Origin of the sequence: Paenibacillus sp. TAB_01, assembly GCF_043945595.1 — a bacterium.
Classification (GTDB): Bacteria; Bacillota; Bacilli; order Paenibacillales; family NBRC-103111; genus Paenibacillus_S.
Map to the genome: position 1 here is coordinate 4,298,883 of NZ_JBIFNP010000001.1, position 115,343 is coordinate 4,414,225.

General features: G+C 53.8%; 103 protein-coding genes, 10 pseudogenes, 1 riboswitch and 2 other annotated features (2 of these 116 cut by a window edge). Of the genes and pseudogenes, 41 read left to right on the forward strand and 72 right to left on the reverse strand.

The genetic code is table 11. The features are described from left to right. From araA to ACHHV8_RS20995, 4 genes and pseudogenes are all read right to left on the reverse strand, one after another. Positions 1–1,476, reverse strand: a pseudogene (gene araA / locus ACHHV8_RS20980) (L-arabinose isomerase) (it extends 14 nt beyond the left edge of the window). Positions 1,477–1,488: 12 nt separating this feature from the next. After that, positions 1,489–3,157 (reverse strand): annotated as a pseudogene (locus ACHHV8_RS20985) (ribulokinase). 15 nt (positions 3,158–3,172) lie between these two features. After that, entirely contained in the window at positions 3,173–3,871 is a 699-nt protein-coding gene (gene araD / locus ACHHV8_RS20990) for an L-ribulose-5-phosphate 4-epimerase (protein WP_395161240.1), read from the reverse strand. A gap of 114 nt (positions 3,872–3,985) precedes the next feature. Continuing rightward, entirely contained in the window at positions 3,986–5,098 is a 1,113-nt protein-coding gene (locus tag ACHHV8_RS20995; RefSeq protein ID WP_395161242.1) for a GntR family transcriptional regulator, read from the reverse strand. A gap of 250 nt (positions 5,099–5,348) precedes the next feature. On the opposite strand from ACHHV8_RS20995, the gene ACHHV8_RS21000 reads away from it, so the two are divergent. Next, positions 5,349–5,675: an SPW repeat protein gene (locus ACHHV8_RS21000; protein ID WP_395161244.1), complete on the forward strand. Its 327-nt coding sequence runs from the start codon at positions 5,349–5,351 to the stop codon at positions 5,673–5,675. A gap of 82 nt (positions 5,676–5,757) precedes the next feature. Here ACHHV8_RS21000 and ACHHV8_RS21005 read toward each other — a convergent pair whose 3' ends face one another. The 5 genes from ACHHV8_RS21005 to ACHHV8_RS21025 all read right to left on the reverse strand — a co-directional run bounded on the left by ACHHV8_RS21005 (position 5,758) and on the right by ACHHV8_RS21025 (position 10,050). Further along, complete coding sequence (locus tag ACHHV8_RS21005; RefSeq protein WP_395161246.1) at positions 5,758–6,216, reverse strand: GNAT family N-acetyltransferase; 459 nt, start codon at positions 6,214–6,216, stop codon at positions 5,758–5,760. A 35-nt stretch (positions 6,217–6,251) separates the two neighbouring features. After that, the gene (locus ACHHV8_RS21010) at positions 6,252–6,797 is read right to left on the reverse strand and encodes a GrpB family protein (RefSeq protein ID WP_395161248.1); all 546 of its coding nucleotides are present in this window, start codon (positions 6,795–6,797) and stop codon (positions 6,252–6,254) included. Positions 6,798–7,233: 436 nt separating this feature from the next. Then, positions 7,234–8,319 (reverse strand): glucuronate isomerase, encoded by a 1,086-nt coding sequence (locus ACHHV8_RS21015; protein WP_395161250.1) that lies wholly within the window; start codon positions 8,317–8,319, stop codon positions 7,234–7,236. Next, positions 8,288–8,518 carry a hypothetical protein gene (locus tag ACHHV8_RS21020; RefSeq protein WP_395161252.1) on the reverse strand — a complete coding sequence of 77 codons (231 nt, stop codon included), beginning with the start codon at positions 8,516–8,518 and terminating at the stop codon, positions 8,288–8,290. The genes ACHHV8_RS21015 and ACHHV8_RS21020 overlap by 32 nt, the downstream gene beginning before the upstream one ends. Before the next feature lie 35 nt (positions 8,519–8,553). Continuing rightward, positions 8,554–10,050, reverse strand: coding sequence for a tagaturonate epimerase family protein (locus ACHHV8_RS21025; RefSeq protein WP_395161254.1), 1,497 nt, complete (start codon positions 10,048–10,050; stop codon positions 8,554–8,556). Positions 10,051–10,266: 216 nt separating this feature from the next. Here ACHHV8_RS21025 and ACHHV8_RS21030 point away from each other — a divergent pair, with 216 nt between their 5' ends. Beyond that, the gene (locus ACHHV8_RS21030; protein ID WP_395161256.1) at positions 10,267–11,121 is read left to right on the forward strand and encodes a helix-turn-helix domain-containing protein; all 855 of its coding nucleotides are present in this window, start codon (positions 10,267–10,269) and stop codon (positions 11,119–11,121) included. 138 nt (positions 11,122–11,259) lie between these two features. On the opposite strand, the gene ACHHV8_RS21035 is transcribed toward ACHHV8_RS21030, so the two are convergent. After that, positions 11,260–12,396, reverse strand: a complete 1,137-nt coding sequence (locus ACHHV8_RS21035; protein ID WP_395161258.1) for an AbrB family transcriptional regulator — start codon at positions 12,394–12,396, stop codon at positions 11,260–11,262. A gap of 239 nt (positions 12,397–12,635) precedes the next feature. Here ACHHV8_RS21035 and ACHHV8_RS21040 point away from each other — a divergent pair, with 239 nt between their 5' ends. After that, positions 12,636–13,109, forward strand: a complete 474-nt coding sequence (locus ACHHV8_RS21040; protein ID WP_395161260.1) for a C40 family peptidase — start codon at positions 12,636–12,638, stop codon at positions 13,107–13,109. A 253-nt stretch (positions 13,110–13,362) separates the two neighbouring features. Beyond that, complete coding sequence (locus tag ACHHV8_RS21045) at positions 13,363–14,931, forward strand: IS1182 family transposase (RefSeq protein WP_395161262.1); 1,569 nt, start codon at positions 13,363–13,365, stop codon at positions 14,929–14,931. 95 nt (positions 14,932–15,026) lie between these two features. Here ACHHV8_RS21045 and ACHHV8_RS21050 read toward each other — a convergent pair whose 3' ends face one another. Further along, positions 15,027–16,313: a Gfo/Idh/MocA family oxidoreductase gene (locus tag ACHHV8_RS21050; protein ID WP_395161264.1), complete on the reverse strand. Its 1,287-nt coding sequence runs from the start codon at positions 16,311–16,313 to the stop codon at positions 15,027–15,029. Between the two features lie 165 nt (positions 16,314–16,478). Here ACHHV8_RS21050 and ACHHV8_RS21055 point away from each other — a divergent pair, with 165 nt between their 5' ends. Continuing rightward, complete coding sequence (locus tag ACHHV8_RS21055; RefSeq protein ID WP_395161266.1) at positions 16,479–17,399, forward strand: AraC family transcriptional regulator; 921 nt, start codon at positions 16,479–16,481, stop codon at positions 17,397–17,399. 84 nt (positions 17,400–17,483) lie between these two features. Continuing rightward, on the forward strand, positions 17,484–18,599 hold the full coding sequence (locus ACHHV8_RS21060) for an aminopeptidase (RefSeq protein WP_395161268.1): 1,116 nt from the start codon (positions 17,484–17,486) through the stop codon (positions 18,597–18,599). Positions 18,600–18,739: 140 nt separating this feature from the next. On the opposite strand, the gene ACHHV8_RS21065 is transcribed toward ACHHV8_RS21060, so the two are convergent. The 11 genes from ACHHV8_RS21065 to ACHHV8_RS21115 form a co-directional block, all read right to left on the reverse strand. Then, entirely contained in the window at positions 18,740–19,441 is a 702-nt protein-coding gene (locus tag ACHHV8_RS21065) for a methyltransferase domain-containing protein (protein WP_395161270.1), read from the reverse strand. 180 nt (positions 19,442–19,621) lie between these two features. Then, positions 19,622–20,065 (reverse strand): nucleoside-diphosphate kinase, encoded by a 444-nt coding sequence (gene ndk, locus ACHHV8_RS21070; protein ID WP_395161272.1) that lies wholly within the window; start codon positions 20,063–20,065, stop codon positions 19,622–19,624. A 100-nt stretch (positions 20,066–20,165) separates the two neighbouring features. Then, positions 20,166–20,387, reverse strand: a complete 222-nt coding sequence (locus ACHHV8_RS21075; protein ID WP_395161274.1) for a hypothetical protein — start codon at positions 20,385–20,387, stop codon at positions 20,166–20,168. Further along, on the reverse strand, positions 20,380–20,910 hold the full coding sequence (locus ACHHV8_RS21080) for a sulfatase family protein (protein ID WP_395161276.1): 531 nt from the start codon (positions 20,908–20,910) through the stop codon (positions 20,380–20,382). The genes ACHHV8_RS21075 and ACHHV8_RS21080 overlap by 8 nt, the downstream gene beginning before the upstream one ends. Beyond that, the gene (locus ACHHV8_RS21085) at positions 20,894–21,163 is read right to left on the reverse strand and encodes a hypothetical protein (protein ID WP_395161278.1); all 270 of its coding nucleotides are present in this window, start codon (positions 21,161–21,163) and stop codon (positions 20,894–20,896) included. Before ACHHV8_RS21085 ends, ACHHV8_RS21080 begins: the two co-directional genes overlap by 17 nt. A gap of 37 nt (positions 21,164–21,200) precedes the next feature. Next, positions 21,201–21,848, reverse strand: a complete 648-nt coding sequence (locus ACHHV8_RS21090) for an ABC transporter substrate-binding protein (protein WP_395161280.1) — start codon at positions 21,846–21,848, stop codon at positions 21,201–21,203. Positions 21,849–21,913: 65 nt separating this feature from the next. Continuing rightward, positions 21,914–22,741 carry a carbohydrate ABC transporter permease gene (locus tag ACHHV8_RS21095; protein WP_395161282.1) on the reverse strand — a complete coding sequence of 276 codons (828 nt, stop codon included), beginning with the start codon at positions 22,739–22,741 and terminating at the stop codon, positions 21,914–21,916. A gap of 48 nt (positions 22,742–22,789) precedes the next feature. Beyond that, complete coding sequence (locus ACHHV8_RS21100) at positions 22,790–23,743, reverse strand: carbohydrate ABC transporter permease (protein WP_395161284.1); 954 nt, start codon at positions 23,741–23,743, stop codon at positions 22,790–22,792. A 128-nt stretch (positions 23,744–23,871) separates the two neighbouring features. Next, the gene (locus ACHHV8_RS21105; RefSeq protein ID WP_395161286.1) at positions 23,872–24,864 is read right to left on the reverse strand and encodes a LacI family DNA-binding transcriptional regulator; all 993 of its coding nucleotides are present in this window, start codon (positions 24,862–24,864) and stop codon (positions 23,872–23,874) included. 223 nt (positions 24,865–25,087) lie between these two features. Continuing rightward, on the reverse strand, positions 25,088–27,109 hold the full coding sequence (locus ACHHV8_RS21110) for a family 78 glycoside hydrolase catalytic domain (RefSeq protein WP_395161288.1): 2,022 nt from the start codon (positions 27,107–27,109) through the stop codon (positions 25,088–25,090). A 14-nt stretch (positions 27,110–27,123) separates the two neighbouring features. After that, on the reverse strand, positions 27,124–27,783 hold the full coding sequence (locus ACHHV8_RS21115; RefSeq protein ID WP_395161290.1) for a glycoside hydrolase family 78 protein: 660 nt from the start codon (positions 27,781–27,783) through the stop codon (positions 27,124–27,126). A gap of 146 nt (positions 27,784–27,929) precedes the next feature. On the opposite strand from ACHHV8_RS21115, the gene ACHHV8_RS21120 reads away from it, so the two are divergent. Both ACHHV8_RS21120 and ACHHV8_RS21125 read left to right on the forward strand, forming a co-directional pair. Continuing rightward, a complete protein-coding gene (locus ACHHV8_RS21120; protein WP_395161292.1) occupies positions 27,930–28,826 on the forward strand; it encodes a helix-turn-helix domain-containing protein in 897 nt (298 codons plus the stop codon). 77 nt (positions 28,827–28,903) lie between these two features. After that, positions 28,904–28,982, forward strand: a riboswitch (ZMP/ZTP riboswitch). 61 nt (positions 28,983–29,043) lie between these two features. Then, positions 29,044–29,666 (forward strand): annotated as a pseudogene (locus ACHHV8_RS21125) (DJ-1/PfpI family protein). Between the two features lie 97 nt (positions 29,667–29,763). Here ACHHV8_RS21125 and ACHHV8_RS21130 read toward each other — a convergent pair. Further along, on the reverse strand, positions 29,764–30,762 hold the full coding sequence (locus ACHHV8_RS21130) for an N-acetylglucosamine kinase (protein ID WP_395161294.1): 999 nt from the start codon (positions 30,760–30,762) through the stop codon (positions 29,764–29,766). Positions 30,763–30,969: 207 nt separating this feature from the next. Between ACHHV8_RS21130 and ACHHV8_RS21135 the strand changes: the two genes are divergently transcribed. Beyond that, positions 30,970–32,355 carry a class I SAM-dependent methyltransferase gene (locus ACHHV8_RS21135; protein ID WP_395161296.1) on the forward strand — a complete coding sequence of 462 codons (1,386 nt, stop codon included), beginning with the start codon at positions 30,970–30,972 and terminating at the stop codon, positions 32,353–32,355. A 121-nt stretch (positions 32,356–32,476) separates the two neighbouring features. Here ACHHV8_RS21135 and ACHHV8_RS21140 read toward each other — a convergent pair whose 3' ends face one another. Then, on the reverse strand, positions 32,477–32,728 hold the full coding sequence (locus ACHHV8_RS21140) for a YolD-like family protein (RefSeq protein WP_395161298.1): 252 nt from the start codon (positions 32,726–32,728) through the stop codon (positions 32,477–32,479). Positions 32,729–32,768: 40 nt separating this feature from the next. Further along, positions 32,769–33,767: a C-terminal binding protein gene (locus tag ACHHV8_RS21145; RefSeq protein WP_395161300.1), complete on the reverse strand. Its 999-nt coding sequence runs from the start codon at positions 33,765–33,767 to the stop codon at positions 32,769–32,771. Between the two features lie 221 nt (positions 33,768–33,988). Here ACHHV8_RS21145 and ACHHV8_RS21150 point away from each other — a divergent pair, with 221 nt between their 5' ends. Then, a complete protein-coding gene (locus ACHHV8_RS21150) occupies positions 33,989–34,333 on the forward strand; it encodes a hypothetical protein (protein ID WP_395161302.1) in 345 nt (114 codons plus the stop codon). Positions 34,334–34,453: 120 nt separating this feature from the next. Here the strand turns inward: ACHHV8_RS21150 and ACHHV8_RS21155 are convergent, their stop codons facing one another. The 3 genes from ACHHV8_RS21155 to ACHHV8_RS21165 all read right to left on the reverse strand — a co-directional run bounded on the left by ACHHV8_RS21155 (position 34,454) and on the right by ACHHV8_RS21165 (position 37,317). Continuing rightward, the gene (locus ACHHV8_RS21155; protein WP_395161304.1) at positions 34,454–35,233 is read right to left on the reverse strand and encodes an MBL fold metallo-hydrolase; all 780 of its coding nucleotides are present in this window, start codon (positions 35,231–35,233) and stop codon (positions 34,454–34,456) included. 242 nt (positions 35,234–35,475) lie between these two features. Further along, positions 35,476–36,246, reverse strand: a complete 771-nt coding sequence (locus ACHHV8_RS21160) for a DeoR/GlpR family DNA-binding transcription regulator (protein WP_395161306.1) — start codon at positions 36,244–36,246, stop codon at positions 35,476–35,478. 129 nt (positions 36,247–36,375) lie between these two features. Next, entirely contained in the window at positions 36,376–37,317 is a 942-nt protein-coding gene (locus ACHHV8_RS21165; protein ID WP_395161308.1) for an LLM class flavin-dependent oxidoreductase, read from the reverse strand. Positions 37,318–37,426: 109 nt separating this feature from the next. On the opposite strand from ACHHV8_RS21165, the gene ACHHV8_RS21170 reads away from it, so the two are divergent. The 6 genes from ACHHV8_RS21170 to ACHHV8_RS21195 all read left to right on the forward strand — a co-directional run bounded on the left by ACHHV8_RS21170 (position 37,427) and on the right by ACHHV8_RS21195 (position 41,141). Further along, positions 37,427–37,642: a hypothetical protein gene (locus ACHHV8_RS21170; RefSeq protein ID WP_395161310.1), complete on the forward strand. Its 216-nt coding sequence runs from the start codon at positions 37,427–37,429 to the stop codon at positions 37,640–37,642. A 183-nt stretch (positions 37,643–37,825) separates the two neighbouring features. Beyond that, positions 37,826–38,362: a hypothetical protein gene (locus ACHHV8_RS21175; RefSeq protein ID WP_395161312.1), complete on the forward strand. Its 537-nt coding sequence runs from the start codon at positions 37,826–37,828 to the stop codon at positions 38,360–38,362. Between the two features lie 165 nt (positions 38,363–38,527). Further along, the gene (locus ACHHV8_RS21180) at positions 38,528–39,295 is read left to right on the forward strand and encodes a phytanoyl-CoA dioxygenase family protein (protein WP_395161314.1); all 768 of its coding nucleotides are present in this window, start codon (positions 38,528–38,530) and stop codon (positions 39,293–39,295) included. A 37-nt stretch (positions 39,296–39,332) separates the two neighbouring features. Further along, the gene (locus ACHHV8_RS21185; RefSeq protein ID WP_395161316.1) at positions 39,333–39,614 is read left to right on the forward strand and encodes an AraC family ligand binding domain-containing protein; all 282 of its coding nucleotides are present in this window, start codon (positions 39,333–39,335) and stop codon (positions 39,612–39,614) included. Positions 39,615–39,681: 67 nt separating this feature from the next. Further along, on the forward strand, positions 39,682–40,167 hold the full coding sequence (locus ACHHV8_RS21190; protein ID WP_395161318.1) for a helix-turn-helix domain-containing protein: 486 nt from the start codon (positions 39,682–39,684) through the stop codon (positions 40,165–40,167). A 59-nt stretch (positions 40,168–40,226) separates the two neighbouring features. Next, on the forward strand, positions 40,227–41,141 hold the full coding sequence (locus ACHHV8_RS21195; protein ID WP_395161320.1) for a sugar phosphate isomerase/epimerase family protein: 915 nt from the start codon (positions 40,227–40,229) through the stop codon (positions 41,139–41,141). Positions 41,142–41,248: 107 nt separating this feature from the next. Here ACHHV8_RS21195 and ACHHV8_RS21200 read toward each other — a convergent pair whose 3' ends face one another. The 3 genes from ACHHV8_RS21200 to ACHHV8_RS21210 all read right to left on the reverse strand — a co-directional run bounded on the left by ACHHV8_RS21200 (position 41,249) and on the right by ACHHV8_RS21210 (position 43,645). Next, positions 41,249–42,079, reverse strand: a complete 831-nt coding sequence (locus tag ACHHV8_RS21200) for a carbohydrate ABC transporter permease (RefSeq protein ID WP_395161322.1) — start codon at positions 42,077–42,079, stop codon at positions 41,249–41,251. Then, the gene (locus tag ACHHV8_RS21205; RefSeq protein ID WP_395161324.1) at positions 42,076–42,990 is read right to left on the reverse strand and encodes a carbohydrate ABC transporter permease; all 915 of its coding nucleotides are present in this window, start codon (positions 42,988–42,990) and stop codon (positions 42,076–42,078) included. The genes ACHHV8_RS21200 and ACHHV8_RS21205 overlap by 4 nt, the downstream gene beginning before the upstream one ends. Positions 42,991–43,057: 67 nt before the next feature. Further along, on the reverse strand, positions 43,058–43,645 hold the full coding sequence (locus ACHHV8_RS21210; protein ID WP_483874896.1) for an extracellular solute-binding protein: 588 nt from the start codon (positions 43,643–43,645) through the stop codon (positions 43,058–43,060). A gap of 122 nt (positions 43,646–43,767) precedes the next feature. On the opposite strand from ACHHV8_RS21210, the gene ACHHV8_RS21215 reads away from it, so the two are divergent. Continuing rightward, positions 43,768–45,336, forward strand: coding sequence for an IS1182 family transposase (locus ACHHV8_RS21215; RefSeq protein ID WP_395161262.1), 1,569 nt, complete (start codon positions 43,768–43,770; stop codon positions 45,334–45,336). A gap of 54 nt (positions 45,337–45,390) precedes the next feature. On the opposite strand, the gene ACHHV8_RS21220 is transcribed toward ACHHV8_RS21215, so the two are convergent. From ACHHV8_RS21220 to ACHHV8_RS21230, 3 genes and pseudogenes are all read right to left on the reverse strand, one after another. Then, positions 45,391–46,194, reverse strand: a complete 804-nt coding sequence (locus ACHHV8_RS21220; RefSeq protein WP_395161326.1) for an ABC transporter substrate-binding protein — start codon at positions 46,192–46,194, stop codon at positions 45,391–45,393. Between the two features lie 455 nt (positions 46,195–46,649). Then, positions 46,650–47,208: pseudogene (locus tag ACHHV8_RS21225) on the reverse strand (acyl-CoA thioesterase). 56 nt (positions 47,209–47,264) lie between these two features. Beyond that, the gene (locus tag ACHHV8_RS21230) at positions 47,265–48,179 is read right to left on the reverse strand and encodes a sugar phosphate isomerase/epimerase family protein (protein ID WP_395161328.1); all 915 of its coding nucleotides are present in this window, start codon (positions 48,177–48,179) and stop codon (positions 47,265–47,267) included. 192 nt (positions 48,180–48,371) lie between these two features. Between ACHHV8_RS21230 and rpiA the strand changes: the two genes are divergently transcribed. Beyond that, entirely contained in the window at positions 48,372–49,055 is a 684-nt protein-coding gene (gene rpiA, locus ACHHV8_RS21235; RefSeq protein ID WP_395161330.1) for a ribose-5-phosphate isomerase RpiA, read from the forward strand. A gap of 82 nt (positions 49,056–49,137) precedes the next feature. Here rpiA and ACHHV8_RS21240 read toward each other — a convergent pair whose 3' ends face one another. Then, positions 49,138–51,021: a heparinase II/III domain-containing protein gene (locus ACHHV8_RS21240; protein ID WP_395161332.1), complete on the reverse strand. Its 1,884-nt coding sequence runs from the start codon at positions 51,019–51,021 to the stop codon at positions 49,138–49,140. Positions 51,022–51,419: 398 nt separating this feature from the next. On the opposite strand from ACHHV8_RS21240, the gene ACHHV8_RS21245 reads away from it, so the two are divergent. The 5 genes from ACHHV8_RS21245 to ACHHV8_RS21265 all read left to right on the forward strand — a co-directional run bounded on the left by ACHHV8_RS21245 (position 51,420) and on the right by ACHHV8_RS21265 (position 57,615). Further along, complete coding sequence (locus ACHHV8_RS21245; RefSeq protein ID WP_395163581.1) at positions 51,420–52,376, forward strand: ABC transporter permease; 957 nt, start codon at positions 51,420–51,422, stop codon at positions 52,374–52,376. Between the two features lie 51 nt (positions 52,377–52,427). Next, complete coding sequence (locus ACHHV8_RS21250; protein ID WP_395161334.1) at positions 52,428–53,300, forward strand: carbohydrate ABC transporter permease; 873 nt, start codon at positions 52,428–52,430, stop codon at positions 53,298–53,300. A 35-nt stretch (positions 53,301–53,335) separates the two neighbouring features. Beyond that, a complete protein-coding gene (locus ACHHV8_RS21255; RefSeq protein ID WP_395161336.1) occupies positions 53,336–54,868 on the forward strand; it encodes an extracellular solute-binding protein in 1,533 nt (510 codons plus the stop codon). A gap of 151 nt (positions 54,869–55,019) precedes the next feature. After that, entirely contained in the window at positions 55,020–57,350 is a 2,331-nt protein-coding gene (locus tag ACHHV8_RS21260; RefSeq protein WP_395161338.1) for a helix-turn-helix domain-containing protein, read from the forward strand. A gap of 76 nt (positions 57,351–57,426) precedes the next feature. Next, positions 57,427–57,615 carry a hypothetical protein gene (locus ACHHV8_RS21265; protein WP_395161340.1) on the forward strand — a complete coding sequence of 63 codons (189 nt, stop codon included), beginning with the start codon at positions 57,427–57,429 and terminating at the stop codon, positions 57,613–57,615. 379 nt (positions 57,616–57,994) lie between these two features. Here the strand turns inward: ACHHV8_RS21265 and ACHHV8_RS21270 are convergent. Both ACHHV8_RS21270 and ACHHV8_RS21275 read right to left on the reverse strand, forming a co-directional pair. Further along, positions 57,995–58,786: pseudogene (locus ACHHV8_RS21270) on the reverse strand (DUF2087 domain-containing protein); the annotation flags it as partial. A 201-nt stretch (positions 58,787–58,987) separates the two neighbouring features. Then, entirely contained in the window at positions 58,988–59,284 is a 297-nt protein-coding gene (locus ACHHV8_RS21275; RefSeq protein WP_395161342.1) for a Rieske (2Fe-2S) protein, read from the reverse strand. 220 nt (positions 59,285–59,504) lie between these two features. Between ACHHV8_RS21275 and ACHHV8_RS21280 the strand changes: the two genes are divergently transcribed. Beyond that, positions 59,505–59,702 carry a cold-inducible protein YdjO-related protein gene (locus ACHHV8_RS21280; protein ID WP_395161344.1) on the forward strand — a complete coding sequence of 66 codons (198 nt, stop codon included), beginning with the start codon at positions 59,505–59,507 and terminating at the stop codon, positions 59,700–59,702. A 141-nt stretch (positions 59,703–59,843) separates the two neighbouring features. On the opposite strand, the gene ACHHV8_RS21285 is transcribed toward ACHHV8_RS21280, so the two are convergent. Then, entirely contained in the window at positions 59,844–60,095 is a 252-nt protein-coding gene (locus ACHHV8_RS21285) for a DUF7667 family protein (RefSeq protein ID WP_395161346.1), read from the reverse strand. A 152-nt stretch (positions 60,096–60,247) separates the two neighbouring features. On the opposite strand from ACHHV8_RS21285, the gene ACHHV8_RS21290 reads away from it, so the two are divergent. Next, complete coding sequence (locus ACHHV8_RS21290) at positions 60,248–60,436, forward strand: YqaE/Pmp3 family membrane protein (protein ID WP_395161348.1); 189 nt, start codon at positions 60,248–60,250, stop codon at positions 60,434–60,436. A 282-nt stretch (positions 60,437–60,718) separates the two neighbouring features. Here ACHHV8_RS21290 and ACHHV8_RS21295 read toward each other — a convergent pair whose 3' ends face one another. Next, complete coding sequence (locus ACHHV8_RS21295; protein WP_395161350.1) at positions 60,719–60,997, reverse strand: hypothetical protein; 279 nt, start codon at positions 60,995–60,997, stop codon at positions 60,719–60,721. A gap of 85 nt (positions 60,998–61,082) precedes the next feature. Further along, the gene (locus ACHHV8_RS21300; protein WP_395161352.1) at positions 61,083–62,315 is read right to left on the reverse strand and encodes an MFS transporter; all 1,233 of its coding nucleotides are present in this window, start codon (positions 62,313–62,315) and stop codon (positions 61,083–61,085) included. A 180-nt stretch (positions 62,316–62,495) separates the two neighbouring features. Between ACHHV8_RS21300 and ACHHV8_RS21305 the strand changes: the two genes are divergently transcribed. Beyond that, positions 62,496–63,137 carry a TetR/AcrR family transcriptional regulator gene (locus ACHHV8_RS21305; protein ID WP_395161354.1) on the forward strand — a complete coding sequence of 214 codons (642 nt, stop codon included), beginning with the start codon at positions 62,496–62,498 and terminating at the stop codon, positions 63,135–63,137. A gap of 129 nt (positions 63,138–63,266) precedes the next feature. Here the strand turns inward: ACHHV8_RS21305 and ACHHV8_RS21310 are convergent, their stop codons facing one another. The 3 genes from ACHHV8_RS21310 to ACHHV8_RS21320 are packed head-to-tail and all read right to left on the reverse strand — an operon-like array spanning position 63,267 to position 64,150. Beyond that, positions 63,267–63,503, reverse strand: a complete 237-nt coding sequence (locus ACHHV8_RS21310) for a DUF6953 family protein (protein WP_395161356.1) — start codon at positions 63,501–63,503, stop codon at positions 63,267–63,269. Between the two features lie 11 nt (positions 63,504–63,514). After that, the gene (locus ACHHV8_RS21315) at positions 63,515–63,904 is read right to left on the reverse strand and encodes a hypothetical protein (protein ID WP_395161358.1); all 390 of its coding nucleotides are present in this window, start codon (positions 63,902–63,904) and stop codon (positions 63,515–63,517) included. Positions 63,905–63,964: 60 nt separating this feature from the next. Further along, positions 63,965–64,150: a Spo0E family sporulation regulatory protein-aspartic acid phosphatase gene (locus ACHHV8_RS21320; RefSeq protein WP_395161360.1), complete on the reverse strand. Its 186-nt coding sequence runs from the start codon at positions 64,148–64,150 to the stop codon at positions 63,965–63,967. 422 nt (positions 64,151–64,572) lie between these two features. Between ACHHV8_RS21320 and ACHHV8_RS21325 the strand changes: the two genes are divergently transcribed. Beyond that, positions 64,573–65,514, forward strand: coding sequence for an aldo/keto reductase family protein (locus ACHHV8_RS21325; protein WP_395161362.1), 942 nt, complete (start codon positions 64,573–64,575; stop codon positions 65,512–65,514). A 146-nt stretch (positions 65,515–65,660) separates the two neighbouring features. Here ACHHV8_RS21325 and ACHHV8_RS21330 read toward each other — a convergent pair whose 3' ends face one another. The 3 genes and pseudogenes from ACHHV8_RS21330 to ACHHV8_RS21340 form a co-directional block, all read right to left on the reverse strand. Beyond that, complete coding sequence (locus ACHHV8_RS21330; protein ID WP_395161364.1) at positions 65,661–66,896, reverse strand: aminopeptidase; 1,236 nt, start codon at positions 66,894–66,896, stop codon at positions 65,661–65,663. A gap of 41 nt (positions 66,897–66,937) precedes the next feature. Further along, positions 66,938–67,612: a thiaminase II gene (gene tenA, locus ACHHV8_RS21335; RefSeq protein WP_395161366.1), complete on the reverse strand. Its 675-nt coding sequence runs from the start codon at positions 67,610–67,612 to the stop codon at positions 66,938–66,940. Further along, positions 67,609–68,884: pseudogene (locus ACHHV8_RS21340) on the reverse strand (acetylornithine deacetylase). The gene tenA and the pseudogene ACHHV8_RS21340 overlap by 4 nt, the downstream one beginning before the upstream one ends. Before the next feature lie 305 nt (positions 68,885–69,189). On the opposite strand from ACHHV8_RS21340, the gene ACHHV8_RS21345 reads away from it, so the two are divergent. Next, complete coding sequence (locus tag ACHHV8_RS21345) at positions 69,190–70,140, forward strand: DMT family transporter (RefSeq protein ID WP_395161368.1); 951 nt, start codon at positions 69,190–69,192, stop codon at positions 70,138–70,140. 157 nt (positions 70,141–70,297) lie between these two features. Here ACHHV8_RS21345 and ACHHV8_RS21350 read toward each other — a convergent pair whose 3' ends face one another. Next, a complete protein-coding gene (locus ACHHV8_RS21350; RefSeq protein ID WP_395161370.1) occupies positions 70,298–70,771 on the reverse strand; it encodes a DinB family protein in 474 nt (157 codons plus the stop codon). A gap of 101 nt (positions 70,772–70,872) precedes the next feature. Next, positions 70,873–72,087, reverse strand: a complete 1,215-nt coding sequence (locus ACHHV8_RS21355; RefSeq protein WP_395161372.1) for a hypothetical protein — start codon at positions 72,085–72,087, stop codon at positions 70,873–70,875. A gap of 200 nt (positions 72,088–72,287) precedes the next feature. On the opposite strand from ACHHV8_RS21355, the gene ACHHV8_RS21360 reads away from it, so the two are divergent. The 3 genes from ACHHV8_RS21360 (at position 72,288) to ACHHV8_RS21370 (ending at position 73,343) form a co-directional block, all read left to right on the forward strand. After that, positions 72,288–72,494 (forward strand): DUF2536 family protein, encoded by a 207-nt coding sequence (locus tag ACHHV8_RS21360; RefSeq protein WP_395161374.1) that lies wholly within the window; start codon positions 72,288–72,290, stop codon positions 72,492–72,494. Between the two features lie 22 nt (positions 72,495–72,516). After that, positions 72,517–72,690 carry a hypothetical protein gene (locus ACHHV8_RS21365; RefSeq protein WP_395161376.1) on the forward strand — a complete coding sequence of 58 codons (174 nt, stop codon included), beginning with the start codon at positions 72,517–72,519 and terminating at the stop codon, positions 72,688–72,690. A gap of 473 nt (positions 72,691–73,163) precedes the next feature. Continuing rightward, entirely contained in the window at positions 73,164–73,343 is a 180-nt protein-coding gene (locus tag ACHHV8_RS21370) for a hypothetical protein (protein ID WP_395161378.1), read from the forward strand. Positions 73,344–73,354: 11 nt separating this feature from the next. Here the strand turns inward: ACHHV8_RS21370 and ACHHV8_RS21375 are convergent. The 4 genes and pseudogenes from ACHHV8_RS21375 to ACHHV8_RS21390 form a co-directional block, all read right to left on the reverse strand. After that, positions 73,355–73,652, reverse strand: a pseudogene (locus tag ACHHV8_RS21375) (DUF6509 family protein). Between the two features lie 65 nt (positions 73,653–73,717). Beyond that, positions 73,718–76,807 (reverse strand): annotated as a pseudogene (gene ileS / locus ACHHV8_RS21380) (isoleucine--tRNA ligase). Between the two features lie 65 nt (positions 76,808–76,872). Then, positions 76,873–77,136: a binding site (T-box leader), on the reverse strand. 127 nt (positions 77,137–77,263) lie between these two features. Continuing rightward, positions 77,264–78,040, reverse strand: a complete 777-nt coding sequence (locus ACHHV8_RS21385; protein ID WP_395161380.1) for an SDR family NAD(P)-dependent oxidoreductase — start codon at positions 78,038–78,040, stop codon at positions 77,264–77,266. An 877-nt stretch (positions 78,041–78,917) separates the two neighbouring features. Further along, positions 78,918–80,681 carry a methyl-accepting chemotaxis protein gene (locus ACHHV8_RS21390; protein WP_395161382.1) on the reverse strand — a complete coding sequence of 588 codons (1,764 nt, stop codon included), beginning with the start codon at positions 80,679–80,681 and terminating at the stop codon, positions 78,918–78,920. Positions 80,682–80,925: 244 nt separating this feature from the next. On the opposite strand from ACHHV8_RS21390, the gene ACHHV8_RS21395 reads away from it, so the two are divergent. Continuing rightward, positions 80,926–81,672, forward strand: coding sequence for a GTP pyrophosphokinase (locus ACHHV8_RS21395; RefSeq protein ID WP_395163582.1), 747 nt, complete (start codon positions 80,926–80,928; stop codon positions 81,670–81,672). Between the two features lie 58 nt (positions 81,673–81,730). Here the strand turns inward: ACHHV8_RS21395 and ACHHV8_RS21400 are convergent, their stop codons facing one another. The 3 genes from ACHHV8_RS21400 to ACHHV8_RS21410 all read right to left on the reverse strand — a co-directional run bounded on the left by ACHHV8_RS21400 (position 81,731) and on the right by ACHHV8_RS21410 (position 85,630). Beyond that, the gene (locus tag ACHHV8_RS21400; RefSeq protein WP_395161384.1) at positions 81,731–83,602 is read right to left on the reverse strand and encodes an arginine--tRNA ligase; all 1,872 of its coding nucleotides are present in this window, start codon (positions 83,600–83,602) and stop codon (positions 81,731–81,733) included. A 41-nt stretch (positions 83,603–83,643) separates the two neighbouring features. Continuing rightward, positions 83,644–83,855: a binding site (T-box leader), on the reverse strand. A 21-nt stretch (positions 83,856–83,876) separates the two neighbouring features. Beyond that, positions 83,877–84,299 carry an SRPBCC family protein gene (locus ACHHV8_RS21405; protein WP_395161386.1) on the reverse strand — a complete coding sequence of 141 codons (423 nt, stop codon included), beginning with the start codon at positions 84,297–84,299 and terminating at the stop codon, positions 83,877–83,879. Between the two features lie 53 nt (positions 84,300–84,352). Continuing rightward, a complete protein-coding gene (locus tag ACHHV8_RS21410) occupies positions 84,353–85,630 on the reverse strand; it encodes an adenylosuccinate synthetase (RefSeq protein ID WP_483874885.1) in 1,278 nt (425 codons plus the stop codon). Positions 85,631–85,761: 131 nt separating this feature from the next. Here ACHHV8_RS21410 and ACHHV8_RS21415 point away from each other — a divergent pair, with 131 nt between their 5' ends. The 4 genes from ACHHV8_RS21415 (at position 85,762) to ACHHV8_RS21430 (ending at position 88,616) form a co-directional block, all read left to right on the forward strand. Continuing rightward, positions 85,762–86,646, forward strand: coding sequence for a LysR family transcriptional regulator (locus tag ACHHV8_RS21415; protein WP_395161388.1), 885 nt, complete (start codon positions 85,762–85,764; stop codon positions 86,644–86,646). A 125-nt stretch (positions 86,647–86,771) separates the two neighbouring features. After that, positions 86,772–87,620 (forward strand): helix-turn-helix transcriptional regulator, encoded by an 849-nt coding sequence (locus ACHHV8_RS21420; protein WP_395161390.1) that lies wholly within the window; start codon positions 86,772–86,774, stop codon positions 87,618–87,620. 176 nt (positions 87,621–87,796) lie between these two features. Then, positions 87,797–88,411, forward strand: coding sequence for a hypothetical protein (locus tag ACHHV8_RS21425; RefSeq protein ID WP_395161392.1), 615 nt, complete (start codon positions 87,797–87,799; stop codon positions 88,409–88,411). Beyond that, positions 88,371–88,616, forward strand: a complete 246-nt coding sequence (locus tag ACHHV8_RS21430; protein ID WP_395161394.1) for a hypothetical protein — start codon at positions 88,371–88,373, stop codon at positions 88,614–88,616. The genes ACHHV8_RS21425 and ACHHV8_RS21430 overlap by 41 nt, the downstream gene beginning before the upstream one ends. Positions 88,617–88,628: 12 nt before the next feature. On the opposite strand, the pseudogene ACHHV8_RS21435 reads toward ACHHV8_RS21430, so the two are convergent. After that, positions 88,629–90,438, reverse strand: a pseudogene (locus ACHHV8_RS21435) (ABC transporter ATP-binding protein). Then, positions 90,435–92,192: an ABC transporter ATP-binding protein gene (locus tag ACHHV8_RS21440; RefSeq protein WP_395161396.1), complete on the reverse strand. Its 1,758-nt coding sequence runs from the start codon at positions 92,190–92,192 to the stop codon at positions 90,435–90,437. The pseudogene ACHHV8_RS21435 and the gene ACHHV8_RS21440 overlap by 4 nt, the downstream one beginning before the upstream one ends. A gap of 282 nt (positions 92,193–92,474) precedes the next feature. Between ACHHV8_RS21440 and ACHHV8_RS21445 the strand changes: the two genes are divergently transcribed. After that, entirely contained in the window at positions 92,475–94,046 is a 1,572-nt protein-coding gene (locus ACHHV8_RS21445) for an LTA synthase family protein (protein WP_395161398.1), read from the forward strand. Positions 94,047–94,256: 210 nt separating this feature from the next. Further along, a complete protein-coding gene (locus ACHHV8_RS21450) occupies positions 94,257–94,430 on the forward strand; it encodes a hypothetical protein (RefSeq protein WP_395161400.1) in 174 nt (57 codons plus the stop codon). Here ACHHV8_RS21450 and ACHHV8_RS21455 read toward each other — a convergent pair. The 9 genes from ACHHV8_RS21455 to ACHHV8_RS21495 form a co-directional block, all read right to left on the reverse strand. Further along, positions 94,414–95,352 carry a DMT family transporter gene (locus ACHHV8_RS21455; RefSeq protein WP_395161402.1) on the reverse strand — a complete coding sequence of 313 codons (939 nt, stop codon included), beginning with the start codon at positions 95,350–95,352 and terminating at the stop codon, positions 94,414–94,416. The two genes, ACHHV8_RS21450 and ACHHV8_RS21455, sit on opposite strands and share 17 nt — an antisense overlap. A gap of 142 nt (positions 95,353–95,494) precedes the next feature. Then, positions 95,495–96,868 carry an ABC transporter substrate-binding protein gene (locus tag ACHHV8_RS21460; RefSeq protein WP_395161404.1) on the reverse strand — a complete coding sequence of 458 codons (1,374 nt, stop codon included), beginning with the start codon at positions 96,866–96,868 and terminating at the stop codon, positions 95,495–95,497. 22 nt (positions 96,869–96,890) lie between these two features. Continuing rightward, positions 96,891–97,664 (reverse strand): response regulator transcription factor, encoded by a 774-nt coding sequence (locus tag ACHHV8_RS21465; RefSeq protein ID WP_395161406.1) that lies wholly within the window; start codon positions 97,662–97,664, stop codon positions 96,891–96,893. Next, positions 97,639–99,435: a sensor histidine kinase gene (locus ACHHV8_RS21470; protein ID WP_395161408.1), complete on the reverse strand. Its 1,797-nt coding sequence runs from the start codon at positions 99,433–99,435 to the stop codon at positions 97,639–97,641. Before ACHHV8_RS21470 ends, ACHHV8_RS21465 begins: the two co-directional genes overlap by 26 nt. A 107-nt stretch (positions 99,436–99,542) precedes the next feature. Continuing rightward, complete coding sequence (locus ACHHV8_RS21475; protein ID WP_395161410.1) at positions 99,543–100,364, reverse strand: carbohydrate ABC transporter permease; 822 nt, start codon at positions 100,362–100,364, stop codon at positions 99,543–99,545. Between the two features lie 20 nt (positions 100,365–100,384). Continuing rightward, the gene (locus ACHHV8_RS21480) at positions 100,385–100,882 is read right to left on the reverse strand and encodes a carbohydrate ABC transporter permease (RefSeq protein ID WP_395161412.1); all 498 of its coding nucleotides are present in this window, start codon (positions 100,880–100,882) and stop codon (positions 100,385–100,387) included. A 21-nt stretch (positions 100,883–100,903) separates the two neighbouring features. Continuing rightward, on the reverse strand, positions 100,904–101,326 hold the full coding sequence (locus tag ACHHV8_RS21485; protein WP_395161414.1) for a carbohydrate ABC transporter permease: 423 nt from the start codon (positions 101,324–101,326) through the stop codon (positions 100,904–100,906). A gap of 102 nt (positions 101,327–101,428) precedes the next feature. Next, positions 101,429–102,508, reverse strand: a complete 1,080-nt coding sequence (locus ACHHV8_RS21490) for an extracellular solute-binding protein (protein ID WP_395161416.1) — start codon at positions 102,506–102,508, stop codon at positions 101,429–101,431. Positions 102,509–103,239: 731 nt separating this feature from the next. Beyond that, positions 103,240–104,193 (reverse strand): D-2-hydroxyacid dehydrogenase family protein, encoded by a 954-nt coding sequence (locus ACHHV8_RS21495; RefSeq protein WP_395161418.1) that lies wholly within the window; start codon positions 104,191–104,193, stop codon positions 103,240–103,242. 160 nt (positions 104,194–104,353) lie between these two features. Here ACHHV8_RS21495 and shc point away from each other — a divergent pair, with 160 nt between their 5' ends. Next, the gene (shc, locus tag ACHHV8_RS21500; protein ID WP_395161420.1) at positions 104,354–106,270 is read left to right on the forward strand and encodes a squalene--hopene cyclase; all 1,917 of its coding nucleotides are present in this window, start codon (positions 104,354–104,356) and stop codon (positions 106,268–106,270) included. Here the strand turns inward: shc and ACHHV8_RS21505 are convergent. After that, positions 106,244–107,134 (reverse strand): helix-turn-helix domain-containing protein, encoded by an 891-nt coding sequence (locus ACHHV8_RS21505; protein WP_395161422.1) that lies wholly within the window; start codon positions 107,132–107,134, stop codon positions 106,244–106,246. The genes shc and ACHHV8_RS21505 overlap by 27 nt on opposite strands. A 459-nt stretch (positions 107,135–107,593) precedes the next feature. Between ACHHV8_RS21505 and ACHHV8_RS21510 the strand changes: the two genes are divergently transcribed. Together ACHHV8_RS21510 and ACHHV8_RS21515 are read left to right on the forward strand one after the other, a co-directional pair. After that, entirely contained in the window at positions 107,594–108,670 is a 1,077-nt protein-coding gene (locus ACHHV8_RS21510) for a Gfo/Idh/MocA family protein (RefSeq protein WP_395161424.1), read from the forward strand. Between the two features lie 131 nt (positions 108,671–108,801). After that, positions 108,802–109,649: pseudogene (locus ACHHV8_RS21515) on the forward strand (sugar phosphate isomerase/epimerase family protein). A 230-nt stretch (positions 109,650–109,879) separates the two neighbouring features. Here ACHHV8_RS21515 and ACHHV8_RS21520 read toward each other — a convergent pair. The 5 genes from ACHHV8_RS21520 to ACHHV8_RS21540 all read right to left on the reverse strand — a co-directional run. After that, positions 109,880–110,290 carry a type 2 periplasmic-binding domain-containing protein gene (locus ACHHV8_RS21520; protein WP_395161426.1) on the reverse strand — a complete coding sequence of 137 codons (411 nt, stop codon included), beginning with the start codon at positions 110,288–110,290 and terminating at the stop codon, positions 109,880–109,882. After that, the gene (locus ACHHV8_RS21525) at positions 110,185–111,546 is read right to left on the reverse strand and encodes an extracellular solute-binding protein (RefSeq protein ID WP_395161428.1); all 1,362 of its coding nucleotides are present in this window, start codon (positions 111,544–111,546) and stop codon (positions 110,185–110,187) included. Before ACHHV8_RS21525 ends, ACHHV8_RS21520 begins: the two co-directional genes overlap by 106 nt. Before the next feature lie 205 nt (positions 111,547–111,751). Beyond that, positions 111,752–113,596 carry a cache domain-containing sensor histidine kinase gene (locus ACHHV8_RS21530; protein WP_395161430.1) on the reverse strand — a complete coding sequence of 615 codons (1,845 nt, stop codon included), beginning with the start codon at positions 113,594–113,596 and terminating at the stop codon, positions 111,752–111,754. A 1-nt stretch (position 113,597) separates the two neighbouring features. Beyond that, positions 113,598–114,632 carry a response regulator transcription factor gene (locus ACHHV8_RS21535; RefSeq protein WP_395161432.1) on the reverse strand — a complete coding sequence of 345 codons (1,035 nt, stop codon included), beginning with the start codon at positions 114,630–114,632 and terminating at the stop codon, positions 113,598–113,600. Between the two features lie 301 nt (positions 114,633–114,933). Next, positions 114,934–115,343 carry the 3' end of an alpha-L-fucosidase gene (locus tag ACHHV8_RS21540; protein ID WP_395161434.1) on the reverse strand. It continues 859 nt past the right edge of the window, so 410 of the gene's 1,269 nt are visible here — the last part of the coding sequence; its start codon lies off the right edge, out of view; the stop codon is at positions 114,934–114,936.

The following is a 115,343-nucleotide window of genomic DNA, read 5'->3' on the forward strand; positions in this document are numbered from 1 at the left end:
AGTACAGCTCGTTCCACCGCAATTCGTTGCGGAACGAAGAAACGGACGTTGTATTACTGATCGTGACACATTCGATGCCTGTCAGCTCCGCCCAATCGGCAAGCTGCTCCTGCGTCGCCGTATAAGAGAGCACGGTATGATGGGCGCCGCCTGCATGAATCCAGGCTTCCGCCGCTTCGGAAAGCGAGGGCTGCGGCTTCCACAGCACGCGCGCGACCGGCAGCTTCGGCATCTCCCGCTCCGCCTTCACCGCGTCCACTTCGTTAATGATAAGCCTGAAACGGTTCCCCAGGTCAATGAGTGAAGCGTTCAAGGCAGGACCGGCTTTGCCGTCAAAAATGAGCCGGGCCGGGTCGGACTTGCCGCCGATGGACAGCGGGTGCACCTCCACGCGCGGACGGTTGGCCGCAATGGTCGGACATACTTCCAGCATGTGCGCGCCAAGCACCAATTCATTGCCGGGCTCGAAGTGATAGGTATAATCCTCCATAAACGATGTCGAGTCGTTGCCGGCTATGATTTTCATCATCCGCGTCAAGGCCGCCGTCTTCCAGTCTCCTTCGCCTCCGAAGCCGTAACCCGCCCCCATCAGGCGCTGAACGGCCAGACCGGGCAGCTGCTTCATGCCGTGCAAATCCTCGAACGTCGTCGTAAACGCGCCGAATCCGCCTTCCTGCAGGAACGCCCGGAGCCCCAGCTCGATTCTGGCCTGCTCGAGTATCGCATCCCGGCCAGCCCGGGCGAAGCGGCCTCGGGCGCCAGCGTATACAGATCGCTGTACTCCTCGAACAGCTGCGCAACCTCCGCTTCGGAAATATCGTTCATGCGCTGAACCAAATCCCCGATGCCGTATCCGTTAATCGACCAGCCGAATTTGATTTGCGCCTCGACCTTATCCCCTTCGGTTACGGCAACCTGACGCATGTTATCGCCGAAGCGGGCGACCTTCAGCCTCCGACCCTCGATAAAAGCCGCCGCCGTCCGGCTCCATTGTCCGATGCGCTGCTGAACCTCCGGATCTTCCCAGTAGCCTACGACCACCTTCCGGGCTATGCCCAGCCGGGCTCCGATGAAGCCGTACTCGCGGTCGCCATGGGCGGATTGGTTCGTATTCATGAAATCCATGTCGATCTGGTCCCACGGAATGTCCCGGTTAAACTGCGTATGCAGATGCAGCAGCGGCTTGCGCAGCTCCGTCAGACCGGCGATCCACATTTTGGCGGGTGAAAAAGTATGCATCCAGGTAATAATGCCTGCGCAGGCATCGTCCGCATTCGCTTCGATACATAAGCGGCGGATCGCCTCCGGTGTTGTCAGCACCGGCTTGAAAACAATTTGAAACGGGATCGCTTCCGACCGGTTCAGTCCCGCCGTTATTTTCTCCGAGTGCTCATCCACTTCTTTCAATGTTTCAGGACCATATAAGTGCTGACTTCCGGTAACAAACCAAAACTCGTACGGCTTTATAGTTAGCATCGTCCTATCCCCCTAGGCCTCTTCTTTAATCGATTTCAATACTTTCATGACGTCATTTTCCCCGCGGCCGAAGTAATCGTGAAGCTTGCCGTATTCCCGGTAAAGCCGCTCGTACACGGCCACATGCTCAGGAATCGGCTTGTACGTTTCTTCACGTACCCTCGCCATCTTCGCTGCGGCATCCACGATGCTGTCGTAGCCGCCCTTCTCCGAACCGGCCGCCACCGCGCCGAACATTGCTGCACCGAGCGCCGGCGTCTGCTTCGAATCGGCGATTTTAATTTCCCGGTTCGTCACATCCGCATAAATCTGCATCAGCAGCCGGTTTTTTTGCGGCAGACCTCCGCAGGCGTACAGCTCATTCACCTCTACACCGTTGCTGTGGAAAGCGTCGATGATCTTCCGCGTGCCGAACGCCGTCGCTTCCAGCAGCGCGCGGTAAATTTCCTCCGGCTTGGTCAGCAGCGTGCAGCCGACCAGCAGTCCCGTTAAATCCGCGTCCACCAGCACGGAACGGTTCCCGTTCCACCAATCCAATGCGAGAAGTCCGGTCTGCCCCGGCTTGTATGCCGCCGCCTGCTTTTCCAGCCACATATGGACGTTAATGCCCTCGCGCTCCGCCGCTTCCTTGACATAGGCCGGAACCGCCTCCTCGACATACCAGGCAAAAATATCGCCCACCGCCGACTGTCCGGCTTCATAGCCCATGTAGCCTTCGACGATGCCGTCCTCCACAACGCCGCACATGCCTTCCACCCGCTTCTCTTCGGTCCCGAGCAGCATATGGCAGATTGACGTGCCCATCGCCATCACCAGCTTGCCGGGGGACACGACACCTACCGCCGGGCACCGCCGCATGCGCATCTACATTGCCGACGGCTACGGCTGTGCCCGGCATGAGTCCCATCCGCTTCGCCATCGCTTCCGTCAGTCCGCCGGCTTTCGTACCGAGCGGCTGCACCTCCCCGCGCAGCTTCGTTTCCGTTAAGCGTGCCAGCCGCTCATCCAGCGCCTGAAAGAAATCTTCGCTCGGATAGCCCTCCTGCTTATGCCAAATCGCTTTGTAGCCGGCCGTGCAGCTGTTGCGCACCAAGCTTCCCGTCATTTGCGCCACCACCCAGTCCGCCGCTTCGACAAACCGGTCCGTCCGCTCATAAATATCCGGGGCTTCATTCAGAATTTGCCAGATCTTCGCCATCATCCACTCCGAAGAAATTTTGCCTCCGTACCTTGGCAAAAAGGCTTCGCCGCGCTCCGCCGCAATGCGATTGATCTGGTTAGCCTCCTCCTGCGCGGCATGATGCTTCCACAGCTTCACCCAGCTGTGCGGCTGCTCCTCCAGCTCCGGATTCAAGCAGAGCGGCTGCAGCTCGGCGTCAATCGGGAGCATCGTGCATGCCGTGAAATCGATTCCAATTCCGATCACATCCGCAGGCTCAATCCCAGAGCTGCGCATAACCTCAGGAACGGAGCTGTGCAGCACCTGGATATAATCCGCGGGATGCTGAAGCGCCCAATCGTGCCCCAGCTTCACGCCGGAGCCCGGCAGCCTTTCATCGATCACCTTGTGAGGATATGGCGTTACATGCTCGGCAACTTCCGTGCCGTCCGACAAATCCACCAGCACGGCGCGTCCCGATTCGGTGCCGTAATCTATGCCGATTGCGTATTTTTTCCCCATACGTGTTTAACTCCTTTATTTATTCTGATTCTGGCCATAGTAAGCGTTTACACCGTGCTTGCGGAGAAAATGCCGGTCCAGCAAAGACGGATTCATCGCCGTCGTCGCGGCATTCAGTTCGAAGGTATGGTACGCCATCTTGGCAACCTCCTCCAGCACAACTGCATTATGCACGGCTTGGTGCGGATCTTTGCCCCAGTTGAAAGGAGCGTGGCAGTGGACCAATACGCCGGGAACCTGGCCGGGGTTGCGCTTCCGGAACGTCTCGACGATGACATTACCGGTCTCAAGCTCATAAGCGCCTTCAATTTCCGCTTCGGTCATCGGGCGTGTGCAGGGAACCTCCCCGTAATAATAATCGGCATGGGTCGTTCCGAGCGCGGGAATCGGCCTGCCTGCCTGGGCCCATACGGTCGCCCACGGAGAATGGGTATGTACAACCCCGCCGATATCCTCGAAGGCTTTGTACAGCACAATGTGGGTCGGGGTGTCGGAAGAAGGCTTGTATTTTCCTTCGACAACATTTCCTTCCAGATCCACAACGACCATATCCTCCGCCTGGAGCTCTTCATACGGCACGCCGCTCGGCTTAATGACAACCAGCCGCTGCTTACGGTCAATCCCGCTTACATTGCCCCAGGTAAACGTAACAAGGCCGTATTTCGGCAAATCAAGATTCGCTTCCCATACGGCCTGCTTCAGTGCTTCCAACACCTACATCATCACCTTTCCAAGAGCTTATAATGAAATTCTGCTTCTTCATAAGCTTCGTTTCTGTCTCTTTTCCCAGTATAATGTTGTACGTACAAATTTTCCACACTTTTTTATTTAATTCGATTCAATTTTTCGGGTCGACTCCCGGATCACCAGCTCCGGCTGAAAAATCCGCGTACCGTCCAGGGGCAGCGCGTCATACTTCCGCTCGATCATATCCATCAGCAGCTCTGCCGCCTGGGTCCCCATTTCCGTTTTGGGATGGGTCAGCGTCGTCAGCTTTACCTCGGTTGCCGTAGCCAGACTCGCATCGTCGAAGCCGACGACGGATACATCGTGCGGAACGCTCAAGCCCGCCTGGCGTATGGCTTCAAGCAGCTTCACAGCCAGCTCGTCGTTGTAGCATACGAAAGCCGTAGGCCGCTCCCCGGGAGGCTTCCGCAGCATGCCGAGCGCTTCTTGGAACGGCTTGTGCTCCTTTTCCTCCGTCGTATAATGAACGACGAACTCCGGCAGCAGCGGGACGCCTGCGGCATGATGCGCCCGGATGAATCCTTTGAGCCGATGGCTTCCCTGCAAATCGTCCATTTTGAAAAAACCGGCGATGCTCCGATGACCCCATCCGATCAGATGCTCGGTCGCTTGATAGCCGCCTGCCTCATCGTTCACCTTAAGGTACGGACAATTTATCTCCGAATACCGTTCATGGATCATCAGATACGGAATCCTTTTGTAGTCGAGCGATAAATAGTAGCTTAGATTGGGGTTGCCCTCGGCGCTTTTCGTCGGCTCAATAATAAGTCCGCTGAGCGGCTGGCTCATCATCAGCTGAAGGCTTTCCCTCTCCTTGACCTTATCGTTATCGGTGCTGGACAGCAGCATCCGGTAGCCTCTGCTTCGCAGAGCTGCCTCGGCCCCCCTGACAATATGCGGAAAAATATAATCTGAAATATACGTCGTAATAATGCCGATCGTCTGGGTTTCCTCGCTTCTGCGAATTTGCGGATTCGATATAAACGTACCCTTCCCCTGCACCCGGTAGATCCAGCCGTCCTGCTCCAGCACGCCGAACGTTTGTCTGACGGTCTGCCTGCTCACTTGAAACAGCGCTGCAATTTCATTCTCCGTAGGCATCTGATCGTCCGGCTTGAGACGACCGGAGTGGACCCAGGACATAATTTCCTCTTTGAGCTGTACATATTTTGGTATCTGCTTGCCGTCTCTCATAAATCCCCCTCTAACCATAGGATGCGGGCTTGCTTTTATCATCCTTATGAAGCTGACAGTACATGTATTATATCATTTTTTCAAGTTGTATGTACATCTTAGGGGGAGAGGGGAGTACTTGCCGATCTGCATTTTCATGCGATGTTTCCTGAGTACCCGGCTCTTTCCGGTTCCTTTTTGAAATCGCTTGCATATATTGAAAATAGAAGTATTTTGAAAATTCTGCATTTTATAAAGGGAGGTATAGAACATGACGATTAGAAACAGCTTATCCGCTCTAATTGGTCTGTGGTTTATTATGGCTCCTTGGATATTCGACTACTCGGACCATACCAACGCATTTCTCAGCAGCGTCATATGCGGGGCTGTACAGCTGTTCGCTTCTCTGCTGGCGTTCGGAAAAAAAGGCTGGAATGCCTGGCAAAACTGGCTCGCCCTGCTTATGGGCGTCTGGTTCATTATGTTTCCCATCACGTTTGCCTTCCAGCTGATGGAGACGGTCTCTCTGGTTGGCCTTGGCATTGTCACGGTTCTGCTTAATTATTACAACATGAACGCAGAGGAGCAGGCTGAATGAAGAACGGAAGCCGGCCTTATCACAAATAAAAAGACGTTGTCTCCTTCGGCTTCTGCCAGAGAGAACGTCTTTTTGTTTTTAGCTATGATTGCAGCTCAAGGCTCAGCAGAACCCGATCCCGGCATGGGATGCCATGCTCGATAATAGGCTCGCTGTAATGCCTTACAAAATAATCCCGGTCGATCGCCACCATCCGAAACCCGTGCTTCTGATAAAAAGCAAGCTGTCCGATGCTCGAGTTGCCCGTGCCGAGATCCAGGGAACGAAACCCCATTTGTTTGGCCGTTTGGATGGCGTGCCGCAGCAGCGTTCCGCCTATCCCTTTCCCCTGCGCCGTTTCCTTCACCGCAATGTTGACCAGTTCAACGCTTCCCTGCTTTGACGGCAGCAGCGCATAGATGCCGAGCAGCCTTTCTTCCTCCTCGGCAACGTAACATACGCAATCGCGAATGTACTTGCGGACCATCTGCTCCTCCGGGTCCGCCAGCAGCAGCAGCTCCATCGGATACGGCTCACCGCTTTGCAGTGCTCTTATAAGCATAGGCGCACCTCCTGTTTTCGCGCTCAAGTTCGTGTTTACACATCGCTTGGCCCCGGCTTCCAGCCGACCCGCTGGCTCCAGCCGCTGGCCCTTCGTAAAATGTCCCAAATGACCGGCTCTTTCCCGTCTACATACCTTTCCCGCTCGTTCTGATGCAGACCGGCCAGCTCCAGCTTTTTCAAGACATAGGCTGCTCCGTCCTCCGGATGCCTGCGCAGGTAATCTCTGAATAAAAGCGCAAGCTGCTCGGACCAGCTTCCATGCTCTCTGACGTGGATATGTGTTCTTTGGCTTCCGGCGCCTTCTCTGAAATAACGCTTCGTTAAATCCGGATTATGTGCCCGGTGGAAGAAGCCGGCCTTCTCCAGCAAGGGCTTGTAATAGGCCAACGGCTCCAGCGATTCCATTGAAATTTGAATATCGATAATAGGCTTAGCCTGAAGTCCCGGCACCGCTGTCGAGCCAATGTGATCGATACGAATAGCCGCGCTTCCCAGGGCTTCTCTCAGCAGGCGGCCTGTGCTTTGAAACTGCTCCTTCCAGTCTTCGTCATATGGAAACAGGATAACTGGTTCGCTCATAGGGGGCTCCTTATCTGATCTAATCTAAAGCAATTATAAAAGAAATACATGGCAGGCCGCTAGGTATTAAATGATTCTAATCATTGCAGCATTCATACCCGTCCGTTGGTGCGCGGGGGGGGGGGAATGGGTAAGGGGTTCCAGCCGTTGTTGAAGTCGTGTTCCTTATTATAAGATCCAGCGGTGGGAACACGACTTCAAAGACGGCCCGTAAACTTCCCCCCCCCCTTACCCATTTCCTCTTCTGATCTGCCGCTTGCTCTCTTCTACTTTCAGAAAATAAATCCGCGCCGAATTTGGCGCGGATTTCCTATTAAGAAGCCTGGAATACATTAAAAAATACACACGCAGGAGGGATATTCTCCGGAAGAGTCTACGTCCGCCTTTGAAATCGGTGAAAATACCGCTTATTCCTATCCATTTCACGGATTTCCTGTTAAGCTTTGAATGCTGTAGCCGGGTTCGGACGGCCCAGAAAGGTCCAGAACGATTCCCCGAACAGGCCCGCTACATCTTTGGCGATTTCATCCTCCGTCAGCCGCCAGCCGGTATCCATCAGGCCGCTGTATTTGTCATACAGCACCTTGCCGGCCATCGCGCGGGACTGATCCCATTTATAGAGCAGCCACTCCAGGCTGCGGCCTCCCGAATACCAAGGAGTCCCATCAGCTCCCAGCAGCTCAAGCCGCCGGCGGACTGTCTCCTCGATAGAGCCCGGCACACCTGCTTCGCAGCAGCTCCCGATCAAATGCAGATTGCGGTACTGCCTGCCGAGCAAGGTGAGCTTGCCCTGTTCGCCGTCAGGCCCCAGCGAGCACATAAATTTATGCTCCGGATGCGCAGCGCATAAAGCCTCCACAACGGACAGCGCGGACTGTCCAGGCCGCCGCACAGCTTGTCCCAACGCGGAAGAGGACGGATGTCCGCTCTCGATCAGCAATGCCAGCGGGATATTGGCTTCACCGGCAACAGGCAGCACGCACTGTTCGATCAGTTGGACGCGTGCCGTCATTTCCCGATCCGCCAAATCCGCAGGCAAAGCGGCAGACAGGTAGAGGGGATTCATCCTCGCAATCCAATATTTCAGGAAACCGCGGATCTCTCTGTACGTTCTGCCGTTCAACGCCGCATCGACATCATAGCCCCATGCCCGCAGACGGGCCGAAGCGGTGTCCCATGCATTCAACAGCTTGTCGATCCGCAAGGACGTATTAAAGCGCGGGTCCAGCTGATCGACCTGTTCCCAGGCTTGACGCTCGGCATCCGAGAACGGATCGTTGGTCATGCAAACCGTGGTGACGCCTGACAGCTTAAAGATCAAGTCCGTATAATCCGATGCTTGAATTCCGCCGAAGAAGGACCGGTAAGCCTGCAAGTCTCTCGAACTCGTATCCAGACCGAGGCGCTGCAGCACGGACAGCACACTCCGGCAGGCTTCGCTGTAAGGAATACGATCTCTGAACAGCGCTGTCCATACTGCGTCCGCCTGCTCACGGAACCGTGAACTCCCCGCTGCGTGCATCGGACCAATCCGGTCGGCACCGCTGCAGCTCGTCAATCAGAGCGCTGTCTGTCAGCAAAGTGTCGATTCCCCAGTGGGAAAGGCCCCCGAACGCTTCGGGATACACATACGTGCATACATCGGAAGCCGGCATGGACTGTACCGTCCGTTCAACGGTTAGACGAAGCTGATCCTTGGTTTGTATCGGTCTTGCTGCCATCGGAGTCGTTCCCCTTTACCGGCTCGGACCATCAATTATTTCCCAAGCAAATCCAAATGTTTGCCGATGTGGGAAATAAGCGATTGCTCGAATGCTTCTTCTTGCTCGCTAAGCGTGCGGTAGAACTCGTCTTTAAACAGCGAGCTGCCTTGTTCGTCTTTAGCCTGCAGCAAAATACCGTAGGTGATGTGAATCAGCTGGCGGGCATTGTTTTCGTTCATATACGTATCCGCCAAATCGGCATCGGCCACTTGATCCAATGGCGCTACTTTGCTCAGATCCGTCGTAACATGGTAGTATGCGGTCGCTTCTTCAAAATGCTCCAGCGCGTATTGGTGCATTCTGCGGTACAAGTCCGGGTTCACTTTGGCTACCGTTCTTACCGCTTCGAGCCAGTTCGTTCCTGCAGTTTTCACATGGAAACGGCCTTTGGTGTATTTGCCGATAATCGGGAATACGCTAAACTTGTCGCTGCCGGAGTGGATGCTGAGCTTGTAGCCGAAGTCATCCGCAATCGCTGCATGGATAATCAATTCTTTCTCGAACTGGGCGATATCGCCGATATAGTCGATCCCTTTTTGGAATTCGCCGATGAAGCGAGGCGCCATGCTGTAGATCGTCAAGCCGCGGCCGTACAGCTCTTTGGCAACCAGGAAGTGCGATTCCGGATCTGTCGGTGTCGCGGTCTCGTCGATCGAGATTTCGAAGTCGATTTCGCGGTCAGCCGTTTTAATATATTTGTTAAAAATATGCTCCATGAAGTCGATAGCCGGCCCATAGATCAGCACATTTTTGATCAGCGTTTCTTTGTCGAACGAAATGGACGTGCCGGCAACTTCAAACGTTTTGTCCAGGTACAAGGACTCGTAATGATTGCGGGTTGCTTCGGACACTTCAGCATACTTGGCAGCCTGCTCCGCTGCGGACAAGCCTTCGATCGTGTTGTCGATATATTCGGAGCAGTCCAGCGTCAGCATCGTGAAGCCTAATCCCAATGCAAGCTCGATATCCGCTTCCACCTTCAAATGGTCGCCGTCTGCGCCAAAGCCGTCTTTATAGCCTTCCTGGAATGCCGCGTAGCACGCCGCATCCACGACTTGCTTGTAATCCCGGCCTGTCAGGTTCAGCTCGCGGATACTTTGCTGCGCAAGAATCGGACGCACATCCCTGCCGCGCACGGTTTGGATATGACCTGGGGACGCAATGCCCAGACGGTCGCCGAGACCGATGGTCGCCACTTGGGTACCGAACGCGCGAGGCACGGTGTAGTCAAAATATTTATTCAGAACAAGACGGTTCTCATGCGTTAACGGGCATACCTTCACTCCGCCGTCCGCTTCGCCTTGAAGCTCATCGAACAATGCGCCTTCGCCTGTCGCGAGGATATATTTCGTGTTGTCGCTTTTTACCATCAGAAGCTGTACGCCGCCGGACTCGGAGAATGAATGCGGATACACTTTTACGTTGTCTGCTGCGATATCTGTTACATTGCCCTGTTTCATAGCTTGGGCGATCGTTTGAAACTGACTCATGGATTAAAAGCCTCCCTCAATATTTGGATAACGTAATCATATCGCAAAATCATATTAGTTTCTTCGCCTTTCTTGCTTATATTCAAAATATATATGCGTATTTTGCTATGATTTTTGCAGTCACTCTGCTACAATAGACAAAAAATAGACTTAAAAGAAAGAATGCAGCTTTCTTTTAAGCGCGAAATCCAGCAGTAGAAAGCGGTGTTATTTTTTATGAGCGAAACGGTTTCCCTCACCTACGGGGCGGAGGAAGGCGATTTTTATATGCAGCATATCAAACGTACGGAGCCGTTCGAGCGGACGAATCATTTTCACGAGACTTACGAGGTGTACTACCTGCTGTCAGGCCAGCGGACCTACTTCATCAAAGACCGCTCGTACTTGATTTCTCCGGGCGATCTTGTTTTTATCAGCAAAAATGACGTCCACAAAACATCCGACGTAGGGCAGCCCGGACATGAGCGGATCGTTATCAATTTCAGCGACAAATTTATTCATACGGACCACCCGCTCTATCATCCGTCCCTCTTCTCCATTTTCCGGCAGCCGACCCATGTGCTGAGCCTCAAACTGCAGGACCAGATCTTCGTCCAGACCATTATGGGCAAGCTGACCAAGGAGCTGAAGGAAAAGGCGACCGGATTCGAGACCTATATTCGTCTTCTTCTCGTGGAGCTGATGCTGTTCTCGAGCCGCTATGCGGAGCGCCATGAAACGGTTCCCTTCGAGCATGCCAGCCCCCTGCACAAAAAAATATCCGAAATCGTCCAGTACATCAATGTCCACTTCGCGGAACCGATGACGCTGTCCGGCATTTCGGAGCAGTTCTACATGAGCTCGTACTATTTGAGCCGCGCCTTTAAGGAAATCACCGGCTTTACCTTTATCGAATACGTCAATATGACGCGCATCCGCGAAGCCCAGACGCTGCTGCGCGAATCCGAGCGCAAAATTATCGATATCGCCGACACGGTAGGCTTCGAAAATATCGCTCATTTCGGACGCATGTTCAAGAAGCTGACCAAAATGACGCCGCACGAATACCGCAAACAAAACCGCCAAGCCTAGATGCGAACTGAACCCCAAATGTCCGGACATGTCCATTCATTGGGGTTCAATTCGATGCGGCTTTGGCGGTTCATTTGGTTCCGTATGCAGGACGTCGGAATGAACCCTCCTGCTGCTCCTCTCGCTATAAGCCGGTTCTTATCCGGGCATGCCCGGCTCCGATCCGCCGCGCCCCCGTCCCCGAATGCTCTCCAAACGCTGGAAGCCCCAGCGCAGCATGTACGGCACAACAAATAAAATAAACAAAATTCTAAACATTTGATACGCAACCACCAGGGAAATATCCGCCCCTACCGTTGAAGCCGTAACGCCCATTTCCGTCATGCCGCCCGGAGCGGTGCTTAGGAACGATGTCATCAGCGAAACGGGATACACCAGCGTAAAACCGTACGAAACCGCCAGACAGAAGGCGACGACCGCGACGCTTCCCGCGATGGAATAAGGCAGCAGCTTCCGCCAATTGGATAAGCTGCTTAATTTGATGCCAAGTCCCATATAGATGCCCAAGCTCCACTGTGCAAGCATAATGAGCAGAGGAGGCAGATGGAACGGCTCCAGTCCGCCCACTGTCAGCAGAGCCCCGGCAAGAATCGGGCCGAGAAAATGCGGTGTCGGAAACCGCATTTTTCCCGCCAGCCATGCGGAAGCTGCAATCAATATGACCACAAGAGCGGAAAAAAGAGGCCGTGCCCCCAACTCCTGAAACCACGCAATCAGCGACTCCCACAATCCGTTCCCCCCGCTTCCCGCTGCTCCCATCGCGCCGTTTCCCGTTATCACGCCGTCTGCCAGACCGTGAACCGTTAGAAACGGTACGATAAAGATAACGCTTAGCAGACGGATCGTCTGCATAAAGGCAACGATGCCGCCGTCCGCGCCTTTAATCTCCTCGCTCAGCACGACCATCTGCGACAGCCCTCCCGGGATGCTGCCGATCGCGCTGCTGGCAAAGCTGATTCCCGTCTGCCGGGCTGTGATATAAGCGGCAAGAAGGCTGAATACGATGGTCAGCAGCGTCGCGATAAGCATCGAGGGCAGCTGCGACGAGATTTGCTTTGCGCTCTCCATCGTAACGGAAAGCCCCATGCTGTACCCGAGCAGAGCCAGTCCCGCATTGCGGAGACCGCCGCTCCAGGTCAATTTCCTGCGAGCTGCAAGCGACCATACAATGACTGCCGTCAGAGGTCCGAGCATCCAGCTTAACGGAATGTGCAGCAGGGTAAACAGCAGGCCTCCGGCAAACGTGACCAGGATCGTTTCCACCATACGATTCATGAACATTCCTCATTTCCCATAATTCGGCTCTTATCACAGAAAGCGCCTTGTTTCAATAGATTTTTCCTGAGAAAATTCTAATGGATTTCTCATACATAGCCAGAAACCTGCGCGGCTCTAGCGCTCAGCCCGCCTCTAGAAATTACTGGATTTTTTACTTGTGGTATGGTAGTTATAGGCCGCTTTAGGAAGACAGGCCTTTCAATACCATAACTGGAAGAAGGATGTGCTTAACAGAAATGAAAAAGATGCTGACTGTCACAACACTAACATTATCGCTATTGCTGTCGGGTGCCGGCCTCGCCGTTCCGCAGCATGCTTCAGCCGCTTCCGCATCAAAAGACGATAAAATAGTTAGCACGGCTAAATCATATATTGGCAAGGTCAAATATAAATTTGGCGATCGCAACCCGGACAAGCTGATCTTCGACTGCTCTTCGTTTACACAATTCGTGTTCAAGAAAAATGGAATCAGCATTCCATGGGGCTCCAAGGCTCAAGCCAAAGAAGGAACGAAGGTATCCAGCAAGTCTAAGCTGAAAAAAGGCGATCTGGTCATGTTCAGCGTGAGCAAAAAGAATCAAATCGATCATGTAGGCATTTATATCGGGGATAACAAGTTTATCAGCAACACCAAAAGCTCCGGTGTCGTTATTTCCAGCTTGACCACAGGCTATTGGAGCACCCGTTTCATCGAAGGACGTCACTTGTAAGACTCTTATGTAAAATACGACATAGGTAATCATACCATCTATCCGGATAGGATGATATCCTTTTTGCGAAGATGCTTGATTGCTTTTACCGATGAATATTCATCCGACGGATACTTAAATATATTGCAAAAGAGGGTGTCCCATAAGTCATTAAATGACTGAGGGACGCCCTCTCATTTTGTACAACAAAAAGAAACCTACCTTTGGTAAAATGGAAGTACCACCCACCATTCACATAAAGGAGAGGTTTCTTTTGTACATTCAATATACCATGGATCAACTTTGCCTGCCAATGGATTTAGAAGAGGACATTCCAGCAAACCACCTCGTTCGCGTTGTAAACACTGCCGTCAATCGTCTCGACGCCGCTATCTTCGACGCCGCTTACCCCGGAGGCGGACGAGATAGCTATCACCCCAAGATGTTAACCAAAGTCATCATTTATGCCTACACACAACGCATCTACTCCTCTCGCCAGATTGCCAAGGCTGTCCGTGAAAACATCATGTTTATGTGGATCGCAGGCAGGCAGCGCCCGGACTTTCGTACCATCAACCGCTTTCGTTCGGAACGAATGAAAACTGTACTGGAGACTGTGTTTACGGCCGTTCTTCAATTCCTCGCAGAGGAGAACTATGTGCAGTTGGAGCATTACTTTGTGGACGGCACGAAGATCGAAGCCAATGCCAACCGCTATACGTTTGTTTGGGGAAAGGCTGTCGTGAAGCACAAGGCCAAGCTCCAGGAGAAAGTCCAGACCTTGTTCGCCGCCATTGAAGAAGCTGAGAGGCAAGAAGAAGGAGCACATGAGGGCAGGGATCTTCACGAGCTGGGAGAGTCATCTGCCATCACAAGTGAAAAGCTGGCACATGCCGTCAAGCAGTTGGAAGAGCGCCTGCAGGAGAAGCCTAAAGATAAACCGCTAAAGAAGGCGGTGCGTGCGCTCCGCAAGGACTTGCTTCCGCGGCTCCAAAAGTATGAGACACATGAGATCATCTTAGGAAATCGAAACAGCTACAGCAAAACGGACCATGACGCCACATTTATGCGAATGAAAGAAGACCACATGCGAAATGGCCAGCTCAAGCCGGGTTACAACGTACAGATTGGCACTGAAAATCAATTCATTCTCGGCTACAGCGTTCACCAGCGGCCGACCGATACGCGCTGCCTCATCCCTCATCTGGAGAAAATAAAATCACAGTTCGGCAAGCTGCCACACACCGTCATCGCTGATGCGGGCTATGGCGGTGAGGAGAATTATGACTATTTGGAGCAGAACAAAGTCGAAGCCATTGTAAAGTACAGCACGTACCATCGCGAAAAAAGCAAGGCATGGCAAAAGGACATCAGTAAGATCGACAACTGGACCTACAACAGCGAGCAAGACACGTGGACATGCGCAGCCGGACAACCGCTCCATTTTCGTAGGGTAAGTAAGGAAAAAAAAGAAAGTGGGTATGAAATCGAACACAGGCATTACCGAAGCACCAGCTGTGAGGAATGCCCGCTGAAACCACAGTGTACGAAGGCCCAAGGTAACCGTGAGATCAAAGTCAGCATGAAGTATTTGCGGCTAAAGGGCCAAGCAAGGCAAAAGCTCCGCAGTGAAGAGGGTTATGCCCTGGCAGTGAGGCGCATGATCGAGCCGGAGCCTGTGTTTGGTGATATGAAACACAACAGAGGATTTAGAAGATTTCTGCTTCGTGGCTTACCAAAAGTAAGTCTGGAGGTCGGGTGGCTTTCCCTTGCCCACAATCTACTTAAGAAAGCTGCAATAGATACCAAAAACCAAGGAGCTAAGCGAGAACAGATCGCATAGCTCCTTGGTTTTTTCGAATGTCATCTTATTTTGTTCCAGAGGGTGTCTCCAAATTTACTTTTGGGACAGCCCCTTTGTATTTAGCTTACATGTAATTAAAATTTCACCAGGTTGGCTACCTGTACAGGCAGTCCGGTACGAATCGATTGGTTGCCCGCAATCCCTGTCAGGATCGACATCGCTCCGTCTACATGACTCGCCGCACGGTTGAAGCGGTCATACTCCTTCTCGCCGAACAGATCGTTCAAGAGCACCGGATCACCGCCGCCGTGTCCGCCGGCTTTTTCCTCTACATGCACTTCATACGGTGCGTCGAACATCGGGAATACAGTAATCTTCTTCCCTTTCACCGCGCCTTCGAGAGCCTGATCTCCGCCGGAATTCACGTAGGAGGATTCCACCACGTTCATCTCGATGCGGCCCTTGCTGCCGTTGAAGCAGACCCGGAAGCCTTCCCATGGAGCGTAAGCGTACAGGTTATAGGTCAGAATCGCGTTGCTGTTGTATTTCACCATGACGCCCATCGTATCCTCGATGTTGATACCGTCGCCGAACACGCTTTGGTCGCGGTAGTAGCCGTCTTCTTTTTCCGCATCCAGGTACATCGCTTTCAGCTGCGGATTTTCTTCCAGATGCAGCGCGAACGGATCATTCTTCGCCGCTTCGCTGCCATGAGAACGGGAGTAAAACTCGGTAACGCCGCGTTTCTCCGCATTTTCACGTCCGTAGAACATCAGATCGCCCAAGGCAAATACCGTTTTGGGCTGCGTACCCAGCCAAAAGTTCACCAGATCGAAATGGTGCGTCGATTTATGAACAAGCAGACCGCCGCTGTTGCGTTTGTCGCGGTGCCAACGACGGAAATAGTCTGCGCCGTGCTTCGTATTCAACAGCCATTCGAAGTGAACGGAATGAACGTCGCCGATAGCGCCGTCGAGAATCAGCTCGCGGATCTTCGTATTGTGCGGGGAGTAGCGGTAATTGAACGTGACGCGCAGGTTGCGGCCGGTTCTTTTGACAGCGTCCAAAATTTCCTGGCATTTTACATCGTCCACGGTCATCGGCTTCTCCGTAATAACGTCGCAGCCCAGCTCCATCGCGCGGATAATGTACGTATGGTGCGTGCGGTCCACCGTCGTAACGATAACGATGTCCGGCTTCGTTTCTTCAATCATTCGGTCAAAATCATGCGCTTTATAGGTAGGAAGCGGTCCGACACCGAACGGCTCCAGCTTTTGGTTCGCCACATTCATCCGGGTTTGGTTGACGTCGCAAAAAGCGACCAGCTCGGAAGTTTCCTTATAATCTCTTGCAATGGACGTATAGAAGAAGCTTGCTCTTCCGCCTGTCCCAATTAATGCGTAGCGTTTACGATTCGACATCTAGTAATTCCTCCCTTGGTTATGTTATTGTGAGTATAGCGCAATAAATACATGAAAACAGCACACTTATTGCTTACATTTTATTTTTTTCGACTTTTATTGCTATTTACTTTTTCTCACTTGAGAAGTTCATTAGCTGAATATAAGGAGAAAGGAGCTGCTCCGATGGATAAAAAGGCACGTAAGCACGGAACCGCCTCCCCTCTGCCGATCTCTGAAGCCCAGCCGGCAGCGGCCAAGCGGCCCTTCAACTTCTCTGTCAAGGACGGCTTTCATCTGGACCATTCGGTTCGGACCGATTCCTTCAATATGATGCAGAATCACGCCCACGACTCGTATGAAATTTACTATATGCGTGCAGGCGAACGGTTTTATTTCATTAAAGACCGTTCCTATCATGTAAATAAAGGGGATCTCGTCCTCATCCAGCCTAACGTGCTGCACAAAACGACGGAATCGCATGCCCCTAACCATGAGCGTATTCTGATTAATTTCACGGAAAGCTTTATGGCCAACATTCACGGGGAAATTGTCGAAGGACTGTACCAGGTATTCGACGAAGGGCCGGTGCTTCATCTGGATGCCAGAGAGGTGCTCGCCGTGGAAGCGGTCATGGAAAAAATGCTGCGCGAGAAAAAACAGCCCGACGACGCTTCGGAAGGCTATATGAAGCTGCTGCTCGGGGAGCTGCTCCTGATGATCCTCCGCCATCTCCGGCAATCCGACCGGAAAAGCCGAAACACGGAGCATCCGACGACGCTTCACCGCAAGGTGTCGGACATCGTCAAGCATATCAACGAGCATTTCCGCGAGCCAATGTCGCTGAAAGGGCTGGCGGCCCATTTTCATATCAGCTCGTACTATTTGTGCCGTATTTATAAAGAAGTGACCGGCTTCAGCGTCATTGAATACGTAAATACTTTGCGCGTTCAAGAGGCCCAGAAGCTGTTGAAGAACACGAGGATATCCGTCACCGACATTACCGAGAAGGTGGGCTTTGAGAGCAGCACCCATTTCGGAAGAATTTTCAAAGCGATCTGCGGCATGTCCCCTCTGCAGTACCGTAAATGGGCCAGAGGCGAGTAAAATCGGATTAGGTTTCTCGATGCTTTTTGCTTATAATAGAGAACGTAGGCGTTACATTAATTTGGGAAAGAAGGGTGAAAACCAATGTTAGATCCAAGAGTGGAGCGTTTGGCCGATGTGCTGGTCAATTATTCGACCCGTGTGCAGCGCGGTGAGAATGTGCTGGTTGAAGCCTTCGGAATTGAAAACCAGCTGGTGAAAGCCATCGTTCAAAAAATACATCAAGCCGGCGGTCATCCCTTCGTCAATGTCCGGGACCACCAAATTATCCGCGAGCTGCTGATCGGCGCCACGGAAGAACAGATCAAGACCTGGGCGGAATTCGATGCCGCTCAAATGAATCTGATGCAGGCTTACATCGGCGTGCGCGGGGGCAACAATATTTACGAGCTGTCCGACGTGCCGGACGAGCAAATGAAGCTTTACAACAAGCTGTACAACCATAAAGTCCATTCGACGATCCGGGTGAAAAATACGAAATGGGTCGTCCTGCGCTATCCTACCTCTTCCATGTCGCAGCTGGCGTCGATGAGCACCGAGGCTTTCGAGAAGCTGTACTTTGACGTGTGCACGATGGATTATTCCAAAATGAGCCGCGCGATGGACGCGCTGGTCGAGCTGATGAACAAAACCGATAAGGTCCGGCTCGTCAGTCCGGGTACCGACCTCAGCTTCTCCATTAAAGATATTCCGGCTATCAAATGCGCCGGCGAAATGAACATACCGGACGGCGAGGTCTTCACCGCCCCTGTCAAAAATTCCGTGAACGGAACCATTACATACAACACGCCGAGCCCTTACAACGGCTTCGTGTTCGAGAACGTCAAGCTTCGCTTCGAGAACGGCAGGATCGTAGAAGCTACCTCCAACGATACGGAACGGATCAATCAAATCTTCGATACCGACGAGGGAGCGCGCTATGTCGGAGAATTCGCGATCGGCGTCAATCCGTTCATTCTCAACCCGATGAAGGATATTTTGTTCGACGAGAAGATCGCCGGCAGCATCCACTTTACGCCGGGCCAAGCGTACGACGAAGCCGATAACAGCAACCGTTCCTCCATCCACTGGGATATGGTGCTGATTCAGCGTCCTGAATACGGCGGCGGCGAAATGTATTTTGACGACGTGCTGGTCCGCAAGGACGGATTGTTCGTGCTTCCGGAGCTGCAGCCGCTCAATCCGGATCAATTGAAATAAGGCGTGAGCATGAATCAGAGCATACCTATCATGAATGCCCGCTTAAAGGAAGATTTCTTTCTCCTGGCGGGCTTCATGGGGTATGCTCTTTTTTTGGGAGATAAGCGCTTCGTATTTAAAAAGCAGCCGGGCAGGTGAAGCTAGTTTGCACGCCGCGCCAAATAGAGGCCTCGGCCGGTGAGTCCCTGCGGATCGTACTCCACCGCCAGATTCAATTCTTGAAACGCATTCAGCATCTCTTCCACACGGAATAGGCCCAGCTCGTGTTTCTCGGAAAAACGGGTTATTCCCTTATCGGTTCCCACAAGATACTCGAAATGCAGCACGGACAGCTTCCCTGCGCTTTCCGAGAAGGACATGCGGCTGACCTTCATTTCCTCATTTTCGGCTTGAATAACGTCCAAATAGCCGGGAAACCAGTTCTCCGGCGTAAACCAGGGCTCGATCAGCATAAGACCTCCCGGCTTCAAGTGATTTTTGAATTGTTTAATCGTCTGAACCAGCCGTTCTCTGGTGTTCGCATAAGCAATGGAGCTGAACAGACACATAACTACATCGTACCGCTTACCCAGATCAAAGGAATGCATGTCCCCCTGCCAGAATCGGGAAGCCGGGTTTCTATGCCGCGCAATTGCGAGCAATCGTTCGCTAAGATCCAGCCCGTCGACCTGGTAAAATTCGGTTAAGCAGGCGATATGCCTCCCCGTCCCGCAGGCTGCGTCCAGTACCGTTTCGGCGTGTTGGCAGCAGCGAGCGATGTGCCTTTGAATTATGGCGGCTTCCTGCCTGTAATCCTTGGAGCCGTACACCAAATCGTATACCTCATCGGCCGATGGTCCCACCAAATAACCTCCTCGTGTCTACATTATTTTCATCGATACAATCATCCTTCCCTTCATGTATTCTCGAGCCGCTCCCATTTTCCTTTTCATGGAATCTTATGCGAATGACAGCTGCGGAATGAAAAAAACGGAACAGGCAGCGTCGCATGGGACAATCCCTGCTCCGTGCTTGTTCCGTCCTTAAATCCAATCATCCAGGCAGCGCTTGTAAGTGACGAGCTCCCCCGGCTTGAAGAAATGGTTGATCTCCCGTTCCGCCGCCTCAGGAGAGTCGGAGCCGTGAATAATGTTGATCCCCTTGTGCATCGCGTAATCGCTGCGGATCGTGCCGGGCGCGGCCTCCAGCGGATTCGTTTTGCCCATCAATGCTCTGGATTGAGCCACCACCTCATCCCCCATCCACACCATACCGAACACCGGACCGGACGTAATGAACTCTACCAGTTCGCCGTAAAAAGGCCTGCTCACATGCTCCTCGTAATGAAACTCGGCCTGCTCCTTCGTAACCTGCATCAGCTTGGCGCCGATCAGCTGGAACCCTTTATTCTCAAAACGCTGTACAATCGCTCCGATCAGTCCGCGCTGCACTCCGTCCGGTTTGACCATCAAAAATGTTTTTTCCATAGAAACCTCCCACGAAGACATATTGGTTTACCGTAATATACCAGTATACCCATTTGGAGAAGGTTTCCAAACATATCGGCATCTTTTGCCGCTATCCGGTTCAATCAAATACGGTATTTCCCCAGCGAGGCGCCTGATTCAGAAATCCGCGGGGCTCATGCTTGCGATGTTCGAACCGCTTCAGCTCCCCGTTCTCGAACGCCTCGGTAAAATCGTGCCGCTGGTAGTACTCTTTCAGCCGGCTGCGGCTTTCCGCACATAGCTCCGGGTGCTCAAATGCGATATTGCGCAGCTCATCGGGATCGCTCCGCAGATCAAACAACGCTTCGAGCCCCCCGTTCGTATGATACGTATATTTGTAGTGCTCCCAGCGTCTCATGAATTTGAGCATGGCCCCCCGCCCGAATTCGCCGTACACCTCGCCGCGCGTCTCTGCTTCGCAGTTCTTGAGCCGAAGGCAGCAGATTGACGCCCGCGCACCCGTCGGGGAGGCTGGCCCCCGCAGCGGATAAGATGGTCGCATACACATCCTCCAGCACGGCGAGCTGCTCCCTGCTCTCTCCTTGCGGCAGCGCAGCCGGCCAGCTGAGCACGAGCGGAATCCGGTTCGACGCTTCATAAAACGTCCGCTTCCCGAAGCTGTGATGGTCGCCGAGCATTTCACCGTGATCCGCTGTCAGGATGACGAGCGTATTCTCCCGCAAATTCAGCGCTTCCAGCTGATCCAGAATTCGCCCGATCTGCGTATCGGTCTGCGTAACCGAACCGTAATAAGCCACGCGAATCCGCCGGATTTCATCGTCGCTCAGCTTATCGGCTCCGCCGACTTTATAATCGTTCTGCACCTCGACGGATAGATCGATCGGCTCCCGCTCCGCACTGCGTCCAATCCTTCATAATCGGGAACAGGTCGATGAACGGCTGCTTGGTAAAGTCAATCAAGCCGGAGTCGACGCCGAAGACGATTTCGTTCGAGGTGACCGAGCCGTTCTTATCCAGATCCAGCTGGGGAATCAGCTTCTCTACCGTCTGGTCGGAGAAATACCGGATCATCCAGTTGGGCCTGTCACCGCCCTGTTTGTTCGTCCCGATCGCCATCGGCGTAATTCCTTGGGCCTTCAGCTTCGCCTGAGCCTCATTGAACTGCTCCCACGTCTGCGGCAGGTTCCGTGATGCCGGCTTTTTTGAACAGCTCTTTGTTATAAAACAATCTAACCGCATTGGAAAAGGTGGGAATACCCGCAATCTTATCCGTCGTCGGAACGAGCATGGCATTCATAATGGAATCGGAAAAGGTGCTGCGCCAAGGCTTGTTGTCGTTATATGGCGTCGTTTTATCCAGATAGCCGTTAAAGTCGGTCAGCAGACCTTTCCCGTAATCCTCCTGCGTCCACAGGTAACGGCTGCGGAAGATGTCCGGCGCGTTATTGCCGATCAGCTGGGTGGTTACCCATGTGCGGGCATCGTTTCCGTTGTCTCCGTAATCCGCAAGCTGCAGCTCCACCTGAGCCTTGCCCGAGGGAAGCGCATTATAGTCGGAGACGAGCTTCTGCATAGTCTGGTTGTCTTCCTCCACCTTGCTCCGGTCCGTCGAAAAGGTGATTTTGACCTTGTTGGCTCCCGTCGACTGCTGACCTTGAGCGCTCCCATCGGGCTCCGCTCCCGTCTGCTGGGCAGCCTGCTCTCCCGAGCAGCCTGCAGCCGCCCCCGACGCTAACAGAACGGACGCAAGCAGCAGTATAGGTTTGGCATAATTCCTTTCCTTCCGGTACTTCCTTTGCATATAGATTCTCCTCCTAAAATGAGTTATGTACTCTATTGCTCATTCTGCATAACGATGTAGATCGTTCAGCCCTTCAGCGATCCTGAGGTCACGCCTGCGACAAAGGCCCGGTTCGCCACGGCAAAAAGAGCGATCAGCGGGATCGACGCGATCACATAGCCGGCCAGCTGGAGACCCAGCCCCTGCTGAATAGTCCCCGGGATGCGCCCCAAAGCGAGCACGACCGGTTTGACCGCATCGCCCGAGGTGATAACAAGCGGCCAGATGAAATTGTTCCAGCCGTTCATCGTGTTTAATATGGCCACGACCGCCACAACCGGCAGCAACAGCGGAATGGCGATCCGTATAAAAATCGTTTTTTCCGGCGCGCCCTCCATCTCCGCCGCTTCAAAAAAGCTTTTTGGAATATTCGTGAAAAATTCCCTCATCAGCATCGTTGCCATCGTTGAACCTATCGTCATCGGCGGCAGCACCTGTCCGCTGAACGTATTCAGCAGCCCCATATTTTTGATCAGTACGAATTGCGGCACGAGCAGCAAAAAGCCCGGAATCATAAACAGCATGACGATCAAAATATACAGCAGTTCTTTGCCCGGGAATTCAAACCGGGAGAATGCATACGCCGCCGTAGACGCAAGCACGAGCACCCCCAGCACGATCGATGCCGTTATGAACACGGAATGAAGCAGAAACGGCCATAAATAACGGAATGCCGTTGCGTAATTCTCCCAATGCAGCGCAGTCGGGACACGCCAGAACTGCTTGATAATACCTACACGATCCTTCAGGGAATTGATCAGCGTCATATAAAACGGGAATAAGGTCAGCGCCAGCAGCAGGGCAAGCACAGCCCCGTGTACGATGCGATAGCCAGGCTGATTGTTGATTTTCATGGCGGGATCGCCTCCTTTTATTCCGCAAATCGGAGCGGACTCCGGCGGTTAGTCGGGCTTATCCGTCGATTTCAGCAGCCGGTTATTCACGACCGTCAACAGTAAAATGACGAGAAACAGCATCACGCCGACGGCCGACGCATAGCCCAGCTCATTGTGCGTAAACGCCCGGTTGTACAGATGCAGAGCCGGTGTCAGGGAAGCATCTCCCGGACTTCCGTTCGTCAGCACGAGCGGCAGCTCAAAGTTCTGAATCTGATGGATGACGGTCAGCATCACAACCAGTTTGATTTGGCTTCGCAGCAGCGGAAGCTCCAGGCGCCAGAACCGGCTCCATCTTCCCATCCCGTCCATGCTTCCCGCTTCAAACAGCTCAGACGAAATGGCCATAAGTCCCGCCAAATAAATCAGAAAATAGATCCCTCCGATCCAAGGAAAGTTATAAAAGATCATGGCGCCGATCACCGTGCTCTTCTCCCCAAGCCATGCATGGCTCCAAGCGCCGAGACCGACCAGCTTCAGCAGCTGGTTCAATACGCCTCCCTGCTCATAAATCCACGACCAGATCCGGATTACAACGATACCCGGAACTACCATCGGAACGATAAACAGAACCCGCAGGATGCCTGAGACCCGCTTGCTCGCTACATGGAATACCAGCACGGCGGCCAGCAGGGGAAGCGTCAAATGGGCAGCCAACGCACCGAGCGTAAGACATACCGCATTCACAAGCGAGGTATGAAGCGAATGATCGCCCAGCATCGCACGAAAATTGGCGAGCCCGGCAAAACGGTCGACGTTCGCCCCGTTCCATTCATACAGCGATTTGAACAGAGCCGATACGAACGGACCGTATTTGAAGACGACAAGGCAGATAAAAATAGGCAGCAAGAAGGCGTAAGCTTTGCGGGCCTTCCACAAGCTGTGCAGCAGACTGCGCCGCTTCTCCGGCCTAGCGGGTGCGGCGGACAACCGCTGAGGCCATTCAGATTTTACATTCATGTCTTCCCCCTGGATTCAAACTGGGATTGCAGAATGGAGCAAAAGCTGATGACCTCCGGCGGTCCGGTCGGACATTAAGTTAGTATGTGATTGGATTTGACGCACCGAAGGAGAATGGATCAGGTGCTTTATTGGGTAACGGACAGCGTGCGCGTCGAGTGACGGACGATGACTCGTGTCGGAAGGGTAATTTGCTGCTTCTTGTATTCCGGAGCATTTAACAGCTGCTCGAGCACGTGAACGGATGTTTTGCCCATGTCGTAGATCGGCTGATAAACCGACGTCAGCGCCGGCGTCATTAAAGCCGTAACGTCATAATCACCGAAGCCGGAGAGCGATATTTCCTCGGGTACCCGAATGTGCAGAAGCTTGAGATGGTTCAGTACATTAAACGTAAGCCGGTGCGTCGTACAGAAGATCGCTGTCGGCGGCTGATCCTGCTGCATCATGCGGCGGATCGGCACGGTTAAATCCTCGTCCGCCATCGTCATTTCATGCATGAGGCTGGGATCTAGCGCAACGCCGTGCTCCTGCAGCGACTGGATATACCCGCCGATCCGGTCCTCCTCACATTGGTTTGCGTGCCGTTTGTGATGGAAAATCGCAATGCGCCGATGGCCGCCACGTAGAAGATGGTTGATCATCTCCCCGCTGCCCCCCTTGTTGTCGACATCGACCCAGGTCACCTCCTGGTCTTTGAAGGAAGCGGCGACGATCACATGCGGGATTTTGTGCCCCACGAGCGATTGGGGCAAATTCGACTGCAGGGGCGGATTGATGACCAGCATGCCGCTCAATCCGTTGCACCGGCAGAAATGGGTGAGATCCTCCGCGTCCGGCTGGTGGGTCGGAATAAGCGTTAAATACTTACCAAGGGCATAGGCGGCTTCCATAATGCCGTTCATCAGCTCTCCCATAAATTCGGGATGAGCAACCGTCGGCGTAACGACACCGATCGTTTCATGACGATGCGATGCAATAGTCGGGCGGAAAGCCATCTGATTCATGATGCCGATGACCTTCTCCCTCGTCTCCGGACGCACGTCGGGCTTATTGTTCAGGATGCGGGACACTGTAGAGGTAGATACGCCGCATAATCGGGCTATTTCTCGGATATTCATGGAAACCTCCTTGCCAGCATCAAGATGGGAAGCAGCGCCGCACAACAGGACGGTCATGGAAATAGCGCATGAAAGCCGTGTAAGGAAGCCGAACCGTTTCCGGGCTGTTACCGGTATTGTTTCGGTACAGTTCCGAAACGCTCGAAAAATAGGGGGACACACAACGGCATCCCCTTTATTTCATACTTTTCCGATCATATCACATGGATATAATTTCGGAAAGTTAAATTTTGCCGGCTGCTGCCGATTGACTGATAAACGCGTAGGAGCCGGAGCCCAGCTCTAGCCGCACGCCCTGCGGCGACGCTTCCGACAGCTGCACACCGTCCGCCTGATCCAGCTGCGTTCCGCTTTCCAGCCAAAGGTCCGCATCCGTTCCGGGCAGCCAAACCGTTGCCGTCGTATTCGGCGGAATCGTCACCTTGACCGTCACGCCGTCTCCGCCTGTTTGCTTCCATGAAGCTGCAACGGTGCCATACATCGATTCCAAAGAAGCCTCCGCCCAGTCGAGTCCCGGCGTCAGGCGAGGCTGGATTCGGATATGCTTATACCCGGGCTGCGCTTCGTCGGTATCGATTCCGGCAACGCGGCGGTACAGCCAATCCCCGATCGAGCCGTAGGCATAATGATTGAAGGAGTTCATGTCCTTGCTCCAGAAGCTGCTGTCCTCGCGGATTCCATCCCAATGCTCCCAGATTGTCGTCGCGCCCTTCGTCACCTGATACAGCCAGGACGGGTAATCCTTCTGGAACAGAAGACGGCTTGCCGCCTCATGATTTCCCGTGTCGCTCAGCACCAGATTTAAATAAGGCGTACCGACGAAGCCGGTCGTCAAATGGAAGCCGCTTTCCTCCAGCAGGCTCATCAGCTTGGCGGAAGCGCGTTCCCTAGCCTCACCTTCGACCAGGCCGAACATAAGAGCCAGCACATTCGCCGTCTGCGTCGTCACCGATAGCCGTCCGGCCGGCGTCACGAATTCATCCGTAAACGCTTTCAGTATATTCCCGTACCACTCCCGATATGCCTCCGCATCGTCGTTCTTTTCGAGTACTGCCGCGGTCTTCGCCAGCAGCGATACGGAATAAGCATAAAACGCCGTGGCGATGAAATCCCGGTCCGTAGCGCCGATATAGCTGTCAGGCTTGGAATCCAGTCCGAGCCAGTCCCCGAAGTGAAAACCGGTGTTCCACAGGTAAGGCTGATCTCCCTGATTGCGTATATATTGTGCCCAGGCCTGCATGCTTTCGTACTGCTCTTCAAGAATGCGCCGGTCCCCGTACGTTAAATACAAGGTCCACGGACAAATCACAGCCGCATCTCCCCAAGCCGACGAGGAATGATTTCCGCCCATGCCCTCGAAGTCTTTCAGCGCATCGGGAATGACGAACGGAACGCCGCCGTCCTCCAATTGGTCCGCCTTCAAATCCCTTAACCATTTCGTGAAAAAGGGAGCGACATTCATCAGAAAGGTCGCGGTTCGGATAAACATTTGCGCGTCCCCCGTCCAGCCGAGCCTCTCGTCGCGCTGCGGGCAATCGGTAGGCACGTCGAGGAAGTTCCCTTTTTGCCCCCACAGGATGTTATGCTGCAGCTGATTGACAAGCGGATCCGAGCAAGCAAAATGACCTGTCGGCTCCATTGCCGAATGCAGCACGACACCTGTAAAATCACTCAGCCGCACGTCTTGGAAACCGGTCAGCTTGACGTAACGAAAGCCTTGAAAGGTAAACCTGGGTTCATACGTTTCCGGTTCATCGGAGCGCTTCGTGTAGCGGATCTGCTGCTTGGCGCTGCGCAGGTTCTCCGTATAGAAATTTCCGGCCCCATCCAGCACCTCGGCGTGCTCCAGCAGCACCTCAAGTCCTTTCGGGCCTTTTACGGTAAAGCGGACCCATCCAACCAGGTTCTGCCCCATATCGATGACCGTCTCGCCTGCAGGTGTCGTCAGAAGCCCAATCGGCTTCAAGCTCTCCGCCTTCTGCACCGTCTCGTTCTCTTGAGCGACGAGGATGGACAGATCCGTCCCCGGAACCACTTGAGCGGGCAGCCACGCCGTATCGGAAAAAGCCCCCGTACTCCACCCCTCCTGCTCCAGCCGGGCATCGTACGTTTCCCCGTGGTACAGCTCGGACATCAGGATCGGACTGCCTGACGCTTTCCAGCTTGCGTCCGATCCGATCACTTCCTCCCGGCCGCCCGTATACCGGATATGCAGCTGAAGCAGCAGTGCGGGGCCAGCTGCCATACAGCTTTCTGCGGTCACTTCCAGGTAAGATACCCGCTGTGCCAGCCTCTGCCTAGAGCAGCCCCCAATGCATTCGCTCCGGCCGTCAGCAGCGGCGTTACGTCATAAGTCTGATATTGCAGCCGATGCTTGTAGCTGGTCCAGCCCGGCGTAAAGTAACTCTCACCGACACGCTGCCCGTTCAGCTCAAGCTCATACACCCCCAAAGCCGTTGCATAAATACGCGCCTGCTCTACCTCTCCATGAATCTCGAAGCCTCTGCGCAAATACGGGCATTGCTCTTCGCCGATGCCGACGTGCTCCGGCGCCGCAATCCATTCGGCCTGCCAAGCGCTGGAATCCATCAGGCCCGTTTCGAAATAGGCCGTCGCCGACCAGGGCGACGAGGCGCCGCTTTGATCCCACACCCGTACCTGATACAAGTAGCGCTGGCGGGGCTTGAGCTGTACTTCCGCCAGCTCTATATGAACCGATTGCTCAGAGGCCGTACGGCCCGAATCCCAGATGAATGATGTTCCTGCTCCATCTGTCTGCTCGAACAATTGAATCTGATAAGCCTGCTGCTTCACCTGCCGATCATCGGAATGAAGCTGCCAGCTGATCCTGGGACGTTTCACATCCAGTCCTATGGGGTTTTCCAAATACTCACATCGCAGTTTGCGTACTTCCAGCATTGATACCTCATCCTTTCACTAACGTCAGTAGGCTTCCATCCGTTATAATGATATAGGAAAACGTTTGACGGGAACCCCGGTAAAACAGACATTGTCATCCGGTAAAAACGCCGATTCCTTGTTAATCTGAATAAGGGAGCCGATTGATGAAACGTTCATCGCAAACCTTGACCGCCGACATGCTCTTCAAAACCAATGTACATATATTCGTCAATCGGGCGCTGGAAGATTTCGACCTGCCTCTGCATGCCCACGACTTCATCGAGTTTGCCTATGTTGCGGAGGGCAGAGGATTTCATCACATCGAAGAAGAGGTGCAGCCCGTCCATAAAGGACAGCTGTTCGTCCTTCCGGTCGGTGTATCGCATGTATTCCGCCCTGCCTCCGCCGATTCGTCCAAATATCCTCTGGTGGTTTACAACTGCGTGTTCACCGCCTCGGCCTTACATCTGCTCACAGGCCTTGTTTCCGATCCGGAGATCGAAGCCTACCTTCGTTCTCTGCAGCATTCGGACCGGCCTGTCTGCCATTCAGTGCGGGATCGGGACGGAACGATCGAGAAGCTGCTGCTCAAGCTGCATCAGGAATACCGGCTCCCCCGCAAAGGCTCGCAAACCTTTCTGTATGCCCTGCTGCTGCAGCTGGTTGTTGAAACGTACCGGCTGCAAGCCGAAGCAGTCCTTCAACCACCGGAGCTGCAAACGCCGGACGTGGAAGGAAGCGTTAACTTCTCTCCTGTGCTTCAATATATAGAGCGGCACTATCCAGGGAATGTTACCTTGGCGGAGCTGGCCGGCCGCTCACAATGGAGCGAGCGCCAGCTGCAGCGCTTGTTTTTGCAGTTCACAGGCCAAAGCTTCCGCAGTTATTTGCAAAATCTGCGAATACAAAAAAGCTGCGATCTGCTGCGCACCACCGGGCACAAAATAAGCGCCATCGCCGAAACTGTCGGCTATAAAGACATGGACTCGTTTAACGCCGTATTCAAACGGATCGTCGGCACGACGCCGAATGAATTCAGACAGCAGTCCCGGAAAAAGTAAAGGAACCTGTATAGGCTATACTTCAAAAAATGTAATTGTAATTTTATGGAATTCCTGATATAACGAATATAAGCAGTGCCGGTAGATGCAACTGGCGTAACGTGGAGTCCCACGAGGAAGCATCTATTTCATACGCCGTACGCCTGGGCAAAAGTATCCAGCCTCCATCACAGTGGAGGAGGGATACTTTTTATTTTCTCAAAAGGGAGATGCGTTCATGGAAGCGGAAAAACGGAGAAGAGATGTAGCTATTTTGCTTTTTGACCAGGTCGAAATATTGGATTTTGCCGGACCGTACGAGGCTTTCCTCAGCGGCAGCCGCCGCGGACAAGATTTTCGCGTGTACACCGTGACGGAGAAGGCCGAGACGGTTCAAGCCTTGGGACAGCTTAGCATCAACCCGACCTATGCGTTCGATAACTGCCCGCAGCCTGATATTCTTATTATCCCGGGGGACCGGGTACGCGGCAGCAAATGCACAACCAGGCCGTAACCGGCTGGATAGAGACCTGCGCGGAACGGGCGGAGCTCGTGCTCTCGGTTTGTACAGGAGCGCTCATTCTAGCCAAGACCAGCTTGCTCGAAGGCCTGCGGCTGACAACGAACCGGCTGGCGGTCGAGGAGCTGCGGCAGGCCGCCCCGTCTTCAGCCGTCATCACGGAAGAGGCGCGCTATATAGACAATGGACGCATTATTTTATCCGCAGGAGTGTCCGCCGGAATAGACATGTCCCTCTACGTGATCGGCAAATGCCTCGGGCAAGCGAGAGCACTTGAAGCCGCCGCATTGATGGAATACGATTGGAAGCCCCAGCCTTTGCAGGAGAAGGGATCCCAATGAATAGCCGGGGAGCGCAAAACGGCAGGGAGTGGTTAGGTGAAGCCGGATTTACAAAAGTAAAAGAGCTGCTCGTACGTGGCACCTATCCTACTGTCTGCTATGAGCTCCATTGCCCTGCCTGAAGCCTCTGCCACCTGTTTAAATTGGCAATGACCTCATTATCGACAGGCAGCATCAGACGCTGCCGGGCCATAAGCACCGCGCCGATGACCGGCGAAAACTGCGGCGTCACGGCTTCATACTTCTTGACGGTTCCCTGCTTGAGCCGCTCGTTCAGCCGGTTCGCGAAGTAAGGACTGCCCACGACACTGCCGATAAAAGCCACCGTGACGGCATCTCTGGAAAAAGCAGCCGCAAGCATTTCGATGCCTACCATCATTTCGTCAATCGCCCGGTCGCAGACTTTCCTGGCCAACGGGCTGCCTTGGAGAGCCGCTTCCGTAACGGCGGGAGCGAATTGGCCGAACCTCAGATCCCGCGCCCGTCTGTCCGCTGTAAACCCGTTTCTGGCGATGCCCCAAAGCTCCTCAAGCGAACGAGCCTCCCAGTGCTCCAGCATGCTGCGGATCAATGCGGCGTCCGCCGGAACGGTTTGACGGGCTAACGCTTCATATACGGCGTCATATGCGATAAATCTTGCAGCGCTTGCGGCATAATGATGAAAGTCGTAATTGCGGATCATCTCTCCCTTCTCATTAATCGCCAGCAGAATCGAGCCGGTGCCTGAAATGACGATAATGCCCGGCCGAGCGAGCAAAGCTCCGCAATGAGCAACGACCGCATCATTGACATGCCATTTGGGACAATCCAGTCCTTCCAGCTCCGTCAGCTGCTCAACCCACTCCCTGTCCCCCTCCTCGTCGTAGCCTGCGATGCCGGCTGCAACCCCTTTCACTTGACGAGGCTCCCGATCGGCAGCTTTCAAGGCCTGCACGATGGCCTGCCGCACATTTTGCACTGCGCCTGCATCTTTATTGATCGAAGCGGCGCCTTGCTCAGAATAGGACAGCACCGTTCCCTGCATATCGCTGACTGCGACGCGGGTATGCGTACCTCCGCCATCGATTCCTATGATCACATCCTCCAAATCGTACATCCGTAACCCTCCCTTTTCCTGATTTACAGTATATTCTACATTCATTCCGTTAAATCCTACTTCGAATTTTGAAGGGAGAGCCTCAACTTCCACCTAAAATTTTCCTCCTTTATCTAGACCGCTGTACAGTAATATCCGTATGGCCGCACATATACTAACGCAAGCTTCCCCAAGTGAATTCCAAAGAAGGTTAGGAGGAAATCAGCATTGAATGCAATATCAGGTAAAAAATTTGCCGCTCACGTACTTCTTTTCGATTGTCAAAAGTTCATTTTGCCGATGCTCGAGAACTGCGGCCCTTATGTCGAAAAGATCTATGTTGCTTATAGCAAAACCCCGTGGCGCTATAACCCCTATGCCCGGGAAACCATGACCAATACGATCGATCCCGATATTCTGAAGCAGTCCAAATACTATGATAAAATCGAGCTGATCACCGGGGTGTGGGATTGGGAGCATGAGCAAAGGAACGCCTGCCTGCAAAAAGCGAAGGAGGACGGCTTTGACTTCCTGCTTGTGCAGGATGCGGATGAATACTATATGAACGCGGACTACGAGCGTATGATCCGCTCAATTGCAGAGCACTCCGATTATGATTACTATGCAACTCCCTGGTGCACTTTCTGGAAATCATGGGACTATATTCTTGTCAACGACCAGCAATCGATCATTCACGGATATCCCAATGTGGCTATGAACTGCCGGAAGGAGGTCTCGTTCGCTAATCTTCGTAACCCGACCCCCGGCAGTACGGTGCATTATTTAGATGCGCTGTGCTTTCACGGCAGCTACGTGCTGAATGATGAGGAGGTTTACCGCAAAATCAGTTCTTGGGGACACGCCCAGGATTTCGACAGAGAAACCTGGTATCATGACAAATGGATCAGCTGGTCGGAGCGCACCACCGATCTCCATCCGACACACCCTTATATTTGGAAAAGAGCGTTGAAATATCATGCGGGCTTACCGGAGGTGCTGGAATCCTTCGGTGACAAAGCTGCCGCCTCCGCAACCATTGTTCAGTCCGTTCCTCAGTTTAACGGCCGTATTCCCGATTGGCTGCAGCGGATTCAGCCGTTGGAAGGCTGGCTCAGTCACAGCGAACAAATCGGCCTGATTCATCTTCCTTCCATGGTCGCTCATCTGGAAGGAGACTTTGTTGAGATTGGTTCCTATAAAGGCAAAAGTACCGCTTGCCTGGCGGTCGGCAGCCAATTGTTCACCCGCAGCAAGTCCCCTATCTATGCGATCGATCCTTTAATCTCTTCGTGCTTTGACGATTTCCACCGCAATATAGGCTCGGTCGGCTTGAAGGAAGCGGTCCGCTCCATCCGCAAATGGAGTACTGAAGCTTACGACGACTGCCCCGGCACCATAGCCGGTTTATTCATTGACGGCGATCACAGCTATCCGGCAGTCAAGCACGATATCAAGCATTACGCAAGCCGGGTCGTCCCCGGCGGCATCGTAGCCTTTCATGACTACACCAATTCGCCGGATGTTAAACGTGCGGTTGATGAGCTGTGTATGACGGAGGAATTTGACTATCTTGCCGACTATGACAGCCTGCGCATGGTTCGCCGCAAAGCGTAGCGCATATCGCAGAACCACATCGCATCCGGTGCAGCAAACATAAAAGAACCGCAATGCGGCCGATGCCCGCATTGCGGTTTCCTTTTTTCCATGCTTTCATATCGTGTAAGTTCCGCTTCGATCAATCTCTAGGAAAGTCCACCTTCATAATATCCATAAACGGCACCTTAGTCGTAACGCCCCGATATTCGATATGTACTTTCCCCGTACGTGAATCCATGACCGTAATCAGGCCGCGGACCTGTTCCTCCACACCCCAGACAGTCAATAATACCTCGGAGTCCTCTTGCTTAGCCTCCACAAGCTGATTCCCCAGCTCCTCCAAAACGAACTCGTCCCGCGTCGGACGTTTTGCTACTTTTGCCTTCGCCATAAGTCTAAAGTCTCCTATATTCCATTATTTTAGTTATAGCTTACTTCGGTTGTTCCATTAAACGAACCGTGCTTTTTACTTCGGGATTGGCTAAATAAACAGGATAATAGCCGGAAAGCACATCCACGATATTTTGCGCCACCTTCTGCTTCAGCTCCTTCTCCGACTCTTCAGAGTACCAGGCGACATGGGGGTTCAGAATCACCTGCTCCATCTCCAGCAGCGGATTGCCGGGCAGGATCGGTTCCTGTTCAAGCACATCCAGCGCGGCGCCGGCAATTCGGGAGGCCTGCAGCGCATCAATGAGTTCGGCCTCATCAATCAGCGAAGCGCGGGAAGTATTAATAACAACCGCCTCCGGCTTCATCGCGTGAAATTGCTCCTTGCCGATGAGCCCTCGGTCTCCTTCGGTTAACGGAGCATGCACGGAAATAAAATCGGATTCCCGGCACAAGGTTTGCAAATCGACCAATTGAACTCCGTATGGAGAGGCAGCCTCTTCCGATACGAAGGGATCGCAGGCCAAAATATGCAGCCCCAGCGCTTTCGCCTTCAGGCTCAGATTTTGCGGGATTTTTCCGAATCCGACAAGGCCCAGCACTCTGCCGCGCAGCCGGTAAATCGGGATGCTTTTCTTGTAGTCCCAAGTTCCCTGTTTTACGTAAGAATTCAATAAGGTAACTTTTCGGGCTGAAGCCAGTAGAAGCGCCAGCGCATGATCCGCCACTTCATCCACACAATAATCCGTACAATTGCCCACGATAATTCCCCGGTTCGTCGCGGCATTCAAGTCGATAGTATTAACCCCCACGCCGTACCGGGATATGATCTTGCAATGCTTCAACCGCTGAATAACTTTCTCCGTGATCGGAGCATATTGGTTCAAGATCCCGTCGGCATCCTCCGCAGCCGCAATAACTTCCTCCTCGGTGCGGCATTGGGCAGTCACAAATTCCACATCAAGCTGATTCAGCACGTCTTTCTCAATGCTCAGGCTCTTATACTCATAGTCCGTAATAACCACTTTGAACGTTGCCATACCGTTTCCCCTCTCGCCAATCGGATGAACAGCCACTTCTAATTCTACCATTAATTTTCTTCAAGGTCCGAATCTATAGCAAAAGTATTTCATATTTTCGTGGCTGACGAATCGCCTGGAAGAGGGCATGGTAATATATTCTCACTGTATACATTCGAATACAGACGAAGAACATAACAGGGCACTAAAACAAACTATACCGCTCAAGGAGGCATCATTCCATGTACCAGAACCAAAACCTTTCCAGCCAAATCAATCAATGCGAGCAAATTCTTCACCAGCTGATGAGCCAAACCCAGCAAGCTACGCAGATGTACCAGCAAATGCTGCAGCAGGAGCAGCAGAATGCTTTTATTCTCGAAGAGCTTGCTCAGAAAGAAAAGAGAGCGGCCCATATCATTCAATCCGCCCTGCAAGGACATCAATTAGCGATGCAGCAAATGCAGCAAGTCTCTCAAATTTGTCAATCGCTGGAGCAAAGTGCGCAGCACGCCGGCGTGCTCTCTTACACGCAGCAGCCTGGTTATGATGCAAGCTTTCAAAACATGTCTATGTATAGACATTAATCGTTAATCCGCCCGCGCCCTTATCAAATCTAAAGCCCTCTGTTTGCTTTACCAGAAACAGAGGGCTCAATACATTTAAGTCTTCCTTGGCAGCATCATAAAGCTGCTGCTTGTGTCAGGTTAGGTCTGGTGAACATACCGGCCCTGCATCGGAATCGCAACCTTATCAAAGTCCCGGACTAAATCGGCAAGGCCCTGTCTTAGCTCCTCTCCCCCCATCGGCTTCCCGTGTCCAGTTATAGCTGAGTTAGGCTTAAGCGCCTCGAGACGCCGGACCGATTCCCACGCTGCATCCCAATCGGTTGTAAAATAAGCTGGCGGGCGGTGCACCTCTTTTTCCTGAAAGATCATGGCCGTAAGCGACTCTTCCCTCACCGTCGTAAACGCGTCCCCGGCAATAAGCATCCTGTCGCTTTCCCTAAATAAAGAAATATGTCCCGGAGTATGCCCCGGTGTATGAATCCATGTCCAGCCGGTCAGGCCTGGAATCGTTCCATCCTCAGGCAGTTCCTGGACATTCCCTCGTATATCAATGCCTTTACTTGGAAATAATGGCGAAATGGTTGAGATCAAGCCGCCTCCTACCGCCGGATCCGGCTCCGAGTAGTCCTCTTGTCCCGTCAGAAACGGCAGCTCTTTTGCATGAGCATATACCGGCACATCCCATGCCTTTAATAGATCCTCAAGGGAGCCTGCATGATCGAAATGACCATGGGTTAACACAATTGCTTTAGGCTTAGCGGCAGCAAACCGCGCCTCGACCGTCTCCATAATACGCGCAGCGAATCCGTCTATTCCGGCATCGACCAATACCCAGTCCGAGCCTCCAGCATTTCCGGCAAATACAACATTGGCTATCAAAGCCCTGATAAACTTAATATCTTCGGGCAATCTATCCATCGTGAGATCCCTCCGCTCATTATGAATAGACTGCTCCTATTCAATCGAAATATGCAGGTTCGAATGATACGATATCCGATCGCGGCCGTATGGTAAAACCATTCCAGTCTTATCCGCAGCACAAATATTCGACAGCGCCAAACTTCGGCTTCCTCAACACTTTTTTGAGTATAGAGGAGAGGCTCTGAACATATAGAAAAAATGGAGTAGGAGGCATGCTGCTCCCCCAATGCTTCCATAGACTATACCTCCATAGAGATCCGGTGCACCTGCACCTTCATCTCCGATAACCGGGCGAGAACATCCGTATCCGTTCTCCCGTCCGTAATAATATGCTGAATCTCATGCCAAGAGGCCACATGGGCGAGCGACTGCTGGCCGAATTTACTGTAATCCGCCAAAATATACACATCGTCCGCGATACCGATCATTTTTTGTTTAATAAGCGCCTGCAGCTCGTTCGACTCGCTTAAGCCCCTTTGCAGGTGAAGACCTTTGCAGGACAAAAAAGCCTTATCCACATGATAAGTGCTGAGAGAGCGCTCCGCCAAAGGCCCTACAAACGAAAGCGAGCGAGGCGACAGCAGCCCCCCGGTCGAAATGACCTGAATTTTCTCTTTCGTGCTCAGCTCCGAAGCCACTTTAATGGAGTTGGTCAGCACAGTGAGCGGCATATCCGGCAGCAGCTGCGCCATATACCATGCGGTGGAGCTTGCATCCAGAATAATCCGATCCTGCTCGTTCACCTGCTTGACCGCCTCCGCAGCAATGCTCCGCTTCTCTTCCGCGTTCGTTGTCTCCCGTTCGATGTAAGGCGTCTCCGCTTGAGACGATTGGATGCTAACGGCGCCTCCGTGGCTGCGGCGAAGCTTGCCCTCACTCTCGAGTCTGTCAAGATCCCGGCGGATCGTTTCTTCCGTCACTTCGCATATCGCGCTCAGCTCCGTGACACGGATACTCCCCCGTTCGTTGACCAGCTGTATGATTTTATCCCATCTTTGCGCTACCAGCATGACGAAATCCTCCTGCAATTTGGAAATCCGGCTAATGGCCTCTATTGTACAACAAGATGCACGATAGCACTAGCATCCATTGCATAAGGGTCAAGCGGCCGCCGCCAAGCTGGATGCTCATCTCACGGCTCAGCCTAACAGCGCCTGGGCTGCAAGCTCATACGAACGAATCCGCAGATCGTAATCCGGAATCGGCGTGACAAGAAGAAATTCATCCGCTCCGTACTCCCGCTCCAGCTCCTTCAATTCGGCGGCCACCTGCTCCGGCGTCCCGACTACGTACTTTCGCCCGGAAGACTGCGGTTCTGCGGAACTATGGCCTGCCTCCGGGACACGATCCAGAAACAAGGCCGATCCGGCGGCGGCCAACTCTCGCGCTTCCTCCAGCGTTGGCGCGCAGACGACGCCGACAGCCGCGATGACCCGCGCCTCCGCGGAAGCCACGGACGGCTTGAATTGAGCGCGGTAAGCCGCCAATACTTCCTTGCCGTCCGTCTCGCTCATAAACGAGCCGAACACATACCCCGTCCCGAACTGCGCGGCGTAAGCGGCGCTCTTGTGATTCGTGCCGAGCAGCCATACCTGCGGAGCGACGGCCGGAATCGGCCTGGCTCGTACAGGCTGCCCTTCCAGCTCGTAGCGGTCGGACAGCAGCTCAAGCAGGTCCTTAAGCGATTCGGGCAGCCGCCGCACGTTGTCAAGGAAATTGCCGCTGAGCGCCATGCTGGCATGAGCCGGCCCTCCTGGGGCCCGGCCGATGCCCAGGTCGATACGGCCCGGATACAAGGCGGCAAGCAGCCGGAACGCTTCCGCCACCTTCAGCGGCTTATAGTGCGGCAGCAGCAGCGCGCCGGAGCCAAGCCGAATGCGCGACGTCAGCGCGCCGATATGCGCAAGCAGTACCTCCGGAGCCGTGCAGGCCAAGCCGGCCAAATCATGGTGCTCCGCCACCCAATACCGGTGATATCCCAGCGCTTCCGCCGTTTGCGCTAACCGCAGCGCCTGCTTCAACGCATCGCCGTGCCCCGTACCCCCGTAGACCGGGGCCAAATCCAAAACGCTTAGCTTCATTCGTTCACGCTCCCTTCCTTCATTGAAGCATAAGCGGTGTTCCGATGTCCATCCGGCTTTATTTTTGATACAATAAAACACAACTTTAACAGACAAGGAGATTAGAAAGATGGCGCATAACCGCAAGCTGATCTCGGATCAAGATTTTCAGGAGGCCATGGACCGGCAGTTCGCCATCCGTGTATTTCAGGACGACCACGTCGTCGATTCGGGAGGCACGATTTCCCGGTTTGACGATCAGATTGTCGTTGTTCAGTCCAGTCTGAGCGAGCTTGGTTATCATTCCCGTAAAGCATGTGAATTTTTCGGCATGAGAAAAAAATAACAGCCTCCCAGCAGTAGAAAAGCGCCCGGATGGTCAGCCGGAGGCCGCGGCGTTTTTGCTATGATTCCCGAAAACGAGCGGACTCTACCATTAAATTCTAAATCCAATGCCCGGATAAATGGATACAGCGCTTGTATATGGATAAAATACAAACGACCATATCTATTCGAACAAGGAGCGCCTATGATCAGTAACCGTGAAATAAAGGGGCAAATCGATGAGCTCACCGAGCAAAATCAGTTTCTGACTCAAGAGCTGCAGCAGATTAAAGAGCTTATCCAGAACCAGGGCAAAAATCAAAGCCAAGGGCAGTCTCAAAGTCAAGGGCAGGGTCAAGATCAGGGTCAAGGTCAAGGTCAAGATCAGAGACAAGCGCAGACGGATCAGAGTCAAGGAGAGGACAGCGGTCAGCAGGGTCAAGGCGGTGCACAAGGCGCCGACTCCTTCGGCGGTTCGCAGCAGAAGCAGGGCGGGGGCGGCTCAAACAATCAAATTTTTGATATCGCCAACGATTTCCTGAAGCTCAAAGAGCTGACCAGCAGTCTTGAAAAAAAGATGCAGGAGTACACATCCAGCAAATCGAGCGGCGGAAGCAGCCTGACGGATGAGGACGTCATTAACCTGGTCCTCAGCATGATGAACGGAATGATCGACTGGACGATGGATTTCGCCTCCCGGCCGAAGCAAGGACAAGGCAGCCAGTCACAGCAGCTGCAATGATAAGGGATCAGCCGATCCCTTTTTTCTTGCGTTCCTCACCTCCCGCCCAAATCAATTTCAGATACAAAGTTGCCGCGCTCAAGCATTTCCACCCCCGGCCGATCTTACTACAATAAAAGGAGTCCGGTAAGATATTTATGACCGATTTAAGGGAGGAACTAAGCTATGAGTACACAAAAAGCCGCGGAAAGGCTGAACCCGCTGACATCCGAACAAGTCGCCCAATATGAGAAAGACGGATACATCGTCATTCCGAAGGGGTGCAGCGAAGATCTGATTCATACCTACAACGCTCATATTCATGCCATCCGCTCCGCGGAGGAAATCGCGGAATGGGCCCGGCCCCGCAAAGGCAAAGGAGCAGGGACGGCCGTGTCCGATCAGGACCGCTTTTCCATCCGGCTGTTCAATCCGCATCTGCATGACGGCTTCTCTCTGCAAATGATGAAGCTGCCGATCGTACGAGGCGCTCTGGCCCAGCTGCTCGGCGATGAAGCCTGCGGGGTCCAAAGCATGTATTTCTATAAAGAGCCCGGCTCTCCCGGGCAAGCCGCGCATCAGGACTACTACTATATCCGCAATGATCCGAATACATTGATAGCGGCTTGGGTTGCGATGGAATACACCAACGAGGAAAACGGGTGCCTGTGGGTGATCCCCGGCTCCCATCAATGGGGCCTGCTCCCGCACGGCGCAGTGAAAAATCTCGACGAGCACGAGGCTTGGACCGATGAAACCGAAGGAGTGGATCTGAGCAAGGAAATTCCGGTTGTGCTGGAGCCGGGCGATATTCTTATTTTCCATAATCTTCTGGTCCATTCATCAACAAGAAACCGGTCGGACCGTTGGAGACGTTCTTATGTTTGTCATTATATCCGGCACGACTCTACGATTGATAGAGAAGATTTAAAACGCAAAGTTTCTCTAGTATAATAAGATCAACCCTCTTAGCATAAGGCAGGTTGAGACTATGAACAGCGGACCAGGGGCGGATCGATATCCGCCCTTTATCGTGAACAGAGCCAAGGCCGGCACCGTGATCTATCCTCCCGGCGGCACGTTCGGCCCGCGCGTTCAGCAGGATCTGCAGCTTGTCCTGCTGCATACCGGCGGGATGTGCATTCATATCGACGGAACCGCGCATCATGTGCCTACCGGGCATGTCGCCCTGTTGAAGCCGGGGAAGGTGGAGTATTTCGAATTTGCCGGGAAGGAAGAAACGTGGCACCGGTGGATCGAAGTAAAGGTCTGAACCTTTACCCGAGGAAACCGCTGCCTGGCTTGAGCAGCTTCCGCTGTACATTCCTCTCTCGGACAAAATGAATCAGCTTACCGACCTCATGCTCACCATGGAGTCCAACGAAGGCGGGAGCCGCTTCAAGGAAGTGCTGTGCTCGCTCGGGCGCTCCGCGGTGCTTTTGTTTCTAACGGAGCAACAGTACATGGATAAAGTGAAGCATAAGCATCCTGCCGTACTGATCGCCAAGGAGGAAATTCAACGCAGGTTTGCCGAAGAGCTTGATTTGACAGCGCTTTCTATCTGTACCAATACGTCCCCTGAACATTTGATCCGCCTGTTCCGCAGGGACGAGGGCATCACGCCGACGCAATATTTGTGGAGGTACCGGGTGATACGGGGATTGGAGCTGCTTCGCAGCACCGGGCTTGGGATCGGCGAGATTGCCGACCGGGTCGGCTTCAAGACGTCTTATCATTTTGCCAGAACGATTAAACAGCACACGAAAAAAACGCCGACCGAAGTGCGGCGCGAAAGCTGGCACAACAGCAGCGGCTCCTCCCCCTAGCGGACGGACTGCCAAACACTTCCGAATATAGCTCATTTCATCGCTTAAGGAGGCAATGTATGGAACAGAAGCAGACACAGGTTTACCGGATCAATGACGGCACCGCGAACCCGCCAAGATTGGAGATTCAGCAGTCCTGGTGGGGGATGGAACGTCTGGGCGACGGCACGCGGGAATGGTCCGACGAGGAAAAGCTCGAGAAGATTGCGGAGGCCGGATTTGCCGGAATTCTCGGCCGATTGCCTGAGCCGTCCGAGCAGGAGCGATGGAAACGGCAGCTCGACGCTTATCGCTTCAGCTTCGGCATTCATTCCTTCCCTTCGAGCCGCGAGGAGCTGGCCCCGCTGCTGCGCCAGGCGAAGGAATTCGGCGTGCAATATGTCAATTCGCAGGTGATGGACTCCTTCGTCGTCGACGAAGCAGCCATTGCCTTGCTTGACGCCTTGACTCAAGAGGCGGCGGACGCAGGTCTGCCCTATCTGGTAGAAACGCATCGCGGACGCGTCACCCAGGACCTTCATCGCACTGTAAGCTACGTCCGTGCGCTGCCCGCGGTTCGCTTGACGATCGACCTATCCCATTATGCGGTGGCGGGAGAGCTGGTAGGAGAAAGCCTGCTGCGCAAGGCGGAGCCGTTATTCGACGTGCTGCTCCAGCGTACCGCCGCCATTCATGGCCGCGTATCGAACGGAGAGCAGGTCCAGATCGATATCGGCCAGGACGGGCAGCATGAGCTCGTGGAGCATTATTTGCGCTGGTGGAGCCGCGGTATGGCTTACTGGCTGAAGGATGCCCAGCCCGGCGACGTGCTGCCGTTCGTCAGCGAGCTGGGGCCTCCGGGATACGCGATCACGGAACGCACATCGGCCCAGGGAACGAGGGAAATTTCGGACCGCTGGCAGCAGGCGCTCGTATTCAAGCGGCTTGCCGAGGAAGCATGGCGGCGGGCGCAAGCCTTGGTTTTGAACGGATAGGATAGCTCCATAGTAATACACCTCTAAAGCTCCGCAGCCTTCTTATCTCCCATGTCCGGCGCAGCCGTCCTTCGCTGCAGCCGGACATGGGCTATTGGTGCTGCTCCCTACCCTTTTACCGCGCCGGTATTCAGGCCGCTGACGAAATATTTTTGCCCGACCGCACTGATGAGAATTAATACGGGAACGGCCATCAAACAGGCGCCGGTAATCGGCGTGGCGAAATCTTCCTTGTAAGGATTACTCATTGTCGTAATGCCTACCGCCAGCGTCATCCGCTTTTCGTTCGTCAGAAAAATAAGCGGGCTGAGATAGTCGTTCCACGAGTTCATAAAAGCCAGCACGCCGACGATACCGATGCCGCTCATCGACAGAGGCAACGCTATGCGCAGAAACGTGCCCAGCTCCGAGCTGCCGTCCACCCTTGCGCTTTCGTACAATTCTTTGGGAATGGCGGACATCACCTGCCGGATAAGAAAAACGCTCATCGCCGAGATCGAAGCCGGCAGAATCAGCGGATAAAAGGTATTGAGCCAGCCCCAGCTGCGAAACATCATAAATGAAGGGACAAGCGTCAGCTGGGAAGGGACGAGCAGAGTCGACAATACGACGAAGAACAGCCCGTTTTTGAATCGAAATTCATAGCGGGCGAATCCGTAGGCAACCAGAGAGTTGAACAGCATAGCCAGCAGCGAAATGGATACCGCGATCATAATTCCGTTGGCGAATTGCGTCCAGAACGGGAGCTTCTGAAACAGCAGCGTAAAATTATCCAGCGTCGGACGCAAAGGAACCGGATTCAGCGGCTGGGATGCGATATCTTCGTATTTTTTGAACGACGTGCCGATCATAAACAGGAAGGGCACGCAGAACATGAAGCTTAACAGGATCAGAACCGTATACACGGATATCGGATGCAGGCGATTGCGCAGCTTCATCGGAAGGATCCCCTCCTTTCCCCTTGCCGTGTCGGATTATTTTCTTGGAACAGCTTCAGCTGCAGCGCTCCGACCAGCAGCAGAATCGCGGTAAACACATAGCCGATCGCCGACGAATAGCCGAAGTTCTGGGAGCGAAACGCCTGCTCGTACAGATACATCGTCGGAAAGAGCAAGGAATCTCCGGGCCCGCCTCCGCCTCCCGCCAGCAAATACGCTTCTGCGAACATATTGAACGAGCCGACAATCGCCTGAAAAACGATAAAGGTGAGAATGGGCCTTAGCATAGGCAGCGTGACGTTCCAAAATCGTTGTACGGCATTCGCGCCGTCCATCTTGGCCGCTTCGATCAGCTCGTGCGGAATGTTCTGCAGACCGGCCATAAAATACAAAATATTAATGCCCAGGTACCGCCAAAGGCTGACAAGAATGAGGGCAGGCATCGTCCAATTCGGGTTCTGCAGCCAGGCAACGGGCTCTATTCCCACCATGGACAGCAAAGCGTTCAACACACCGAAGGACCGGTTAAAGATCAGGCTGAAGATCAGCGCCACAGCAACAGCCGAAGTAATATTCGGCGTAAAGAAGAAGGTGGCGAAAAAGCCTTTGCGTTTTTCTACAAACGGCTGGTTGACCAATAAGGCCACCCCCAGCGCAACCGGAAGGATGATAAAGACGCTTCCGCCCGTCAGCTTAACGCCGTTCCACATAGAGTTCCAGAACCTGGAGTCCTGCAAAACCAGCTCATAGTTTTTGGCGCCGATAAAAGTCAATTTCCCGATTCCGGCATGCAGGCTGAGATACAGCCCGTAAAAGGTCGGGTAGACGTGAAATGCGGCAAAGTGAATGAAAAACGGAGCAATGAATACAAAGGGCGCTGCCTTCACAAGCAGCGACGGCTTCCAGATCATGCGTTCCTGCCTCCTTCCAGTGGCGAAGGAAGAGAAGTCTTCGCTTCCCCTCCTTCGTCTGTAAAACTTATTTGCTTACCGCTTCTTCCTTTTTAATTAAGGCCTTCAGCTCCGTGTCGACCTTCTCCAGCATTTGCTCCGGCGTCAGCTTTCCTTCCTGATAGTCGAACGAATATTTATCCCAGGCGGTCTTGAACTGGGTACGCCACCAGGCCTGATTCTGATTCGGCGCAATCGGCACCAGCTTTCCGTACAGCTCGCCGAGATCCTGGCCGCCGAAATATTTGGTATAGGTGCTCTGCTCATGCAGGCCGGGATCGTTCAAGGATGGAATCAGCGCAGGAAAGAGGTTCACAATCTGAAACCGCTTGACGGACATCGCAGGAGTCAACTGTGCCGTTTTCAGAAATTCCCATGCCAGCTCCTTGTTCTTGGAAAATTTCGAAATCATGAGGCCCGTGCCTCCCCAAACGGAGGTGGAAACGGATTTCGGACCGCCGGTCGGCATCGGCACCGCCGCCCATTTGCCGCTCAAATCGGGCACATTGTCAGCCAGCAGATTCACCCACCAGTCGGGACCGAACGCTGCGATATACTTGCCCGTCTTGAACGCATCCCAATAGGCAGGACCTGAGATGAATTCCTTGTCCATAATGAGGGTGTCCCATAAGTCATTAAATGACTGAGGGACGCCCTCTCATTTTGTACAACAAAAAGAAACCTACCTTTGGTAAAATGGAAGTACCACCCACCATTCACATAAAGGAGAGGTTTCTTTTGTACATTCAATATACCATGGATCAACTTTGCCTGCCAATGGATTTAGAAGAGGACATTCCAGCAAACCACCTCGTTCGCGTTGTAAACACTGCCGTCAATCGTCTCGACGCCGCTATCTTCGACGCCGCTTACCCCGGAGGCGGACGAGATAGCTATCACCCCAAGATGTTAACCAAAGTCATCATTTATGCCTACACACAACGCATCTACTCCTCTCGCCAGATTGCCAAGGCTGTCCGTGAAAACATCATGTTTATGTGGATCGCAGGCAGGCAGCGCCCGGACTTTCGTACCATCAACCGCTTTCGTTCGGAACGAATGAAAACTGTACTGGAGACTGTGTTTACGGCCGTTCTTCAATTCCTCGCAGAGGAGAACTATGTGCAGTTGGAGCATTACTTTGTGGACGGCACGAAGATCGAAGCCAATGCCAACCGCTATACGTTTGTTTGGGGAAAGGCTGTCGTGAAGCACAAGGCCAAGCTCCAGGAGAAAGTCCAGACCTTGTTCGCCGCCATTGAAGAAGCTGAGAGGCAAGAAGAAGGAGCACATGAGGGCAGGGATCTTCACGAGCTGGGAGAGTCATCTGCCATCACAAGTGAAAAGCTGGCACATGCCGTCAAGCAGTTGGAAGAGCGCCTGCAGGAGAAGCCTAAAGATAAACCGCTAAAGAAGGCGGTGCGTGCGCTCCGCAAGGACTTGCTTCCGCGGCTCCAAAAGTATGAGACACATGAGATCATCTTAGGAAATCGAAACAGCTACAGCAAAACGGACCATGACGCCACATTTATGCGAATGAAAGAAGACCACATGCGAAATGGCCAGCTCAAGCCGGGTTACAACGTACAGATTGGCACTGAAAATCAATTCATTCTCGGCTACAGCGTTCACCAGCGGCCGACCGATACGCGCTGCCTCATCCCTCATCTGGAGAAAATAAAATCACAGTTCGGCAAGCTGCCACACACCGTCATCGCTGATGCGGGCTATGGCGGTGAGGAGAATTATGACTATTTGGAGCAGAACAAAGTCGAAGCCATTGTAAAGTACAGCACGTACCATCGCGAAAAAAGCAAGGCATGGCAAAAGGACATCAGTAAGATCGACAACTGGACCTACAACAGCGAGCAAGACACGTGGACATGCGCAGCCGGACAACCGCTCCATTTTCGTAGGGTAAGTAAGGAAAAAAAAGAAAGTGGGTATGAAATCGAACACAGGCATTACCGAAGCACCAGCTGTGAGGAATGCCCGCTGAAACCACAGTGTACGAAGGCCCAAGGTAACCGTGAGATCAAAGTCAGCATGAAGTATTTGCGGCTAAAGGGCCAAGCAAGGCAAAAGCTCCGCAGTGAAGAGGGTTATGCCCTGGCAGTGAGGCGCATGATCGAGCCGGAGCCTGTGTTTGGTGATATGAAACACAACAGAGGATTTAGAAGATTTCTGCTTCGTGGCTTACCAAAAGTAAGTCTGGAGGTCGGGTGGCTTTCCCTTGCCCACAATCTACTTAAGAAAGCTGCAATAGATACCAAAAACCAAGGAGCTAAGCGAGAACAGATCGCATAGCTCCTTGGTTTTTTCGAATGTCATCTTATTTTGTTCCAGAGGGTGTCTCCAAATTTACTTTTGGGACAGCCCCATAATGCCGCTGTTCTTCCAGTCATATGTACGCTTCAAAGCCGTCAGCGCCTCCGGCGTGCGCAATCCCACTTCGCCCGACGTCGTGACGATATCTCCGCCTTCCTGCTTAATTAACAATTCAAAGTACGTCCGGTCGTTCTCTCCCGTGCCGTTGCTTGCAGCCGGAAAAATATATTTGTTTTTTCCGGTCAGCTTCTTCGCCTGCTCGGTGAATTGGTCCCAGGTTTTCAGCTCTTCCACCTTGATCCCCGCTTGATCGAACAGATCCTTGCGGTAGTACAAGGCTGACACGGTCGCGGCATGCTCGATCCCGTACTGCTTCCCGTTCACTGTGTACAATGCCTGGCGGCCCTTGGACATCACGTCGTTCAGATTATCACGCTTCAAATAATCGTCCAGCGGCTCAAAGGGAACGTCGCCCCGGATCAGCAGGGGGAATTGTCCCTGCTCAATGTCGAGCAGATCCGGCGCCCCCTCGCCTCCGGATTTCGAAATAATAGCGTATTTATCCATCTCGCTCTTGGTTTCCATCAGGTTGATTTCCACTTCTACATCCGGCTTCGTCTTGGCGAATTCCTTCTTTACTTCTTCATAGAACCGCTTGTGGGGCTCGGCAAACACCCAGAGGGTCAACTTATTGCCGGCTTTGCCGCTGCTGTCAGCTTTAGCCTGCTCCGCCTGACCGCCGCCTTGGGCCGGCGCCCCTTCATCCGGTAACGGAGTACAGCCAAGCAGGGAACAAGCCACGGCGAATATTCCAAAAGCTTTCCAGTTTTTTTGCATACTGCCACCCTCTCTGAAATCGATATTGTTACTCCCTGACAGTGTATTGAATTCGCTTACAAAGTGAAATGCCCCCACTTAACAGGTTTGTATCTGAAATTGATAACTAACAAAAACCTAGCCTGCGGCTAGGTCAGGCTGTCGAGAAAGTCACACGAAGTGAACCATGCTTACCACCGCAGGTGGGGTATCTAAGCTTACGAAGCCCGTTTTTCTACGAAACACGCTTAGTTTACGTCCGCCTTTGAAATTCGTGAAAATACCTTCAAATCTAATCCAATTCACGAGTTTCATCAGCGGCTGGAGGAGGATACCCCACCGGAGTATCACACAAATTCAAGCTTTCTCGACAAGCTCAAGAAAAGAACGGATCTGCTTATCCTGAACAAAAAAGACGGGGCTCTGCCCTTCCTGTAAGGAAGTGAACAGAGCCCCGTCTCTTGAGGGCGGACAACTTATTCCCAAGGGAATTTCGTTGTAAGGTGACCGGAGAAATTTTTACTCTTTTCCCGGCGGATTCTTCGGAATTCCGCGCCGGTCCTCGGCCGTTTCGTTCAGGCGCTTCTCCTCTTCCGATTCGGGAACGACCTGCGGCACGGCAACCGGTCTCTTATTTTCGTCGAGCGCGACGAAGGTCAGGAAAGACGTGGCGGCGATACGGCGCTCCGCCGTTTTTAAATCCTCCGTCATGACCTTGACGAACACCTCCATCGAGCTTTTGCCGGTATAGGTGACGAACGACTCCAGACAGACGGAATCCGTCGGACGGATCGGGTACAGAAAGTCGACCGAGTCCGTCGAGGCTGTAACGACAGAGCGTCTGCAGTGCTTGGAAGCGGAAATGGATGCAATATCGTCAATGTACGCCATCAGCTTACCGCCGAAGAGCGTATTGTGATTATTGACATCGGTCGGAAATACGCGGGAAGTTTTGTAGCATCGGGATTCTTTCGCAAATCGTTGTTCCAAAACGGTTCTCTCCTTATTCCCCGCCAGGACTATCCGGCAGGGCATGTTTACTTCATACTATAAATTATCGGATACATTTGGGCAATCCGCAATTTTCCGGCTTATTCAGACGGCTTCCCGCCCATCAGCCGATGAATCCAGTGATAGCAGGCCTCCAGCTCCTCGTCGCTGATCCAATCCGAACGGTGCTCGAACAGGATGTTCACATCGGGATTGACCTCCGCAATGATTTGCAGGTAGGCTTCGATAGGAGCCCAGCCATCCGCCGGGTCCAGCGCAGGCAGAGCCGGAAAATGGCTGTGGCGAACACCGCTGCCATCGTTCAGCACCTGCAGCGTCCACAAATGGATGGAAGCGGCATAAGGAGCGTAGGTTCGCAGCACCCGGGACACATCCAAATACGGGTCCAGCTTCTCCTGTTGAAACAGGCGGCCGGTATCCAGACACAGCTTGATATCCGGATACCTTTGAAGCAGCTTCACCACCTCGCCGGTGTCATAGACGTAGCGGTTCAAGGCATCGAACTCCAGTACCGGTCTAAAGCCGTAAGCCTTCCCCTTCTCCGTCAGCCAGGAGAAATGCCGCTCGCTCCGGTCAAGGAATGTTTCCAAATCATAGGCACTCTCATATACATACTCGCTCGGATCGGAGAATCTCCAATGCCGCCAATCTACCCGGTCGTCCAGAATGACCGGCTTCGGATAATGGAACAGAATATATTCCGGCTTTACCCGTACCGCAGCCTCCAGCTCCCTCTCCGCATAAGCGAAGGCTTCCTTGCGGACTTCATCGTCCTGAGCCAGAAACAAGGCGTCGCGAAGACTAGGTCCGCCCGCCCGGAGCGGAAAGTGGATGCCGACGCGAAACGCATGCTTCTCCGCTTCATCAATCAGCGCCTGGATGTCTTCCCCGCTCTCCAGCAGGCAGGCCTCGATTCCGTAGAAGCCCGGACGAAAATCCCTTTGAAATTTGCTATAGTCAAACCGGCCATACTGTCCAATCAAGAATCGCTGCACTTGCACTCCCTCGTTTCTCATTTTCAATTTATATAACTTTTCGGGGTCCCCGCAAAGTACCTGAGTCCGCTTCGAAGCATAAGTTCCACTTTGTGGGGTTATTTTTGTAAGCTCTTTCAAGCATGATATTCGCGATCCTCTTGCCATATCCTTTTTGAGGAGGTTAAATGAAGTAAAAGGAGGTTGGTCGAGATGAAGGCCAAGAAAGCTGCCGCTGAACAAGCCGTAACATATATCAAGGATGGAATGACCGTAGGATTAGGCACAGGCTCTACCGCGTATTGGGCCATTCACGGCATTGCCGCTTTAATCAAGGAGCAAGGACTGAGCTTGAGAGCCGTTGCCAGCTCCCAAAGCTCGGAGGCGCTTGCCCGGGAACTGGGCATACCTATTGCGCCCTTCCATGAAGTCGACGTGATCGACATCACGATAGACGGCGCAGACGAGGTGGATGACCGGCTCCACCTGATCAAGGGCGGCGGCGGGGCGCTGCTCCGGGAAAAAATTCTCGCTGGGAACAGCAAGCGAATGATCGTTATTGCCGATGAATCCAAACGGGTGGAGACGCTCGGACGGTTCCCGCTGCCGGTAGAGCTCGTGCCGTTTGCCGAGAACTGGACCCTGAACGCCATCGCCCGGCTCGGCTGCGAAGCCCGAATCCGCCTGAAGGACGGACAGCCCTTCGTCACGGACAACGGCAATTGGATTGCCGACTGCAGCTTCGGCGCCATTCCCGATCCGGCGTCGTTAGCCGTAAGCCTCAACCGCATTCCGGGCGTCGTCGAGAACGGATTGTTTGCCGGCATAGCCAGCTCGGCGGTTATCGGCTGTGAGGACGGCAGCGTACGCGAGCTGCACCGTAGTGAACGGCAGTGAAACGCAAAACGGTGAACCCCGATCAAGCCAAGGTTCACCGTTTTTTTTGCTAAGGTTTACTGTTTCCGCCGTCCGGCGGCGTTCAGTCCGCCAATCGAATGCGGAGCGTCCAATCCGCCGCCTTCACAGCATGCTTCGCCTTCAGCTGCAGCCGGTATACGCGGTCGCCCCAAATCGGCAGCATGCGGGAATCCGTCACGGGAACGGTCTCAACCGAGGGAGCCAGCCCCTCCCCGTCGTATGCCAGCAGCAGCCGGTCTCCGCTCTCGTGCCGAAGCTCGATGCTGGAGCCGTCCAGCAGGCTCGGCGGCTGCAGCGTCAAGTAATTCAGCACGACCTCGGCACTCGCCTCCTGCAGCTCGAACTGGTCCCGGATTTCAACGAAAGCGCGCGCATCCTCGCTCGCGCGGTGCAGCGCGCAGCTTCGGCGCCACTGCTTGATCCCGGCTTCCGCAGGATAGGCCGCCGCAATATTCAGCGACAGCTCGGACTTCGCCCCGTCCGCCTCATACGCCACATCCCCGGCCCGGTAATCGCTGCCGGCCTGCTGCTGGAAGCCGTTCACCTCAGGCAGACTGTGATAGCTCGACTGCATGGTCAGGATCTCGTACCTCTGCGGGCTGAACGTCTTCGAGGTATAGCTTTCCACCCCAGCGTCGATCAGAAACGGCTGCCCGTTGCCGTAGACGATGAAATGGCCGATATCGTTATGGTTATGGCTCTCGTCGTTATGACCGCCCTTGGCGGCCACATACAGTCCGCTTCCGTCCCCCTGACGCTCCCTTGCCGCAAAAATATGCGTATCCGGCAGCCAGACATCCTGTTCATACGGAGGGGACGCCGGTTCGGCCAGCAGCGCTTCCGCCCCCAGCACCTCGGCCGTTATCCGCATCAAAGATGCGATTTTATCCCGGGAGCAGCCGTTCTTCTGGAACGCATACGCCCCCAGGCGGCTCATGCCTTGATCCTGAATCCGCTGTCCGTAGCGGTGAACCAGGCTGCCTGCGATGTGAAGGCGGCCGTCGCCGTCGGCGAAATTGACAAACTCGTTGCCGGCAATATGCGCCCTGTAGATGTATTTGCCGATCTCCTGCACAAGCGGCTCCTCATAAAAGCTCAGCTTTCCGCCCGTTCCCCAATACAGCAGCTCCAGACAATCGAACAGCGATGCGCCAGCCCGGCTCCAATAGCTCGGCCCTTCGTCGCAGCCTCCGTCAGGATGATATACGCCCATGAAGAAGTCCAGGCTGTGGGCGGCTTTGGCGGCAGCCCGGCTTCGGACTACAGGATCAGGCTCCAGGATCAGAAAGGCCGCCAGGCAATTCGAATGAATCCACGGGTTCCAGTTGTTCACTTTCTTCTCTCCATAGCCCATCCACCAGAAATCTTCGCGGTCCAGGTAAGGCTCGAAAATACGGCGTCCCACTTCATGCCGGATGCGCTGAAGCAGCATCGGACATTCCAGCTGAAGCGTATCCTCCAATAAATACGCGGTCCAGGCAAGCAGCGCCCCCGTCTCTGCAGCGAACAGGTCAATCACCTGCTCCGTCACATCGGGCAGCGCGTAGCCCCTGCTCTGCGGCGAGAGAGATAGGTGCGCGGGTACCACCCATACCGATTCCTCGCAAAGGCACCAAATTCCGTTAATAATCTGCTCTATGAACCGCCCCTTCCCCTCAAGGCATTCGCCGATCACCAGATCCGCAACCGCCTGCCTGCGTTCGAAATAAACCGCTTCGTACCGCGTCCGGTTGCCGTTCACGACATAATCCATGTAACGGACGGCGGGCAGAATCGGCCATTCCCAATCCAGTCTCTCCTCCGCCCAAGATATCCAGGCACTCCTTATTTCCGATGGCACAGCTTCCCAGCGGGTGCGTTCCAATCCTTTCGGAAACGGATGGAATTGCTCTGCGCTAAGCAGCAGCTCCGCCGCTTGCTCTTGTGAAAGCTTTGAACTGAACATGGGTTACCAGCTCCTTCAAATAGTATTCATTCGCATCCTTAACCTGCCTGCTCCAAATTACGGTAAACCGCGCGGTATGCGCACAGCTTTAAACAAAGCTTATTCTATACCAAGGCGCGTACGGGGGAAACGATCATTTTAGAAGATCATCCGCCGCAGGGACCGTTTCCGTGTGTACAAGCCCGCTTCATGCCTGCCGAACGATAATCATACGAGATGATTATTCCCGTAAAACCGCGCTGCCGCCGCGTTTTGAAAGCGTTTTAGGTGTCAAATGAAATGATTGTTTCTTTTTCAAATTCCCTCCCCTAGAATGATGAGCATGAGGCTGAAAGCAGGGCGCCGCCCGGACATTTCGGTCATTCAACCAAGCATCTTAAGAAGGAGCGTGAACTTTGATGAAAGCGGATACCGCAGAGGCCGGCTTCGATAAAGCCTCAACCGCAGCAGCCAAACCCGGCTGGAAGCGGTATTGGATCGATTGGGATCTTTACCTGCTCCTGGCGCCGGGCTTGCTTTACTTTCTGATCTTCAAATATTTACCCATGTGGGGCGTCGTCATCGCCTTTCAGGATTACAGTCCGTTTAAAGGCATACTCGGCAGCGACTGGGTCGGCTTCAAGCATTTCGTTACTTTATTTCAGTACGATAAATTTTGGCAAATTTTCCGCAACACGATCCTGATCAGCCTGTACAATCTGATCTTCTTCTTTCCCGCGCCAATTATCGTCGCCCTGCTCTTAAATGAGGTGAAAAATCAATTTTTCAAACGTTCCGTTCAAACGATCATTTATTTGCCCCACTTTATTTCCTGGGTGGTCGTGGCCGGGATGACCTACCTGCTGCTCGGCACGCAGGGCGGTCTCGTCAACGAGCTGATCAAATCGTCGGGCGGCGAAGCGCTTCCCTTCTTGACGACGTCGGAATGGTTCCGTTCCCTGCTCGTGACGCAGAGCATCTGGAAGGAAGCCGGCTGGGGCACGATTATTTTTCTCGCCGCCTTGTCCGGCGTGGATACGCAGCTGTACGAGGCCGCCATTGTCGACGGCGCCGGCCGCTGGAGGCAGCTGTGGCATATTACGCTTCCGGCTATCCGCAGCACAATCTTCATTCTGCTGATCTTACGGCTCGGCAATATTCTCGACGTCGGCTTCGAGCATATTTTTCTGATGCTGAACTCTACGGTCAACAATGTCGGGGACGTATTCGAAACGTATGTATACCGGGAAGGTCTGATCGGCGGCAAATTCAGCTACACAACGGCTGTCGGCTTGTTTAAATCCATCATCGGTCTCGTACTGGTCGTCAGCGCCAATTGGCTGACCAAGAAATTCGGCGAGGAAGGCGTATACTAGTGGCTTCTTAGCACGCCTGCCAACTACGTAAGAGGAAAGGAGAATCTTACCATGCACATCAAGCCTACCCTGGGAAGCCGGGCCTTTGACACGGCCAATCTCATCGTATTGACTTTATGCGCGTTCATCACTTTGTTTCCGTTTATTTACATTATGGCCACCTCGCTGGCCCCGCTGCAGCAGGTGCTGCGCGGAGGCGTCATCCTGTGGCCGGAGCAGGTCACCTGGGATGCGTATACGACCATCTTCTCCAATGCGCACTTTGTACGCTCCCTGTACACGACCTTCTTCATTACGGTGGTCGGCACGCTCACAAACCTGCTGTTTACGACCTTCATGGCGTATCCGTTAGCCAAAAAACGGCTGAAAGGACGCCGTATCATTCTCTTCCTCGTCGTATTCAGCATTTTGTTCAGCGGAGGGCTGATTCCCTCCTATATGATTGTCAAATCGCTCGGCATGATTAATACCGTCTGGTCGCTCATCGTTCCGGGCGCGATCAGCGCCTTCAATCTGATCATTATGAAAAACTTTTTCCAAAGCATTCCCGAGGAGCTGGAAGAAGCCGCAAGGATTGACGGCTGTAAAAATCTCGGCGTTCTGTTCCGCATCGTCCTTCCGTTATCCATGCCCGCTCTCGCGACGTTCACACTGTTCTATGCCGTCGGGCACTGGAACCAGTTTTTCGCGGCCGTCATCTATGTGACCAAGTCGAACCTATGGCCGATTCAGGTGGTGCTCCGCCAGATGATTATCGAAGGCTCGACCCAGGAGTTCGAGCAGGCGATGGGCGAGCTGAAGATCATCCCTACGACGATCAAAATGGCCGCCATTATCGTTGCCACCGTCCCGATCCTGTTCGTGTATCCGTTCCTGCAAAAGCATTTTGCCAAGGGCGTTCTGCTGGGCTCCGTCAAAGGATAGCCTTCCCTTATTAAACTAATCAGGAGGTCTCATTCATGTCCAAACGCTGGTCCAAACCGATTTCCGTTACCGCTGTTTCCGCTCTAACCGCCGTGTCCCTGCTGGGCTGCTCCGTCGTCCCCGGGTCCGAAGACCAACATCCGTCCGCCAACAACAACCCATCCGCCGATGCCCAGAGCGGCAAGCGGATGAAAATCAGCATGATGTATCCGCTGTATTCCGATCCTCCGCAAAAAAATGAAGCATGGAAATATATCGAGGACAAATTCAATATCGAATTCGAGCCGATGGCCGTTCCGAATAACAGCTACAATGACAAGCTGAAAGTGACCCTCGCCTCCGGCGATATGCCCGATATCATCCTTTGGACGAACTATCCCGATCCCGAGCTGAACAAATATGTCGAGCAAGGAGCCTTCGCTCCGCTGGACGAGGCGATCAAGCCGGCGCCGAATCTGATGAAAACGCCGCAGGCGATACTTGACAATGTCAAAATTAACGGCAAGCTGTACGGCGTCCCCCGCACCCGGGCCTTGAACCGTTCCGGCGTCATGATCCGCAAGGACTGGCTGGACAATCTCGGGCTGCCGGTACCCAAAACCGTCGATGAGCTGTACCAAACCGCCATCAAATTTACGACGGGTGACCCTGACAAAAACGGCAAAGCCGATACGTTCGGTATCGCCTTCGGGGAGAACGTCTCCCATATGGATCCGCTGTATATGGCTTTCGACTCCGGTGCAGGCTGGCGCAAGATGGAAGACGGCACGCTGATGAACGCAGACATTACCCCTGGCAAGAAGCAGGCGCTGGAGTGGCTTCGGAAGCTGTACCAGGAAGGCGGTCTGGATAAAGATTTCGCCGTCCTGAAGAACACGCAGGTATGGGAGAAGCTGGAGGGCGGCAAGGCCGGCATTCTGCTGGGCGGCCAGACAAGCGACTATGCCCGCTATGTTGAAAACTTAGCCAAGGTCGATCCTAAAGCGAACCTGATCATGATTCAGCCTCCGGCCGGACCTACAGGCAAATTCGGGTACAGCGAAACATCCGGTTTCTTCGGGCAATGGGTCGTTCCCGCCAAGACCGATCCGGAAAAGGTGAAGAAAATCATCCAGCTGCTGGACTGGCAGGCAAGCGATGAAGGCTACGATATGAAGCGGTTCGGCGTGGAAGGCGTCCATTATACGAAAAATGCCGACGGCACCAAAAAGATAAATGTCGACAAATATAAAACGGACGGCGTGGACGCTTTGATTCAGCATAATCCTTACGACCCATACAGCTATGTCGTGCTGACGGCTCCGGAAGCCGTGCAGAAGGCGCAGAAGGAAAACCTTGACCGCGTTAAGGATATGGGGATCAAAAATCCCGCGATGGCCTTTGTCGCCCCTTCGGCTCCGGATAAGCAGGCCGATCTGAACAAGCTCCGCGACGAAGAATACGTCAAGCTCGTTATGGGCAAAGCGCCGATGGACGATTTCGACCGGTTTGCCAAGGAATGGCTGGACAAAGGCGGCGCCCAGATTACGAAAGAAACGAACGAATGGTACCAGAAGCAGCCTAAATAACTCTGCAGCGCCCCTCCCTTCGATGTTTAACAAGGCGAGGGGCGTTTTTGGTTCTTAAGTAACTATTTTACATTTCAGGAAGGGAAACGCGGACAGGAATCGAACATATACTATGGCATATATAAAACGCTTTCATAAGGTGGTAACCGTCATGCTCACCCGTTGGATTCAACAGATATGGACCTTCGGTCCCGTCAAAGTGAAGGTGATAATCACCGCCTGCCTGCTGGCTATCGTTCCCATAGCCATTCTCGGGATGACGACTTATTTGCTGGCCAGCCACACCCTGTTCAAGGAAATCGGCAAGGCGAACCGCGAGACGGTCAAGCAGGTGCAGGAGCGAATCGACGATAAGCTTGTCAATCTGGACAAGGTCGTGCTGCAGCATGCGTTTAATCCGCTGTTCAAGGAATTTCTGTCTCTCGACAAGCCATATGAGGACCCAACCCGCTTCCAAGCGATCATGACGATCCTGACATCGATGGAAGGGCTTATCAATGATACGGACGGTGTCTATCTCTATATGACCCGGCAAAATCTGATCGTAAACCCGAGTCAGGGCATTGCCGACGCAAGCCGCCTGCATCCCTCCGTTCTGGAACAGATCCAGAAGCATAACGAGGACTTCTTCTGGATGGATCGAATCCGTTCCGTGCCCAGTATACCAAGAGGCGGAACCCATGTCGTCACCTTTGTCCGGAAGCTTCCCGTTTCTGCGGAGAAGCCGCTCGGTTATCTCATTATCGAATTAAACGACCGCGCTCTGTTCGACGTCTTCTCCCACATGCAGTTCGGTCAAAGCGGCGAAATGCTGATCGTGACGCCGACCGGTAACATTTTGTCCGATTGGAACAAGCATCTGCTGGAGCCGGACTTCAGCAATCCCGTGCTCCAGCGGCTGACGGCCTCCGACGCATCGGAGGAGATGTATTCCGCCACCATCCATAATCAGGAGCTGCTCATCAACTACTTAAAGTCGGATTACAACGGCTGGCGCTACGTATCCGCGGTGCCGATCCGCGAGCTGACCTCCAGCATCCAGTGGATCAAGCGAGCGACGCTGGCCGCCAGCCTCATGCTCGTCCTGATCAGTATCGGCGCTGCCGTTACGTTATCCGGGTCGTTTGTCCGCAGGCTTACCGGCATTATCGATCTCATCCGCAAAAAACACGCTGGCCTCCCTATCCCGCAAGCGGGGATGAATGAATTCGGCCTGCTGCGGCATTACATGGAATCGCTGCATACCGCGAACCGTCATCTCGAGCAGCAAATGCTGGAATCGATGCCTCTGCTCAGAGCGAACTTCCTGCAGAAGCTCGTCACCGGCACGCTGGATGCGAAAGACGTGGAGGAGAAGCTACGCTATTACGGCATCGAGATGCCTGCCGCATACTATACGGTGCTGTATGTCGAGCTCGATCATATGCGGGGACAGACCGAGCAGGATGTTCAATTGTTCACGTACGCCGCCATGAACATCGCCAAGGAGCTGCTGGTGCCGCGAGGTCACGGCGCGGTCTTTCAGACGCAGACGGATCATATTGCCGTCGTGCTGAATCATGGCAGCGAGAGCTCCTCCCCTCATGAGCTGAAGACAAACGCCTTCATCCTGGCGGAGGAGCTGCGCGATGTCATCCACAGCCTGCTGCGCATTACGGTGACCATCGGCATCGGCCACTGCTACCGCGGCCTGGAGCAGCTGAAGCTTTCCCGCAAGGAAGCCGAGGAGGCGCTCCAGTACCAGATGGTGCAGGGCTGCGGCAAGGTCATCTACATCGGCTCGATGCTGCCCAAATCGTCCTCCTACGAATACCCGATCGAGCAGGAGCAGTATATTCTGACGGGAATCAAGCTCGGAGCTCTGGAGCAGGTCGGCCAGCAGGTGGACGCCTTTGCGGCCAGGCTGACCCATGACCAGGAAAGCGGCAGCTACGAATATGTGCAGCAGGCTTTTGTCCAGCTGATGGCGGCTTCGTTGAAGACACTTTTCGAGCTGGATCCGGAGCAGGGCCCCAAGCTGTTTCATTATAATGTATATCAGCGCCTTGGACGGATGCGAACGAGTGAAGCCATCGTCAAATGGCTCAAGGAGGAAATTTACCCGACCCTCATTCAGCATATCATCCAACGCAGAAATGTCCGCCAGCGGCGGACTATGGAGAAGGTGCTCGACTACATTCATGAGCATTATGATGAAGACTTATCCCAGCCGCTGCTTGCGGACATGGCCTCGCTGCCGAATTCCCAGTTCAGCCATGTCTTTAAAGCGGAAACCGGTATGACGCTGACCGATTACATTATTGCGTACCGCATGGAAAAAGCGAAGGAGCTGCTGCGCGGCACCGACCTGAAAATCGCCGAAATCGCAGAGCGGCTGTGCTATAACAACCCGCAAAATTTCATCCGCGGCTTCAAGCGGCTGTGCGGCATTACTCCCGGTGAATACCGGTCAAGAAGCGTGGCCGAGGCCGTGACTGAATAAGTTCAGGAAGAGTATAGTTTCCAGATAGGTGGCCATCCTAACATTAATTGTGCGAAAAGAAAGGTGGCTTTCCTCCATGATTCAATGGATTAAGCAAGTCAATCTGGTGCTTGCGTTCGTGCTCTTATTCGGCTTTCACGGCCTGCTCTACTACTCGCTGGGAACGGCCAGTTGGTTTATGGTCACCCTGCTGGCCTCGGCCGTTGACACGGCAGTGCTGGCTGTCGCGCAAAGAGTGCTTCCCGCCAGAAGCCGGCAGTCCTAAGCCGGCCTTATCCGTTATAGCCCTGATCACCGAAAGGCTGCAGCTTCTCGATCCAGCGCGCCTCCATGGCCGCAAGCTCTTGGGTGATCTCGGCGTGCCCTTTGCCGCTGTCCGGCTTCAGCTCTTCCAGAACCGCAAACTCGAACGCCTCCTCGCCGAACTGCTTCCAATCCTTTTGCAGCTGCTTGTTCCGGCTGCTTTTTTGCTTGAGCTCGAATTCAAGCCGGTTCCAGATGGCATCCAAATTGATGCTGCTGCCTACAAGCATCTTCCCGTTCTCTTTATTGCGCAATTGATAAACACCCATCGGATGCGCCTTCTCCTGATAAGAGGTTTGCAGCTCCTTGCGGCGTTCGTCCGTCATAACCGGGACGCCCTCTTTTACCCAGTACTTGCTGCCGTCCTCCTCCCGATCCATAAATCCGTATTCGATCAAATAACGTCTTAAGGTGACATAATCGTGATAAGCGGCATGCAGAACCGCATTCACTTCCTTCTCCGTATAGCGTTTTCCCGCAGTAAACCGGTTCATCAGATGACGCAAAATGGCAATTTTCCGTTTTTCTCTCTTCGGAAAGGTGCTTAAAGGGCCATCCGGACCTTCTTTGAAATAGGTTAGGACAAGGTTTTGAAATTCTTCTTCAGTCAACGCATATCTTTCATCACGCATGGTCGCCGTCCGGTGTACCTCCACCAGCTGCTTTTTCGACTTATCTGCCCCTTTGCCTCCACCGCCGGCCTGCTTCTGCTCCAGCAGCTCCATAATGGCCAGGAAGAGCTTTGCCTGCTTCTCTTTCTCTCTGAGCGCAAACCGGTGGTTACGGATCGTAGAAGCGCTGCCTCCGTCCAGCTGCTTCACAATATCATTATCGCTATAGCCGTCGTAGAACAAATGAAGCAGATTTTTTTGCAAATCCGTGAGCCCCGTCAATTTCTTGTTAAGGCCTAATAAATAATCGAACATGGAGCCATGCTCCCGGGGGATGTGGAGCTTCGCAAATTTCTCCGCCTCATAAAATTGCCCGTCCTCGGCAAAAACCATTCCTTTTTCAAATGCTTTTCCGCATACAAGACATATATAGGATTCCGAGCTTTCCTGGAACGTATATCCTCTCACAATCTCATGAAGCGGCGCTTTCAACAGCTCATCCGTCTGTTCCAATATAAACACTTCCTTGTTTTGTTTGTTATTTATATAGATAATATAATATTTTGTTAGTTATTATGTCAAGTTATCCGCATAAAATAACCCCACAAAGTGGGGCTTATGCTTCGAGGCGGACTCAGGTACTTTGCGGGGACCCCGAAAGGTTATAAATTTTGATATGTTAAAAAAAGGCAGCCCGGCCGCTCAAAGCCGATGCTGCCAAGCTTAGTCCTCCAATTGAACGACGAGCTTCCCGTCTCTTTCCGCAATGCGGTATTCCGCAAGCCTTTTGGCCGGGATCGTCAAACAGGCGCCCGTATGCTGATTAAATGTCCAGCCGTGCATCGGGCAGACCAGCTCTCCATCCTCCCATTCTACCATCTGCCCCGCATGAGGGCATCTGCGCGACACCAGACGGTACTGCTCCCCGTCCTTGAGCACATAACAGGGGCGCCCCTCGACCTCAGCCTCAGCAGGCACCGGCTCGAATTGACCGGCGGGTTCAAGTACGATTTCTTTCATGACGTTCCTTCCTTTCCTTACTGCAATAGAGTCTTTTCCAGCCGACGATATGTATTCGCGTTCTCTCGGAAATTCCCTTTTTTTGCATGTATTTCGGATTCCGTCACAACTTTATGAATTCTTGGTTCGGGATATTGATTAAATTTCAGATAACCGCTAATATTAATCCTTGTGTCAACAAACCGACCGAAACGAGCGATGACCCGGAGGTGAAATCCCCATGCAAGAAACAGAAGCCAAAAAAGCCGATTTAGCGCCCGTACCCATCTGGAGATGCAGAAACAATGAGTGCAAGTCCTGGATCCGTGAAGAGATGGCTCCCCCTTCTCCCGTATGCCCTTTGTGCAGCGGCGCCATGATCAAGAGCATCAAGCATCTTCCCAAGCTGATGAAGAAGTACAAAGCGCCCAAAAAATAAAGGAGCTTCCCTAACCGGCTCTACATATGAATAAGAAAACGTCTATCGACGTCCTTTCATGGATGTTCGACCGCATTCAATTGTCTTGTTTATCACGATTAAAAAGCCGTCCTTCTCTCTCGGAAGGCCGGCTTTCATTTACTAGCTGCGGAATTCGGGAGAACTATGGCCCGTACGCTCCAGCTTCTCAATTTCCATGCAAATTTCATGCTGCCACTCGATGTCGTTCGTCATCGATGCGGCCAGCGATAAGTTATAGAGCCGCGACAGTTTTCTCGCGTAAATCGCGTTGTAATGCAGGCATGCGGACATTTCGGACTCCTCGTCTTCCGTCAGCTCTCTCTGCTTCTGGAGCGTCCACAGCTCCGCCAGTCTCCAATGGACCGATAGCATGATGTCTTTCCTCCCCAACCTATGAATATAGTTATAGTATGGACAGGGTAAAAACAATTTAGACGAGTTCCGTGCCTTTTATATGGAACATTACATATTCTACTTGCGTATTTCTTATTATACTTTCAAATCGAACTTGCGAGGTGGGTACGATGTATCTGTTAGCGATATTGCTTCCTCCCGTGGCGGTGCTATTCTGCGGCAAACCGTTCCAGGCGCTGCTCAATCTGATTCTCACGCTCTTCTTCTGGCTGCCGGGCGCTATTCACGCCTGCATGGTGGTACATGAACGGAAGCAGGACAAACGTGTGGAGCGGATGGAGAGAATGTTTCACAAATAAGCACATAAAACAGGCTGCCTGGGGCAGCCTGAGCTTGTCGAGAAAGCCTGAAATTGTGTGATACTCATGTGATACTCCGCTGGGATATCTTCCTCCAGCCGCTGTTGAAATCCGTGAATTGGATTAAATCTAAAGGTAATTTCACGAATTTCAAAGGGGGACGTAAACTAAGCGTTTTTCGAAGAAAAACGGGCTTCGTAAGCTTAGATACCCCACCTGCGTTGGTACGCATGGTTCACTTAGGCTTTCTCGACAATCCGACAGGCTGCCCGAGGCAGCCTGTTAATGTTTTGTATGCACATGAGCCTTCAACGGGCCCACGACCAGATTCATCCCGTCGACCAGCCCTTGCAAATAAATAATTTTGTCCTTATGGTCATGCTCCTCCGCAGCGACCTCCGACAGCTTGCGTCTGAACTTGGTCTGCGTCTCTTCCAAATTATGCACGATCTCGGCAAGCTCCGTCACGGCCTTGCGGCAAGCGCTGAAGTCATCTTCGGTAAAAAGCTCCTTATTGCGGCTGATCAGGTCGTCGATAAAATCCTCGTAGTGGTTAACCATCCGTATCCCTTCCTCCTCCTTAGTCTCCCTATTTTCTGACAAGAGCCGGGTTCCTATACATACAAGAAGGAGGTGGTTACAGACCTTAATGCCAAGATTTATTCTCTGCCGCAGCCGCGCTGGCCACAGCGGAAGGCATCGTCTTTTTGCCCCGCAGCACGGAAATCGCAAAGCTGGCCAACAGAACGATTGCGCCGAACATGTAAGGGAAGCTCAAATTCACATCGTACAAAATTCCCGCCAAAGCCGGACCGAAAATGTTGCCCAAGCTCATGTACGCGTTGTTCATTCCGGCAACGAAGCCCTGCTCGTCGCCTGCCATTTTGGACAGCATCGTATTCAACGCCGGACGCATAATCGAAGTAAACGTGAAGAACAGCATCGTAATCAGCAGGACGTACCAGAAGTTGCCCGACATCAGCATCAGCACAAGACAGACGGCGGACAGCAGGAAGGTGCCGTTAATCAGCGTTCTCTCCCCGAAGCGGAGAATGAGCTTGTTAATGAAAACCCCTTGAACCAATGTACCGATCAGCGCGCCGACCGTAATCAGAATCGAAATGTCGCGCGGCGTGTAGCCGAATTTTTTGTCCACGAACAGCGGGAAAATCGCTTCAAAGTTGACAAGGCCGAAGGTCATTGTAAAGACCAGCAGCAAAATAATAAAATACGGCGCTTTGAACGACTGGGCAAATTGCTTGAAAATATTGTCCTTCTTCACCTGCTGGCTGCGGTGAGCCATCTGCGCTTCCTTGGACAAGGATTCCGCAAGGAAGAAGATGGAGCCGACCATCGCCAGGAAGCCGACACCGGCCGAGACATAGAACGGCGTCCGCAAGCCGAGCTCTGCGAGAAAACCGCCGATGCCGGGTCCGACGACGAATCCGAGCGACATGGCTGCGCCGAGAAGCCCCATGCCTTTACCGCGGTTCTGTTCCGTCGTAATATCGGCGATGTACGCCATAATCGATGGAATCATCGTGGCCGCGCCGATCCCCCCGAGCAAACGGGAAACATACAGCATCCAGACCGAGCCCGCCAGAGCGAATACCAGGTTGGACAGCGTGAAGAGCGCCAGCCCGGCTACGATCATTTTCTTGCGTCCGTATTTATCGGACCATTCTCCGGCAATCGGAGAAAAAATAAATTGGGTGAGGCCGAACGCGGCAACCAGATACCCCGCAACCTTCCCCCCAGCGTCAAATTCTTTTAGAAAATCCGGCAGGACCGGAATAATAAGTCCTATTCCCAGCATGGCAATGAACATATTGACCATTAAGAAAAGCAACGGCGGCTTTTTGTCAGCAGCTGCTCTCATATAGAACAATCTCCCCTTTATTTCCGTTTATTTCCATATCTTTTCATCCATCGTGGCATGGATCTCCTACCCGCAAGTCTAAGTATATTCTACAGATCGACTCGGAGTCAATTTGTAGACCTTGACAGTTTTTTGCTTCTCGCACTATCATGGGATAAGTCTTCACGAAGAGTCTTACTAATGAACGGAAAGAAAGGCGGGCACACTACGCTCATGCCACGAAATATCGAACGGGATCTGGAGCTGCGCAGAGAACGCTGCGAGCAAATTTTGACTGCGGCGTTGGAGCTGTTCGCCAAAAACGGATTAGCCGACACCAAAATCTCCGATATCGCCAAAAAAGCCAAGATGAGTCACAGCTTGGTTTATAATTATTTTCATTCCAAAGAAGAAATTTACATTACGATACTGGAACGGAACCTGTGCCGGCTGAAGCTGCTCGTGGAGCATGCCAAGTCACAGCCGATTGATGCTTACGGCCAGCTGGCGCTGATTGCCGAGCCGTTTCAAACGGGTCAATGGAACGACGCTATTTTCCATCAGTTATTCATCGACCAGTTCTTCCATTCGGACAGCGTAGGCCAAGAGCTTAAGGATTCGGTGAAGGGGAAAATAAACGAGAATATTCAGCTTATTGCCTCCATCTTCGTTGAAGGGCAGGAGAAGCGGCTTTTTGTCCGGGAAGACCCGCAGCAGCTGGCCTTTCTGTTTCTTAGCTTTATCCACTCGATTGTCATCGCTGCAAGCAGAGGATTGACATTATTCGAAAAGCCTTTCGATAAACAGATGCTGAAGCTTTTTTTGCTCCGCAACGAAGAATGAAGGATTTGTGCGGGGGATTGTCCGCCCGTCTGCAAGAAGGAAAGAGAGCAATAACCTGGGGGAATATTGAAGTGAGGCGGGGCTTTGACTAACCATGGGAAAGCCTGGGCGCTGGGGGGAGCAGAGAGCTTAAGTCCATCCCCAGAAAAAACCGTCCCGGTCCCAGGCGACCCGGCCCCCGTGCAGCTTTTTGAATATTTTTTTAACTTCCTTTGCAATCGAGACATTGCCATTCTCATTCGTATAGATGAAGCTTTCTCCGTAATGCTCCGTGATATAGCGTACCGCTTCGCTCTGATACAGGATGCCGGCGAACTTGACTTCCTTCAGCATCCACTGGGCGACTTCCTCTGCCGTAATATCCATCGTTATGCTCCTTATGATCTGTCATTTCTGCTTTCTCTGTCTTCTCTATGAATCTTGACGCCCCAAATGGTATCTTTCCTGTAACTTCCTGCTGTCTGAAGAGACGGTATTCTCTCATCCGACGGATAGTGCGTGCCAAGAAACTGCGCGAACGCGTCGAGGAATCTCAGCTCCGCATTCAGCTCGTTGTATTCGCTGGGATAGGCCGCAAGCCGATCGAGACAGGCTTCCCACAACGGCAAATCCTCCGGCGTGCTTCGGCCTTCGCGCTGCTTGAGGACAAGCTGCCTTAATCCGTCCGCAGCTTTGCCGAGCGGCCCCGACCGTTTCAGCCGTTTATTGACCACGGCTAGAATCAGAACAAGAAGCGCTGCGCCCAGCCATGCCATCCAACCTGTCACACCTTTTCACCTCGTTCATCCCCAACGTCCGGCTGTCCCGTACTGTATCCTAACGATCTGTTACGTTTGGGGAAAGCTCGTTTTCCCCTGCTGCTTGATCTTCATATACTGTACAATATACCCGTCCAAGGTCCGGCTGATTTGCTGTACCTCGGGATGCTGCAAATTAAACTTTTGTCTGACCGACACATCGATTAACAACCGCTTCAATTCCTCAATTATTTGGCTCAGCCCGTCCTGATCCAACCCTTTTCACCCGCCTGCTACCTTTACGAAATCCGTCCGTGCGATTATGCCTGTCATATGGAAGCTTATTCCACAATCCGGTCCTGTCGACTGCTTTTTTTCAGCGTACCGAATCATTATACCTTTTAGCACATTGTTTCACAATATGGAAAGCCTTGCCTTTTTCGTGAACTTCTTCAGCTTTCGTAATATGAGCTTAAATGAATAAATACATGCACAGCTGCTGCGAATTTGCCGCGAGTTTATCAGCTCCGACGGGCTCCCCGGATCAGCCAAAGATTAGAAGGTAGCTACTTACCCTGACGTTAGAGAAGAACCTCATGGTTACTAAATGAACTCTTTTTCAGTTCTTACCAAAAATAGCAATTGTACATATAATAGCTATGTGCATGAAATAGAGAACGATAGAGGAGGCTGTGAAAATGAAATATAGAAGGTTAGGAAACAGCGGATTAAAAGTCAGCGAAATCAGCTTGGGCAGCTGGCTGACTTATGGAGGCTATGTCGGCGACGACCCTGCCGTGAAATCGATCGAACAAGCCTACGATCTCGGCGTTAATTTCTTCGATACAGCGAACGTGTACGAGCGCGGAGAAGCGGAAAAGGTGATGGGTAAAGCTTTGTCCCGTTATCCGAGAGAATCGTACGTTCTCGCTACCAAAGTATTCAACACGATGGGCGACGGGCCGAATGACCGCGGTCTATCCCGCAAGCACATCATGGAACAGGCGGAAGCCAGCCTGAAGCGTCTTGGCGCCGACTACATCGACATTTATTACTGCCACCGCTACGATCCGCAAACGCCGCTCGAAGAGACGCTGCGCGCGCTGGACGATCTGGTTACTCAAGGCAAAGTGCTCTATATCGGCGTGAGTGAATGGACGCCTGCGCAAATCGTAGAAGCCTACGCCATTGCGGACAAGCTGCTGCTCGACAAGATTATCGTCAACCAGCCTGTTTACAATCTGTTCAACCGTTACATTGAAAAAGAAATCATTCCGATCGGCGAGTCCAAAGGCTTCGGCCAAGTCGTCTTCTCTCCGCTTGCCCAAGGTCTGCTGACAGGCAAATACCGGATCGGCCAGCCGGTTCCCGCAGACAGCCGCGCGGCCAGCAAAAACTGGGATGAGAAGCGCCTGAACGAATCGTCGCTCCGCAAAGTCGATCAGCTCGGCAAAATTGCCGACGAGCTTGGCATCAAGCTGTCCCAGCTGGCGATTGCGTGGATCCTGAGACAAAACAACGTAGCCAGCGCCCTGGTAGGCGCAAGCCGTCCGGAGCAAGTTGTTGAAAACTGCTCGGCCAGCGGCATCGAGCTTAGCGGCGATGTGCTTCAATCGATTGAAGCCATTCTGCAGGACTAAGGGACGCAAGCAGCGTGCTGCTGTTCCTTTGAACGGCAAGCACGCATTAAATAAAAGAGCTGTTTACAACCGGTTCTCCGGCGTAAACAGCTCTTTTGTCGCTTCGGCTGCAGGGCAAGCCCCTGCGCAGCATCCGCCTATGCTGCCTATTGGACGACCCAGTTGCCTTTGCGGAACACCGGCTCAACCGTACCGTCCGGCAGCTCGCCGTCAATGTCCAGCTCGGCGGAGCCGACCATAAAGTCGACATGTGTCAGGCTGACGTTGGCTCCGGCGGCAAGCAGCTCTTCCTTCGTCATGGACGTGCCGTTCTCCAGCGTGAACGGGTAGGCGCTGCCGACCGCGAAATGGCACGACGCGTTCTCATCGATCCCTGTATTGTAAAATACGCGGTTCAGGTTGGAGATCGGCGAGTCGTGCGGCACGAGCGCCACCTCACCCAAATAGCTTGCGCCTTCATCCGTCTCGAACAGCGCCTTCAAATATGGCTCGCCCAGCTTGGCCGTATATTTCACGATGCGCCCCGCCTCGAAGGTCAATGTAAATTGGTCGACAAGCCGTCCGTTCAGGTTCAGCGGCTTCGTGCTTGTAACCGTACCTTCTACACCGGTCCGCTTAGGCATGGTGTACACTTCCTCAGTAGGCATATTCGCGACAAAATAAACTCCGTCGTCGTTCGTCGTGCCGCCGCCGTGCCACACATGCCCTTCCGGAAGCTCCACCGACAGATCGGTGCCCGGCGCTTTGTAGTGCAGCCTTGTATATTTCTTCTCGTTCAGGATCGTCTTGACGCTCTTCAAGCGTCCGATATGCTCTTCCCAAGCGGTGATCGGGTTCTCCCGGTCTACCCGGTTCATCCGGAAAATCGTCTCCCACATCACCGGTACCCGCTCTTCCTCGGGCAGATCTGAGAATACTTTGGACGCCCAGGCCCGGGTCGGAGCTTTGACGAGGCACCAGCTGAACTTCTTGTTACGGACATAGCCTTGGAACTTGGCTCTGGCGACCGCAGCCGCTTTCGTGGCAGCTGTGACTTTATCGGAATCGATGCCCTGATACAGCTCCGGATCCGGCACCTTAATGTTCAACAAGGCGCCTCCGCCTTCAGCCAGCTTCTCCATCGTTGGAGGAATCCACTCAGGATAATAGGCGAAGGTGCTTTCCTCCGCATACTGGAACCGGTTTCTCGTCACCTGCTCGTCATCCCAATTGACCTGCACGTACTTGGCCCCTGCCTGATAAGCCTTCTTCACTACCTGACGGGTAAATTCCGCCGCCTCCAACGGGGATTCGACAAACAGGATCTGGCCCGGCTGCAGGTTGACCCCCACCCGAACGACCAGCTCCGCATATTTTTCCAGGCTTTGTTCAAACGAACTCATCTTTATTCCTCCTATGATCGTCTTATCGTGCTGTCTGAAAGTTAGTTGTCCGACGGCCACATCGTTTGATGGTAGGCCATGTCCCAGAACATATATTCAAATCGGGTCGTATGCAGGAAGATCTCCTCCAGCCGGCGGCGCTCCGCTTCGGAAGCGCCGCCGGCCAGCTCATCCATCAGCCCGATACACCACTTGGCGAGCGAACCAAACTCCTCGGAGCTGTACATCCGGACCCATTCCCCGTAATACTCATGCTCGGCTGCGCCAGGAATCCGGTTCAGCTCCGTCCCGATATCCCAATAGCTCCACATGCAGGGCAGCAGCGCCGCTACCAGATGAGACAAGGGGCCGTTCTGCGCTGCATGGAGCATATAATGCGTGTAGGCCAGCGTCACCGGAGACGGCTTGGCGGCTTCCAGCTCCGCCTCGGAAATGCCGAATCGGGCGGCATACGTCCGGTGCAGCGACATCTCCTCGTTCAGCGTTGAATCCAGCAGCGAGGCGAAGATGCCCATCGTCTTCAAGTCGGAGGCTTTCACCGCGCCCAAAGCGAACAGCTTGGCATAATCGATTAAATATAAGTAGTCCTGTATCATATAGAAGCGGAATTTATCGAGGTCAAGCGTGCCCTTCCCCATGTCCACAATAAAAGGGTGCTCTTGGTTTTTGCGCCAATCCGCCTTGAACTTGGCATACAAATGCTCCGTAAACTTCATTTTCTCGTATGCCCCCATTCATAGATGAATTGCAGTATCACCTTCGTAAACTGGACCAGCTGCTCAATGGAAAGCTGCTCATTGACTGCGTGCGCATGCGCCAGACTGCCCGGTCCATAGATCGCGGCCGGAATGCCGGCGTCCCCGAACCATCCGCCGTCCGTTACCGTAGGCGAGACATCTACCTCCGGCTGCCGCCGGAAGACACTCTCATGCGCATGCATCAAGGCTTGGGTTCCCCGATGCTGCGGATCGACCTCGAGCGCCGGGAAAATTTCGCCCCGGTCCTCGATCATGGATGAACCGCCCCAGCGGAACTCCGGCGGGTTTTCCCTTAGCCACGGATCGGCTGCAGCCACGCTGAGGATATCGGTCCTCAATTTCACGGATGACCTGCTCATGCGTCTCATTCGGATAGAAGTGGACGGTGATCCACAGCCGGCACTCATCCGCGATAAAGGCCGCATGCCTGCCGCCTTCAATCACCGCAGGATTGATCGTGTTGGCCCCCGGCGCGACGCCCGGATAGCTCTTCATGACCGCCCAGTGACGTTCCAGCTCCTGCAGTCCCTGCTGAACCTTCATCATCTTCTCGATCGCGCTGGCACCGAACAGCTTCCCGCCCGGATGGATCATATTTTTCCGCGTCGCATCGTGATGCGTCTGCTTGCTCTTCACCGTAATCCATCCGGTGATGACGCCGCCCTGGCCCTGGATATGCAGGTCGCTCGTATCGACGACGACGGCAAAATCCGCGGCATATCCGCGCTTGCAGCATTCCAGCGTCCCCGCCTCGCCGACCTCTTCGCCGATGACGGATTCAAACGTGACGTCCCCTGGCAGCCGTATGCCCGCTTCATGAAGCAATTGAAGCGCGAACAGCGCGCCCGCCAAGCCCCCTTTCATATCCGAAACGCCGCGGCCGATAATCTTCCCGTCTCTGACGATCGGCGTGAAGGGGTCTTTTTCCCACGGCTCGTCCTCGCTTACCTCCGCTACGTCGATATGCCCATTGATGATCAGGCTCTTGAAACGGTCCGGTTCGGTACCTTTCAGCACGCCTACCACATTCGGATCCCCTGGGTAAACGTCCCATTGGTCCACGTCGCATCCCATGTCCCGCAGCATGGAGGCGATAAACCGCTGCGCTTCCTCCGTATTTCTTGCAGGCGGCGACGGCGTCTTGAAGCGGACCAGCCGCTCCAGCAGCCCGATCAGCTCTTCCTGACGACGGTCTACCTGCTGAAGAAGGCCTTCCAGCCTCTCGTTCATAGGCTCTTCTCTCCTCCCCTTAACCCTGAAAATAAAAATACGCCGTCCTTCGTTCCGGACAGCCGTGTCTATGTAGGTTCACTTGCGCAGAAAGATAGCCTATAGCAATACTGTAAAACCAAGCTGGCCGGCCTCATGCACGTAAAATTTTAACATACAGGCCCGGTCAATACAAACAAACCGTTCCCCTGGGCGCCATTCTGTGCTTTAATAGAATTTGGGCGCATAAGCACCGTAATACAGCGCTTCCTTATGTATGCAATAGATGTGAATAGGAACTGTTCAACCAGATAGGAGCTGCACTTGTGGACAAATCATACCGATGGATTTACCTGGTCCTTGCTTTTGTAGTCGCCTCATGGGGACTCAATATTGTTATGGTCAAATACTTGACCGAAACCGCGCCGCCTTTTCTGGTCGCTGCCGTCCGGATGCCTCTCGCCGGTCTCGCGCTGCTGCCGTTCGCCTATCGCAGGTACGGCTGGTATAAGCCGACGGCCAAGCAATGGATGCTGCTGATCATGATCGGCATTACCTCGATCTTCTTTCACCAGCTGTTCCTTGCCTCCGGCGTCGTCACGACGACAGCCACCAATGCCTCGCTCATTCTCGGCCTCAATCCGCTGACAACCGCGCTGCTTGCCGCTTTGTTCGTCGGAGAGAAAATGAGCTGGCGCCTGTTTCTCGGCATTATGGCCGGATTTACCGGCGTTGTGATTGTCGTTCTCTCCAGCTCGGCGGATGCGGCTATCGAAATGTCCGGAATGGGCGACCTGATCATGGTTTTGTCGATGCTCGCCTATGTCGTAGGCGGACTGCTGATCAAAGCGATCTCGGGAACGAATATTCCCACACTGGTCACCACAGCATATTCCACTATTATTGGAGGCATTATGCTGAATATCGGAGCCTTCATCAAATTCGGCCCGACGGCTTACAGCAGCATTCATTTTAACGGAACGGGCTGGCTCGTCATGCTGATGTCCGCCTGGATCGCTTCTTCCCTCGGGACGCTCGGCTGGAATCACGGCATTAAGCTGCTGGGGGCCAATAAAACGGCCATGTTCATCAACGGGATGCCGTTCGCCAGTATGATCGGGGCGGTGCTGTTCCTGCATGAACGCATCCACTGGATTCATCTGCTTGCCTTTGTGCTGACGACGGCGGGAATTGTGATCGGAACGTATCAGGTGAAGCCTAAGCCGCCGGCCGCCCCGCAGAAGGGCGCCGTTATTTCAGGCTCAAGCAAGCTCTAGCATAAGCTTCTCTCTCCGGAGGCCGGATTTCGACAGCGGCTGCAAGAGGTTATTCCAACGAAGCGTCACATATATTCAGGGGTTCTTCAACAAGCTCAACAAGCCGGCCTACAATTAGGCCGGCTCGTTCTATTTTGCGTCAATGCTGCCGTTATTGCTATCGCTTAGGCTGAATACATTTCAGCAGGCAGCCGATAGTGGCAAGATGCATCGTCTCGTGAACAAAGGTGAAGTTAAACAGCTCACCGGCCGTCTCAAAGCGCAGCGGCCCAAAGACCATCGGCTCAGGCAGCCGGGCATCCAGCAGATGCGGGTCCACTTCGGCTATGCGGTTCAGCTGTGCCGACATATATTGAACCAGCTCTTCTTTCGTCGGCGGGGATACCTTCCAATCCGACGGCTTCGTCCCTGAGGCGAATAAGCCTGCATAATGCTCCGGAAGCTCCGAATTGAACGGAATCGCCATCGCCAGGAAGAAATCGAGGGTTACGAGCGTATGACCTGTATTCCAGCGGATCGTATTGCTGAAGCCTTCCGGCTGCGAGTCGAACAGCTCCTCGGGGATGGCCTCCACCTGTTGAAGAAGCAGGCTGCGGACGGTTTGGGCAGTGCGGATGATCGTTTGAGACATGGACGAACATCTCCTTTTCCTATGTGTGGTGGTGTTGACATGGCTATCATACCTGCCGATTCACTGCCAGCACCACGCTTTTCACTGCCAAACGGTGCCACTTACGCCGTTTCTTCCTCTTTTTTGGGCACCATCGCGTATTTTTCCTTCAAGGACAGAGCGACAAGCTTGGCCGCCGCATTCTGCCAATTGTACAGCGTCCGCTCGGGGACATAGGTGCGAAGCCAAGCCAGAGCCTCACGGGAAGCCGCATCCAGGTGCTCCTCCGTATATCGCAGACTGTAAGGCTTGACTCCTATCACATAGGGAAAATAAAGGGCGTTGTAATACTTCCATTCATCCGAGGTGCCGAACGCTTCATCGCTCCTAGGCTTCAATTGAACGATGCATTCGAGCAGCGCGGATTTCAGCTCATTCGCCCGCTCCAGCACTTCATCCGTGCCGCCCCGCTCCCTGATTCGCCGGCTGATCCATTCCATCTGCGTCAACGGGCTCGTAGCCAGACGCTGCAAATCGCCGAAGTGGCTCAAAGCGCGCCGGGTATAACGGAACAGATCCTCCTCTTGGATTTCCTCGGACGCGGCCTCTTCATCAATCCGGGTCTGAATCTGCTCGACCAGCCGCAGACGGCTTCGCTCCTCCCGCAAGCCGGGAAAAGAGACAAAAGCAATCCGGCCCAGCAGCGCGCGAAGCGAAGACAAGCATACCTGCACTGCGATGGATACCGCCAGACTGGCCAGCAGCAGGATAAGCGTCGTAAACTGCAGGCCTGCCTGCCAGAATATAACCAGCGCGACCTGGCCTGAGAACAGCAGCGTGAAAAATACCGTATAGTCCAGGGAACGAAAAAAATCCGGCAGCCAGCTTTCCCCCTGCGCTTTAATTTCTTTTACAGCGACCCAGCCGGCCAGCAGCGCCAGCAGCACGCCGCCCGCAAGGCGAAGGAGCATACTCCAAGCGGAAAAAGAAGGAATGAGGGCTAACCCAAGCAAGCAGCAGGTATAACCGATGAACAGTCCTACCGGCTTCCGTAGAATCTGGTAGGGCCTGCCCTGGCTGTCGTCCCTGCTTTTCCAGAGAAGCATGGCAAAGCCAAGGAACGAAAGGCACGCAGCGGCCGTTTGAAGCGCAAGGAGAACCGTTCCCGCAAGCTCTGTCCCGGCCAAGGGCATCAGAACCGCCGCCCCCAAGCCGAAGGCATAGACCAGAAGACCGGCTCCGGCAGCAGCCATGCTTCTGTTGCGGAGATCCCGCTGAAGCAAATACATGCCGAACCACAATAGAAACGCATAACCTAATACAAGTGAGATGAACAAGGCAGCAAACTCCTTTCCGACCGGCGCAGCAAAAGCGCCTCATCCTTTTATGGTAACACAGATGGGAAAAGGTGGGAACGGAGGAGGGTTTGAAAGAGCAGAAGAGAAACGGAGGCTTCCCCTTCCCCGGTGGCTTCTTAAGCAATTGCATGTATAATAAGAAGACCGGATACATATTAAGGCGATAAGGGTGATCGACATTGGATTTCACACTGGATAAGATCGAAGCGAAGGTTGAATTTTTCCAAGGCTATGATTTAAAGGCGCTGGAACGCCAAATCGAGCAGCACATCGATTTGAACAAAGCGCTGCTGCTGGAGGTGCATTCGGTGCAGCATCAGGTTACCTTCGACCTGAATGCCAATAAAATGCTGTACACGGCTCTTGTCCACTTTAAACTTAAATAAACATGTAAAGAGGTGCTTTGATTTGAAGCTTTATGTTGTCATCTCCCTGCGGGAGGAAGAAATGGAGAACGTTCTCGTCACGGCGGAGGAGGAGAAAGCGCTGGCGGCCACGACCGCCGATTTCGACGATTGCGACGCTTTGTTCCTGGAGGTATGGGAAGACGGGGCCAAGATTGACGATTATCGGCTTCAATAAAACCGTCCTTTAACGGCAAAAATCCCCCCACAAAGTGGGGCCAGGCTGTCGAGAAAGCCTTTTCTAAGTGAACCATGAGTACCAACGCAGGTGGGGTATCCAAGCTTACGAAGCCCGTTTTTCTACGAAACACGCTTAGTTTACGTCCGCCTTTGAAATACGTGAAAATACCTTCAAATCTAATCCAATTCACGGATTTCAACAGCGGCTGGAGGAGGATACCCCACCGGAGTATCACACAAATTCTGGGTTTCTCGACAAGCTCATCCCACAAAGTGGGGCTTAGGCTTCGAAGCGGACTCAGGTACTTTGCGGGGACCCCGAAAATTTATAATTCTGATATGTAAAAGTAAAAAAAGCCGCTCCATCTGCGGAGCGGCCACTGAGAAACGAGCGGAGCGTGCGGAAACGTTCTGTAGAAGCGCAAACGCTCGCCTTTGTCCCCGGATTTCAACCGCTAAAAGCGGAAGAAAATGAAAGAAATTCGGGGACAACCGCGAATCGTAAGCATGTTCCGTACGCGCAGCAAGGAGTTTTCAGCGGCCTCATCTGCAGATGGCCGGCCCCTTTTGTCCGCCCGCAAAGCTATGGGCATCGGCATTCAAGTCAATGCCCGGCTGTGCGCGGCGGGATTATTTTATCAACTGCACTAAGCTTCAGGTGCTTATTGCTCCGCCTCGGCTACATGCTCCTTACAGAAAGCATCCACCTGCTGAAGCTCTTCCTCTTCCAGGTCAAAATCAAGATACCGCTCTTTGCCCCGTTCATAAAGCTCATACTTCACAATGCCCGTGCGGGCCTCATCTACAAGGTAAATGACGCGTATATACAACCCGTTCTCGGAGTACAATTCATCGTCTTCCTCAACCTCGATATCCAGCAAAAATTCATACCGCTTCCCGGCAAGAATGCCGAAAGCGGCCCTTCACAAATTCCACACTGTAATCGGTAATCGTTAGCATATTATCATCCTTCCTTCTTCCTTATTATACATAAAAACCGGGGGAAGAAAAGAAAGGGCATGCGGTCAGCTGCCGATGGTCAGGCCTATCGTCGTATCTCCGAGAGGAAACCGTTCCATCCCCGCCGCTTGCCCGAAGGCCAGGCCGGAGAGAAGAACGCTTTGCCGGAACAGCCCGTCGAACCGCTGCAGCGCGCTCCGTGTGGAGGCGTCGGCATCGATCGTCAGAAGAATGCGCCGCTCGATCGGCAGATTCAGCTTTTTCCGGTAATCCTGCACGGCCCGGATAATCTCGCGAACGATTCCTTCCTCTATCAGCTCCTCTGTCAGAGACGTATTCAGCGTCACCGTCAGCCGGTACCCCGATGCGGAGGCGTAGCCTGCTTTCGCGTGCTGATCGACCAGCAGCTCTTCAAGCGGCAGGTACAGCTTCGTGCCGTCGTCCAGCTCCGCTTCCAGGCTGCCCGTCTCCACCGCAAGCCTTGCCGCCTCCGGAGCCAGCTGCTTCAACGCCTGCTGGATCGCACCGACCTGCTTGCCGTACTTTTTGCCCGCTGCCTTCAAGTTCAGCTTCAGGCTATAGTCGGTTAACGAGCCTGCGCCCGCCTCCAGCCTCAATGTCTTCACATTGATCTCATCGCGGATCAGCTCGGCGAACCGGTCCAGCCGGAGCTCGCTTTCCGTTGAAACAATCAGCTCGGATAGCGGCTGGCGGGTTTTGAGTCCCGTATCGTTACGGATGCTGCGCGCCAGCTCAACAATACTTCGCGCATCGTCCATATCTTTCTCCAATGCGGTGTCTATAAGCCCCGGGTCCGCCTGCGGATAATCGCTCCAATGGACGCTGCCTGCACCGCCGAGATTTCCATACACATCCTCGGCCAGGAAAGGCGCATAAGGCGCAATCATTCCGGCTAGCGTCAGCAGCACCTGGCGCAGCGTCTGGTACGCGGCCAATTTGTCCTCCGTCATCTCCGAGCCCCAGAAGCGGTCGCGGGAACGGCGGATATACCAGTTGCTCAGCTCGTCGACGAACACCTCGATCTGCTTCGCCGGATTCAGGAAGTCGTTCGCATCCAGCCCCTTCACCACCTGCTGAAGCGTGCTGTGCAGCCGGGATAAGATCCACCGGCTCAGCTCGTTGGCCGATGGACGCTCCGGATGCCCGCCGGGCTGATACTGGTCGATTCTTGCATATAACGCATAGAAAGCGTGCGTATTATGAATCGTATCGATCACTTTCGATTTGGCCTCCGCGACGATCTGCTTCGAGAACCGCTTGCTGCTCCATGGCGCGCTGTCGGACAGAAGCGCCCAGCGCGCCGCATCGGCACCGAACTCGGCCAGTATATCCCAAGGATCGATGACGTTGCCTTTGCTCTTGGACATTTTTTGGCCGTTCTCATCGAGAATATGCCCCGTCGAGATGACCGCCTTATACGGCAGCTGGCCGTTATATAACGTCGAAACTGCCAGCAGGCTGAAAAACCATCCCCGCGTCTGGTCGATCCCCTCGCAGATCATGTCCGCGGGATACTGCTCCCGGAACATCCGCTCATCCCCGAACGGGTGATGATACTGCGCGAGCGGCATCGAGCCGCTGTCGAACCAGACGTCGATGACCTCCGGCGTCCGGTCCGATCGTCCCGCCGCAGCTGCAGCGCAGCTTGACATCATCGACGTACGGCTTATGCAGCTCCAGATCGGGCGAAAGCGTGCCGACCGCCAGGTCATACAGCTCCTGCCGGCTGCCCGGAGCTGCTTCCGCGCCGCAATCCCTGCATATCCATAAATTCAGCGGAGTTCCCCAATACCGGTTGCGGCTGATATTCCAATCGACCAGATCCTCCAGAAATTTGCCGAACCGGCCTTCCCGCAAATGGCCCGGATACCAGTTTACCCGGCTGTTGTTCTCAATCAGCTGTTCCTTTACGGCGGTCGTCTCGATAAACCAGCTCTCCATCGCATAGTACAGCAGCGGAGATTTACAGCGCCAGCAGAACGGATAGCTATGCTCATACCTTTCTTTGGCGAAGAGCAGGCCGCGTTCGGACAAGCTTTTGATGATGTCGACATCGCAATCCTTGACGAAGCGTCCGGCATAGTCTGTCACAACGTCCATGTACTGCCCCGCGGCATTCACCACGTTTACGAAATCAAGCTTATGCTCGCGCGTCGTACGGTAATCGTCCTCGCCGTGGGCCGGAGCGATGTGGACGATCCCGGTCCCGCTGCTGTCGCTGACATAGGCGGCATCGACGACCCGGTGCCCTTGCTGTACCGAAATATAGCCGAACGGAGGTTCATAAGCTGCCCCTACGAACGATGCGCCCGAATGGGTGGACAGGATCTCGTAGTCGCCCTTCAGCACCTTTTCCGCCAAATTCTTGGCTATCACATACACTTCGCCTTCGTGCTTGACCTTGACGTATTCCAGCTCGGGATTGACCGCCAGAGCCACGTTCGCAGGCAGCGTCCACGGAGTCGTCGTCCAAGCGAGAAAAGTATAGCCGCCTTCCCGGCTTCTGAACTTCACCGTTGCGCTCAAATCTTTAACATCCTCATAGCCCTGCGCCACTTCATGAGAGCTGAGCGTCGTCTGACAGCACGGACAGTACGGGCTGACGCGGTGCCCTTTATACAGCAGCCCCTTCTGATGAATGACGGATAAAATGTGCCACACGCTCTCGATATAATCGTTCGTCAGCGTAACATACGGATCGTCCATATCGGTCAGTAGCCGATCGCCTCGGTCAGCTCTCGCCACTGCTTCTCGTATTCAAATACGCTGTCCTTGCACTGCTGCACAAACTCGGCTACGCCGTAACGCTCAATATCCTGCTTGCCGGAGATACCCAGCTTCTTCTCCACGCCAAGCTCGACCGGCAGTCCGTGCGTATCCCACCCTGCTTTACGGACGACGCGGTAGCCCGACATCGTTTTATAGCGGCCTATGAAATCCTTTATGACTCTGCCGAGCATATGCCCGATATGCGGCTTCCCGTTTGCGGTCGGCGGCCCTTCGTAGAACACGAAGTTCGGCTTCCCTTCACGCCGCTCGATCGATTGGCGGAACGTCCGCTGATCCTTCCACTGCTCCAGCACTCTTCGTTCCCGGTCTCTCGCTTGTTCTTTGACATCGACTTGCTTTGTCATGGGAATCACCCTTTCCTTGTTCTGCTTCTCTGAAAATCTTCCTGAACACAAAAAAATCCCGTCCCCTAAGGGACGAGATGTTCACTCGCGATACCACCCTTGTTTCATAAAGCCGCCTCGTGAAAATAACGATTCGCTTTATGACGCTCCACTACGTACAATCATACGCGGCCCTTGTAACGGCGGGATCCCGGGTCGGCTTACTTCGATGCTTCGGCCTTCCTTCTCGGAGAGGATTTTCCGCTAATCGTTGAACGTCGGCTTTCAGCACGGGGCCGACTCTCTGGGGAACAACCGATTAACCTACTCTTTCTCGTCAATGAATTTAATTTGGATCATTCAATTTATATAATTTATACAACTTTTCGAAAAAGTTGTCAAACGATTTCGCGCCTATTTCTGAATTTAACGCTGCCGGCCGTGAATGGCTGCCTGTCCGGTCTGCCGCAAGGACGATCACTCCGCCCGGCCGCCGTCTCCCGCCGGAACCGAATCGTAATCGATGGATTCGCTCAAATGTCTCCATTTGGCATCCGAAGCGATCCGCGCCTGATCTGCCGCTTCCGCATGGCTGACGGCGTCGGTGCCGAGCAGCAGCCGCAGCGGCGGCTCCTCGAGATCGGTCAAGCCCACGATGACCTTCGCCGCTTTGACAGGGTCGCCCGTCTGCAGCCCCGAATACCCGGAAAACATCCGCACCAAGGCTCCGACCGTTTGCTCATACGGCTCGCTGACCGGCGGAATGGTCATGGAAGAGCCGGCCCAGTCCGTACGCAGCCCGCCCGGCTCAATTACCGTCACCTTCATCCCAAACGGAGCTACCTCTTGGGCAAGCACCTCGGAAAATCCCTCGACAGCCCATTTCGCGCTCTGATAAGCCGCCAAACCGACCGTACCGATTCTTCCGCCTACCGAGGAAATTTGAATAATATGCCCTGATCCCTGCTGTCTCAGAACAGGCACCGCAGCCTTCGTCATATAGACAACCCCGTAGAAATTCGTGTCTATCTGGGCGCGGAAATCATCCAGCGTTACATCTTCGATGGAGGCCACATCGCCATAGCCCGCGTTGTTCACCACAACATCCAGACGTCCGAACGTGTCTACCGCGGCTTTAACCGCTGCCTCGGCGGCAGCCGGATCGGTAACATCCAACGCTATCGGATGAATTCGGCCGCCGTAGCGTTCCTGCAGATCGGCCAGCTGCTCGGGTCTGCGCGCCGTGGCAATCAAGCGGTCCCTTTTTCCAACACCTGTTCAGCAATGCGGCGCCCTAGGCCGCGCGAGCTTCCAGTAACAAGCCATACTTTTGATTCGGACATAATGCATTCTCCTCTTCCTTGGAATGACGAATAATTTATAAATGATCGTTCATTTAATATATTACAAAAAAAGCAGGTCCTGCTTGCTGACTTTGTCTTTTACACGCACACGATTCGTATAAGCATTCAACTGCATAAAATAAATGCGAAAATGGCGTCACACCATGATTCATTCTCTGCGCCGATCCATGCTGAGTCGGATGAATCACATAAATCAAATGATCCAGCCCGTTTCCTGCAGCAAATGACAAATGCCCCGCGGTATATCCTCACCTCCTCGATTTAATTAAATAACCGTCTGGTTCATTACTTCCAATGCCAGTGAAAAAGCCTATGCGGCTATGAGCCAGCTGTCTGAGTACAGGCTGCAGCTGATCTCTTGAACCAATAATAAACGATCGTTCAGTTATTGTCAAACCAAGCTCTGGGATGCGGTCTGCCACTCTCATAAGCTTGCAGCATGTCCCAATGCAGATAGCGCTTTCCCGCTCGCTGACTGCTTTCGATTGCCGGAACCTTTGCTGCTGCGTTTTGCCGCTTAAATGCATAAAGAGCCTCCACCTAAGCGGAGGCCGCTGTAAAACTTGCAGAGAGTACGGGATCACTCTTGTAGAAGCGTAAGCGTTCGCCTTTGTCCCTGGATTTCATCCGCTACAAGCGGAATATAATCAATGAAATACAGGGACATCAGCGATCGGAAGAATGTCCCGTGCTCCACAACGATGACTTTTTCAGCGGCCTCACCCAGAGGGGGGCTCTTCCCGAATGTCCTTTCCGTGATCCGCCGGTTAGACTCTAACCTGCTTAATAGCTTCTCTCATCTCATGCGTCATCCCGCTCAACGCTTCCGCGGAAGCCGCAATATGCCGGACCGCACTCAGCTGAATATCGGTCAGCTCCAATATTTTCTGCGTTTGCTCCGAGGAATCCTGGGCAATATCTGCGATGCCAATTACCGAAGCCGCCACTTCCTCGGAGCCGGCGGACATCTGCTCCGTCGCAGCCGAAATGTCCTGAATCTGCTCGGAGACATGCCGGAACCTGTCGACAACCTTTATCAAGCTATGCTCCGCTTCCTCTGTCAGCACGTTTCCTGTGCTTACTTCCTGAGCGCTTGTTTCCATCGCTTCGCTGATATGCAAAGTCTCCTGCTGAACATGCTGCAGCAGATCGGCGATTAACTGGGCGGATTCCGCCGCAGAATCTGCCAGCTTGCGCACTTCGCCTGCGACAACGGCAAACCCTGCCCCGTGCTCTCCGGCACGCGCCGCTTCGATGGATGCGTTAAGCGCCAGCAGCTTCGTCTGGTTGGAGATTTCCGTGATCGCATCCAGCGCGGCTTCCATCTCCTGTGAATAACCGTTCAGCACGGCTACCCGCTTGACGGCCTCCTCTGCAGCCGCGGCAATCGTGGTCATTTGGCGATTCATTTGACTGATCGTATTTTTGCCTTTTTCCGCATACTCCAGCGCTTGCAGCGAAGCATCGGAAACCGTCAGCGAGGCTTCGGATATTTTCTGAATAGCGAGCGTAATTTCTTCAATCGAGCGCCCGCTTTCCACTGTGGTTAAGCTCTGGGTATAAGCGCCTTCGGCCACGCGGCTCACCGCCGTATTGACCTTCGTATTCATTTCCAGCACCTGCCGGGCTTCGCTTGTGAAGCTGTCCGATGAAGTGACCAGCTGCTCGGAAGTAAGAGCAATATTGGATACTACCTTCCCGATCATCAGGTTCAGGCTGCCGGACATTTGAACCATCGCCTGATATACGGCGCCGATCTCGTCTTTGGATTGAATCGGGCGCTCGCGCAACAGCTTGTTCGCCTGCCCCAGCTCTCCGGCTGCAATTTGCTCGGCGCCGGCGACGATCCAGCGCAGCGGCCGCAGTGCCCGCACCAGCACCCAGGCGACAAGCGCAAGGCCGGCTAAGGTGAATGCAGCGAGCAGCAGGTAAAGCGGAACGTTGTCGCGGATCACATCGGAAGAGATTCGGCTTAACACAGCCGCATCCGTGTCAATCCCCAGCACGCCCATTACCGTTCCATCCGCCTTTTTGACAGGGGCATAGGCCGACACATATTGACCGTACTGCGGATTATCGATCACATCGGAGTTCGCTGTATCCCCTTTCAAAAGTTTTTGAACCGATTCGGCCGATATATCCGTCACTTCGTTGATGGGGGACGCGGAGTCCGAGTTTTTCGGCTGACCGTCGATCATGATTAAAGGACGGCCTTCTTCGTCGATCCGGACGAAATATACGTACAGTGCGCCGATTTGGGTGCGGAACGAATCCAGTTCTTCCCGGACGGACCAGTACAAGTCGTTTTCCTGCGGATCTTTCATAAATTGCCCCAGCTTGGATTTATCCATTTGCTGCGCGTAGCTGCTGGCCATGCGGATCCCGTACGCCGAGATAACCTCCTCGGCCGCTTTTCCCGTATTGCTGATTTGCAGGTAAAGATACCCTGCAGACATAACAAGGATAATGGCCATCACGGCTGCCGCCATTTTCACAGCCAAACGTTTTTTAAACCAGTTCCATCCATTCATATGTCTTCTGCCCCTTTAACATAAACCATTGGTTTTATTTCGACACTTCGAACATTTTCGACATAATCTTCCATTTTCCTCCCTTCTTCCCGGGTCTTATTCACTATTTTTTTGAATATTCCTCCTATTCGGCATGATTCCAGGGCCCTTATACTAAAATTTGCTTTGTGCTTCCCGGATGTATTATGCTTTTGGTAAGAATAATTTGATAGCCGCCTCAAAAAGGAGGAGTTACCCGTTGAATATGCTTCCGATGGAGCAATTCCGCAAGTTCAAGAATGAAATCACCCGTTTTCTGATGGATTACAAATTCGCATTGGATGCATTTGAGACCAAGATTGAAATTTTGAAAGAAGAATTTCAATTTTTTCATGACTATAATCCGATCGAGCATACCAAATCCCGGCTGAAATCACCGGAAAGCATTTTGAAAAAGGTATATAAAAAAGGCTGCGATCTCTCGCTGGAAGGCATCCGAACGCATATTAAAGATATTGCCGGCATGCGCATTACCTGCTCCTTTATCTCCGATATTTACCGGATCAGCGAGATGCTGCGTTCGCAAAGCGACCTCAAAATACTGGAAATCAAGGATTACATAAAAAATCCGAAGCCCAACGGCTATCAGAGCCTTCATCTCATTATTGAAATTCCCATCTATATGTCCGACCGGCATGAAAATGTGTGCATCGAGGTACAAATCCGCACCATTGCCATGGACTTCTGGGCAAGCCTGGAGCACAAAATTTATTACAAATACAATCAAGCCGTGCCGGCCCATCTGCTGCAGGAGCTGAAGGAAGCCTCCGAATCCGCCGCTGCGCTTGACAGGCAGATGGAGCGTCTGCATAAAGAGATCAGCGAAATCAAGGAAAGCCGGATGGAGGAAGAAGCCGAGGAAGCGATGCGGCGCATCAGCTTAAGCAATCAGCAGTTTCAGATTCCCGAAGCGCTGCTTCGGCTGGTGAGCGGCGTGGACAAGGATAGTTAGGCTGTAAAAGTATAGGAAAAGGGCCTGTTGAGTTACCGACAGGTCCTTTTTATCAACGCTACATCTTTTCTGGGGCAGGCATTCCAAGCGTTTCCAATGCATCCTTCATCGTGATCTGAAATTGTTTAGTGAGGTACAATCTAAATTTCTTCTTCTCTTCCTCTGCTTTTAAAATCGGACAAACACCATAGAAATGATTAAACAAGGCTGCCAGCTCAAATGCATACTGGCAAATCATATGCGGCATCAGCTCATTTCCTGCCTGCACGAGGGTATCCGGCCAATAGGCAATGTGCCTTAGCAGTGCATGCTCCTGATCTTCCAGCACGGGAAAATGATCCATATGCCCGCCGATATGGCCCTCTTGCGCCGCTTTAACCAGTACACTTGCTGATCTTGCGTAGGCATAGAGAAGATACACTCCCGAATTCCCGTTAATCTCCATCGCTTGCTGCATATCGAATATGACCTCAGTCTGTAAATGGTACTTTAACAAGTAATAACGAATCGCTGCCGTCGCCACGGTTACACTGGAAACGCCGTCCTGAGCAGTGCGCTTCTGGTCAATTACGGACACCATTTGATTCAATAAATCCGAAATCTTGATGCCTATTCCTTGGCGGCCTGACATGGCATAAGAGCTTTTCCCATCCGTAATAGATATTCCAAGCTGGGATGCAGACATAGGACTTAACGAAACCACCCCATAGCTCACATGACGCAGCTTACTCGCTTGATTTGTGTATCCCAGTCCTTCTAAGGCCTGCTTTACCATCATTTGAGGATACTGCTGTCTATGATCAATGACATTAATAACCATATCCGCCCTGCCAAATGGTTTAGCGCCTCCGGTCTTTGAAGTGGTATATAGTCCCTCAGAGAAAGGAGCATAGGTAAAGTCCTTTGCAATTAGACCGAATTTCCACAAATGATATGCAATATCTTTTGCTGTATAGGTCAGTATCCCGTTGGAACGGATTAATACTTTATCGTATCTATGCTCTGCTTCACCAAGCTTCGCTTCCCCTTCTTCGGAAACAGCCGGCGGCTTTAGAATCCAGCATCCGGCCAAAGCTCCTTCCGTTTCTTTAACGAAATACGAGGTTTTCTTGAGAAGCTCGTTCGCAGCATCCCAAAAGCCTTCGCGGACAATATTGCTTTCCCAGACGAGCAAATCGAAACGGATGCCGAACTTTCGCATTTCTTCTACGTGCTCACGAACTATTTTTTCCGCTACCAGCATCCCCAGCCAGGACAGGTTGCCATCGCCTTGTTCGAGGGAATGAAGCACATGGGTTCGCTGCTCCGCCAGATCGGGATCAGCCGAATAGGATTGATTCACCTTCGCATATACATCCCAACAAAAATCCCCGAATCTCGTATGTTCTCCCTTTATCTGCTCATGCAGTATTCCCACTACGGTATCCGCCAGCTGGTTCCCTAAATCGTCAATATAATTATGAACCTCCATCTGATAGCCTAAGCGCTTTAATATTCTAACCAGAGCATCTCCGATACAAGCATTTCTTAAATGCCCTATATGTGCGGATTTATTAGGATTAATCGAGGTATGCTCGATCAGCACCTTCTCCTTGGACGCAGTTGGAAGCTTGAAGGAGGCTCGAGACCATTTCTCCCAATCAATGAAAAAATTAATATATCCTGGGGAAACCACTTCGATATGACGGACTATCCCTTTCAGGACATCATTTTGCTCCAGCGATCCTTTTATCGAAAATGCTAACTGCATCGGTGCTTTTCGGAGGATTCTGGCGAGCTGCATGGCTATACTTGTCGAGTAGTCTCCATGCTCCAGCTTGGAAGGCCGTTCAAGCGATACCGAGATATTGTTTGCTTGTGAAGAAGACGTTTCTCCCAAAAGCTTGAATACAGCAGCTTCTACAGCCCTTGAAATTTCCCTGCTTAACATAACTGACATTCCTCCTTAAAATAATAAAAGCCCTCGTCTCCATAAGAGACGAAGGCTTAGGCATTCGCGGTACCACTCTTGTTGTCAAACTATGTTTGACCCCTTAACAGTTAACGGTTTTACCCGGCTCCTCTTACTCCAGTTCAGAGGGGCATCTCATGGGCCCGATTCATCTTGCTCCAGGTACCGGCTCACACCAACCCGGCTCGCTGCTTCTCTGGAACCAAACTACTTTCCCAATCTATGACATTTCCACATTATTCATTTTAAACTATTATAACCCAATTTCAGTTTTTTTCAACAACCTCTGGAGCACATCTTCCCAGTGCTCCTTCATGACTTCTCTCATCGCCGCATCGGCCAGATGCTCCTGGTGAAAGCTGACGGTGGTCTTCCCCGTTCCGGCCGGAATCAACCGGATCTGCATGGTGGAAGCCTTATGCCAGCCCGGCTTCCGCCAGGTGAGCCGGAGCTGCTGCTGCGGCTTGACGACCCGAATCTCTCCGGTAGCTCCGGATTCGGTTTCATAGGAGCGTTTCGGCTCCAGCTGAAGCTCCGCCCCTTCTCCAAGCCAGGAGCGGATGCCCTCCGGCGAAGTAATAGCTTCCCACGCTTCCTCGGGAGTAAGAGGCAGTGTACGCCTTACTCCGATTTGAAAACCGGCCGATTTCGTCTGTCCCGTAACTTTGGCTTCCATAGTTTTGATAATCTCCTTCCTAATCGTTCTATTAGGAATAGATTACCATATTATTAGCGCTCCATCATCTGTTCCCGTTTAGGCCCGACGGAGATATACCGGATCGGCACGCCGATGCAAGCCTCCAGGCGCAGCACATATTGCTTCGCGGCCTCGGGAAGCTCATCGAAGGAACGAGCTTGCGAAATGTCCGATTTCCAGCCCGGCATAGACTCCAGCACCGGCTTCGCCCCGTCCAGCTTGGCGCTTACCGGAAACTGCTCCGTCCGTTTTCCGTCCACGTCGTAAGCCGTACAAATCAGAATCTCATCCAGATAACCGAGCACATCCAGATTGGTCAGCGCAGCCTCCGTCGCCCCTTGCACCGCGCACCCGTAACGGCTGGCAACCGCATCGAACCATCCCATTCGCCGGGGCCGGCCGGTCAGCGCTCCGTATTCGCCGGCATCGCCGCCGCGCCGCCGCAGCTCATCCGCTTCCCGGTCCCGCCAGCTCGGTGACGAAGCGACCGGCCCCGACGCAGCTGGAGTACGCCTTGACCACGGCCACGACTCTGCGGATTTCATACGGCGGCACGCCCGCCCCGACCGCTGCGAAGCCGGCCAGCGTGGAGGAGGAGGTCGAGTAAGGATAAATGCCATGATCCGGGTCCTCAGCGCGCCCAGCTGCCCTTCGACAAGCACCTGCTCGCCTCGCTTCAATGCGGATTGAAGCAGGCTTGCCGTGTCGCACACAAAAGGCTTCAGCCGCTCCGCCAGCACAGCCAGCTCGTCCATGATGTCCGCAACCTGCAGAGGAGCTTGATGGTATAAATGCTGGGTCAGCACATTTTTGGCTTCAAGGGAGGCTTCCAGCCGCTTCCGCAGCCGGGCCCTGTCGTACAAATCCGCCGCCTGAATCCCCAGCTTGCTATATTTGTCCGCATAAAACGGCGCTATACCGGACTTCGTCGAGCCGAATTGCCGTACTCCCAGACGCTCTTCCTCCCAGGCATCCAACAGCTTATGATAAGGCATAACAAGCTGCACCCGGTCTGAAATCCGCAGAACCGGCTCAGGAACCCCTCTTGCTATAAGCCCTTCCCGCTCCCGCAGGAAATCGTCCGCATTGAACGCGACTCCCGGTCCGATAACATTGATGATACCGGGGTAAAATACGCCGGACGGCAAAATATGCAGCGCGAATTTGCCGAACTCGTTAATGATCGTATGACCTGCATTGCTCCCGCCTTGAAATCGAACGACAAAGCCGGACTCGGCAGCCAGCGCATCCGTAATTTTCCCTTTGCCTTCATCGCCCCAATTAGCCCCTACGATAGCCGTTATTCCCATAATTCCTCATCCCTTCGGTTGATTTCGGTTACGAATGTATTATATTCTGGAAATGGATATAAGAATAATGAATCGTTTTGATATTCGATATAAAACAAATTGATATCCAGGTTTGTTAGGGGGAACTTGCGGTGAATTTGGAATGGTATAAGGTTTTCTATCAAGCCGCGCTAACCGGAAGCTTGTCCAAGGCGGCCGAAGCGCTGTATATTACTCAGCCTGCGGTTACGCACTCTATCAAGCAGCTGGAGCAGCATTTGGGAGGCCAGCTGTTTTTCCGGACTTCCAAAGGAGTACAGCTGACGGAGGAAGGACGCGTCCTGTTTCGATATATCGAGCAGGCGTTCAACTTCATTACGACAGGAGAACAAAAGCTCGCAGAGCTTCATGATTTGATGAGCGGCGAAATCAAAATCGGCGCCGGCGACACGCTGTGCCGTCATTATTTGCTGCCTTATTTACAAAGCTTTCATGCCCGGTATCCCGACATTAAAATCCAGGTGACCAACCGGACGTCGCCGGAGACGATCAAGCTGCTCAAGGAAGGCCGAATCGATCTGGGCATCGTTCATTTACCGGTCCAGGAAGACCGCATCCATATTCGGGAAAGCCTCGTCATTCAGGACTGCTTTGCGGCCGGGGAAAGCTATCGCGAGCTGGAAGGCCGCCCTATCCCCCTATCTGAATTGAACCGGTTTCCGCTCATTTTATTGGAGCAGGGAAGCAGCACCCGTGCCTATATCGATGCGTACGCCGCCTCGCATGGGGTTACGTTAAAGCCCGAAATTGAGCTGGGCAGCATCGATTTGCTGGCCGAATTTGCCAAGACGGGGCTGGGCATTGCCTGCATTATTCAAAATTTTGCCGGGCCCGAGCTGAACGCAGGGGATGCCGGTCTTTTTGAGATCCGGCTGGAGCCGCCGATTCCTCCGAGAAAGGTCGGTATCGTCACATTGAAGGATGTGCCGCTGTCCGCCGCGGCCAAACGTTTTATAGACCGGCTGCTGGAAGCATAGACAAATATAAGCCCCTCGCAAGCTTCCTATGCTAGTTTATAACTCTATTTATCCTATTATATATTGTAATTTAAACAGGTATATCATATAATCGTTTTTACGACTATAGATGGAGTGACAGCAGAGTGACGCATAACGATGAGCATCGATTACATACACTAGGACAATTTTTGAAAAAGACCCGTACCCGGCTTACACCGGCCGCAGCCGGTATTTCCGTTACGGGCCGACGCAGGACGCCCGGCCTCCGCCGCGAGGAGGTGGCGCAGATCGCAGGCGTAAGCACCACCTGGTATACTTGGCTGGAGCAAGGGAGATCGATCCAGGTCTCCTCCCAGGTGCTGGAACGGGTCGCCACAGCGCTGCAGCTGAGTCCGGAGGAACGGAGCTATCTGTTTCTGCTGGCCAATCCGCAGGCCGCGGATATTTTTGCCGATCAGCCCGAGGCTATCCATCCCACCCTTCAGCGCATTCTGGATTATTTGAATCCCTGTCCCGCCTTTATCGCGGACCGCAGATGCAATATCGTAGGCTGGAACCAGGCGGCGGGAGCCATGCTCGGAAATATCGGCCCTCTGAGCCAGGAAGAACGTAACATCGTCTGGCTTTCTCTCATGAAGCAGGAATTAAGGGAGATCGTGGTCAACTGGGAAGATTTCGCCAACGACTTTATTTCCATACTTCGCAATTATTCCAGCCAATACCAGGGCGATCCCTGGTACCAGGAATTTATCGAGCACTGCGGAAGAATTCATCCCAAGTTTCACAGCCTGTGGCAGCATAATGATATCCGAACGCTTCCTAAAACCGTGCGTGAATTTAAGCACCCGCAAGTCGGAAGCATGCGCTTCGAAATTACTTCGTTTCAGGTGTATGCCCATGCGGATCTTCGGTGCTGTGTCTATACGCCTCTGCCCGATTCCGGAACCGAGGCCAAGATGAGAAAACTGCTGAAGCCGACAGCCGTTTCATAAAATGGCCCTCTGTACTTCTGCATTCATTCCCCGGGAAATAGCAAAGAGACCGCTTCTGGACGATCAAGAAGCGGTCTTTTTGTGCCTAAAGCCGCGTTTCCGCAGCAGGAAATAAGTGGTATATTACAGGTAACCGATTATTTTCTACCTATTTCATAAATAAAGGGGATCCGATTATGCCGTTATATCAGACCAAAGCCAAGAGAACTGCTTTAGAAGATCCATTGGCTGAACACGCCGCCCATTCCTCGAAAGCCAACGAGCTGTCTACTGCCGGCTCCCTATCCATGCCGGCCGGCAAACAAGCCGCTCTGCAGCTGCAGCGCACGCTTGGAAACCGCGCCACCGCCCAGTGGCTGCAGCGTTCGGCCAAGCCTGCCGCCGATTCGGCCTCTGGCATGGCTATTCAAAGAACCGTTGCGATAGGCGATACGGTATACGATTCCGGCAACATGAGAACCTTACTCGATCTCATCGGCCAAGAGATGAGCAAGAGCTATCCGACCGCCAAGGCGAAGCGAGGCCCGTTGCAGCTGATTCGAAGCGGCGGCCTGTATAACTTCCATACCATTCATGAAGTGATAGATTATATGATCGCCGATGAGGAACCGGCGCTGCAGCCCCAGCAGCAGGAACGGCCTGCCATGACGAAGTCTTACGGCGCCGAGCACGGCGACCTGCATTTTGGCGCTAAGCCTACCGTAAAGAAAGCCAAATCGGACCTTGGAGAAAGGCGATGCGCTCACACTGATGGAAGCCGAAATCGACAAGCACATGGACCGCTTGATTAACGAGTCCGACACGGAAGGCTGGACTTCCTGGTATATCGGCGGCGACGCCGGGGATATGATCGGCAACTCCGTAGCCGGCGCCGTATCCACCTTCTGCATTCAAGCGCAGGTGAATTTACAAGAAAATACGATCAGCTATCACGGATATCCGGATCAAAGACTGCTTAAAGTCGGCGCGGGCCGATCGAAAAGCACCATATCCTAACATCCCGCGGGACTAGCCCTCGGCCTCCTCGCCGTGATACCACAAGTGCCTCAGCTCTTCGCTCGTCTTCAGCAGCTCGTCGAGCGCTCCCTCGGCCTCGATCCGGCCGTCCTTCAGCACAATAATATGATCCGCATGCGCAAGCGCGGTCTTGCGGTGCGAGATGACAAGGCAGGTCGCCTCCCGCTGCTCGTACAGCCGCTCCCACAGCTTGCGCTCCGTCTCGACGTCCAGCGCGCTGGACAGGTCGTCGAAGACGAGCAGCTCGGCTTCCCGCACGAACATCCGGGCGGCTGCCGTCCGTTGGGCCTGCCCGCCGGACAGCTTGACGCCGCGGGGGCCGATCACCGTATCCAGGCCGTGCTGCAGCCGGCGGATATCGCCCTCCAGCACGGCGGAATGAATCGCCCCCTGAAGCCTGCTTCCCGCCGTTCCCTCTTCCATGCCCAGCAATATATTGCTGCGCAGCGTATCGCTGTACAGCCTCGGAACCTGGGGCGTATAGGCGCTGTGCGGCGGAATAAAGAAATCGCTCGGATCGGCAACCGGCTTTCCGTTCCATCGGATCACGCCTTCATTGGGAGGCAGCAAGCCGAGCAGCGTACCGGACCAAGGTCGTTTTTCCCGAGCCGATCCGGCCCGTAATGACGGTGAACGATCCCTTAGGAATATTCAGCGATATGTTCTCAATCCCTCTGCCCGTCTCCGGGTACCGGTAGCTAAGCCCCGCGACCTCCAGCCTCTGCAGCCGGTCTTCTTCAGATACAGCCCCTTGAACGGAACCGGCAGCCGCCTTACGGGCGAGAGCCGCTTCTTCCTCAACCTGCTTCGACCGCAAATACAGCGGGTTCGGCTCCACCATCTTGTTCTCATCCGTTCCCTGCAGCAGCTCGGCCAGCCTGACTTTGGCGACGGTGCACTGCTTGAAATAGGTTAGGAATTTCCCGAAGTTCTGAATGAATTGCGTGACGAAGGTCAAGTAATAGACGAACAAGGCGAAATCGCCGACAGAGAAGCTGCCGTCGCGCATCGATTGCGCCGCTAACAGCAGAATAAAGCCGGTGCCGATGTTGACCGTATTGGAGAACACCGCATCCAGCATCTGCGTCAGCAGCTGGTCCTTCAGCATCGCTTGCCGGCGGTTGTCGTTCAGCTTGCGGAACCGGTGAATGACACGGTCGTCCGCCCCGGCCACCTGGATGGACTGCACGGCGCTGAACATCTCGCTGATGGCCCCCGTTACTTGGCTCGTCGCTTCCCGGCTCGCTGCGCGGTATTTCTGCAGCAGTGTCGTCGACAGCTGGGCAATGGTCACGACGATAACCAGCGGAACGAATACCCACGTCGTCATCGCGGCGTTAATCTTGTATAAAATGGTAAAGGAGACCAGCGCAAAGCAGGTCATGCCGAGCGCGTCCACCGACCAGCTGATCGTTTCCTCCACCTGATCCACATCATCGCGGAAGCTGCTGATCGCTTCGCCCGGCGAGCAGGGAATCGCCTTCGCTCCCGGCTCCCTCAGTATATGGCTGAGTATATTTCTTCTCAGCAGGGCGCCGACCCGGAAACGGAATTGAACGTCCGTAATGAATCCCAGTATAATCAGCATCGCTCTGCCGAGCGCGGAGGCGATCAGCAGTATAATCAGGGTCGTAATACTGAACCTGTAGGCCGCCCCCCCGGACAGTGTATCGAAAAATTGCTTCGTGATCCATCCCGGCACGATAGGCGCCAAATAGATCAGCGTCCAGGCCAGCGCATTCAGCACGTAAAGCCCCGGCCGGTAACGCATCAGCTTCCACAGAAAAGTCCAGGTGCTCATGCCAGCATCTCCTCCATTCCGACCTGCAGCATCTGATAGTAACGTGAGCCGCTGTCCGCCGCCAGGCATATCCGCTCCCCATACTCTATCACCCGGCCCTGGTCCAGAATAAGAATCTCATCCGCGCGCTGGATGGTAGACAGCCTGTGAGCGATCACGATACAGGTTCGGTTGACCAGCAGCCGGCTGATGGCCTTTTCGATCTTTTGCTCGGTAGCCGGGTCGAGGCGCGACGAGGCTTCATCCATAATAATGAGCCCCGGATCCGACAGGAAGACGCGGGCAAAGGAGAGCAGCTGCGCTTCCCCGGCGGACACGCCGCCGCCCCCGGACTCCAGCTCGCTGTCGAGGCCGGCCGGCAGGGATTGAAGCCAATCTCCCAAGCCAAGCTCTTCCAGCACCGAAGCAATCCGGTCATCCGGGATCTCGTCGTCGAAAAACGTGAGATTGTCCCGGACCGTTCCTTGGAAAATCTCAATGTTCTGCGTCACCATGCCGACCCGGCTTCTTAAATCGCTGAGCGCGGCTGCTCGCAGATCGACGTGCTCCAGCAGGATGCCGCCTTCACGCGGGTCATAGAAGCGGAGCAGCAGCCGCGCAAGGGTCGTCTTGCCGCTCCCGGTGCGTCCCAGCACCCCAAGCACCTTGCCGCGCTGCAAGTGAAAATCGATGTCGTGCAGCGTCGTGCTGTTCTCCTCGTAGCCGAACTCTACGCCGTCGAAGGTCACCGATAACGGTCCCTTCGGAATCGGCTGCCCGATCCCGTCTTGAATCGCCGACTCGGTTTGCAGCAGCTCGCGGATTCGAACGATGCTGGCATCCGCTTTTTGCAGGTCTTCCATCTGCGTACGGATTTTTTCAATCGGCTTCGACATCAGCTCCGTGTAATAAAAGATCATATACACCGTACCGAGTGTGATAGAGCCCTGCTTCCACAAATAAGCGCTTAGCGCAAAGGCAACGGCATTGCCGATCGTGAACACGACCAGCGTTGTAATCCACATCGATGCCCAGCCGAAAAAGGCTTTGACCCTTATCGGCATCCATTCGCGGATCAGCTGGTAAAACCGGTGCATGACATAACCGGTCGCCCCGTTCGCGCGCGTATCCTCCGTCCCCTCCAAATGCTCGCCGAGGAAGCCGTAAAACTTCGAGCTCATCTGCCGCAGATTTCCCCAATGGGGCACCGCATATTGGCGGACATGCTGAATCGCGAGCATCGCCAGGACGACAAACAGCGTCATCCCCGCTCCAATCAGCCAGCCCTCGCGGAACAGCAGCACCAGCATGCCCGCGACCAGCAGCAGGTTGCTGAGCAGCGTAACGACGAAGTTCGAGAAGAAATTCGCCAGGTTGTTAATGTCGCCGTCAACCCGCTCAATAATAGCGCCGGAGGTATGCGACTTATGAAACGACATATCCAGCTTCATGCAGTGTGCCGCGACATCGCCCCGCAGCTTGTTCGTCGCGATCCATCCGACATTTTCCCCGATATAGGTAGCCGCCAGGTTCACACCCTGCTGCAGCAAGGATACGGCAATAAACAATCCGGCCGCATACAACAGCGGTGTCGTCGTGGCCTGCGTCTGCGCGGTATCTATAAAATACCGGATGATCTGCGGGTTCACCAGCTGCATAATAATTCCGGCGATCAAGAGAACCGATAGTCCCGCAATCGCTTTACGCAGCGGACGCAGATAGTTTTTCAGCAGTCCGGCATATTCCTGAACCGGTATTTTCCGGCTTTTCATCATCGTTGCAGCCCCCTTTTGCCTGACCGTCCATCCCGATCGATATGGAGCTTGCCTTAAGCAAACTCGTCTGACAGACGGCTCCCCGCCGGAACGGACAGCCCTCTATCCTTTATATTGTAAAAATTAAACATTACGGTACATGTAACTTTAGTGGATAGAGGAACGGACGTCAATGTATTTTTTGGATATAAAAGACCCTCTGTTATCGCTTCCAAAAGTAATGTATGGCTCCGCTTGTCCATGCTATAATAGGAGCAATTGTTGAACATAGGAGCCGTGTCTATGCCGTTTCGTTTCATTTATTTCGTGCGCTTTGCGCTCATTCTTCTCGCCGGAGCGATCTTCGCGCTCCTTCGGGCGTCCTCCACCGGAGACGAGATTGCCCGTACCCCGCTTCAGATCGACAGCTCCGAAACCGCCTGGACAAGCGAGGAGCTGAAACGCGACCCCAATATTATCGTCGTACTGAGCGAAGCGTTCTGGGACCCGACAGTCATCCAGGGGCTTACCTTCAGCCGGGCCCCGATCCCCACCTTCCATGCTCTTCAGGAAAAATATACGAACGGCTGGATGCTGTCCCCGCAGTTCGGAGGCGGAACGGCCAATGTAGAGCTCGAAGTGCTGACCGGCAATTCGATGCGTTTTCTTCCGGAGGATTCGATCGCCTATGAGCAGTATATCAAGCATGACGTCGATTCGATGGCCAGCATATTGGCAAGACAGGGCTATACCTCTACAGCCATCAGCCCGTTTTACAATTGGTATTTCGACAGCTCCAACGTTTACCGGCATTTCGGCTTTTCGCGTTTTATCAGCTTCGAATATTTCGATCCGAACGAGTATGTAGGGCCATATATCGGCGACCATGCCGTAGCCAAGCGCATTATTGAGGAAAACGAGCGAAGTTCGGGCCCGGATTTTATTTTTGCCAATACGATGGAAAATCACTATCATTATTGGCCGGGAAAATTCAAGAAGAATACGATCGACATTAAAGGCGATATGTCCGCCGAAGCGATAGGCATTCTCGAAACCTACGCACAGGGCGCGAACGGGGCCGATGCGATGCTGCAGGAGCTGGTGGAGCATTACAGCAGGGTGAAGGAGCCGACGATTCTCGTGTTTTTCGGCGACCACCTTCCTTCGCTGGAGAAGGAATTCGTTTACCGCGAGAGCAAATATATCAGCGGCGAGGACGATCCGGAATACCTGGAGAAAATGCACCACGTCCCCGTTCTCGTCTGGGACAATTATTTGAATCACGGCAAAGATTCGCTGCAGATCAGCCCTTCTTTCCTGAGCCCCTACATTCTGGAGCTCGCCCAAAAGCGCGGCAGCGCTTATACCGATTTTCTGCGCGAATTGTCCAAGAAGGTACCCGTCATTCCGCCTTCTTCTTATTACAGTGCCTACCATGTGAATGCAGCGGATTTATCGGAATACGAGCAGCGCCAGCAGCAGATTTTGTTCGGAGAGAGCAGCGCTCAGGAGGCGGCCAAGCCGCCGCTCGGCAAGGATCCGAATTTTATTTCGGGCTATGGCGATCCCGAGATTCGCTCCGTCAGCCCCGGGCAGCTTCCCGCAGGAGAAAGCAAGCTCGTCGCCGAGCTGAAAAAATCCGTTACCGTCACCGTCCACGGAGGTCGTTACGGCATTGCCAGCGCAGTCTTCGCCGACGGCAAGCCGCTGCAAACGACATGGGTAAGCGAGGATACTTTGTCTGCCGTCCTGCCCAAAGAGCTGTACACAGGCAAAACCGGCAGCCTGGAGCTGGACATCCGCGTCATCGACGAGAAGAACAACGTTCTGGGTCAATCCAAGCCGTATCCGCTTCCGATTGCCGATAAACAATAGCACAGCCTTAAGCGAAAACCAACCCGTTCTCCCCTTGGGAGCTGACAGGTTGGTTTTTCATTGGCCATTTTTGGATATACAAGTAGTATAAGAACGTTTAACAAGCCGCCGGCAAATTTTGACAAAACCATCAAATCGCGCCGAAACCGTCTACCCGCTGCGAATTTTGTAGAATCAAGCTTTATGATGCTCAGAAATGAGGGATGCCCTATGAGATTCGTCACCAAAACGAGATTGGACTACATGCAATCCCTGCTTAAAAGCGCGATTGAAGACACCAAGAAGCAGAAAGAAGCGCTGCATTTGCTTGAATCGATCGAAAGGGACATTGAAGAAAATTATGCCGAGATCCAGCGGCCGATCCGGCTTACCGGGAAGAATTAAACGCTCCGGCTTCCTCCGTGCGAGGAGGCCGGTTTTTTTTCATCGCCTGCTGGGTCATATAGATGCCGGACAAGATGAAAATAACGCCCAGCAGGTGGAACCCGTGAAACGATTCGCCCGTGAACCCCATCGCGAACACGGTGCTGAACATCGGAATCAGGTTCAAGAAACCGGCACAGCGCTGGGAACCGGCCAGCTCGATAGCCCGGTTCCAGGACAGAAAAGCGACGATCGAGGCGAACAGAGCGATATACAGCAGTCCCGCTGTAAACGGAAGGCTCCATTCGATCGGTCTGGAAACCGAGGCAAGCTCAATAGCTGACAAGGGAAGCATAAGCAGGAGCGCGGCGGCTACCTGCACCAGCAGGAGCGGACTTGCCGGGAACTTCCCTGCCGCCCGCTTCATGCCGACGGAATACAGCGCCCAGCACAATACGGCTAACAGCATCCACAGATCTCCCGGATTGAAGGAAAGGCTCAGCAGCGTCTCCGGCTGGCCATGCGCAATGATCCAGGCCACCCCGGCCATCGATACGATGATCCCGGGAATGGCCCTCCAAGCGATACGCTCTCCGAGCATCAGCCAGGACAGCAGCACGACCAGGATCGGCGTCGCCGAATTCATCAGGGAGGCATTGATCGAGCTGGTGTACTGCACGGCGACATAGGTCAGCGTATTAAAGCCGGCGACGCCCGTCACGGCAAGGAAAACGACGGTTTTCCAATGGCGCCGCACATCCGAACGCAGCTTCCAGGCCTCCTTCCCGTAAATCGGCGCAAGCACGGCAAAAGCGATGCACCAGCGTAGAGCGGCCAAGGTAATCGGCGGCATATGGGTCACCAGAACCTTGCCGGCGACAAAATTGCCTCCCCAAATACAGGTGGCGAGAATAAGCAGCACGTAGGGCGAGTTACGGATCATCGGACGCATCCTTTCCTATGGATTCCTATCCGGCTGCAGCATATGTTCAGCCACACCAAGAAGGGCTTCAGCTATCGAAGCCCTCCCGTTTTAGGATACACCCGCGTCGCGGAAATTGCCATCCCGTATATTTATTTTAGCTCTAGCGAATATGAGCCAGCACCGCCTCGACGTCCTCCCGCTTCATATCCTCCTCCCCGGCGAAGGTCACTACCGCATCCAGCAGCTGCTGCGCCCGCGCCGGGTCGAGCCGCTGATCGTAGTAGCCGAAGTAGCCGGTTGGCGGCTGCTGCTGCATCCTCTCGATATAATGGTATATTTCCGGCTGCGTATCCGGCTTCGATACCGGCAGCCCGCGCATCGGCGATTGGATGCCGGTCGCTTCGGTAAACATTTGCCGCTGCTCCCGGCTCATCATAAAAGCCAGCACCTCGAATGCGGCCTGCTTGTCGCTGTTCGCCGAAACGGCGAAGCCTGTGGCATAACCGCCGTAAAAGCTTGCGCTCTCGCCTGTTTTCGGCCTCGTCCCGGCATTCTCCTTCTCCCGCTGCGGCTCTTCCCCGCTGCCCGTCTCCGGCTTATTGCCGCCGGCCTTCATAACGGGAAAAGGAAAATAACCGATAGGATCTCTCTGCGTAACGGTGTCCAGCAGCTTGCCTGCCGCCCAGTCCCCCTGCAGATACATCGCGGTCTGGCCGGAGAGGAACGATTTCTCCGCCTCATTGATGTCCATGCCGAGAAAAGAGGACGGGAACGCTTTTTTCTTCACCAGCTCATGGAACCGCAGACCCGCCTCCACAAAGCTCGGATCGGTGAAATCGCCGTCCCGCGTCAGCACCCGCTCAAACGGCTCCTCCCCTCCCAGCCGCTGGGACAAGTAGGCGAACCAGTGCAGCAGAGGCCAGCGTTCCTTGCCGGCGACAGAGATAGGGGTAATATGGCGGGACGATAACGTCTGGACGATCTCCAGCAGCTGATCCCAGCTGGTCGGGACTTGCAGATGCTGCGCCTCGAACAGGGTGCGGTTATACCAGAACAGCACATGCGACACCGCATTGGGCAGCCCGTAGATGCTCCCGTCAAATGTGGAGCTTTCCAGCGCCTCCGGCACGAATTGGCTCTCCAGCTCCGGCGCCTGCTTAAGCAGAGGAGTCAAATCCGCGACGACCTTGGACTCGACCATTTGCTTGAAGCCTTCCCCTGTCCAGTAGTAGAAGACATCGGGCATATTGCCGGAGACCATTGCTACCCGGAGTTTATTTTTATAAGCTTCGGTTTCATAAAAATACGGCACAATCTGCACCCGCTCATGCGACTCGTTAAAGGTGCGGATCGTTTCCTGCAGTACCGTCTGCCGCGGGTCCTTCGTTTCCTGGGCCCACAGCGTCACCTTGACCGGCGGAGCCGTCTCCCGTTCCCCGCCGTTGACTGCGGAGGGAGCAAGATACGTCCCGCAGCCCGACGTCAGCAGCATCAGCCCTGCCACGAGCCATCCCATCAGCAGCAAGCGCATCATCCTTACCAGCCGCCTTTCAGCCTTATTTGGTGTCATCCCTCAGATCGTTGCGGTAATGGTTCGGCGTCATGCCCTCCACATCGCGAAACACTTGCACGAAATATTTGGAGGACGAGAAGCCGACCTCCTCGGCAATTTCGTATATCTTTTTATCTGTCTGCAAAAGCAGCCCCTTCGCGCGGATCAGCCGCAGCCGGTTTACAAATTCGCTGAACGTCTGATGCGTCTCTTCCTTGAACAAGCTGGACGTGTAGCTCGGGTTCAGGTGAATCGACTCGGCAACATCCTTGATGCTGAGGGACGGCCGCGACAGCTCGGCCTGAATATATTCCAGCGCGCTGCGGATCGATGCATTGCGCACCTTTGGAATAAACGCTTCCTCTTCGCTCTCGGGCAGGGGCTCCTGCTCCTCGTGCCGCAGACGTTTCTTCACAATAGCCATCGCGTCCTGCACGGCTTGCACCAGGCCGTCATGATCCACCGGCTTGAGAATATAATTGACGGCGCCCAGCTGCATGGCGGACCGGGCGTATTCGAATTCGGCATAGCCGGTCAGCAGAATGGAAACCGTGTCCCGCTGCTCCGATTTGAGCTGCTTCAGCAAATCAATCCCGTTCAAGCCGGGCATCCGGATATCTGTAATCAGCAGATCGACGTGCTGCTTTCTTGCATATTCCAAAGCTTCCAGCCCATTGACGGCCGCATGAATCTGCCACTCTCCCTGCGAGCACTGCTGCAGAGAGCTCAGTATGCCTCTGCGTGTAGGAAGCTCATCCTCCGCGATCAACACGTTCACTCTCATCCAACTCCTTATATGGAAGATAGAGATTGATTTCGGTGCCTTGTCCTCTGCGACTGGACCATGTAAGCTCCCCTTCATCCCCGTAATACAGCTTGATGCGGGATTGAATATTGGTTAAACCGATACCGGAGCCTGTTGTGCGTAAAGAGCGGACCGTTGACAGCCTGTCGGTCAAACGGGCCGCTTCTTCGTCCGTCATTCCTTCGCCGTTGTCCTTGACCTGAATGTGGAGCACGGCATGACCGCCGCGCTGCCCTGCGCGCAGCCCGATTTGAATGCAGCCCCCCTGTACCTTAGGCTCGATTCCGTGCTGAATCGCATTCTCAACCAAGGGCTGAATCAGCAGCTTCGGCAGCTTTAACCTCTGAACCGACGGATCAGCTTCAATGTCCCAGCTCAGCCGGTCGCCGAGCCGGAATTTCATAATTTCCAGATAACGCTTACAATGCTCCGCTTCATGAACCAGCTCCGTCCAATCGTCGCTGTCGGCCTGCTTAATCGAATAGCGGAACAGCTTGGATAAATGAATAATAATTTCCGCGCTCTCATTCTCATCCTTGTCCCGCAGGGTCCAATATAACGATTCGAGCGTATTGAACAAAAAGTGGGGATGGATTTGCGCCTGCAGCATTTTAATTTCCGCCTGATTTTTCAGGCGTTCTTTTTCGTAAACGGTTTCAATCAAATGATGCAGCTCCCGCACCAGCTTGTTGTAAGCCGTATTCAGATCGTTCATCTCATAATTGAAATAAGTAACGGTATTCGGCTCGGGCAGCGATACGTTCTTGCGCATTTTAGCGCGCAGATGAGCGATCGGCCTCGTGATCAGCCGGGACAGCGGCCACACCAGAACGAGACAGACGAGCAGCCCTACCAGCATCGCAATCAGCAAAATTTGCTTGAGCACACTGGATTTCTCTTCGATAGTGCTCAGCGGCACCAAAATATGGATCGACCAATTGAACTGGCGCGATTGTTCAATAATGTGCAGGTATTGGCTTCCGCGAATCCGGACGATCGGATAAATCGTTCCCGTATCCGTAGACTCCACCACGTTTAAGTTGCGGTTCTCCAATAAAGACGGGTCCGTAGAGGCGACGAGCAGATTGTTATGGTCGTACAGATGCATGCTGCTGCCCTTAATGGAAGAGTATTCCTCGTTAAAAAAGTCCACCAGCGATTTCATCACCCGGATGACCAAATAACCGCCTGTTGCCAGATGATCCTGTTCGAGCCGGACAGACCTGACCGCAAGCAGCACTTCGCTGTCCTTGGGATCGGTTCCGACGAATACGAGCTGCCCTGCCTTCAGCTTGCTTAAGGTGGACGGGTCATCGCCGATAATAGCAGAGATCGGTGTATTTTCCAATGGGTACAGCGGCTCATGCATGGAGTACAGGTCAATCCCTTTGATGATCCAGGAGAAGGCCGCCATCTGATCGATAATCGGGCGAACAGACAGCTTCTGGTCGATCGGAATAAGCAGGCCCTGCTTCGATTTCAGCAGCAAGGACTGAATTCTTGAATCCATAACCACCTGCAGGGTCAGAACGTCCACCTGGGACAGGACGGCGTCGACCCTCGCGCTGGCCTGCTTGGCGGTCTCCCCCACATAGCCCTCCGTATTCTGAATGAACAAATCGGTTGTCGATTTGTACAGCATGCCTCCAGCCGTCGAGATGACCACCGTCATAACCAGCAGGAAGCCGAGCAGGATCTGTACCCGTGTACGGTTCAAGTGAAGCCGGTCTACGATTCTTGGCATGAGGTCTCCTTCTACGCTGCTTTTCTTACCATCAATATACCGTAATAATAGAAAAAGCGCACTACCTGTCCGGTTGCACGCATGCTTTCTATCCTTCTCTTCCTTCTTTATCCTTTGACGGCGCCGGCCGATAAACCGCTGACCACTTTCTCCTGCGCGAAGAAGTAAGCCAGCATCAAAGGCAGCGTCCCCAATGTCAGTGTAGCCATAATACCCGGCACATTGACCGAGAATTCCCCGTAAAATGCCCGCAGGCCGAGCGGCAGCGTCATTTTGGCCGGTGTCGTAATCAACACCAGACCGAATACGAACTCGTTCCAGATATGAATGAAATTATAGATGGCGATCGTGGCCAAAGCCGGTGTCAGCAGCGGAAATACGATACTCCAGAAGAGACGGGCTTGACTGGCTCCATCCATAACGGCGGCTTCGTCGAGCTCCCTCGGAAGCTCCTGAATAAACTGCGTCAAAATAATGACGGAGATCGGCAGACTGAATGCGATATAAGGACCGGCCAGCGCCCACAGCGAATCGTACAGGCCGAGATTTTTCGTCAGGACATAGATGGGAATGAGCGTCGTATGCACTGGAATCATCATCCCCGCAAGAAACAGGAAAAAAATCGGGCGGTTCAGCTTAAACCGCATCCGCACCAGCGGAAAGCTGACCATAGCGGCAAGATACACCGTAGCGGCGACGCAGATAACGGAAATCATAATACTGTTCAGAAAATATTGATCGATCCCAAGCTTGAACACTTGCGCGTAATTCTCAAAATTTAATTTCGTCCAAAGACTGACCGGATGCTCGAAAAATTCCGGCTGCGTTTTGAAAGAGGTCGCGGCCATGTACAAAAACGGATAGCCTGTTACAACGAGAAACACGATAGCAAGAATATAAAGCCAGGTCCGGTTCATGATTTTGATCATCACACAAGCCTCCTTCCTAATTATGCCGGCGTCTTCTGACGGTTTTTGTCCGCTGCCAGTATACATACTGCAACGATGAGAGCGATAACGAACATCGTAAAGGAAATCGAGCTCGCATAGCCCATATTGAACTTGGCGAACGCCTGCTTATACATGTACGTTGCCATCAGCTCCGTACTGCTGTCGGGACCGCCTTCGGTCATGACGAAGATCAGATCGAAATATTTCAGCGAGCCGATAACCGACAGCACCGAGGAGGTGATGATCGTAGGCTTCAGCAGCGGCAGCGTAATGTTCCAGAACTGCTTCCAGCTGTTGCAGCCGTCGATTTTGGCGGACTCGTAAATTTCTTCCGGAATGCCGGTCATCGCGGCGCGGAACAAGATCATATAGAACGGCGTGAACTGCCAGCAGATCGTAGCGGTGACCGCGAGAAAAGCCGTTTTCGTATCCCCGAGCCAGCCCTGCTGCCACGAGCTTAAGCCTGCAAAATCCAGGATCTGGTTAATAATCCCCATCGTCGGGTCGTAGATAAAGGCTCACAAAATACCGAGCGCTACAGTCGACATCAACAAAGGCATGAAGTATACGGTGCGGAACAGCCGCATCCCCTTGATGGGAGCAAAAAGAATCAGCGCCATAATCAGACCTAACGGCAGCTGTGTGACAATCGAAGCGACCACCAGCAGCAGGTTGTTGACGACCGTCTTCCAAAAGATCGAATCCGCCATCAGCTTGGCGTAATTATCGAACAGAATGAACGTTTTCTCCGACTGGATGCCGTTCCAGTTGAACAAGCTGTAATAAAATGTGGAAAAAATCGGGAAAATTACATACGTAACATAAATCAGTAAGGCGGGTCCGATAAAGCCGATAAGGAACGCGGTATGCTTGCGTCGGGTGACGCGAACCGCTCTGCGAACCTCCACTTGACCGGTAGACGTTTCGACCGCGCTGTTCATGTGGTTCCCTCCTAAATGTTTCTTCTCTGGTAAAAGTTCAGGCTGCGGGAGAAGCAAGCCTTCTCTCCTCCCGAGCCTTTGCTAGTTCTTGAACATCATGAGCTACTTCTTCAGCACTTCCTTCGCCTTCGCTTCCATCTGCTTCGCCGCTTCCGCCGGCGTCATCGATTGCCCGAACAGCGCCTGCGTCGTATCCTTATGCAGCTCGGCCAGCTCCGGCGGCAGCGTCTGATCGTAGAACGTCTGCAGGTAGCCTGCATTGCTCAGCATCTCGTTGAGCTGCTGCGCGAACGGATCGTTGTATTTGACTCCCTTGACGGCAGACAAAGCGCTCGTCTGGTCAGCCAATTGCTGCGCCAGCTCCTGCGTCGTCAATGCTTTGACCAGCTCGATAGCAAGCTCCGGATATTTCGTCTTGGACGATACCGACAAGACCGGCGATACGCCGCCGACGACGTTCGAGATGTTGCCTTTGCCTCCGGTTACTTCAGGGAACGGGAACATGCCGAGCTTTTTGGCAAAATCAGGCGACTCGTTCGTTACGTTGTTCACGTACGAAGCGGTTTGCAGCTCCATTGCGGCTTTCCCGGTGTACAGCAGCTGGCGGGATTGCCCCGTATCGTACTGAAGTCCGTTGAAGCCCGGATTGAAGGCGCCGCGTTTGACCAGATCCTGGATCATTTCGCCGGCTTTGACATAAGCCTCGTCGTCGAAGGTGCGGCCCGTGCGCTCGAAGGCTTCGTTGAAAATTTGCGGCCCGGCCAGCTTTTCGGCGAAATACATCAAGTAAAAAGCGGACGGCCACTTCGTTTTATTCGCCATCGCGATCGGAATGATGTTTTCTTTTTTCAGCGTATCGATAATTTTTAGCAGATCATCGTATGTTTTAGGGGGCTGCAGGTTGTACTTGGCGAAGATTTCTTTGTTGTAAAAGAACGGAACGACCGACATCGCAAGCGGGGCGCCGTAAATTTTGTTATTGAAGGTCGCTGCGCCAAGAGCCGCGGGAACGTAAGTGTCGGCGTTGATTTTGCCGGTCAGATCCAGCACCTGGTTGGCCGATACGAACTGCTTCAGCCAGCCGCCGCCCCAGGAATGGAACACGTCCGGCGGGTTGCCTCCGCCCATGGCTACGGACAGCTTCGTTTTGTACGGGTCGTTCGGAATTTGCACGACCTCCACATCCGCCTCCGGATGAGTCCTTCATAAATTTCTGCACTGCCGCCTCGATCAGCTCTTTTCTCTTGCCGGTTTCGATATACCAGAACGAGAGCTTCTTTTTCTCGCCTGTGGCAGCGGCTGTCTGCGCGGGCTGCTTCTGCTCGGCCCCGGCTTCTTTCTTGCCGCTGTCCTGAGGGGCGCTCGTCGAGCCGCCGCCGCATGCGCTCAGCGCGAGCATCAGGCTTGCCATCATAAGACTGAATCCTTTTTTCATTATCATCTCTCCCCTTAAATGATTGCGCTTCCAATTGGTTACGCTTTCATTTTATCAGCCGCTTTGGGGACGCATAAGTGCTTTTGATTTGGTAAAATACCAATTTGATTAGGTATTGTCAGTTTATCGCGAAATTGTGTGGTACTCCGGAGGGTATCCTCCTCCAGCCGCTGTTGAAACCCGTGAATTGGATTAAATTTAAAGGTATTTTCACGGATTTCAAAGGCGGACGTAAACTAAGCGTTTTTCGTAGAAAAACGGGCTTCGTAAGCTTGGATACCCCACCTGCGTCTGTGCTCCTTTTTCACTTAAAGGCGGGTTTCTCGACAGCCTGAACCCCACAAAGTGGGGCGTATGCTTCGAAGCGGAATCAGGTACTTTGCGGGGACCCCGAAAACATATACATACTATCCTGTTAAAAAAATCCCCATACAGCGCCGTTCGGCTGCATGGGGACCTTAAACTTTACTGCAAGTAGTTACAGCTTGCGGATGGGAGCTCCGTCCAGAAATGCCCGGATATCCTCCACCGCGTCACGATAAAAAATCCGGTAGTTGTCCTCGGTAACATAACCGAGATGCGGTGTTGTCAGCACATTGGGCAGCGAACGGAACCGATCGGCCGCAGGCAGCGGCTCCACCTCGTAGACGTCCACTGCAGCGCCCGCGATCCGGCCGCTCTCCAGCGCATCGGCCAGCGCATCCTGATCGACGATAGGAGCCCGCGAGGTATTGATCAAGTAAGCGGTCGGACGCATCCGCTTCAGCTCGGAAGCCCCGATCAGCCCCCTTGTCCGGTCGCCGAGCACAAGGTGAATCGAGACAAAGTCGCTCCGCTCCAGCAGTTCTTCCTTCGAAGCCGCGAACGTGACGCCTTCTTCATCCGCCCGTTCCCGGGTCAGATTCTGGCTCCACGCCGATACCTCCATGCCGAATGCCTTCCCGATCTGCGCGACCCGGCTGCCCAGCTTGCCCAAGCCCAGCAGTCCGAGCCTTTTGCCGGCGAGATCCGTTCCGATGGTCGTCTGCCAAGGGACGCCTGTACGCAGGGCGTTATGCTCCACGGCGGTTTTGCGGGCCAGGCCGAGAATCAATGCCCAGGTCAGCTCGACCGTCGGTGTCGACAGCCCCCCTGTTCCGCATACGGTGATTCCCTGGGCGGCAGCCGCCTGCAGATCTACGGAGGCATTGCGCATCCCCGTCGTAACAAGCAGCTTCAGCCGGGGCAGACGCGCAAGCACCGAGGCCGGGAACGGCGTGCGCTCACGCATAATAACAAGCATGTCAAAGTCCGCAATCGCTTCGACAAGCTCATCCTCCCCCATAGGCCGATGGAAAAATGCCGCCTCTACCTGTCCGGAAATCGAGTTCCAATCTGCAAAACCTTGTGCCACCTGCTGATAATCATCCAATACCGCACAACGCAGCTTCATTGATAGGTCCGTCCTTCATATGTAAGAGAGTATGATTTCATTCCAATTCTCCCGTAACGAGAGGGATGCTCAGACGACTACGCCCAACCATTTGAGAATAGTATAACATTGGGATCGGCTCTTGCAACAACGGGCTGACATAACGAAAGGAGGTTCAGCCATGCAAGCGGGAACCGGCATCAGCGGCGCCATGCAGGGATTGACCGGGCAGCTGCTGCGCATGCAGCGGGAAGACGGCACCTGGCGCTTGTGCTTTGAGAACGGCCTGCTGACGGATGCCTATATGATCATTACGCTCCGCGTGCTGCAAATGCCCGACGAGCCTCTGATCCGCGCGCTGCATGACCGCATTCTTCAAGCGCAGCAGGAAGACGGCTCGTGGAAAGTGTACTACGATGAGAAGGACGGCAACGTGTCCGCGACCGTGGAGGCTTATTACGCGCTGCTGTACAGCGGGTACAGCCGTCCTGATGAGCCTCCGCTGCTTAAAGCGAAGCGGTTTATTGTCGCCAAGGGAGGGCTTGGCAGCGTTACCCAGGTGCTGACCAAGATCATCCTTGCCGCCACCGGCCAGTATCCATGGCCATCGTCGATTTTTATCCCGTTGGAGCTGCTGCTCCTTCCGCCTTCTTCTCCGATCAGCTTTTTCGATTTTTCCGGCTACGCAAGGGTACACCTGGCCCCTATGCTGCTGCTGGCCGATCGTAAATTCGTCACGGACGCCGGGAGCGCGCCGGATTTATCCGCTCTTCAGCTTGGCAGGCCGGACGGGCAAACGGACGGCTGGGGCCCGAATACCCGCAGCTGGCAGTCGTTCCTCGAGCGGATTCACAGCAGCCTCAAGAAGCTGACCGGACTGCCCGATCAGCTCCACCGGACCGCAACCCTTCAGGCCGAGCAGTATATGCTGCAGCGGATAGAGCCGGACGGCACGCTGTACAGCTACGCCACGTCCACTTTTCTTATGCTGTTCGCACTGCTCGCGCTCGGCTACGACAAAAAGCATCCGGTTCTCGTCCGTGCCGTCCAAGGCTTGAAGGGAATGCTGTGCCGGGCGGACGGACGCGTATTTTTGCAAAACTCGCCCTCCACCGTCTGGGATACCGCACTGCTGGCCCACGCTCTGGAAAGCACGGGGCTGGCTGCCGCCCAGCCGGCTGTCCGGCGCGCAGCCTCGTATCTTCTGTCCAAGCAGCAGCGTTCATTAGGGGACTGGAGCGTGCATAATCCGAATCCCGTTCCCGGAGGCTGGGGCTTTTCCGAAAGCAATACCATCAATCCCGATGTGGATGATACGACCGCGGCCTTAAGAGCGATCAAGCCTTTCCTGCGGGCGGACCCCGCTTACCGCGAGGCCTGGAACCGCGGCTTGAACTGGGTGCTCTCGATGCAGAATTCCGACGGAGGCTGGCCTTCGTTCGAGCGGGATGCCGACCTTCCTATCCTGACGTGGCTTCCGATTGAAGGGGCCAAAGCGGCAGCAGTCGATCCGTCCACTGCGGATTTGACCGGGCGGACGCTGGAATATTTGGGTGAAAGCGCCGGCTTTACCGTTCAGCACGCTTTTATACGCCGTGCGGTGGATTGGCTGTATCATAACCAGGTAGAGGACGGCTCATGGTACGGCCGTTGGGGCGTCTGTTATCTCTATGGGACGTGGGGAGCGTTAACGGGCATGCGGGCTGTAGGCGTGGATGCGGCGCAGCCGGCTGTCCAAAAGGCCGTCCATTGGCTGTTCCGCGTCCAGAATGAAGACGGAGGCTGGGGAGAGTCATGCGAAAGCGACCGGCGGATGCGCTACATCCCGCTCGGGGAGAGCACGCCGTCGCAAACGGCGTGGGCGCTGGACGCTCTCATCTCCGTCCATGCCGCTCCGACTCCGCAAATGGAAAAAGGCGCAGCCCGCCTCGTTTCGCTGCTTCAGGAGCAGGATTGGCGGCAGGTGTATCCGACCGGGGCCGGACTGCCCGGATTTTTTTACAGTCATTACCACAGCTACCGGTATATCTGGCCTCTGCTGGCCTTAAGCCATTACCGCCGCAAGTACGGCTCAGCGGCCGGAAGCGCTCTGGATTGAATGATGCTTGCGGTAAGCTACCGGGGTCATTCCCTTCGTTTCGCGGAAAATCCGGGCGAACGTATTGTAGGAGCCATAGCCCGTCTCAAGCGCAATGTCCGACACGTTCATCTCCGTCGAGACGAGCAGCCCGCAGGCTTGGCGAATCCGGACATCATGGACGAAGGTGAGAAAATTTTGCCCGATCGCTTTCTTGAACAGCTCGCTCAAGTAAGGCACACTGAAGCCGAACCGCTCCGCCAGGCCAGTCAAGGTCAAATCGTCCTGGTAATGGACGTGAATATGCTGAATCACCTGCCAGATGCTCCCTTTGGGCTGTATTCTGCCCGCTCCCGGCGTGACGGCTTCCTGCGCCGTTCCGGCGGAGCGCCGGGCTCTGTCGAAGTGGACGAGCAGCTCCAGCAGCTTCGATTTGATCAGCACATGCTTCCACGGCTCATTTCTCTCGTATTCCTGCAGCAGCTCCGCTACAATGCCGTACATCCGGTCCTGCAACCCCCCCGTCATCTGGACGAAGGGAGAGAGCCCCTCCTCCGCCGACTGCCAATCGATGCCGGGCATGAGTTCTCCCGGGGCGTATAAATGGATGCCGAAGTTGCAGTTGTACAAAGACAGATGCCCGCCCGCCGCCGGATGAATTTCGTGGTACTGATAGGGCATAACCAGCGTAAACGTACCCGGACGCATCGGATGCTCCACCCCATTGATTATCTCAATGCCGCTTCCGTCTACAACGTAGGAAAACTCCAGAAAGTCGTGGCGATGCGAAGGAAACCCCCGGGTTAACGTATTGATTTTCATATGAAAAGGTAAATCCGAATCCATATTCGGATAGTGGGTTAAATATGCAGGCACCGATACCATGAAAATTCCAGCCTCCTTGTACCATTCAACGGTGATCAACTGAAAAAGTGGGATATCCACCGGAAAAAATGAGACGCAAATTACGGCCGTTCATTTTACTATAAATAAAGAACAAGGCACGCTTCGAATAAAAGCACTGCTGGCCTGTGTCATGAAGGCAGTATAAGATAAGCCCCTGTTCGGAGCTATTTCACGAAGCGTCCCCTGTAAAGAGACAGCTTTTATGGCCGTCAGTAAGGATCTTCATTGTGCTTGACCGCTTGAAGAGGCCATTCTGAAACGGTAAAAGAAGGGGCATTCGCGTTTGCAGACTGCAGAGACTGTGCTTTTGTCTTCTAATACATGTACATTTCTACAGCCTGCATGGACATCCCTGCTCCAACGGGCGCCGTATCTTTGTGAAAAGGCTTACAAATTGATTTTAATTTTATCCTAACTTATTTCAGGAGGGTCTCAATCATGAGCAGCTCAGCACAAATCCGCATCGGCATTATCGGCGCGGGCAATATCGGAAACGTACATATCCAAACTTTCAAGCAGCTTCCGGACGATGTTTCCATTCAAGCGATTACGGACGCGTATCTCCCGTTGGCGGAGCAGCGTGCAGCCGAGCACGGCATTCCCAAATGCTACTCAACCGCAGAAGAGCTGATCGCCGATCCGGACATCGACGCCGTCGTCATCGGCGTGCCGAACCAATGGCATGCGCCTATCGCGATCCAAGCGCTTCGTGCCGGCAAGCACGTGCTGCTGGAGAAGCCGATGGCTATCGACGTAGCTTCCGCACGCGAAATCGTCCGCGCCCAGCGCGAAAGCGGCAAAATCGTCATGATCCCGCATCAGATGCGCTGGGAATCCATTCCGCTGCAGGTGAAGGAGCAGGTGGAGCAAGGCGCGCTGGGAACTATCTACAACGCCAAGGTCGGCTGGTTCCGCCGCAAGGGCATTCCCGGCTGGGGCACCTGGTTTACGCAAAGAGAGCAGTCCGGCGGCGGCCCGCTGATCGATATCGGCGTTCATATGCTGGATCTGGCTTTCTTCCTGATGAACAATCCGAAGCCGGTTTCCGTTTACGGTTCCACTTATGCGGAATTCGGTCCGAAAAAACGCGGCATCGGCACTTGGGGCAAGCCGAACTGGAACGGCACGTTCGACGTTGAGGATTTGGCGACCGCTCTGATCAAGATGGAGGACGGAAGCACTCTCTCTCTGGAAGTGAGCTGGGCTGTCCATATGGATACGGACAGCAAGCATTTCATCCATTTGATGGGCTCCGAGGGCGGCGCTTCGATCCGCGGCAACGAGGGCAAGCTGCTGACCGAGACGTTCGAACGCGCGATAGAAGTCAACCTGACTACGCCGCAGAACGATGAAGGCGGACGGGTCCGCTTGAGCCGTCATTTCGTGGAATGCATCCGCGAAGGCAAGGAGCCGACCACTTCGGTAATGACGGGCTTCACGAATAACCTGATTCTGGACGCGATCTACGAGTCTTCCCGTACGGGACATGAAGTTATTCTCGACTGGAGCTTGTAGTACGGCAAGCCTCCCGTGTCTGACGCTAAGTCGCGGGAGGTTCATTTTATCCAATACACCGAACATGCATGACGTGATTTAAACTTATAGCAAGATAACTTGCTGGTAAATGTACAGGAGGCGATGATACCATGCTAAAAGGATTAACCCGTGCCGGACTCGGCAATATCGGCTCCATCGAGGATTTCATCCGCGGCGCGTCGGCGCATCAATTCGAAGCGATCGCAGCCCAGGGGACGGAGCTGGAAGCCTGGATTGAGGAGAAAGGCGCAGACGGCGCTCTCGCTTTCTTGAACGAGCACCGGATTCAGATCGGAACGATCGGCTTATCCGTCCAATGGCGGACGACCGAAGAGGAATTCCGCAGCGGACTGGTGCGTCTCGCCAAGGATGCGGAAGCGGCGGCGGCTTTAGGCTGCACGACATGCAGCACATATGTGCTGCCCTCCACCGACCACGAAGCCGCCCACTTCATGGCGCTGGCTACGCGCAGACTGCGACCTGCGCCCAGATTCTTGCGCCGTACGGCATTCGGCTTGCGCTCGAATTCGTCGGTCCGCATCATCTGCGCACCCGCTGGAAGAATCCGTTCATCTGGGGCATGCAGGAGATGCTCGATTGGATCGACGCCATCGGCGAAAGCAACGTCGGGCTCTTGTTCGACAGCTACCACTGGTATACGAACGAGCTGGGCGTCGACGATATTCTCCGTCTGAAACCAGAGCAGATCGTGGTGGCGCATATTAACGACGCGCCGGATGTCCCCGTCTCGGAAGCGCTCGATAACGACCGCTTGTTCCCCGGCGAGGGCGTGATCGATCTGGCCGGCTTCCTGAGCGCGCTTCATCAGATCGGTTACAAGGGCGTCATCGCCCAGGAGATCTTAACGCCGAAGCCGCTTGAGGACTCGAGCGAAACGCTGCTGAAGCGGTCTCAGGACGGATTCCGCAAGGTCTACGCGGCGGCAGGACTGCAGTGATTGCAGTTACCCCAGTAACCAGACTAGGAACGCTTAGCCTGAACGGGAAAGCCAATCTCAGGGGCATCGCCCCGCAAGATAGAAGAATCCCCCTATAGCATAACAACAGTCCCATAGCCTTAACCGGGCTGAACTGCACTCCAATTGTTAGATAAGCCGAACAATTGGAGTGCAGTTTTTTTAGCTTGTTTAGCTAGAGGAACTGACTTCTAGGATTATGACGTCCGGTGTCAGGAATGCAGCTTCTTCATTCGAGTATCGTACGCTTCCTGATAAATGTCCAAATATCGTTTCAAATTCAACTTGTCCAGCGTCTGCAGATAAGCGTCCCAGTCTTTCTCAATATCCAGGTCGCCGATCATGGCCCGGGCAATCGTTTCCTTGCGGAAATCCTCGATCGGCTTGGCCAGCTGATCCAGCTCTTCTGCCTGCTCGGTCGTAAAAAACAGCGGCGGCACCACCTTGGCGACATCCAGCCGGTACGGCTCATACTTCTCTTTCGTTTCCCTGTACAGGATGACCTCCAGCGGATTGTTCAGGTCTGCGGCCTGGCTGAGCCGCCAGCTGGCAGTGCGGTAAGAGGGGCCGGTCTGGGCCAGTGAGCGTTCTGTAGTTTGCCGTAGTTGGCCAGCTGCTTCCATTTGGCCGGCTTGCCGTCAATGCCGACATCTCCCGGCCCCGCCCAGGTCCATTCCTTCTCCGGCCTGCCGATTATGCCGCGGAAAGCGGCTTCTTCGCTGTACAGCAAATCCGCCAGCCGGAAGGCCGCCTCCGGGCTCTTGGCTTTATCTGTAATAATGAACGCACCGGGAGAAACCGACCGGTACGGATTGTACTCGGCGGTCCGCCAGCCGCCCGGTCCCTGAAGGGGCGCTACGGCGACGTAGTCCTTCCAGCGGGTGCCCTCCAGCGAGCTGAACACCGAAGGGTTCTGCGAAGGGACCGCCCCGATCAGATTGGCTGCAGGATTCTCGCCCAGCAGCCGCAGCTGATTGCGGTCCTGCGTGAAGGACTGCGTAGCGATCAGCCCCTTTTGATACAATTCCCGCAAATACAGCAGCCCCTGCTTCCAGCCCGGTTGATTGTAGGCCGCTTGGATTTTGCCGTTCTCAATAAACATATAATTGGTGTCGCTTTGCACGAACGATTCCATCAGAAAGGTTTCGATCGCCCCGGAAGGGGCGTTTGTTGCGCTGACCAGCGGCAGCTCGTCAGCCTTGCCGTTGCCATTGGGATCCTTGTCCTTAAAGGCCTGCAGCACCTGCTCGAACGCCTCGGTCGTCGTCGGCAAGGGCAGCCCCAGCCGGGTCAGCCAGGCCTGGTTGATCCACATTTTGCTGCTTAGCAGACAGTGATAGCAATCGTTCACCAAGGGCAGCGAGTAAATGTTGCCGTCCGGCGCCGTAATGACCTCTTTGGCATAGGCTGCCTGCTCCAGCACCCGCTTCGTTTCGACCCCGTACTGTTCGATCAGTCGGTTCATCGGAAGAAAGACGCCGTCCTTGCCGTACAGAGCCTGCTGCACCGGCTTAACGTTAAGCCCCAGGAAAACATCCGGATAATCACCGCTGGCAAGGGCGAGATTGAGCTTCTGCTGGGCATTCTTATCCGGAACGACCTCCCACTCAATGTGAAGGTTCGTCTTCTCCTCCAGCCACTTGGTGAATTCATTGGTGGCGAAATTTTCGACACGGTTATTGTCCATCACCATAACCCGCAGGGTGGTCGGCTCATTCGTAATCGGGAACACGCCCGCCGGATTGACGACGATGCTTGCCGGCTCCTTCGCCTGCAGCGGATTTTCGCTCTTCGGCTCGCAGCCGGCCATCGCCAGCACGCCTCCGATGAGGAGGGCTGCGCTGGCAGCGAATTTACACATTCTTACGTATTGTGACACAGGTCCTCCTCCTCTGATTAAAAGCAGCTGCCGAGGCTGTCAGTTCCATCGGTCTATTGGTTCCACCGGTTTCGCCGATCCGTGGTTCGCTGGCGGTGCAGCAGCCGATCGGTCCGTCGGTTCCACTAGTAACGCCGGTTCCGCTGCTTCCGTTCGTTCTGCCGGTTCCGCTGCTCCAAAGCATGCGCTGTACGCAGCCGGTATTCTATGGCCCCCAGCCAAACCCGCTCCCCACCGCAATTTCTCTTGCGGCCTCCTGCGGAAAAGCCGAGGTCTGCTGATCGGGCATGCGCAGCATTATGGCCGTTCCCTTGCCATGCGAGCTCTCCACCGTGACGCCGTACCGTTCCCCGAACACCATACGGGTTCGGTTGTGCACATTCAGAAGCCCGATACCCCCGTCATGCCCGCTGCGAACCTGCAGGCGCTCCTCAAGACTAAGCAGCGACCGCAGCTCCTGCAAACGCTCCTCCGTCATGCCGATTCCGTTATCCGTCACGGTAATGCAGAAGTCACCCTCGTCGATAAAGCCGCTGATCCGTATCGTATGATACTCCTCGATCCCGTCGGGGAACGCATGCTTGAATGCATTTTCCAAGATAGGCTGCAGCGACAGCCGCACCATTTTTTTCAGCAAGTATTCCGGAGGAATGTCTACCTGGACCTCGAATTCGCGCTCGAACCGGTGATTCATGATCGTCATAAAATGCAGAATGTGCTTCAGCTCGTTGGCTACCGTAATCTCTTCCAGATTCGTCTGTACCGAGTAGCGCAGCATGTACGCCAGCGACCGGACCATATCTTTGATTTCGTGCGAATCCTGGACGACCGCATAGCAAATAACGGTTTCCAGCGTGTTATACAAGAAATGCGGGTTGATCTGCAGCTGCAGCGCCTGAAACTCGGCTATCTGCCGCTTCAGCAGATGCTCCTGATTTTTCAGCTCGGCAGCATATACTTGATCCACCAGATCGGACAGCCTTGCAACCATCACGTTGTAGCTGCGGATCAGGCGATCCATCTCATCCTTGCCGCCGCTCATGGGAACCTGGGTCCAGTTCCCCTTCTCGGTCTGCCTCATGCCGCTCTCCAGCAATTGAATCGGGCGGACCAGGGTACGTCCGAACCGGTAGGCGACGATCAGGGCGACAATGAGCGCGGCAATACAGGTATAGAGCGTTGTCTGGCGAATATTCGTGACCGGCTCGCGAAGCTCGTCCAAAGGCATGGATGCGACCAGCGTCCACCCGGAATAATCCGACCGCCGGCTGAAGTGAACCCGCTCCTTGTCATCCTCGGATATAAAAAACCGGTTCGAGTTCTGCTGCAGCTTCGTAAACAACGGCCCGTCCAGCTGCTTGCCGATCTTCGAAGCGACCGGATGGTATACAATCCGCCCGCGGTCGTTGACGATATAGAAATAGCCGGTTTTGCCGAGCTTGATTCCTTTCCACAAGGAGTTCAGCTCCTCGATCTTCAGCTCGATCCCGACAATGCCTTTGAATGCCTTGGATGTCTGACGACCTGAAATTTTGCGGGCTAATGCCAGCTGTCCTGTCGTAAAGCTCCAATCCAGAATGGTCAGACTGCCGTCATCCCTCGTCATCTCCTTCAGCTCGTCCAGGCTTTCGGCCAGAACCTCTCCATTAAACCCCAAGCTTCCCGCGTTCACGTCATAAATGCTCGTTCCGTTATAGCTAAGCAGGTACATAATACTGATGTCCGGATAGTTAATAAAGGTCGGCTGGAATACTTTCTCCTTAATCTGGCCCGGCAGCGTAAACATCGTATAGTAGCTTTTGTCGCTTGTTTCCAGAAACTCGCGGACACTGGACGACGACAGGGCGGACAAGGTAGCCCGCTCGTAATTTTTTAAATAAAGGTCGGTATGATGCATCGCATTGTCGACAATCTGCGTCAGCATTTCCTCGTTCTGACGGTCGAGCTCCCGCGACGACTGCATGTACAAGGTGACCCCGACAATGGACGCCGACAGCACAATCACAATGGCAAAATAAACGAAAATGCGCAGCGCCAGGCTTGACTTCATCTTATTTGATTCCCAGCAGCTGACGGTATTCGGTTGGCGTAGTTCCCGTCATTTTCTTGAAAATTTTCGAAAAATGAGGATAGTTATGATACCCGATCTCCATGCCGACGTCGACGATTTTGTAATGAGGCAGCTCCAGCAGACGCTTCGCCAGCTCGATCCGCTTTTTCATGCGGTATTGTACGAACGTTTCGTTCGTCATTTTCTTGAACACATAGCTGAAATACGTGGGAGCCAGCCCCACCCTCTCCGCCACCGCTTCGAGGCTCAGCTCTTCGGTAATATTGCGGTCGATGAACGATTTGGCTTCCTCAAAAACGTTCCTCTGGTTCCCCCCGCGCCACTCCGCCAATTGGCGATGCAGCCGGTATACTCCCTCGGATAACAGATCTGCCGCTTCCTCCGGACCGACGGGTTCCTTGACGGTATCCGGCTCGGCAAACCGGCACAGCTCCCGGGCATTAAGCTTCCTGACCAGCACCCGCAGGCCGCCCTCCACCGCTTGCTGCAGACGTTCGCCTCTCAGCATGCCGCACAGCTCTTCTTTCCTCCAGCGTTCGATCAGCGAGGAAACGCCTCCCATATCCATCGCCCACAGCGCGGCTTCCATCTGTACGAGCCAATCCTCGTAAGCCGTGATGGACAGAGCGATAGCCGGCTCCGCCGCCATCGGCTGCTGCAGCAAACGGTCGAGAACCGGGTACAGCTCCACCTCCGTGACCGGCTTCAGCAAATATTCCTTGACCCCATAGGTCAAGCATTTCTGTGCATAAGCAAAATCGCTGTAGCCGGAGATCACCACCGTGCGGATCGCGCTCTTCAGCGAATCGATATGTCTGCACAGCTCAAGCCCGTCCATCTTGGGCATGCGGATATCCGTCATCACCAGGTCCGGCCTGGACTGATGAATCAGCGAAAGCGCGGCGGTTCCATTCGGTGCGGCTGCGACCTCCGCATCGGCAGCGTACTGTTTAATCAGCTTGGTCAAGCCGGCCCGGATCATCGGTTCGTCGTCTACGATCAGTATTTGCTTCATCAGGTGTACTCCCCTTTCGAGATCCTTTCCCGCAATAGAGCGCTTACAAGAAGCGAAGCGATTGCATAGCAAGCTTGCTGTGATTGTGCATTCCTGTTGTGATTGTTATACCAGATCGGCGCGAATCTGCATAGTGGCTGGCTTAAGGTACTATGCTTTTTTTTATGGTTCAAGCTGCCCATTTGCGTTTTTCGTCTCACGCTTGCAGCAGAAAAAAGAACCTTATCCTCCGCTTTGCAGTAGAGGTTAAGGTTCCTTCTCGTGAAAACTGGGATGATTCCATTCCAATGTCCGGCCGGATTTATTCGCTTAAAGCCTCATCGAACTCCAGCTTCAATACCATGACGCTGCCCGCATATTCATCGGCCGGAAGGTTGCGCACGCGCAGATACGGCCTTTCCCTCCATGCCCACGGAATCATATCTACGGCGGTCTCCAGCTCTCTCCCGTCGTTCAGCAGCGTGGCTTTGCGCGGAGCCGCATGCAGGGGCTTCAACACAACCGCACGGCTCTGCGGGTCCTTGTACAGATGAATATACAGCGCGTTCCCCCGCCGGGTCACCAGCACTTCGTCCCTGACCATACGATTGGAGGAGCCTTCCATCACGATTTCGTCGCGGAAGATCATATCCGACGCCGGCACCGCATCGCCGAACGATTCCTTGACGCTGTGATACCAGGCGCCGATCGTCTTCAGCGCTTCGATATTCT

Bases quoted from the DNA above. Each gene is read 5' to 3' on its own strand.
- ACHHV8_RS20995 (WP_395161242.1), bottom strand. From the start codon at position 5,098: ATGAGAGACGGCAAGCAGATACCAAAATATGTACAGCTCAAAGAGGAA.
- ACHHV8_RS21000 (WP_395161244.1), top strand. From the start codon at position 5,349: ATGACGATTAGAAACAGCTTATCCGCTCTAATTGGTCTGTGGTTTATT.
- ACHHV8_RS21005 (WP_395161246.1), bottom strand. From the start codon at position 6,216: ATGCTTATAAGAGCACTGCAAAGCGGTGAGCCGTATCCGATGGAGCTG.
- ACHHV8_RS21010 (WP_395161248.1), bottom strand. From the start codon at position 6,797: ATGAGCGAACCAGTTATCCTGTTTCCATATGACGAAGACTGGAAGGAG.
- ACHHV8_RS21015 (WP_395161250.1), bottom strand. From the start codon at position 8,319: ATGCACGCAGCGGGGAGTTCACGGTTCCGTGAGCAGGCGGACGCAGTA.
- ACHHV8_RS21020 (WP_395161252.1), bottom strand. From the start codon at position 8,518: ATGGCAGCAAGACCGATACAAACCAAGGATCAGCTTCGTCTAACCGTT.
- ACHHV8_RS21025 (WP_395161254.1), bottom strand. From the start codon at position 10,050: ATGAGTCAGTTTCAAACGATCGCCCAAGCTATGAAACAGGGCAATGTA.
- ACHHV8_RS21030 (WP_395161256.1), top strand. From the start codon at position 10,267: ATGAGCGAAACGGTTTCCCTCACCTACGGGGCGGAGGAAGGCGATTTT.
- ACHHV8_RS21035 (WP_395161258.1), bottom strand. From the start codon at position 12,396: ATGAATCGTATGGTGGAAACGATCCTGGTCACGTTTGCCGGAGGCCTG.
- ACHHV8_RS21040 (WP_395161260.1), top strand. From the start codon at position 12,636: ATGAAAAAGATGCTGACTGTCACAACACTAACATTATCGCTATTGCTG.
- ACHHV8_RS21050 (WP_395161264.1), bottom strand. From the start codon at position 16,313: ATGTCGAATCGTAAACGCTACGCATTAATTGGGACAGGCGGAAGAGCA.
- ACHHV8_RS21055 (WP_395161266.1), top strand. From the start codon at position 16,479: ATGGATAAAAAGGCACGTAAGCACGGAACCGCCTCCCCTCTGCCGATC.
- ACHHV8_RS21060 (WP_395161268.1), top strand. From the start codon at position 17,484: ATGTTAGATCCAAGAGTGGAGCGTTTGGCCGATGTGCTGGTCAATTAT.
- ndk (WP_395161272.1), bottom strand. From the start codon at position 20,065: ATGGAAAAAACATTTTTGATGGTCAAACCGGACGGAGTGCAGCGCGGA.
- ACHHV8_RS21085 (WP_395161278.1), bottom strand. From the start codon at position 21,163: ATGGCGATCGGGACGAACAAACAGGGCGGTGACAGGCCCAACTGGATG.
- ACHHV8_RS21090 (WP_395161280.1), bottom strand. From the start codon at position 21,848: ATGCAAAGGAAGTACCGGAAGGAAAGGAATTATGCCAAACCTATACTG.
- ACHHV8_RS21095 (WP_395161282.1), bottom strand. From the start codon at position 22,741: ATGAAAATCAACAATCAGCCTGGCTATCGCATCGTACACGGGGCTGTG.
- ACHHV8_RS21100 (WP_395161284.1), bottom strand. From the start codon at position 23,743: ATGAATGTAAAATCTGAATGGCCTCAGCGGTTGTCCGCCGCACCCGCT.
- ACHHV8_RS21105 (WP_395161286.1), bottom strand. From the start codon at position 24,864: ATGAATATCCGAGAAATAGCCCGATTATGCGGCGTATCTACCTCTACA.
- ACHHV8_RS21110 (WP_395161288.1), bottom strand. From the start codon at position 27,109: ATGGCAGCTGGCCCCGCACTGCTGCTTCAGCTGCATATCCGGTATACG.
- ACHHV8_RS21115 (WP_395161290.1), bottom strand. From the start codon at position 27,783: ATGCTGGAAGTACGCAAACTGCGATGTGAGTATTTGGAAAACCCCATA.
- ACHHV8_RS21120 (WP_395161292.1), top strand. From the start codon at position 27,930: ATGAAACGTTCATCGCAAACCTTGACCGCCGACATGCTCTTCAAAACC.
- ACHHV8_RS21130 (WP_395161294.1), bottom strand. From the start codon at position 30,762: ATGTACGATTTGGAGGATGTGATCATAGGAATCGATGGCGGAGGTACG.
- ACHHV8_RS21140 (WP_395161298.1), bottom strand. From the start codon at position 32,728: ATGGCGAAGGCAAAAGTAGCAAAACGTCCGACGCGGGACGAGTTCGTT.
- ACHHV8_RS21145 (WP_395161300.1), bottom strand. From the start codon at position 33,767: ATGGCAACGTTCAAAGTGGTTATTACGGACTATGAGTATAAGAGCCTG.
- ACHHV8_RS21150 (WP_395161302.1), top strand. From the start codon at position 33,989: ATGTACCAGAACCAAAACCTTTCCAGCCAAATCAATCAATGCGAGCAA.
- ACHHV8_RS21155 (WP_395161304.1), bottom strand. From the start codon at position 35,233: ATGGATAGATTGCCCGAAGATATTAAGTTTATCAGGGCTTTGATAGCC.
- ACHHV8_RS21160 (WP_395161306.1), bottom strand. From the start codon at position 36,246: ATGCTGGTAGCGCAAAGATGGGATAAAATCATACAGCTGGTCAACGAA.
- ACHHV8_RS21165 (WP_395161308.1), bottom strand. From the start codon at position 37,317: ATGAAGCTAAGCGTTTTGGATTTGGCCCCGGTCTACGGGGGTACGGGG.
- ACHHV8_RS21170 (WP_395161310.1), top strand. From the start codon at position 37,427: ATGGCGCATAACCGCAAGCTGATCTCGGATCAAGATTTTCAGGAGGCC.
- ACHHV8_RS21175 (WP_395161312.1), top strand. From the start codon at position 37,826: ATGATCAGTAACCGTGAAATAAAGGGGCAAATCGATGAGCTCACCGAG.
- ACHHV8_RS21180 (WP_395161314.1), top strand. From the start codon at position 38,528: ATGAGTACACAAAAAGCCGCGGAAAGGCTGAACCCGCTGACATCCGAA.
- ACHHV8_RS21185 (WP_395161316.1), top strand. From the start codon at position 39,333: ATGAACAGCGGACCAGGGGCGGATCGATATCCGCCCTTTATCGTGAAC.
- ACHHV8_RS21190 (WP_395161318.1), top strand. From the start codon at position 39,682: ATGAATCAGCTTACCGACCTCATGCTCACCATGGAGTCCAACGAAGGC.
- ACHHV8_RS21195 (WP_395161320.1), top strand. From the start codon at position 40,227: ATGGAACAGAAGCAGACACAGGTTTACCGGATCAATGACGGCACCGCG.
- ACHHV8_RS21200 (WP_395161322.1), bottom strand. From the start codon at position 42,079: ATGAAGCTGCGCAATCGCCTGCATCCGATATCCGTGTATACGGTTCTG.
- ACHHV8_RS21205 (WP_395161324.1), bottom strand. From the start codon at position 42,990: ATGATCTGGAAGCCGTCGCTGCTTGTGAAGGCAGCGCCCTTTGTATTC.
- ACHHV8_RS21220 (WP_395161326.1), bottom strand. From the start codon at position 46,194: ATGCAAAAAAACTGGAAAGCTTTTGGAATATTCGCCGTGGCTTGTTCC.
- rpiA (WP_395161330.1), top strand. From the start codon at position 48,372: ATGAAGGCCAAGAAAGCTGCCGCTGAACAAGCCGTAACATATATCAAG.
- ACHHV8_RS21240 (WP_395161332.1), bottom strand. From the start codon at position 51,021: ATGTTCAGTTCAAAGCTTTCACAAGAGCAAGCGGCGGAGCTGCTGCTT.
- ACHHV8_RS21245 (WP_395163581.1), top strand. From the start codon at position 51,420: ATGAAAGCGGATACCGCAGAGGCCGGCTTCGATAAAGCCTCAACCGCA.
- ACHHV8_RS21250 (WP_395161334.1), top strand. From the start codon at position 52,428: ATGCACATCAAGCCTACCCTGGGAAGCCGGGCCTTTGACACGGCCAAT.
- ACHHV8_RS21255 (WP_395161336.1), top strand. From the start codon at position 53,336: ATGTCCAAACGCTGGTCCAAACCGATTTCCGTTACCGCTGTTTCCGCT.
- ACHHV8_RS21260 (WP_395161338.1), top strand. From the start codon at position 55,020: ATGCTCACCCGTTGGATTCAACAGATATGGACCTTCGGTCCCGTCAAA.
- ACHHV8_RS21265 (WP_395161340.1), top strand. From the start codon at position 57,427: ATGATTCAATGGATTAAGCAAGTCAATCTGGTGCTTGCGTTCGTGCTC.
- ACHHV8_RS21275 (WP_395161342.1), bottom strand. From the start codon at position 59,284: ATGAAAGAAATCGTACTTGAACCCGCCGGTCAATTCGAGCCGGTGCCT.
- ACHHV8_RS21280 (WP_395161344.1), top strand. From the start codon at position 59,505: ATGCAAGAAACAGAAGCCAAAAAAGCCGATTTAGCGCCCGTACCCATC.
- ACHHV8_RS21285 (WP_395161346.1), bottom strand. From the start codon at position 60,095: ATGCTATCGGTCCATTGGAGACTGGCGGAGCTGTGGACGCTCCAGAAG.
- ACHHV8_RS21290 (WP_395161348.1), top strand. From the start codon at position 60,248: ATGTATCTGTTAGCGATATTGCTTCCTCCCGTGGCGGTGCTATTCTGC.
- ACHHV8_RS21295 (WP_395161350.1), bottom strand. From the start codon at position 60,997: ATGGTTAACCACTACGAGGATTTTATCGACGACCTGATCAGCCGCAAT.
- ACHHV8_RS21300 (WP_395161352.1), bottom strand. From the start codon at position 62,315: ATGAGAGCAGCTGCTGACAAAAAGCCGCCGTTGCTTTTCTTAATGGTC.
- ACHHV8_RS21305 (WP_395161354.1), top strand. From the start codon at position 62,496: ATGAACGGAAAGAAAGGCGGGCACACTACGCTCATGCCACGAAATATC.
- ACHHV8_RS21310 (WP_395161356.1), bottom strand. From the start codon at position 63,503: ATGGATATTACGGCAGAGGAAGTCGCCCAGTGGATGCTGAAGGAAGTC.
- ACHHV8_RS21325 (WP_395161362.1), top strand. From the start codon at position 64,573: ATGAAATATAGAAGGTTAGGAAACAGCGGATTAAAAGTCAGCGAAATC.
- ACHHV8_RS21330 (WP_395161364.1), bottom strand. From the start codon at position 66,896: ATGAGTTCGTTTGAACAAAGCCTGGAAAAATATGCGGAGCTGGTCGTT.
- tenA (WP_395161366.1), bottom strand. From the start codon at position 67,612: ATGAAGTTTACGGAGCATTTGTATGCCAAGTTCAAGGCGGATTGGCGC.
- ACHHV8_RS21350 (WP_395161370.1), bottom strand. From the start codon at position 70,771: ATGTCTCAAACGATCATCCGCACTGCCCAAACCGTCCGCAGCCTGCTT.
- ACHHV8_RS21370 (WP_395161378.1), top strand. From the start codon at position 73,164: ATGAAAGAAATTCGGGGACAACCGCGAATCGTAAGCATGTTCCGTACG.
- ACHHV8_RS21390 (WP_395161382.1), bottom strand. From the start codon at position 80,681: ATGAATGGATGGAACTGGTTTAAAAAACGTTTGGCTGTGAAAATGGCG.
- ACHHV8_RS21395 (WP_395163582.1), top strand. From the start codon at position 80,926: ATGCTTCCGATGGAGCAATTCCGCAAGTTCAAGAATGAAATCACCCGT.
- ACHHV8_RS21400 (WP_395161384.1), bottom strand. From the start codon at position 83,602: ATGTTAAGCAGGGAAATTTCAAGGGCTGTAGAAGCTGCTGTATTCAAG.
- ACHHV8_RS21405 (WP_395161386.1), bottom strand. From the start codon at position 84,299: ATGGAAGCCAAAGTTACGGGACAGACGAAATCGGCCGGTTTTCAAATC.
- ACHHV8_RS21410 (WP_483874885.1), bottom strand. From the start codon at position 85,630: ATGGGAATAACGGCTATCGTAGGGGCTAATTGGGGCGATGAAGGCAAA.
- ACHHV8_RS21425 (WP_395161392.1), top strand. From the start codon at position 87,797: ATGCCGTTATATCAGACCAAAGCCAAGAGAACTGCTTTAGAAGATCCA.
- ACHHV8_RS21430 (WP_395161394.1), top strand. From the start codon at position 88,371: ATGGAAGCCGAAATCGACAAGCACATGGACCGCTTGATTAACGAGTCC.
- ACHHV8_RS21440 (WP_395161396.1), bottom strand. From the start codon at position 92,192: ATGATGAAAAGCCGGAAAATACCGGTTCAGGAATATGCCGGACTGCTG.
- ACHHV8_RS21445 (WP_395161398.1), top strand. From the start codon at position 92,475: ATGCCGTTTCGTTTCATTTATTTCGTGCGCTTTGCGCTCATTCTTCTC.
- ACHHV8_RS21450 (WP_395161400.1), top strand. From the start codon at position 94,257: ATGAGATTCGTCACCAAAACGAGATTGGACTACATGCAATCCCTGCTT.
- ACHHV8_RS21455 (WP_395161402.1), bottom strand. From the start codon at position 95,352: ATGATCCGTAACTCGCCCTACGTGCTGCTTATTCTCGCCACCTGTATT.
- ACHHV8_RS21460 (WP_395161404.1), bottom strand. From the start codon at position 96,868: ATGATGCGCTTGCTGCTGATGGGATGGCTCGTGGCAGGGCTGATGCTG.
- ACHHV8_RS21470 (WP_395161408.1), bottom strand. From the start codon at position 99,435: ATGCCAAGAATCGTAGACCGGCTTCACTTGAACCGTACACGGGTACAG.
- ACHHV8_RS21475 (WP_395161410.1), bottom strand. From the start codon at position 100,364: ATGATCAAAATCATGAACCGGACCTGGCTTTATATTCTTGCTATCGTG.
- ACHHV8_RS21480 (WP_395161412.1), bottom strand. From the start codon at position 100,882: ATGGGGATTATTAACCAGATCCTGGATTTTGCAGGCTTAAGCTCGTGG.
- ACHHV8_RS21485 (WP_395161414.1), bottom strand. From the start codon at position 101,326: ATGAACAGCGCGGTCGAAACGTCTACCGGTCAAGTGGAGGTTCGCAGA.
- ACHHV8_RS21495 (WP_395161418.1), bottom strand. From the start codon at position 104,193: ATGAAGCTGCGTTGTGCGGTATTGGATGATTATCAGCAGGTGGCACAA.
- shc (WP_395161420.1), top strand. From the start codon at position 104,354: ATGCAAGCGGGAACCGGCATCAGCGGCGCCATGCAGGGATTGACCGGG.
- ACHHV8_RS21505 (WP_395161422.1), bottom strand. From the start codon at position 107,134: ATGGTATCGGTGCCTGCATATTTAACCCACTATCCGAATATGGATTCG.
- ACHHV8_RS21510 (WP_395161424.1), top strand. From the start codon at position 107,594: ATGAGCAGCTCAGCACAAATCCGCATCGGCATTATCGGCGCGGGCAAT.
- ACHHV8_RS21520 (WP_395161426.1), bottom strand. From the start codon at position 110,290: ATGGAAGCAGCTGGCCAACTACGGCAAACTACAGAACGCTCACTGGCC.
- ACHHV8_RS21530 (WP_395161430.1), bottom strand. From the start codon at position 113,596: ATGAAGTCAAGCCTGGCGCTGCGCATTTTCGTTTATTTTGCCATTGTG.
- ACHHV8_RS21535 (WP_395161432.1), bottom strand. From the start codon at position 114,632: ATGAAGCAAATACTGATCGTAGACGACGAACCGATGATCCGGGCCGGC.